Annotated in this window: 100 protein-coding genes and 7 pseudogenes (2 of these 107 only partly in view); 52 read left to right on the top strand and 55 right to left on the bottom strand. The window is 68.8% G+C overall.

Annotated elements, in window-relative coordinates; genetic code table 11:
- The 5 genes from Q8A52_RS28625 to Q8A52_RS28605 all read right to left on the bottom strand — a co-directional run.
- Positions 1-1164, bottom strand: partial view of a SpoIIE family protein phosphatase gene (locus Q8A52_RS28625; protein WP_316756608.1) — the 5' portion only. Its footprint begins 1362 nt before the window's first position; 1164 of the gene's 2526 nt are visible here — the first part of the coding sequence; its start codon is at positions 1162-1164; the stop codon falls past the left edge of the window.
- A gap of 582 nt (positions 1165-1746) precedes the next feature.
- Positions 1747-3216 carry a glycosyltransferase 87 family protein gene (locus tag Q8A52_RS28620; RefSeq protein ID WP_316756606.1) on the bottom strand — a complete coding sequence of 490 codons (1470 nt, stop codon included), beginning with the start codon at positions 3214-3216 and terminating at the stop codon, positions 1747-1749.
- Complete coding sequence (locus Q8A52_RS28615) at positions 3213-4142, bottom strand: class I SAM-dependent DNA methyltransferase (RefSeq protein ID WP_316756604.1); 930 nt, start codon at positions 4140-4142, stop codon at positions 3213-3215. The genes Q8A52_RS28620 and Q8A52_RS28615 overlap by 4 nt, the downstream gene beginning before the upstream one ends.
- A gap of 5 nt (positions 4143-4147) precedes the next feature.
- On the bottom strand, positions 4148-4795 hold the full coding sequence (locus tag Q8A52_RS28610; RefSeq protein ID WP_316756602.1) for a TIGR04282 family arsenosugar biosynthesis glycosyltransferase: 648 nt from the start codon (positions 4793-4795) through the stop codon (positions 4148-4150).
- Complete coding sequence (locus tag Q8A52_RS28605; RefSeq protein WP_316756601.1) at positions 4792-5505, bottom strand: glycosyltransferase family 2 protein; 714 nt, start codon at positions 5503-5505, stop codon at positions 4792-4794. Before Q8A52_RS28605 ends, Q8A52_RS28610 begins: the two co-directional genes overlap by 4 nt.
- 150 nt (positions 5506-5655) lie before the next feature.
- Here Q8A52_RS28605 and Q8A52_RS28600 point away from each other — a divergent pair, with 150 nt between their 5' ends.
- Positions 5656-6390, top strand: coding sequence for a response regulator transcription factor (locus Q8A52_RS28600; RefSeq protein WP_316756599.1), 735 nt, complete (start codon positions 5656-5658; stop codon positions 6388-6390).
- Complete coding sequence (locus Q8A52_RS28595) at positions 6380-7492, top strand: sensor histidine kinase (RefSeq protein ID WP_316756597.1); 1113 nt, start codon at positions 6380-6382, stop codon at positions 7490-7492. The genes Q8A52_RS28600 and Q8A52_RS28595 overlap by 11 nt, the downstream gene beginning before the upstream one ends.
- Before the next feature lie 62 nt (positions 7493-7554).
- On the opposite strand, the pseudogene Q8A52_RS28590 reads toward Q8A52_RS28595, so the two are convergent.
- The 6 genes and pseudogenes from Q8A52_RS28590 to Q8A52_RS28565 form a co-directional block, all read right to left on the bottom strand.
- Positions 7555-7808, bottom strand: a pseudogene (locus tag Q8A52_RS28590) (NAD-dependent epimerase/dehydratase family protein); the annotation flags it as partial.
- A gap of 125 nt (positions 7809-7933) precedes the next feature.
- Positions 7934-8554, bottom strand: a complete 621-nt coding sequence (locus Q8A52_RS28585) for a hypothetical protein (RefSeq protein ID WP_316756596.1) — start codon at positions 8552-8554, stop codon at positions 7934-7936.
- A 93-nt stretch (positions 8555-8647) separates the two neighbouring features.
- The gene (locus tag Q8A52_RS28580; RefSeq protein WP_316756595.1) at positions 8648-9049 is read right to left on the bottom strand and encodes a hypothetical protein; all 402 of its coding nucleotides are present in this window, start codon (positions 9047-9049) and stop codon (positions 8648-8650) included.
- Positions 9046-10191, bottom strand: a complete 1146-nt coding sequence (locus tag Q8A52_RS28575) for a molybdopterin-dependent oxidoreductase (protein ID WP_316756594.1) — start codon at positions 10189-10191, stop codon at positions 9046-9048. Before Q8A52_RS28575 ends, Q8A52_RS28580 begins: the two co-directional genes overlap by 4 nt.
- Before the next feature lie 153 nt (positions 10192-10344).
- Positions 10345-10779: an ester cyclase gene (locus Q8A52_RS28570; protein ID WP_316756593.1), complete on the bottom strand. Its 435-nt coding sequence runs from the start codon at positions 10777-10779 to the stop codon at positions 10345-10347.
- A gap of 475 nt (positions 10780-11254) precedes the next feature.
- Entirely contained in the window at positions 11255-11860 is a 606-nt protein-coding gene (locus Q8A52_RS28565) for a TetR/AcrR family transcriptional regulator (protein WP_316756591.1), read from the bottom strand.
- A gap of 134 nt (positions 11861-11994) precedes the next feature.
- On the opposite strand from Q8A52_RS28565, the gene Q8A52_RS28560 reads away from it, so the two are divergent.
- From Q8A52_RS28560 to Q8A52_RS28550, 3 genes are all read left to right on the top strand, one after another.
- Positions 11995-13305: a cytochrome P450 gene (locus Q8A52_RS28560; RefSeq protein WP_316756590.1), complete on the top strand. Its 1311-nt coding sequence runs from the start codon at positions 11995-11997 to the stop codon at positions 13303-13305.
- The gene (locus tag Q8A52_RS28555) at positions 13295-13543 is read left to right on the top strand and encodes a hypothetical protein (protein ID WP_316756589.1); all 249 of its coding nucleotides are present in this window, start codon (positions 13295-13297) and stop codon (positions 13541-13543) included. The genes Q8A52_RS28560 and Q8A52_RS28555 overlap by 11 nt, the downstream gene beginning before the upstream one ends.
- Positions 13544-13626: 83 nt before the next feature.
- Positions 13627-14667, top strand: a complete 1041-nt coding sequence (locus tag Q8A52_RS28550; RefSeq protein WP_316756588.1) for a helix-turn-helix domain-containing protein — start codon at positions 13627-13629, stop codon at positions 14665-14667.
- 204 nt (positions 14668-14871) lie between these two features.
- Here the strand turns inward: Q8A52_RS28550 and Q8A52_RS28545 are convergent, their stop codons facing one another.
- Positions 14872-15255 carry an AQJ64_40280 family protein gene (locus Q8A52_RS28545; RefSeq protein WP_316756586.1) on the bottom strand — a complete coding sequence of 128 codons (384 nt, stop codon included), beginning with the start codon at positions 15253-15255 and terminating at the stop codon, positions 14872-14874.
- Positions 15256-15291: 36 nt separating this feature from the next.
- Positions 15292-15708: a hypothetical protein gene (locus Q8A52_RS28540; protein WP_316756584.1), complete on the bottom strand. Its 417-nt coding sequence runs from the start codon at positions 15706-15708 to the stop codon at positions 15292-15294.
- 118 nt (positions 15709-15826) lie between these two features.
- On the opposite strand from Q8A52_RS28540, the gene Q8A52_RS28535 reads away from it, so the two are divergent.
- Positions 15827-16942, top strand: a complete 1116-nt coding sequence (locus Q8A52_RS28535; RefSeq protein ID WP_316756582.1) for an MBL fold metallo-hydrolase — start codon at positions 15827-15829, stop codon at positions 16940-16942.
- Between the two features lie 324 nt (positions 16943-17266).
- On the opposite strand, the gene Q8A52_RS28530 is transcribed toward Q8A52_RS28535, so the two are convergent.
- From Q8A52_RS28530 to Q8A52_RS28500, 7 genes are all read right to left on the bottom strand, one after another.
- Positions 17267-18631 (bottom strand): carotenoid oxygenase family protein, encoded by a 1365-nt coding sequence (locus Q8A52_RS28530; RefSeq protein WP_316756580.1) that lies wholly within the window; start codon positions 18629-18631, stop codon positions 17267-17269.
- Positions 18632-18686: 55 nt separating this feature from the next.
- On the bottom strand, positions 18687-19127 hold the full coding sequence (locus Q8A52_RS28525) for an SRPBCC family protein (RefSeq protein ID WP_316756579.1): 441 nt from the start codon (positions 19125-19127) through the stop codon (positions 18687-18689).
- A gap of 84 nt (positions 19128-19211) precedes the next feature.
- On the bottom strand, positions 19212-20696 hold the full coding sequence (locus Q8A52_RS28520) for an MFS transporter (protein ID WP_316756577.1): 1485 nt from the start codon (positions 20694-20696) through the stop codon (positions 19212-19214).
- A gap of 108 nt (positions 20697-20804) precedes the next feature.
- Positions 20805-22802 (bottom strand): ATP-binding protein, encoded by a 1998-nt coding sequence (locus Q8A52_RS28515; RefSeq protein WP_316756575.1) that lies wholly within the window; start codon positions 22800-22802, stop codon positions 20805-20807.
- Positions 22803-23033: 231 nt separating this feature from the next.
- Positions 23034-24275, bottom strand: coding sequence for a cytochrome P450, cyclodipeptide synthase-associated (locus tag Q8A52_RS28510; protein WP_316756573.1), 1242 nt, complete (start codon positions 24273-24275; stop codon positions 23034-23036).
- 101 nt (positions 24276-24376) lie between these two features.
- Positions 24377-26527, bottom strand: coding sequence for an ATP-binding protein (locus Q8A52_RS28505; protein ID WP_316756572.1), 2151 nt, complete (start codon positions 26525-26527; stop codon positions 24377-24379).
- Positions 26528-26966: 439 nt separating this feature from the next.
- Complete coding sequence (locus Q8A52_RS28500; RefSeq protein ID WP_316756570.1) at positions 26967-27851, bottom strand: hypothetical protein; 885 nt, start codon at positions 27849-27851, stop codon at positions 26967-26969.
- Positions 27852-27911: 60 nt separating this feature from the next.
- On the opposite strand from Q8A52_RS28500, the gene Q8A52_RS49145 reads away from it, so the two are divergent.
- Positions 27912-28784, top strand: coding sequence for a GNAT family N-acetyltransferase (locus Q8A52_RS49145; RefSeq protein WP_408649267.1), 873 nt, complete (start codon positions 27912-27914; stop codon positions 28782-28784).
- A 552-nt stretch (positions 28785-29336) separates the two neighbouring features.
- On the opposite strand, the gene Q8A52_RS28495 is transcribed toward Q8A52_RS49145, so the two are convergent.
- Complete coding sequence (locus Q8A52_RS28495) at positions 29337-29798, bottom strand: hypothetical protein (protein ID WP_316756568.1); 462 nt, start codon at positions 29796-29798, stop codon at positions 29337-29339.
- Positions 29799-30587: 789 nt separating this feature from the next.
- Here Q8A52_RS28495 and Q8A52_RS28490 point away from each other — a divergent pair.
- The gene (locus Q8A52_RS28490; RefSeq protein ID WP_316756566.1) at positions 30588-31937 is read left to right on the top strand and encodes a phosphatase PAP2 family protein; all 1350 of its coding nucleotides are present in this window, start codon (positions 30588-30590) and stop codon (positions 31935-31937) included.
- Between the two features lie 198 nt (positions 31938-32135).
- On the opposite strand, the gene Q8A52_RS28485 is transcribed toward Q8A52_RS28490, so the two are convergent.
- From Q8A52_RS28485 to Q8A52_RS28470, 4 genes are read right to left on the bottom strand one after another with little or no spacing between them, the layout of a single operon-like run.
- On the bottom strand, positions 32136-33809 hold the full coding sequence (locus Q8A52_RS28485; protein WP_316756564.1) for a glycoside hydrolase family 13 protein: 1674 nt from the start codon (positions 33807-33809) through the stop codon (positions 32136-32138).
- Between the two features lie 53 nt (positions 33810-33862).
- Entirely contained in the window at positions 33863-34696 is an 834-nt protein-coding gene (locus tag Q8A52_RS28480; protein ID WP_316756561.1) for a carbohydrate ABC transporter permease, read from the bottom strand.
- Positions 34693-35760 carry a carbohydrate ABC transporter permease gene (locus Q8A52_RS28475; RefSeq protein ID WP_316756559.1) on the bottom strand — a complete coding sequence of 356 codons (1068 nt, stop codon included), beginning with the start codon at positions 35758-35760 and terminating at the stop codon, positions 34693-34695. Before Q8A52_RS28475 ends, Q8A52_RS28480 begins: the two co-directional genes overlap by 4 nt.
- An 11-nt stretch (positions 35761-35771) precedes the next feature.
- Entirely contained in the window at positions 35772-37070 is a 1299-nt protein-coding gene (locus Q8A52_RS28470) for an ABC transporter substrate-binding protein (protein ID WP_316756557.1), read from the bottom strand.
- A 316-nt stretch (positions 37071-37386) separates the two neighbouring features.
- Here Q8A52_RS28470 and Q8A52_RS28465 point away from each other — a divergent pair, with 316 nt between their 5' ends.
- The 6 genes and pseudogenes from Q8A52_RS28465 (at position 37387) to Q8A52_RS28440 (ending at position 41780) form a co-directional block, all read left to right on the top strand.
- Positions 37387-38451, top strand: a complete 1065-nt coding sequence (locus Q8A52_RS28465) for a LacI family DNA-binding transcriptional regulator (protein ID WP_316756555.1) — start codon at positions 37387-37389, stop codon at positions 38449-38451.
- 26 nt (positions 38452-38477) lie between these two features.
- Positions 38478-39080: a DUF1349 domain-containing protein gene (locus Q8A52_RS28460; protein ID WP_316756553.1), complete on the top strand. Its 603-nt coding sequence runs from the start codon at positions 38478-38480 to the stop codon at positions 39078-39080.
- 274 nt (positions 39081-39354) lie between these two features.
- On the top strand, positions 39355-40350 hold the full coding sequence (locus Q8A52_RS28455) for a TAXI family TRAP transporter solute-binding subunit (protein ID WP_316756551.1): 996 nt from the start codon (positions 39355-39357) through the stop codon (positions 40348-40350).
- Positions 40351-40474: 124 nt separating this feature from the next.
- Positions 40475-40603 (top strand): annotated as a pseudogene (locus Q8A52_RS28450) (IS630 family transposase); the annotation flags it as partial.
- A 167-nt stretch (positions 40604-40770) separates the two neighbouring features.
- Positions 40771-41211 (top strand): COG4315 family predicted lipoprotein, encoded by a 441-nt coding sequence (locus Q8A52_RS28445; RefSeq protein WP_316756547.1) that lies wholly within the window; start codon positions 40771-40773, stop codon positions 41209-41211.
- Complete coding sequence (locus tag Q8A52_RS28440; RefSeq protein WP_316756545.1) at positions 41208-41780, top strand: DUF6529 family protein; 573 nt, start codon at positions 41208-41210, stop codon at positions 41778-41780. Before Q8A52_RS28445 ends, Q8A52_RS28440 begins: the two co-directional genes overlap by 4 nt.
- Positions 41781-42133: 353 nt before the next feature.
- Here Q8A52_RS28440 and Q8A52_RS28435 read toward each other — a convergent pair whose 3' ends face one another.
- From Q8A52_RS28435 to Q8A52_RS28425, 3 genes are all read right to left on the bottom strand, one after another.
- A complete protein-coding gene (locus Q8A52_RS28435) occupies positions 42134-43510 on the bottom strand; it encodes a HAMP domain-containing sensor histidine kinase (protein WP_316756543.1) in 1377 nt (458 codons plus the stop codon).
- Positions 43507-44223 carry a response regulator transcription factor gene (locus Q8A52_RS28430; protein ID WP_316756541.1) on the bottom strand — a complete coding sequence of 239 codons (717 nt, stop codon included), beginning with the start codon at positions 44221-44223 and terminating at the stop codon, positions 43507-43509. The genes Q8A52_RS28435 and Q8A52_RS28430 overlap by 4 nt, the downstream gene beginning before the upstream one ends.
- Before the next feature lie 78 nt (positions 44224-44301).
- The gene (locus Q8A52_RS28425) at positions 44302-45684 is read right to left on the bottom strand and encodes an MFS transporter (protein WP_316756539.1); all 1383 of its coding nucleotides are present in this window, start codon (positions 45682-45684) and stop codon (positions 44302-44304) included.
- 203 nt (positions 45685-45887) lie between these two features.
- Between Q8A52_RS28425 and Q8A52_RS49140 the strand changes: the two are divergent.
- The 7 genes and pseudogenes from Q8A52_RS49140 to Q8A52_RS28385 all read left to right on the top strand — a co-directional run bounded on the left by Q8A52_RS49140 (position 45888) and on the right by Q8A52_RS28385 (position 52670).
- Positions 45888-46375: pseudogene (locus Q8A52_RS49140) on the top strand (DUF6228 family protein).
- Between the two features lie 606 nt (positions 46376-46981).
- Positions 46982-47320, top strand: coding sequence for a hypothetical protein (locus Q8A52_RS28410; protein WP_316756533.1), 339 nt, complete (start codon positions 46982-46984; stop codon positions 47318-47320).
- Positions 47321-47644: 324 nt separating this feature from the next.
- Positions 47645-48535: an alkaline phosphatase family protein gene (locus Q8A52_RS28405; RefSeq protein WP_316756531.1), complete on the top strand. Its 891-nt coding sequence runs from the start codon at positions 47645-47647 to the stop codon at positions 48533-48535.
- 5 nt (positions 48536-48540) lie between these two features.
- Complete coding sequence (locus Q8A52_RS28400; RefSeq protein ID WP_316756529.1) at positions 48541-49809, top strand: MFS transporter; 1269 nt, start codon at positions 48541-48543, stop codon at positions 49807-49809.
- Positions 49806-50828: a TolB family protein gene (locus Q8A52_RS28395; protein ID WP_316756526.1), complete on the top strand. Its 1023-nt coding sequence runs from the start codon at positions 49806-49808 to the stop codon at positions 50826-50828. The genes Q8A52_RS28400 and Q8A52_RS28395 overlap by 4 nt, the downstream gene beginning before the upstream one ends.
- 137 nt (positions 50829-50965) lie before the next feature.
- Positions 50966-51802 carry an alpha/beta fold hydrolase gene (locus Q8A52_RS28390; protein WP_316756525.1) on the top strand — a complete coding sequence of 279 codons (837 nt, stop codon included), beginning with the start codon at positions 50966-50968 and terminating at the stop codon, positions 51800-51802.
- A 46-nt stretch (positions 51803-51848) separates the two neighbouring features.
- Entirely contained in the window at positions 51849-52670 is an 822-nt protein-coding gene (locus Q8A52_RS28385) for an SCO6745 family protein (protein ID WP_316756523.1), read from the top strand.
- A gap of 127 nt (positions 52671-52797) precedes the next feature.
- Here Q8A52_RS28385 and Q8A52_RS28380 read toward each other — a convergent pair whose 3' ends face one another.
- The gene (locus Q8A52_RS28380) at positions 52798-53799 is read right to left on the bottom strand and encodes an AraC family transcriptional regulator (RefSeq protein ID WP_316756521.1); all 1002 of its coding nucleotides are present in this window, start codon (positions 53797-53799) and stop codon (positions 52798-52800) included.
- 280 nt (positions 53800-54079) lie between these two features.
- Here Q8A52_RS28380 and Q8A52_RS28375 point away from each other — a divergent pair, with 280 nt between their 5' ends.
- The 5 genes from Q8A52_RS28375 to Q8A52_RS28355 are packed head-to-tail and all read left to right on the top strand — an operon-like array spanning position 54080 to position 58196.
- Positions 54080-55465, top strand: coding sequence for an ATP-binding protein (locus Q8A52_RS28375; protein WP_316756519.1), 1386 nt, complete (start codon positions 54080-54082; stop codon positions 55463-55465).
- On the top strand, positions 55462-55875 hold the full coding sequence (locus Q8A52_RS28370) for a roadblock/LC7 domain-containing protein (RefSeq protein ID WP_316756518.1): 414 nt from the start codon (positions 55462-55464) through the stop codon (positions 55873-55875). The genes Q8A52_RS28375 and Q8A52_RS28370 overlap by 4 nt, the downstream gene beginning before the upstream one ends.
- A complete protein-coding gene (locus Q8A52_RS28365; RefSeq protein WP_316756516.1) occupies positions 55872-56231 on the top strand; it encodes a DUF742 domain-containing protein in 360 nt (119 codons plus the stop codon). The genes Q8A52_RS28370 and Q8A52_RS28365 overlap by 4 nt, the downstream gene beginning before the upstream one ends.
- Positions 56209-56823, top strand: coding sequence for a GTP-binding protein (locus tag Q8A52_RS28360; protein WP_316756514.1), 615 nt, complete (start codon positions 56209-56211; stop codon positions 56821-56823). The genes Q8A52_RS28365 and Q8A52_RS28360 overlap by 23 nt, the downstream gene beginning before the upstream one ends.
- Entirely contained in the window at positions 56820-58196 is a 1377-nt protein-coding gene (locus Q8A52_RS28355; protein ID WP_316756512.1) for a cytochrome P450, read from the top strand. The genes Q8A52_RS28360 and Q8A52_RS28355 overlap by 4 nt, the downstream gene beginning before the upstream one ends.
- On the opposite strand, the gene Q8A52_RS28350 is transcribed toward Q8A52_RS28355, so the two are convergent.
- Together Q8A52_RS28350 and Q8A52_RS28345 are read right to left on the bottom strand one after the other, a co-directional pair.
- Positions 58197-59441: a cytochrome P450 family protein gene (locus tag Q8A52_RS28350; RefSeq protein WP_316756510.1), complete on the bottom strand. Its 1245-nt coding sequence runs from the start codon at positions 59439-59441 to the stop codon at positions 58197-58199.
- Between the two features lie 264 nt (positions 59442-59705).
- Positions 59706-60518: a TetR/AcrR family transcriptional regulator gene (locus Q8A52_RS28345; RefSeq protein WP_316756508.1), complete on the bottom strand. Its 813-nt coding sequence runs from the start codon at positions 60516-60518 to the stop codon at positions 59706-59708.
- Positions 60519-60794: 276 nt separating this feature from the next.
- Between Q8A52_RS28345 and Q8A52_RS28340 the strand changes: the two genes are divergently transcribed.
- Positions 60795-62507, top strand: coding sequence for an MFS transporter (locus tag Q8A52_RS28340; protein WP_316756506.1), 1713 nt, complete (start codon positions 60795-60797; stop codon positions 62505-62507).
- Between the two features lie 129 nt (positions 62508-62636).
- Here Q8A52_RS28340 and Q8A52_RS28335 read toward each other — a convergent pair whose 3' ends face one another.
- Positions 62637-63365 carry a hypothetical protein gene (locus tag Q8A52_RS28335; protein ID WP_316756504.1) on the bottom strand — a complete coding sequence of 243 codons (729 nt, stop codon included), beginning with the start codon at positions 63363-63365 and terminating at the stop codon, positions 62637-62639.
- 235 nt (positions 63366-63600) lie between these two features.
- On the opposite strand from Q8A52_RS28335, the pseudogene Q8A52_RS28330 reads away from it, so the two are divergent.
- From Q8A52_RS28330 to Q8A52_RS28310, 5 genes and pseudogenes are all read left to right on the top strand, one after another.
- A pseudogene (locus Q8A52_RS28330) lies at positions 63601-63943 on the top strand (transposase); the annotation flags it as partial.
- A gap of 62 nt (positions 63944-64005) precedes the next feature.
- Entirely contained in the window at positions 64006-64548 is a 543-nt protein-coding gene (locus Q8A52_RS28325; protein WP_316756502.1) for a GNAT family N-acetyltransferase, read from the top strand.
- A gap of 597 nt (positions 64549-65145) precedes the next feature.
- Positions 65146-65658, top strand: coding sequence for a peptide-methionine (S)-S-oxide reductase MsrA (msrA, locus tag Q8A52_RS28320; protein WP_316756500.1), 513 nt, complete (start codon positions 65146-65148; stop codon positions 65656-65658).
- A 1111-nt stretch (positions 65659-66769) separates the two neighbouring features.
- Positions 66770-67432 (top strand): response regulator transcription factor, encoded by a 663-nt coding sequence (locus tag Q8A52_RS28315; protein ID WP_316756498.1) that lies wholly within the window; start codon positions 66770-66772, stop codon positions 67430-67432.
- Entirely contained in the window at positions 67429-68808 is a 1380-nt protein-coding gene (locus tag Q8A52_RS28310) for a sensor histidine kinase (protein WP_316756496.1), read from the top strand. Before Q8A52_RS28315 ends, Q8A52_RS28310 begins: the two co-directional genes overlap by 4 nt.
- On the opposite strand, the gene Q8A52_RS28305 is transcribed toward Q8A52_RS28310, so the two are convergent.
- Both Q8A52_RS28305 and Q8A52_RS28300 read right to left on the bottom strand, forming a co-directional pair.
- Entirely contained in the window at positions 68789-69691 is a 903-nt protein-coding gene (locus Q8A52_RS28305) for a COG4705 family protein (protein WP_316756494.1), read from the bottom strand. The two genes, Q8A52_RS28310 and Q8A52_RS28305, sit on opposite strands and share 20 nt — an antisense overlap.
- 153 nt (positions 69692-69844) lie before the next feature.
- Entirely contained in the window at positions 69845-70573 is a 729-nt protein-coding gene (locus Q8A52_RS28300) for a COG4705 family protein (protein WP_316756492.1), read from the bottom strand.
- Positions 70574-70803: 230 nt separating this feature from the next.
- Between Q8A52_RS28300 and murJ the strand changes: the two genes are divergently transcribed.
- Positions 70804-72483 carry a murein biosynthesis integral membrane protein MurJ gene (gene murJ, locus Q8A52_RS28295; RefSeq protein ID WP_316756490.1) on the top strand — a complete coding sequence of 560 codons (1680 nt, stop codon included), beginning with the start codon at positions 70804-70806 and terminating at the stop codon, positions 72481-72483.
- Between the two features lie 87 nt (positions 72484-72570).
- On the opposite strand, the gene Q8A52_RS28290 is transcribed toward murJ, so the two are convergent.
- Positions 72571-73203: a nucleotidyltransferase family protein gene (locus Q8A52_RS28290; protein ID WP_316756488.1), complete on the bottom strand. Its 633-nt coding sequence runs from the start codon at positions 73201-73203 to the stop codon at positions 72571-72573.
- 556 nt (positions 73204-73759) lie between these two features.
- Here Q8A52_RS28290 and Q8A52_RS28285 point away from each other — a divergent pair.
- Both Q8A52_RS28285 and Q8A52_RS28280 read left to right on the top strand, forming a co-directional pair.
- Entirely contained in the window at positions 73760-74638 is an 879-nt protein-coding gene (locus Q8A52_RS28285; protein WP_316756484.1) for an SDR family NAD(P)-dependent oxidoreductase, read from the top strand.
- 193 nt (positions 74639-74831) lie between these two features.
- Positions 74832-75404, top strand: a complete 573-nt coding sequence (locus Q8A52_RS28280; RefSeq protein WP_316756482.1) for a TetR/AcrR family transcriptional regulator — start codon at positions 74832-74834, stop codon at positions 75402-75404.
- Here the strand turns inward: Q8A52_RS28280 and Q8A52_RS28275 are convergent.
- The 5 genes from Q8A52_RS28275 to Q8A52_RS28255 all read right to left on the bottom strand — a co-directional run bounded on the left by Q8A52_RS28275 (position 75401) and on the right by Q8A52_RS28255 (position 82787).
- Entirely contained in the window at positions 75401-76024 is a 624-nt protein-coding gene (locus tag Q8A52_RS28275) for a LysE family translocator (RefSeq protein ID WP_316756480.1), read from the bottom strand. The two genes, Q8A52_RS28280 and Q8A52_RS28275, sit on opposite strands and share 4 nt — an antisense overlap.
- A 113-nt stretch (positions 76025-76137) precedes the next feature.
- Entirely contained in the window at positions 76138-78393 is a 2256-nt protein-coding gene (locus tag Q8A52_RS28270; protein WP_316756478.1) for a thiamine pyrophosphate-dependent enzyme, read from the bottom strand.
- A complete protein-coding gene (locus Q8A52_RS28265; RefSeq protein ID WP_316756476.1) occupies positions 78390-79943 on the bottom strand; it encodes an aldehyde dehydrogenase family protein in 1554 nt (517 codons plus the stop codon). Before Q8A52_RS28265 ends, Q8A52_RS28270 begins: the two co-directional genes overlap by 4 nt.
- Positions 79944-79972: 29 nt before the next feature.
- Positions 79973-81313 (bottom strand): L-lysine 6-transaminase, encoded by a 1341-nt coding sequence (gene lat / locus Q8A52_RS28260; RefSeq protein WP_316756474.1) that lies wholly within the window; start codon positions 81311-81313, stop codon positions 79973-79975.
- 889 nt (positions 81314-82202) lie between these two features.
- Positions 82203-82787, bottom strand: coding sequence for a TetR/AcrR family transcriptional regulator (locus tag Q8A52_RS28255; protein WP_316756473.1), 585 nt, complete (start codon positions 82785-82787; stop codon positions 82203-82205).
- Positions 82788-82816: 29 nt separating this feature from the next.
- On the opposite strand from Q8A52_RS28255, the gene Q8A52_RS28250 reads away from it, so the two are divergent.
- The 5 genes from Q8A52_RS28250 to Q8A52_RS28230 all read left to right on the top strand — a co-directional run bounded on the left by Q8A52_RS28250 (position 82817) and on the right by Q8A52_RS28230 (position 87423).
- On the top strand, positions 82817-83986 hold the full coding sequence (locus tag Q8A52_RS28250) for a patatin-like phospholipase family protein (RefSeq protein ID WP_316756471.1): 1170 nt from the start codon (positions 82817-82819) through the stop codon (positions 83984-83986).
- Position 83987: 1 nt separating this feature from the next.
- Positions 83988-85505 (top strand): flavin-containing monooxygenase, encoded by a 1518-nt coding sequence (locus Q8A52_RS28245; protein ID WP_316756469.1) that lies wholly within the window; start codon positions 83988-83990, stop codon positions 85503-85505.
- A 177-nt stretch (positions 85506-85682) separates the two neighbouring features.
- Entirely contained in the window at positions 85683-86645 is a 963-nt protein-coding gene (locus Q8A52_RS28240) for an alpha/beta fold hydrolase (protein WP_316756467.1), read from the top strand.
- 122 nt (positions 86646-86767) lie between these two features.
- A complete protein-coding gene (locus tag Q8A52_RS28235; RefSeq protein WP_316756465.1) occupies positions 86768-87208 on the top strand; it encodes a cupin domain-containing protein in 441 nt (146 codons plus the stop codon).
- A 32-nt stretch (positions 87209-87240) separates the two neighbouring features.
- Positions 87241-87423 carry a hypothetical protein gene (locus tag Q8A52_RS28230; RefSeq protein WP_316756463.1) on the top strand — a complete coding sequence of 61 codons (183 nt, stop codon included), beginning with the start codon at positions 87241-87243 and terminating at the stop codon, positions 87421-87423.
- 23 nt (positions 87424-87446) lie between these two features.
- On the opposite strand, the gene Q8A52_RS28225 is transcribed toward Q8A52_RS28230, so the two are convergent.
- Positions 87447-88022: a TetR/AcrR family transcriptional regulator gene (locus Q8A52_RS28225; protein ID WP_316756461.1), complete on the bottom strand. Its 576-nt coding sequence runs from the start codon at positions 88020-88022 to the stop codon at positions 87447-87449.
- A gap of 120 nt (positions 88023-88142) precedes the next feature.
- Between Q8A52_RS28225 and Q8A52_RS28220 the strand changes: the two genes are divergently transcribed.
- Entirely contained in the window at positions 88143-88583 is a 441-nt protein-coding gene (locus tag Q8A52_RS28220; RefSeq protein ID WP_316756459.1) for a nuclear transport factor 2 family protein, read from the top strand.
- 553 nt (positions 88584-89136) lie between these two features.
- On the opposite strand, the gene Q8A52_RS28215 is transcribed toward Q8A52_RS28220, so the two are convergent.
- Positions 89137-89688 carry a DUF6114 domain-containing protein gene (locus Q8A52_RS28215; RefSeq protein WP_408649266.1) on the bottom strand — a complete coding sequence of 184 codons (552 nt, stop codon included), beginning with the start codon at positions 89686-89688 and terminating at the stop codon, positions 89137-89139.
- An 18-nt stretch (positions 89689-89706) separates the two neighbouring features.
- A complete protein-coding gene (locus tag Q8A52_RS28210) occupies positions 89707-90330 on the bottom strand; it encodes a DUF6230 family protein (protein WP_316756457.1) in 624 nt (207 codons plus the stop codon).
- 415 nt (positions 90331-90745) lie between these two features.
- Between Q8A52_RS28210 and Q8A52_RS28205 the strand changes: the two genes are divergently transcribed.
- Positions 90746-91006, top strand: a complete 261-nt coding sequence (locus Q8A52_RS28205) for a DUF7683 domain-containing protein (protein ID WP_316756455.1) — start codon at positions 90746-90748, stop codon at positions 91004-91006.
- Positions 91007-91638: 632 nt separating this feature from the next.
- On the opposite strand, the gene Q8A52_RS28200 is transcribed toward Q8A52_RS28205, so the two are convergent.
- A complete protein-coding gene (locus Q8A52_RS28200; RefSeq protein WP_408649265.1) occupies positions 91639-92760 on the bottom strand; it encodes an IS630 family transposase in 1122 nt (373 codons plus the stop codon).
- A 28-nt stretch (positions 92761-92788) separates the two neighbouring features.
- Here Q8A52_RS28200 and Q8A52_RS28195 point away from each other — a divergent pair.
- Positions 92789-93037, top strand: a pseudogene (locus Q8A52_RS28195) (YciI family protein); the annotation flags it as partial.
- 8 nt (positions 93038-93045) lie between these two features.
- Positions 93046-94191 carry an RNA polymerase sigma factor gene (locus Q8A52_RS28190; RefSeq protein ID WP_316756742.1) on the top strand — a complete coding sequence of 382 codons (1146 nt, stop codon included), beginning with the start codon at positions 93046-93048 and terminating at the stop codon, positions 94189-94191.
- Between the two features lie 447 nt (positions 94192-94638).
- On the opposite strand, the gene Q8A52_RS28185 is transcribed toward Q8A52_RS28190, so the two are convergent.
- The gene (locus Q8A52_RS28185) at positions 94639-95526 is read right to left on the bottom strand and encodes a prohibitin family protein (RefSeq protein WP_316756453.1); all 888 of its coding nucleotides are present in this window, start codon (positions 95524-95526) and stop codon (positions 94639-94641) included.
- Between the two features lie 485 nt (positions 95527-96011).
- On the opposite strand from Q8A52_RS28185, the gene Q8A52_RS28180 reads away from it, so the two are divergent.
- Entirely contained in the window at positions 96012-96335 is a 324-nt protein-coding gene (locus Q8A52_RS28180; protein ID WP_316756451.1) for a hypothetical protein, read from the top strand.
- Between the two features lie 134 nt (positions 96336-96469).
- A complete protein-coding gene (locus Q8A52_RS28175) occupies positions 96470-97603 on the top strand; it encodes an IS630 family transposase (RefSeq protein WP_316756449.1) in 1134 nt (377 codons plus the stop codon).
- A 7-nt stretch (positions 97604-97610) separates the two neighbouring features.
- Here Q8A52_RS28175 and Q8A52_RS28170 read toward each other — a convergent pair.
- The 4 genes and pseudogenes from Q8A52_RS28170 to Q8A52_RS28155 form a co-directional block, all read right to left on the bottom strand.
- Positions 97611-98679, bottom strand: a pseudogene (locus Q8A52_RS28170) (IS630 family transposase).
- A gap of 34 nt (positions 98680-98713) precedes the next feature.
- Positions 98714-99928 (bottom strand): cytochrome P450, encoded by a 1215-nt coding sequence (locus Q8A52_RS28165; RefSeq protein WP_316756447.1) that lies wholly within the window; start codon positions 99926-99928, stop codon positions 98714-98716.
- A gap of 13 nt (positions 99929-99941) precedes the next feature.
- Positions 99942-101333: an NAD(P)/FAD-dependent oxidoreductase gene (locus Q8A52_RS28160; protein ID WP_316756445.1), complete on the bottom strand. Its 1392-nt coding sequence runs from the start codon at positions 101331-101333 to the stop codon at positions 99942-99944.
- Positions 101330-101557 (bottom strand): ferredoxin, encoded by a 228-nt coding sequence (locus Q8A52_RS28155; protein ID WP_316756443.1) that lies wholly within the window; start codon positions 101555-101557, stop codon positions 101330-101332. Before Q8A52_RS28155 ends, Q8A52_RS28160 begins: the two co-directional genes overlap by 4 nt.
- A gap of 418 nt (positions 101558-101975) precedes the next feature.
- Here Q8A52_RS28155 and Q8A52_RS28150 point away from each other — a divergent pair, with 418 nt between their 5' ends.
- Positions 101976-102653 carry a GAP family protein gene (locus tag Q8A52_RS28150; RefSeq protein WP_316756442.1) on the top strand — a complete coding sequence of 226 codons (678 nt, stop codon included), beginning with the start codon at positions 101976-101978 and terminating at the stop codon, positions 102651-102653.
- An 84-nt stretch (positions 102654-102737) separates the two neighbouring features.
- Here the strand turns inward: Q8A52_RS28150 and Q8A52_RS28145 are convergent, their stop codons facing one another.
- The 3 genes from Q8A52_RS28145 to Q8A52_RS28135 are packed head-to-tail and all read right to left on the bottom strand — an operon-like array spanning position 102738 to position 106560.
- A complete protein-coding gene (locus Q8A52_RS28145) occupies positions 102738-103421 on the bottom strand; it encodes an SDR family oxidoreductase (protein WP_316756440.1) in 684 nt (227 codons plus the stop codon).
- Positions 103418-105364 (bottom strand): cytochrome P450 family protein, encoded by a 1947-nt coding sequence (locus tag Q8A52_RS28140; protein ID WP_316756439.1) that lies wholly within the window; start codon positions 105362-105364, stop codon positions 103418-103420. The genes Q8A52_RS28145 and Q8A52_RS28140 overlap by 4 nt, the downstream gene beginning before the upstream one ends.
- A 2-nt stretch (positions 105365-105366) precedes the next feature.
- Complete coding sequence (locus Q8A52_RS28135; protein ID WP_316756437.1) at positions 105367-106560, bottom strand: cytochrome P450; 1194 nt, start codon at positions 106558-106560, stop codon at positions 105367-105369.
- Between the two features lie 650 nt (positions 106561-107210).
- Here Q8A52_RS28135 and Q8A52_RS28130 point away from each other — a divergent pair.
- On the top strand, positions 107211-109028 hold the full coding sequence (locus Q8A52_RS28130; RefSeq protein ID WP_316756434.1) for a sensor domain-containing diguanylate cyclase: 1818 nt from the start codon (positions 107211-107213) through the stop codon (positions 109026-109028).
- 43 nt (positions 109029-109071) lie between these two features.
- On the opposite strand, the gene Q8A52_RS28125 is transcribed toward Q8A52_RS28130, so the two are convergent.
- Together Q8A52_RS28125 and Q8A52_RS28120 are read right to left on the bottom strand one after the other, a co-directional pair.
- Positions 109072-109362 carry a DsbA family protein gene (locus Q8A52_RS28125; RefSeq protein WP_316756433.1) on the bottom strand — a complete coding sequence of 97 codons (291 nt, stop codon included), beginning with the start codon at positions 109360-109362 and terminating at the stop codon, positions 109072-109074.
- 170 nt (positions 109363-109532) lie between these two features.
- Positions 109533-109814 carry a hypothetical protein gene (locus Q8A52_RS28120; protein ID WP_316756431.1) on the bottom strand — a complete coding sequence of 94 codons (282 nt, stop codon included), beginning with the start codon at positions 109812-109814 and terminating at the stop codon, positions 109533-109535.
- A 275-nt stretch (positions 109815-110089) separates the two neighbouring features.
- Between Q8A52_RS28120 and Q8A52_RS49455 the strand changes: the two are divergent.
- Both Q8A52_RS49455 and Q8A52_RS49450 read left to right on the top strand, forming a co-directional pair.
- A pseudogene (locus Q8A52_RS49455) lies at positions 110090-110746 on the top strand (MFS transporter); the annotation flags it as partial.
- 52 nt (positions 110747-110798) lie between these two features.
- Positions 110799-111401 carry a hypothetical protein gene (locus Q8A52_RS49450; RefSeq protein ID WP_456300751.1) on the top strand — a complete coding sequence of 201 codons (603 nt, stop codon included), beginning with the start codon at positions 110799-110801 and terminating at the stop codon, positions 111399-111401.
- A gap of 37 nt (positions 111402-111438) precedes the next feature.
- Here the strand turns inward: Q8A52_RS49450 and Q8A52_RS28110 are convergent, their stop codons facing one another.
- Positions 111439-112059 carry a DedA family protein gene (locus Q8A52_RS28110; RefSeq protein ID WP_316756430.1) on the bottom strand — a complete coding sequence of 207 codons (621 nt, stop codon included), beginning with the start codon at positions 112057-112059 and terminating at the stop codon, positions 111439-111441.
- Between the two features lie 803 nt (positions 112060-112862).
- Here Q8A52_RS28110 and Q8A52_RS28105 point away from each other — a divergent pair.
- Positions 112863-113987: a PLP-dependent cysteine synthase family protein gene (locus tag Q8A52_RS28105; RefSeq protein ID WP_316756429.1), complete on the top strand. Its 1125-nt coding sequence runs from the start codon at positions 112863-112865 to the stop codon at positions 113985-113987.
- Positions 113984-114835: the 5' portion of an MDR family MFS transporter gene (locus tag Q8A52_RS28100; protein WP_316756428.1), read on the top strand. The gene runs 402 nt beyond the window's last position; only the first 852 of its 1254 coding nucleotides appear in the window; its start codon is at positions 113984-113986; its stop codon lies beyond the right edge, outside the window. The genes Q8A52_RS28105 and Q8A52_RS28100 overlap by 4 nt, the downstream gene beginning before the upstream one ends.

Below are 114835 nucleotides of genomic sequence, written 5' to 3'. Positions count from 1 at the left end.
GCCCCGTGCCAGCATGGCGAGGTCTGCGGCCCGCGCCTGACGGGCGAGGCCGGGCGGCATGACATCCCGGTCCCGGCGGCCCAGTACCCGCTCGCGGGACAGGCCAAGGCTCTCCTCGAACGTCGTGTTGACCGCCAGGAAGCGCCCGTCCAGGTCCTTGATGAACATCACCGCGGGTGTGTGGTCCATGAACGCCTGCAGCAGTTCGTTCTGTCGCACCTGCCACTCCGCACGGGCGTGCGCCACCTCGATGCGGCGGCCCACGACCAAGACCGAGAAGATGACCGCGGTGAACACGGTCACGTGCCCGCAGACCAGCAGCGCGGTACCCAGTCGTGTCCCGAACAGGGCCGCGTCCTCACCGGCCAGGACGAGCCAGCCCAGCAGAGGCGGTACGACCAGGACGGTGGCGAACAGCCGGCGCCCCAGCGCCCCCGTCGTACCCGCGTTCATCAGCAGTGCGGCAGGACCCCGGTCCGGCCGGGCGAGGAAGGCGGCGATGCCCAGCAGCACCAGAGCCAGTCCGGTGTACAGGGCCATGCCCTTGTACGCGCCGAACCGTTCCAGTTCCGGTACGCCGTACACCAACCCGTACAGCCGCAGCATTCCCAGCGTGAGAACGGCCAGGCCCGGGACCTGACTCGTCCAGGCGGGCAGGCGGGACGTGCTCGCGCACAGGGCCGCCACTCCCCCGAGCAACAGCGCCGGAGCCGTATTGGGCGCCATCCGTCCAGGCACGTCCGTCGCCACCCGCACGGTGTCGTCCCTGAAGAGCAGTTCATCGATACCCAAGCCCACCCCGGTCACGTACTCCACAGCGGTGAGCCCGCCGATCACGGCGGCCAGGGCTGCCGCCGCGCGGGACACGGTGATCATCCACGGGGTGACGCATCTGTGAGCCACCAAAAACAGAGAAACGCCGAGTGCCAGCACAGCCACGGCGGTGTTCGCACTCATGGTCGCGTCGGCTCCCGGAGCGCGCCTCAGGACATCGATGCCCAGGATCCAGCCGGACAGACCCGCCGCGCCCAGCACAGCGGCCACCACGGCGGCGGCCTGAGCCACGGCGAGAGCAGCGTCCAAGGCGGACTGCTGGTACGGCAGGTCCGCGGCCTGCTCTGCTCCCAGTGCGCCAGGCAACTCGGGCGTCTGCTCTTTCGTCACCGAACACTCGTCTTTGTGAACAAATAGCTAAATAGACACTAATACCCTAAATACTTCGGTCACCCGCCGCTCTGTGCCGTACGCCCCTGTTCAGGTGGCCTCAAGGTCGCGCCGGGATCGCCCCGTCAGCCGTGGGCCGGCCCGGGGCGCGGCACGTTTCTGGGCAACCTGTCCGTTCCCTTCCAGGGCGGTGAGGGCCAGGTCCTCCAGCGGGCTTCCTGCCGTTAGGGGCCACCTGCAGTCGCCTCGGCGTGGCGCCCGCTTTGACTGCCAGATCGGTCAGTCCGGTCTCCAGGGATTTCTTTTGGGCGGTACCCCCGCGGGGCAGTGCGACCGGCTCCGTGAACAGGAGATCGGTTTCCGTGACCGGGTGGCGATCGGGGTCGCCGTCGACGAGCAGGTAGTCGACCCGGTGGCCTCGCGCACCGGCGGACACAGGTCGGCGTGGAAGGCCGGCACGTCTGGGCGGCGAACGGATCCTGCCACACAGCGCCGTCCACCACGGCGTCGTACAGACTGCAGTCACGGGGTTGATTGAGCAGCCTCCTGACCTCATCGAACCGTCAGATCCGCTCCTGGCACTCACGAAGCCTGTGTGACGGCAGGACGGCTCATCAGACGCCCCACCGGGCCGGAGCGCAGGCAGGTCCCTGCCACGATGAACACGGCTGCAGAGCCGTACGCCCACGCCTGGAGGGGGAAGCCCGGCAGGAGCCGGCCGGCGAGGTAGAGGACGGTGCCGGCGAGCGTGACGGTGAGCCACTCCCAGCGGCCGTCCAGGGCAACGAGCGCGATGGTGAGGAGGGAGTACCAGGGGTAGCTGGGCGAGAAGAGGAGCAGCGTGGTGCCGGTCAGCAGCAGGGCGCCGCGCCAGGGGCGGGTGGGGTCGCCGCGCCACCACACGTACAGGGCGGTCAGGGTGAGCAGTACGGCCGCGGTCGCGCCGGCGGCGGAGTCCGGCAGCAGGAGGCGTAGCAGGGCGAAGCGGCGTACGTGGCCCGGTTCGTAGCCCTCCTCGTGGAGGTAGCCGGGCAGGTAGCCCAGGACGCCCGCACCGGAGGCGAGGACGTGGGGCAGATAGGCGAGCGCGACAGCCGCGAGGGCGGACCCGACGACGCGCAGGGTGCGCGCCGGACCGCGCTGCCCGGACAGGGCACCGGGAAAGGTGAGAACGGGCAGGAGTTTGACGGCGATGGCGGCGCCGAGTAGCGCTCCGCGGCGGGTTCCGGCGGTCGCGGTGCCGAGGGCGAGCACGGCGAGCAGGACGCCCAGCGTGTCGATGTGGGCGTTGTTGACCGCTTCGAAGGCCACCGCCGGGCACCAGGCCCAGAGGGCGGCCCGGGCCGGAGCCCGCCGTGGGTCGCGGCGGCGACGCAGGACGACCAACAGGGCCACGGTGGTGGCGAACGCCAGGACCGCGCCGCCGACTTGGAGCGGCTTGTGGCGGCTGCCGGGTGGGGAGACCGCGTGGACGGCCAGGTACCAGCCCTGTGCGACGGGCGGGTAGATGGTGGGGACGGTGGGCCTGTTGATGCGGACGCACAGGCCGCTGTCGGTGTGGGTCAGTCCCCAGCCGTTGCAGGACGCGGACGCGGGAAAGAGCCAGTCGTCGCGCAGGTGGGCCAGTTCGGGGGCGGCGGGCGGGTAGGCGTACGGGGAGATTCCGGCGGCCTGGACGCGGCCGTCCCAGGCGTAGCGGTACATGTCGTTGCTGGTGCGGGGCGGAGCGGCGAGCCCGGCCAGCGCGACGGCGGCCGCGCCCAGCAGGACCAGGACGGTCGCGGCGCGGGCCGGAACCCTGCGCACGGTCCACACCGCGGCGGCGAACAACGCCCAGGCGACGGCGTATCCGGCCAGCAGGCGGCCGGGGTCGCTCAGGTTGTCTCCCGCGTGGAGGGTGTCCACGACGACGGCGGTGAGCGCGGCGAGGAGGACCGCGGTCGCGGTGATCGCGACCCGGTCCCTCCGGCGTGCGGGCGTGGCGCGTTCGCGAGGCGGCCGCGTCGCGGAGGGCCCGGAGCCTTGTCGGTGAGTGGTGACGGTGTCGGTCATGGCCGTGTGGGCCCTCCATGGGCCGTGGGGTGGTCAGCATGGGCCGTCAGGTGGTCGTCGTGGGCCGTGGGGAGTGCTTCGTGAACCGTGGGGAGTGCTTCGTGAACCGTGGCGAGCTTGTCGGGCCCAGGGTTCGGGCGGTGGAGTTCCACGAAGGGGCGGCCGCCGGCCGTCCACCGGCCGGTGAGCGTCCAGCCGGAGGCATTGGCGGCATCCAGCAGGGCGCTCGTGCCGACGCGGGCCCAGGCGAACGGCCGCCCGTGGCGCCCGTGAGCGTCCTCGACGCGCACGGTGAGGCGCTCGTCGACGTCGTCGCCGGCCGCCTCGACCAGCAGACGGCCGCCGGGGCGGACCAGACCCCGCATACGGACGAGCAGGGCGACCGGGTCGCCGCCGATTCCCACGTTGCCGTCCATCAGCAGGACGGTGCCCCAACGGCCCTCTCTCGGCAGGCGGTCGAAGGCGGAGCGCCGCAGGGCGGCTCCGCCCTGGCGCCGGGTCCTGGCGATGGCGGCCGGGCTGATGTCCACGCCCAGCACCGGTACGCCGCGTGCGGCCAGGGCGGCCACCAGGCGTCCCGGCCCGCAGCCGACGTCCAGGACGGGGCCGGCGCAGCGGCGCAGCACGCCGGTGTCGGCGGCGTCGGGAGCGGCGCACCACCGCTCCACGTCCAGCGGGAGCAGTTCCGCCGCCCCGGTCGTGCGTGGCGTCATGCGGCGCAGATACAGCGGACCGTGACCGGTGCGCAGGGCACGGGCGTAGGGGTCGTCCGTCCAGGGCTCGCCGGGCTCCACGGGCGCGAGCCGCTCGACGGGCTGTGCCGGCGCAACGAGGTGGGCGGGCAGTGGAACAACGGTCTGCGGATGCCGTCCCGTCGCGCCCGGCTCGACCCGCTCGGCGACGGGGGATTCCATGCCTGTGGCCATGCCGCTCACCGGACGGCCTGCGCGAGCGAGCCCAGGGCCGCGGCGAAGCGTGAGCCGGGCGGGCAGAGGACGGCCACCGAGGCGGCGTCGGCCGCGGTGTCGACGTCCCGCAGCAGCGGCAGGTGACAGACCGTCAGTCCCGCATCGGCAAGCCTGAGCCGCTGGATGGCGCCCGTGCGGTCGGTGGACATCGGTACGCCTCGGACGAGGGATCCGGCGCGGGCGGGGTCGGCGAGGCCCAAGGCCCAGAAGCCGCCGTCGGCGGCCGGACCGAACCAGGCGTCAGGGCCGTCGTGGCCGACACCGGACAGCAGATCCTCGGTCAACTGCGGGGTGTCCATGCCGACCAGCAGTGCCGGGCCGTCGTCGCAGAGCTCGAAGGCTCCCGCGATCCGCTCGTCCAGCCCTCCGGACACCTGCGGTACCACCTCGAAGCCGGGCGGCAGCCACGGACCGGGGGCTCCGTCGAGGACGAGGACGCGGCGCCGGGCGGGAGTCCGGAGCACCGTGTGGAGGGTGTCGGTGAGGGCTGCCTCGGCCAGGGCGGCGGCCTCGTGCGGCGCGTACGGCGGGGTGAGCCGCGTCTTGACCCGCCCGGGCACCGGTTCCTTGGCGATGACCAGCAGCGTGGCCGGCCCCGTGGCGGCGGTCATCGCGCACCGCCCGGAACCGCCGCAGCCCAGTTGGGGGCAGGCTGCTCGGCAAGGACGGCACGCATGTCCCGTACCGCCTGCCAGGTGCCCCGCCAGGTGCCGGTGACCTTCGACCGGCCCGTACGCGCGCCGTACGGCACATCCGTCTCGTGCACGCGCCAGCCGGCGTCGGCCGCGCGGACCACCATCTGCAGCGGATAGCCGGAGCGCCGGTCGGTCAGGTCCAGGGCCAGCAGCGCCTCGCGGCGAGCCGCGCGCATGGGGCCGAGGTCGCGCAGGCGCAGGCCGGTGCGGCGGCGGATCAGCCGGGCCAGTTCCAGGTTGGCCAGCCGGGCGTGCGTCGGCCAGGCACCGCGAGCTGTGGGCCGGCGGCGGCCCAGGACCAGGTCGGCGGAGCCATCGAGGACGGGCCCGGCGACCTGGGGCAACAGCCCCGGGTCGAGGGAGGCGTCGCAGTCGCAGAAGCAGACGACGTCGGCGGTGGCGGCGGACAGACCCGCATGGCAGGCGGCGCCGAAGCCGCGGCGCGGCTCGTGGACCACATACGCCCCGAGGGAACGGGCGATGTCCGGGGAGCCGTCGGTGGACCCGTTGTCGACGACGATCGCGCGCCAGCCCTCCGGGATCCGGTCCAGCACCCAGGGCAGCGCCTCGGCCTCGTCGAGGCAGGGCAGCACGACGTCCACAGGGAAGGGGGAAGTCTCGATCACCCCACTCACCCTACGAACGCAAAGCGGACATAAGGGGTTTGGTGTTCTTACGGATCGCTGACGTCGCCGTTCCTTACGGAACGATGACGGCGGCCGTCACGACGACCACCCCGTCCGCCGCCGACCCCTTCCAGTGCGAGACTCCCGAGGGTGAAACGCATACTTGTCGTGGACGACGACCCCACCGTCTCCGAGGTAGTCGCCGGGTACCTGGGCCGGGCGGGCTTCGCCGTCGACGTGGCTGCCGACGGCCCCACCGCCGTGGCCCGGGCCGCCACTCGGCCGCCCGACCTCGTGGTGCTGGACCTGATGCTGCCCGGCATGGACGGGCTGGAGGTGTGCCGCCTCATCCGTGAGGACGGGCCGCTACCCGTGATCATGCTGACCGCGCGCGGCGACGAAGAGGACCGCATCCTCGGCCTGGAGGTCGGCGCGGACGACTACGTCACCAAGCCCTTCAGCCCGCGGGAGTTGGTACTGCGGGTGGAGTCCGTGCTGCGTCGCGCCGGGACGCCGGCCACCACCGGGACCGCGCCCGCGGAGCCCCGGCTGCGCAGCGGGCCCCTCGCCCTGGACCCCACCGCCCGGCGCGCCACCCGAGACGGCACCGAACTCGCCCTCACCGTCCGCGAGTTCGACCTGCTGGCATTCTTCCTGCGCCACTCCGGCCGGGCCACGACCCGGGAGGAGCTCATGCACCAGGTGTGGGGCTGGCAATTTGGCGATCTCTCGACCGTCACCGTCCATGTACGGCGGCTGCGCGAGAAGATCGAGGACGACCCGGCCCGACCCCGCCTGATCAGCACCGTATGGGGCGTCGGATACCGCTTCGACCCTCCCCGGCCGGCGGCAACCGACCAGAACGGAGCCGACGATGGTCGGTGACACCCTGCTCATCGCCCTGTACGCGGCCATCGGCGCAGCCGCTGCCGGACTTCTCGGCACCGTCGCCCTGCGACTGCTGCGCAACCGGTCGGTCGCGCTCTCCCTGGCCGTCGTCGCGGCCGTCACGGTCGCCGCGATGCTCGCCGGAACGCTGCTGGTGTCCTGGGCGATGCTCCTGTCCGACCACGACCTGTGGGTCGTGACGATGGTGTGCGCAATGGCCGCGGTCGTCTCCCTCGCCGTCGCCCTCCTGCTGGGCCGCAGCGTCGTCAAGGGCAGCCGAGCCCTGGCCGAGGCCACCCGCGCGCTCGGCGACGACGGCAGCTTCACCCCACCCGCCACCGCACCCACCGCCGAACTCGCCGAATTGAGCAGCCAGTTGGCCGCCACCAGCGCCAAACTCGCCGCGTCCCGTGAACGGGAGAGGGCTCTGGAAGCCTCCCGCCGCGAGCTGGTGGCCTGGATCTCTCACGATCTGCGCACCCCGCTGGCCGGCCTCCAGGCGATGACGGAAGCGCTCGAGGACGGCGTGGTCGACGACCCCCACGTCTACCACAGCCGCATACGTGCCGAGGTCGAGCGCATGAGCGCCATGGTCAGCGACCTGTTCGAACTCTCCCGCATCCAGGCCGGCGTCCTCGCCCTGACCCCGACCCGTATGTCGGTCTACGATCTGGTCGGCGACGCCATCGCGGGCGCCGACGCCCTGGCCAAGGAACGCGGGGTGCGGCTCGTGGGCGACGGGGTGGAGCCGGTGCCGGTCGAGGTCGACGGCCGCGAGATGTCCCGCGTCCTGGCCAACCTCCTCGTCAACGCCATCCGCCGCACTCCGGCGGACGGCACCGTCGCCGTGGCCGCCCGCCGTGAGGCCGACCGCGTCGTACTTTCGGTGACCGACGGCTGCGGCGGCATCCCCCCGGAGGACCTGCCCCGGGTCTTCGACACCGGCTGGCGCGGCACCGACGCGCGTACCCCGCCCGCCGGGGCCGGGCTTGGTCTGGCCATCGTGCGCGGCATCGTGGAGGCCCACCAGGGCCGCGCGGCCGTGTGCAACGTCCCGGGCGGCTGCCGATTCGAGGTCCACCTGCCTGCTGCGGTCTGAGGGCGGCAGCGGGGCGAATCGAGGCCCATGCAAGACGAGGACCGGCCCGGCGGGTGAAGCAGGGCCGCCGGCGCGGCAGCCGTCTCCCCCGAGCTGTGCGGCTCGCCGCTGACGACGTTGATGCCCGCAGGCTGCCCGCCCCAAGGCCGTCCACGCAGTCCAGAGCGGCGAGGTTGACTCCTGCCACGTCCCAAACGTGCACGAAGTCCCGCCGTTGTCCGCCGTCCTCGAACACCCGCGGGGCCTCACCGCGCGCGAGCGCTGACCGGAACAGGGACGCAACGCCCGCGTGCGGGGTGTCGCGCGGCATGCCGGGCGGTTCGAAACACCCGCTTGGCAGGTCCCGCCACCCTGCGCGGCTCCGGCTGCACAAGACCGTGCGGGGAGTACTCGTGACGCCCCTCGCCTTGCACGAGGCCGCAAGCCTTCGTCGCGGGGACGTCAGGGGTTCGTAGGCCTTCCGGTCTGTGCCGTGTCCTGTCCCGTCCGGGGCGTCGCCACCGTCAGCAGGCCGAAGGCCAAGGCGAAGCCGAGCATGGTGAACACCCCTCGGGGCCAGAAGATGTGACTGTCGACGAACGACCAACAGGCACAGAGCAGCACGAGCGCGCCCGGCAGCACCCGTGCCCCGTGCCTCCGCCAGAGCACCGCGCACGTGGCAAGACAGGCCACGGCCAGCCCGTACACCCCGGCCCGGCCCAGCTCGTCGCCGGTTGCGAACAGCCGTCCCGCCGCACCGTGGACGCCGTGATCCACCACCACCCCGGCGGAGATCCCGGCCACGGCGTCGAGCCCGGCGTAGTACGCGGCGTAACCGAGGCACCCGGCCCAGGCGAGCACCGTCAAGGCCCCCTCGGCATCACGGCGCGGCCTTCCCCACAGCGGGACCACCAGGCCGAGCGTCAGGAAGGGAAAGGCGGGCAGCAGGGCGATGTGGAGTACGGCCCAATGGCCCGCGGTCGCCGCCGTCAGATGCCGAGGATGCGCCAGGCCGACGGCCGCCAGCACCAGTGGAGCGGCTGTCACCAGTGCGGTCGTACGAAGTACACCGAGGTTTCGCATCCGGTCACCGTAGGAGCCCCCACCGGCGCCGCAGCTCTCCTGCCGGACAGCGTAAGACACCCGTAAGACGGCACGGTCGGGATGCGGCGGCCCTCACGACGGCGGCCGCCGGCTGCGGGCGAACCCCCGCACGGCAACCAAGAACGCCGTCACCGTGGCCACAACCACCAGCGCGATCACCAGGTTGCGCGGATAATCCAGCGGGAGCACCGAGGCGTTGGCCCGCGGCCCAGGACGCAGCAGAACCGGCAGCGCCACCACCGTCAGCGCTCCCGCGGCCAACAGTGCCCCGCGCACCGGCCCGCGCGCACCACCGCGAACCAGCACCAGCCCGACCAGCAGCACGAACGGCGCGATCAACGCGTCGTGCAGGACGATTGCCCCGCCCAGCCAGACCAGCACGTCCGTCAAGTCACGGACGTCGAGCAGCAGGGACGCACCGACGCCCATGAGCGCCACGCCGAGCGCACCCGCAAGGAAACGCGTCGCCTTCATGCCAGCACCTCCAGCCGGCCCACCCACTTGGTCTGCAGCACGCCCGGACGGTTGGGGGCGATGAGCCGCGCCGGGTAGCCGTGGTCGGGATCGAGTTCCTCTCCGTTCAGGCGCAGAGCGAGCAGGCTCAGGGGGTCGCGGGCGTGCTCGTGACCCATCTCCGACACCCGGTAGCCGCCGCGCAGTTGCAACGACACCACCCTCACCCGCGCATGCGGCGGTGCGCCCGCCCGCTCCAACAGGTCCACGATGCGCACGCCCGTCCAGTGCGCCGACTTGCTCCAGCCCTCCACACAGGCGATGGGGAGCTCCACCTCGTGCTGGGGCAATGCGCGCAGCTCGTCCAGCTCCAGGGTGTACGGCCGCGGCCCGGCCACCACCAGTCGGTACTCCTCGTCCGCGATCCGGCCGACCCCGGCAGCTGCCGCGGTCCGGTTGACGGGCAGGGCTTGCGGGCCGTGGTCCGGATGGCGGGGCGCGAACAGGATGAAGTCCTTCAGAGGAGTGAAGGACTGACCCACCGTGGTCAGCGTGACGGCCCCGACGGCCGCGCCCAACGCGGCCAGCAGCGACCGCCGGTCAGGACCGTCCTGCGCGGGCAAGGCGACGGTCCCGGGCGACCGTCGGCTCCAGTGCGCCCGGATCTCGGGCGCCTTGACCGCGACGTGCAGGATCAGCGCCCCGACCACCAGCCACGCCACCGCGTAGTGCACCGGCACGAACGAGAACGGCCACGGGTACCACTGGGCTGTGTTCAGCAGCCCCGTCGCCAGCTCGAAGACGGCCCCGGCGACCAGCACCGCGACCGACAGCCGCTCGAGCGCGTGCCGGACCGACCGCAGAGGCGGCCACTCGAACAAGCGCGGATACACGGTCCAGAGCTTGGCCAGCAGCAGCGGAATCGCCGCGATACCGGAGGCGACATGCAGGCCCTGGGTGACCCGATAGCCCCATGCCGGACGGCTCGGGATGTCGTTCGCCAGCCAGCCCGGCGGATGTTGCATGAAGTGGCTGATCAAACCGGTGACGAAGCAGACGACGAACGCCGCACCCAGCCACCGACCGATCGAGGTTGCGGTGCGGGCATCGTGCAGTCGGCCCTTGAACACCGGCGGAGAGACACGCAGTTTCATGCCTTCCATCCCACTCGCCACGAGGCCGTTTCGGAACATTTGAACTCTTACGGAACAGGGACGTCTCCGGCCCGTCGGATGACCGGTCCCCGACTCCGGCTGGGCTGCCGACACGCGCCGCGGGTGGAGCCGCCGGACGGCGTCGGCGGCCCGTGGGCCTCGTCAGGCGGGGAGGGCGCCGAGCTGGCGCAGCTGCGCGAGGACGTCGACGACGCCCCGGACCTCGGTGATCCGCCCGTCGGTGAAGCGGAAGATGAAGATCTCGCTGTAGGTGACGGTCTTTCCGGTGGGCGGCAGGCCTCGGTACTCGCCCCGGTGGGTCCCGGTCACCGTATTCCTGGAGATCACCTTGTCGCCCTCCGTGATCGTCTCCTCGACGACGACATGGATGTCTGGGAACGCGCGCAGAAGCACCTCCCACACCCGCTTCAGGGCCTCCGCTCCCGTCGCGCCCATCGGTACCGGCGCGTCGAAGAGCACGTCCGGCGCGACGAACTCGTCGATGGCCTTCGAGACTGTTCCCGGGTCGCCGCTGTTCACGGCGGAATGGAAACGGTTGAGCGTCGCTGTGTTGCGTGCCGGCCCGGCTGCCGGCATGCGGTCTCTCCTCTGCTCTGTGCTGGATGTTGTCTCAGCAGTAAGACAACACAGCCGCCGGGATTGTGACGCGATGCTCGGACGAGGACCTGGAGCCGCTGCCTTGTGCGAGGCCTTCGCCGCGGTTGTGGCGACGGCCGCCTGGATCGCGCTGCGTCCGTTTGGGCATCGCTCGGCGTCAGGGCCTTGTAGAACCAGCTAGGAGCCTGTGGTTGCTCCCCCGGGATCGTGCTGTGACTGGCTTGGCCAAGGTCGGGATGTCCAGGACGATCGCGGCGCTCAGGGTGCCCGCGTGCCCCGTCCACATACGCTCCGAGCTTGCGCGTCCACCCCGACCACGAGGCGTTCGAGGACGCTCCGCCGAACCGCGTGCTCCCCACGAGCCGCTGCCGTCAGCCCGACCGCGGGGGCGGTCGCCGTCGGCCGCTGAGACGGCAGTACGGCGGGGCCGACTTGAGGTCGGCTGAGCCGGGGTTCATTGCTGGTCGGACGCGAGGAACGGCGCAAGGGCCCCCAGAGTCCGCAGTACCTGGTCTGCGGTAGGTGTAGCGGCGGGATCCAGCAGCCATTGGAGCATCAGGCCCTCGCTCAACGCGATGAGGATCGATGCCATGACCTCGGCGGGCACCGGGAGCTCCAAGCCGGCTTCGGCACAGGACCAGGTGATCAGCGCTGCGCCGGACTTGCGGGTCTCGGCCAGGTGGGCGGCGAGCTGGGTGCGAAGTTCGGTCGAGCGCAGGGCGGGTGGGAAGGCTTCGACGCAGCCGACGATGGCGGGGCGCATCTCGTCGAAGACGTCGATCATTGCGGTGAGCGCCACTTTGAGCCGGTCTCGTGGGCTGGCTGCCGGCGCCGCGGAGACCGCCTGTTCCACCCGCGCGGTCCAAGTCCGGAAGCACTCGGCCAGCGCGACATTGAGCAGGGCTTCCTTGCTGCCGAAGTGGTAGCCGATCGATGCAAGGTGCGTTCCCGAGGCAGTGGCCAGGTCGCGGGCCGTCGTGTGGGCGTAGCCCTTGTCCTGCAGACAGCTGACGGCTGCGGCAAGCAGCTTTTCGCGGGGACTCTCAGAGGACTGTTGCATAGAACTGATTCTATGATAGGCAGATGTACGTCCGTCATTGACGTACGTACATATACGGAGTCGTGATGCCCCAACTGCCGCCCGGCTCAGGGACGCCCAGCCCGTTCCAGGTCCTCCGGCTCGTTCGTGATCCGATGCGATTCTTCGAAGACCGTCGGCGCCGCTACGGCCCGGTGTTCCGCGCCCCCGTCTTCCGGATCGGCTGGTTCAGCCGGCCCAAGGAAGTGTTCGTCGCCACCGCCGAACTCGCCGCAGACATCTACGCCACCGATGCCGGTAGCGGCCGGGCCGGTGAAACTCGGCGTGACTTCATGGCACCCGCGGTCGGCGAGCACTCCCTGCTGAGCCTGGACCACGAACCCTGGCAGCGGCACCGCAAACTGCTCACACCGCCCCTGCGTGCCAAGGCGATCGCCGGCTACCGCGACGAGATCGGCAGGATCGCGGCGCAGAACATCAGCCGATGGCCGGTGGGACGACCGTTTGCCCTGCGGGACCGCATGCAGGAAATCACCCTGGAGGTGATCATGCGGCTGGTGTTCGGTATCTCCGACACCGAACGGCTCGACCGGTTGCGGCCGTTACTTCCCACGCTCGCCGACCCGGGGAACCCGTACACGCTCATGCTGATGCCGACGGCTGCCCGGGATCGCGCCCTCGGATCCCGCCTGCTCCGGCGGATTCCCTTTCTGCCCACAACCCGCTTCCTCGCAGCCCGCGACGCGGTGGATGAATTGTTGTACGGCGAGATAGCTCGGCGCCGAGCCGAGCCCCAGCAGCACGCCACTGACGTGCTGTCACGGCTGCTGGCCGCCCGGGACGACAACGGTCGGCCGATGACCGACCAAGAGCTTCGCGACGAGCTCATCACCATGCTCGAAGCCGGGCATGAGACCACGGCGACCGGCCTGGCCTGGACGTTCGAGCGCCTGCTGCGCAACCCACGCGTGCTCGACAAGCTCCGCGCCGAACTCGACACCGGCCAGGAAACCTACCTGGACGCGGTCGTGAAGGAAGGACTGCGCACCCGTCCCGTGGTGTACTCGGCGCTCCGTCTGCTGGATGCTCCACTCGAACTCGGTGGCTACACGGTCCCCGCCGGCTGGGCCGTCGGCCCGGCCATCCCCCTCATCCACCACGACCCCGTCGCCTTCCCCGAACCCGACGAGTTCCGTCCCGAACGATTTCTCGGCAACGACGCCGCCGCAGCCAACAAGTCATGGATGCCCTTCGGCGGTGGCCGCCGCTACTGCGTGGGCGCCCAACTCGCCCTTCTCGAAATGCGCGTGATCATCCGGCAGATCCTCGAACGGATAGACCTGACCGCCGAGGACCCAGAACCCGAACTGCCACTGATCAGACACGTCACTCTTGTGCCCTCGCGCCTGGCCACCGTTACGGCACAACCGCGCGCCACCACCACGGCCGGACATCGTGACCGATGAACGAGCTCAGATCCGGCCGCTCCCGGACACCGCCGAACGCAAGCACCGGCTCCGTTTCCGGGCCGCGGCTCTCGGCTGCGTCGCGGGCGACGGCATCGACTCGCCCCCTTTGGCCTCGATGGAGCAGGCATGTCGCGAACTGGCCCATGTCCTGGAGCGCCTCACCGCCGACGACGCCCCCGCAGGCTGCGCGCCAGGGGAGGTAGAGGACGGGTCACGTCGACGGCTTGCGTGCTGACGTGCTCCCAGGCTCCACGGCCCCGAGACGCCCATGCCTCCACGGCTCGCGGGTCGTGATCAGCCTTGTGATTGACTACCACCGTGTTGCCCGAAATCGTCTTCACCACCCAGGATCTGCCGGCGAGCGACCGCTTCGAGGCTTGGACGGAGCAACTGGGGCGCACCCACGCGCCGATGCAGCTGAGCAGCGAGCGCACCGCGGACTACCGGGGACACCAGCGGGTAATCGGGCTGGGCGACGTGACGGTGTGGCCTGCGACCTTCGACCATCTGGTCTTCCGCCGGACGCCCAGGCTCGTGCGCCGGTCCGACCCCGAGGTGTTCCATCTGTCCCTGCTGCGGCACGGCGACGGCGCGGCAAGCTGGGGCCAGCAACAAGTGGCGTACCGAATCGACGACTTCCACGTGAACTACTCGTCCCGGTGCTACGACATATCGACCGGCCCGGACCCGGTCACCATCGTCGGGGTGGAGATCCCGCGCGCCGCCTTGGATCTCCCGGCCGGCCGGGCGGACCGGGTGGTGGGCCACCGGATATCCGGCCGGGAGGGCATGGGTGCGCTCCTCGCGGGGATGCTCGTGCAACTGACCTCGGACACCTCCTCCTACCGGGCAGCCGACGCGCAGCGGCTGGGCATGGTCGTCACCGATCTCGTCAACGCCGTCTTCGCCCACGCCCTCGACGCGGAAGCGGAGTTGCCGCCCGAAACACACGCCCGCACCCTGACCCTGCGCATCAAGTCCTTCATCCGGCGGAATCTGGGTGATCCGGAGCTGACCCCCGCGAACATCGCCGCGGCCCACCACATCTCGCGCAGCTACCTCTACCGCCTCTTCCAGGACGAAGGCCTGACTGTGGCCTCGTACATACGCGACCAGCGGCTGGCCAACGCCCACCGGGACCTCACCGACCCCGGCCTGCGCACGCTCCCCATCCATGCCGTGGCCGCCCGCTGGGGCTACTCCCGCCCCGGCGACTTCACCCGGGCCTTCCGCGCCGCGCACGGCATGGCACCCAGTGAGCTGAGGGACCAGGCGCTGAAGCGAATAGCCGTGGACGCTGTGCACACGGCCGTGGACGCTGTGCGAACGACAACCCTCGACGCACTCGCACATCATTGATCCCGGTCGCTCAACAGGCCCACGTGCCCGGATAGCGTGCCAGGGCCACGGGGGTGCCCTGACACGCACAGAGCACAACGGCGCCTCGGTCCAGCGGCGTCGGTCCGCCGTGGACCGACGCCGCCGGCAGACACCGCGCGGCCAGCACTATCGGCGTGGTCGCAGACCAGAACCCTGCACGCCGGCGTCCGAGCAGGCCGTGGGTCAGGAGAAGGGACGCGCGCCCCACGCGTTCTGGAGAGCTGACTCCACGTCTTTCCCAAGAACGACGTGCGTCGTCCCGCCCGGCAAGGTGGGTAGCTCAGCCCAATGAGTCACGGTCTCGGCACTACTGAGGCCGTAGGGCAAACGGACAACCCCGTCGGAGTCGACGAAGCAGTCTCTGTGCTCCGCCCCGTCCTCACTCCAGTGCAGAGTCGTGAAGTACATCGGCCTCACCAGCCAAAACTCCTCACCCAATGCCGTATCGGACTCAGCGGCGCTGTCAGCCGGATACCGGCCCGTGATCGCTGCTGCCACCGGTGTACCGCTGCGAGGCAGCCTCTCGCGTGCGTCAACCCACGTCACCACGCTGTTCAGATGCGTCATCGCCATCCTCACTCAGGCACTCGGCAAGCCGTGCCCCTACGCCGGCGCGTCGTCAAGGGCACTGCCCGACCTCTGCATCCGGCAAGACCTCTCGACGCTCGCGAAGGTTGCTTGAGCCGGAACGAGCATGGCAGTTTCGTCTTCCGACCAGCCCCGAGGCAGGAGTCCGCCGGGTGCCAGGTCGAAACCGGGACTCTTCCACGGGTTACGGCCGGCGCGGGGATCACGGGGCACGGCAAGCCCGAAGTACTCGTCAAAGCTGCCCGCGCCGAACAGATCGACGATCTCCTTGTAGTCGCTGGGCAGTCGGGTGCCTAGATCGGCTTCGATGGTGGGCCAGTCGACGCGGGGCCCGGGTATCGGTTCCCAGCCTGGGACGATGCGCAGCTTCTCGGCCCAGGACGCCCTCTCCGGGAAGCTTGCGAACGCCGGGTCCTCGCGGTGGGCGATCACGGCGACCGCACAGGCCCCGTGCGGGGAGGACACCAGGCCGCACACTGATTCCCATGGCGGTCAGTCAAGCCCACGCCAGTGACATCCACCGTGCAAGCCCCGGCACAGGCTGCGTTCGGTGGCGCAGGCATCATGGCGGCACCCGTCTCAGCGGCGCTGCGAGGATGAGCAAGGAGACGTCATGCCAGACAACAGCGGGTTCGCACCGGTTCTGCGAGCACGGTTGGCGGGAGCCGTGCGGCAACACCCCGTCCTCTCGATCGCCCTCGCACTGCAGCTGACGACCGCCGTGGCCCTGGGCGTTGTGTGGCACACCAAGATCCGCCACTCTGGAGACCTCGACGACTACCGCGACCTTCTCGTGGACGATGCCGGCGCACCAGACAGAGCCACGGTCAAGGTGACCTCGCTCGGCACCACCATGATGCTCGTCGATGACGGAACCACCCAGATTCTCATCGACGCTTTCATCACCCCGGCCGCACTTCTCGACGCCGCGCTCGGCCGGCCGGTCTCCACCGACCGCAGCGCAGTGGACGCCGCACTCGACAGGGTGGGGGCGGATCGCGTGCGCGCCATCTTCATCTCCCACTCCCACCATGACCACGCGCTGGACGTCGCCTACATCGCAGCCCGCACGGGAGCCACCGTCCACGGCTCACCGTCCACGTTGAACATCGCCAGGGGCGGGAACGTCCCCGAGGAAAGATTGGCACTGCTGGACCCGGAGAATCCGGTCGAGGTGGGCAACTTCACGGTACGAACCATCGTCTCCAAACACTCCCCCAACCCGATGGGCGGTGAGGGCGCGACCATCGACAGGCCTCTCCCGCAGCCCGCGCGCATCAGCGCATACAAGGAGGGCGGCACCTACGACTTCCTTGTGGCGGCTCCGGAGACGAGCATCCTGTTCAAAGGTTCGGCGAACTGGATCCCAGGCGCGCTCACCGGAGTTCACGCCGACGCACTGTTCCTCGGCATCGGCGGTCTCGGACGCGCCGGACAACGCTTCAGCGAGGGCTTCCTCGACGCAACCATCGGTGCCGTTCAACCCGCCCTTGTCGTCCCCACCCACTGGAACGACTTCTTCTGCCCGGCACACGAGGGCCTTCCGCTGCAACGCAAACTGATCGACAACACACCCGCCGCGTTCGACACCGTGCTCGCCCGCGCCAAAGCGGACGGCGTCGACGTCCGCCTGCTGGATGCGTTCAGCAGCATCACGGTCCCCTAGCACCGCAACCCCAAAACGTTCGATAGCTCGCCCACGGCTTCGGTCCGCGCTCGAGGCCGGGCTGTGTGTCGTGCGAATTGCCGACGGGCGCACCTTTGCGATGCGCGTCGAGTCGGCGGTGCTCAGCCGCACGGCTGGGCGAAATCGGTCCTGCGCGCTTCCGGTTCTGGCTTCTTCTCATGTCGGCTTTCCTTGGTTCTCGTGTGCCCCGGCCTGAGCGGATCCCAGGCGTTGTCCGGGGTGTGCTGCGGGCGGCCGGCCCGCGAGCGTCTCGCGGGCCGGACGCCGGCTTGCGGTACGGCTGTTCGGCCGGGGGTGTCCGGGTCAGCCCTTGATGTCGTCCAGGGCGGTGTCGGGGATCCAGGAGCCGTGGATTCCGGCGGTCACCCGTCGGGGCAGGTGGACGGTGGCGACCCGGTCGAGGCCGGACGCGTCGAGAACCAGTAGCTGCGAGGCGTCCTGCTTGAGGTCGGAGACGACGGTGAGCAGGTAGCCGTCGTCCTCGCGGGTGGCACCGGCGGCGGGGACGAACACGGCTTCGCTGGGCAGCCGGGCGTCGCCGGCCTGGTGGATGCGGCGGGCGCCGGTGGTGCGGTCGTACTTGACGATGCCGTAGCCGCCGAAGCCCTGCTCGTCGGGGAAGGAGATGGCGTACTGGTAGCGGTTCTCGGCGCCCAGGTACTCCTCGTTGAGGGTCGGGAACTCCACCGCGAGGTCGTCGATGATCTGCTCGTCGACGGTACCGGCAGCCATGTCGATGACCCAGCGGCGGGTGTAGGAGCGGGCGTTGGGCTCGGCGCCGCGTCCGGGGGCGCCGACCCACCAGTTCCAGGAGAGGTGGAAGCCCTCGCGGTCCACGGTGGGGCCTTCCAGGACGATGCGGCCCTGGCCGTCCTCGTAGGCGTTGGAGACGTGCAGCATGTTGCCCGGTTCGATGGAGAACCAGCGGATGTTCCGGGTGCCGTCCGCGCCGCGCGGCATGACACCGATGCGGGCGGGCTGCTGGTCGCTCCAGCCGTAAGGAATGCCGGAGTGCTCGGCGGGATCGAAGGTGACGTTGCCCTCGATGAAGACCACGTGGTGGCGGGTGATGGCGAAGTCGTGCTTGAGCGAGGCGCTCGCGCACGGGATCTCGGCGCTGTGGACGATGGAGCCCTTGGCGTCGCAGACGTAGTACATCAGGTACGCCGGGAACGGCGAGGATGCGAAGAAGTGCAGCTCGCCCGTCACCGGGTCCTCCTTGGGGTGCGCGGTCATCGCGGTGCGCAGCTTGCCGTCGAAGTCGTAGGCGCCGACCGTCTCCAGCTCGGGTGTGAGCTCGAAGGGGAAGTTCGCCTCGCACAGGGCGAGCAGCCGGCCGGCGTGCTCGATGATGTGGGTTCCGGCCGTGCTGGCGGTCAGGTCCGGGCCCTTCTCGGTCATATAGGGGGCGCCGTCCAGGGCGGGGGTCTTCACCCAGCGGTTGCGGTACCACTCCGCGCGGCCCTCACGCAGCCGGATACCGTGCACCATCCCGCTGCCCTTGAACCAGTGCGTCGGAGTCACGCCGGGCTTCGGGTTGTGGCCGTTACGGAGCAGACGACCGGTCAGCTCGGACGGCAGGGTGCCTTCCACGGTGAGCTCAGTGGCCGTGATCTCGTCCGCGACCGGGGCGTAGTGGCCGATCAGGTAGGGCTTCTCAGCGGTCATGGCGGGAACCTTCTTTCAGTGGATGCGATCGGTGGGCCGGATGTGATGCGCGCGGTCAGACGGACTGTTCGGCACGGGACTTGAGGTGGCGGAGCCAGTTGTCGAGGGAGGCGTGGAGGGCCTTGCCGCGGTCGTCGGCCGCGGCGTCGACCGGGGCGCCGCTCCAGGACTCCTCGGTGCGGACGATGACGTCGTCGCCCTTCTGCTCGAACGTCCAGACGTGAATGCCGGTGATGCCGCTGGCGGGGCCGCCCCACACGATGCGCTCGCCGGGGACCAGTTCGCGCACGGTGGAGGTGATGTCCAGGCCGTGGGTGCGCCAGCTGAAGGAGTTGCCGGGCGTCAGCGGGCCGTTGCGCTCGGCCCGCTCGACGTCCGCGTTCCAGGTGGGCCAGGCCGCGATGTCGGTGTGCAACTCCCACACCGTCGCGAGCGGGGCGTGGATCACGGTGCTCAGGCGGACGATGACGGGGGCGGTCTCGTCGACGGTGACCATTGCTGTGGTTCCTTTCCTGGTGGGTGCGTGCCGATGGCGCGGCTGATCCATCGGTTCAGCCGGTTTGGGGATTCATTCGGGGGTTCAGGAGATGCCGGCGGTTTGCGGCTCGGCGGCCGGGCCGATGGTGGGGGTGTTCGTGGTCCGCGGCCGGCCGGCCCAACGGGTGAGGAGCAATGCGAGGAGTGCGGCAGCGGCCAGGATCGCGGCCGAGACCGTGAAAGCGGCTCGGTAGCCGGCGGTGAGGGCCGCCAGGTGGGACTGGTGGGTGGAGGCGTGGCCGGTGACGGAGCCGGCCAGGGTGGCCAGGGCGGCGAGGCCGATCGCACCGCCGACCTGGCGGGTGGTGTTCACCAGTCCCCCGGCCAGGCCCGCGTCCTGGGGCGGGACGCCCTCCACGGCAAGTGCGGTGAGTTGGACGAAGGCGATGCTCAGGCCGAGGCCGATCAGGATGCTCGGGCCGAGGACTTGGCCGGGGTAGCTTCCGTCGGCGCTGATGCGTGACAGCCACAACAGGCCGACGGCCGTGGTGAGGAGGGCCGCGGTCACGGCGGCGGTGGCGCCAATGCGTCGGGAGATTCGGGGCGCCGCGGCCGCGCCGAGCATATTGGCCGCCGCGAGCGGGAGTTGGGCCGCTCCGGTGACCAAGGGGTCCATTTTGAGGACTTGTTGCTGGTAGACGGGCAAGAAGAAGAACAGGGCGATCCGCACGGATCCCAGCAGCGCCATCAGCACATTGCCGACCGCGACCTGGCCCGTGGTGAAGAGCCGCGGTGGTATCAACGCGTTCGGTCGGCGACGCTCGATCACGACGAAGGCCCCGAGCAGCGCGGCGGCGCCGAGGAGGGAGCCCCCCACCCGGGTGTCCGTCCAGCCGGTGCCACGTGCGGTGGTCAGACCCCAGACCAGGCAGGTCAGGGCCAGGGTGACGGTGGCGGTCCCCAGCAGGTCGAACTGCCCGGCCACGCGACCGGTCGCCCGTGGCACGAAGGCCGCGACGGCGACGAGCACCAACACCGTCCCGAACGCGACGGAGTAGAAGATCCAGGGCCAGCCCCAGGCCTGGGTGAGCGCACCACCCAGCAGGACGCCCCCCGCCCCTCCCGCGCCGGAGACCGCTCCCCACACTCCCAGCGCTCTGCCGCGGGCGGGACCGGACGGGAACAGGTCCATCGTCACGGCGAGCGCGGCCGGGGCGATGGCGGCGGCGCCGAGGCCCTGTACGGCGCGGGCGGCGATCAGTACGGTCGAGGAGTCGGCCAGCCCCGCTGCCAGCGAGGCCACCGCGAAGAGCCCGAGGCCACCGATCAGCACCTGGCGCCGGCCGAGCAGGTCGGCCGCCCGCCCGCCGGCCAACAGCAGCGCCCCGAACGCCAGGCCATAGGCGTTGACCACCCAGGTGGTTCCGCCGTCGGACAGGCCCACCCCGGCACGGATCTGCGGAAGAGCCACGTTCACGATCGAGGTGGCGAGCATGACCGTGAACTGGGCCGCGGCTAGCGCCGGGAGGGCGGCCGGGTGCCGAGGGGCGGGCGGCGCCAGGTCCATCTGTGTGCGTTGGAGGTTCATGGCGCACAGCCTCGTGCGGGGCCCTGTCCACTATCCAGGCTCAGCAGGGACGGGGACTGTCCAGTCCTGTCCACAGCTGTCCACCCCTCCTGCCGAAGGGCGCGTCCGCTACTGCTGTTGAGGGCCGTGCAGTTCCTGCTGCCACAGGGCCTCGCAGAGCAGGTCCAGGCCCAGACGCAGGTGGCGACGGTAGGTGCCGTACGGAAGGCCGAGGCGGCGGGCGGCGGCCTCCTGGGTGGGCGCGCCGGAGAAGTAGCCCGCCGTCAGGGCCTCGCGGGCCCGCGCTCCGCGCGGGTCGTGGGCGAGGTCGTCGACGGCCTGGCGCAGCAGGGTGCGCAACTCCTCGACAGGCTCACGGAAGTCGGCCGCGAGACGGGCGCGCAACAGGGCGCAGGCGGCGAAGGTGCCCGCGTCGCGCCAGTGCGTCAGCGCCTCGCGCACGGCCTGGTCGAACGCGGTTCGTGACACGGGCGACGGTCCGGACCGGACCGGTACCTCGGTGGCCGATATGAAGCGGTGAAGCCAGGTCTCCACGGGTTCCCGGCGCCAGTCGACACTGAACAGCCCGTAGGTGTGATCACCGACGCGCGGTCGCGCCCCGGTGTCGCCGAGGGTGCCCTTGACGCGCTCGGCCCATGTCTCGGCGTCCCGGAAAACGGCGAACCCGTAGGCGCGACCGCGAGCACGGGCCGACTCCGCCTGGGCGCGGGAACTGCTCAGGTCGATGACGCGCGAGGGGACCTGGTAACGCTCCGGGTAGACGGAGAAGCGGCTTATGCCGATGTGTTCGCCGGGGCGCACCGGCTCGGTGGCGTTGGTGTACTCCCACGCGGCGGCGACGACGGGATCTGTGTCCAGGTCCTGGGGATCGGGAGGGGCCGGCAGAGCCAATCGGGCCGTGAACGCGACGGTCCGGCCCGTACTCACGAGACGGTAGACGCTGAAGGCCTGCGGCTGGCGCTGCGCCCAGTAGCGGACCAGTTCCGCGGAGGCGGCTCCCTCGGTCTCCTCTGTCATGCGCAGTATGACGTCGAGGTCTTCCGGGTGCAGCGGGCGGTCGTGTACCTCGTCCTCGCGGGACCACGTGCGGAGCCGGGCCAGGGTCTTGCCCTCTCGGAAGAGGTAGAAGAGCTCGTCGGTGACGGTCCATACCCGCTCCTCGGGTGCCTCGCGCAGGAGGCGCAGGTACTCGTCCGCCAGGCGCTCGCGCATCGTCACGAAGGCGTTGGGCGCTCGCCAGCGCAGGTCGGCGGCCAGCGTCTCACGTGCGGCGTCGTGCGGGTGGAGCCCCCGATGCGTGGACTCCATGAAGGGCAGGTCCCGCAGCCAGGAGAAGAGCAGATGGGCGTCGTGCTCGGGCAGCACCGCGTCAAGCAGTTCCTCCGAGGTCGAGTGAGCCTGTGCCGCCACCTCCAGGGCGCGCCGGTGAGCCGCCGTGGGCACCTCACCGATCAATCCTGCCAACAGGGTTCGCAGGACGTCCGCCGAAGGGGCCCAGATCTCCTCCCGGCTGCAGCCCGTCGATCCCGCGGCTGCCGCGAGGGACAGCGCCAGCGGGTTGCCGGCGGCGAAGCGGAGTACCCGGTCCCGCAGTTCGGGCCGGATCTGCGCCGCGGCCAGCAGGCTTCGTGCCTGTTCCTCGGAGAACGGCTGTAGTTCGGTCACGTGCAGGAGCCCTGCCCAGGCGGGGTCGGCGGTCCATTGCGGCTGCGGAGCGAGCCGGCCGGCCAGGACAACCAGGGTGTCTTCGGCGGCGCGAGGCAGGAAGTGCTGCCACAGCCAGCTCTCCAGCCACTGGCAGTGCTCGAAGGAGTCCACGACCAGGACTGTGCCGGGGACGTCCAGGAAGGGACCGGCCGCGCGCTCGAAGTCTGCCGGGTCCCGGCTGACGAAACGGCCGTCGAGTTCGATGAGCAGCCGGCCCGCCGCTCGAGCGTCGTCCGCCAGGCGCCGCAGCAGCGTCGACTTGCCGATGCCGCCGGGCCCGAACAGGTAGAACGCGAACGGCGCCTGTGGATCGTCGGCCAACGCCTTGCCGAAGTACCCGAGTTCCTCGTCCCGGCCGATGAAGGCCCGTACGCGCGCACTGCTGAGTCTCGCTCCCACGGAGGCCATTGCGGCTCCCCTCCCCTTGTCCCAGCACCGGGCGACCATGCTCGGAGACACCCGCGGGGCCTCGCGGAGTCAGGCACCATTACGACGCGCGCGGGGCGGTGGTCCAGCCCCTTTCGCGCCACGCTACTCCGTTAGAGATCGTAACCAGGGCGTCGGTTGCTTCAGCGGGTGGAGAGGCCGCGGGAATCTCCGGAATGCAGCGCCCTCCGCAGGTCCCTTCCGTCAGCGAGGGACGGTGGCTCCTTCGTGGACGGGTGTGAAGTCCAGCGACAGGGAGGCGGGGCCGCGGGTGTACAGGCCCGCCTCCTGGTAGTGGAAGCCGGGGCTGTAGCGGACCTGCTCCAGCAGGGGCAGGAGCATCGCGGCGACAGTCTCGATCTCGGCGCGTGCGAAGGCCGCACCGACACACTGGTGGAGTCCTGTACCGAATGCCAGATGCTGGGCGGCAGCGGTGAACGAGCGGGCGATACCCAGGTCCGGGCGGTGGATGTCGAAGGTGTCCGGGGCAGTGAAGGCGTCGGGGTCTCGATTGGCCGCGCCGATCATGCAGAAGACGGTGGCACCTGCCGGGACGGTGGTGCCGGCGAACACGGCGTCCTGCTCCACCTGACGGGGAATGAGCTGGACCGGCGGAGTGTAGCGCAGCGTCTCGGCGATCGCGGCGGGCAGCAGGGTCGGGTCCTGGCGGACCTGGGCCAGCTGATCGGGGTGGTCGATCAGGTGCTTGAAGAGCAGTGCGAGGGTCTTGTCCGCGGGCTCGGTGGCGGCGGCCAGAACGTTGATGATCAGCGCTGTGATGTCGCGGTTGCTCATGGCGATGCCGTCGAACTCGGCGGTGCACAGCTTCGATATCAGGTCTTCGCCGGGGTGGCGGCGGCGCTGTTCGATGACGGGGACGAGGTAGGCCTCCAGTCGCTCGGCGCATTCCAGGCAGTGCCTACGTCGTTCGGGAGTGAGGGTCAGGCTCGTGATGAACTCGGCGAACCCGCTGTGCCAGGCGGCGACCTGCTGCCAGTCCTTCTTGTCCAGGCCGAGGACGTCGAGCGTCACGTAGACGGCGAGAGGTCTGCCGAACTCGTTGACGAGGTCCACGCTGCCCCGCGGGAGGAAGGGCGCGATCAGCGCGGCGGCGTTGGCGTGGATGGCGCGTATCTCATCTTGCAGAGCCTGCCCGGTGAAGCCCCGGACGACGATCTTTCGCTTGGCGGTGTGCTCGGCGCCCGTCATCTGGGCGAGGACCGGCCCGCGCATCACCGGCTCCGCGCGTACCTGCAGGGGCTCGGTGGTGAACGCAGCGTGGTCCGTCAGTACCTGCTTCACGTCCTGGTGGCGGGAGACGAAGTAGCTGTCGATCGCGGGCTCGTAGTGCACCGGTGACTGCTCCCTCAGGAAGGAGAAGCAGCGGTAGGGGTCGGCCGCGAAGTCCTCGGAGAGGACGCTGAAGTGGGGGTTGACCATCTGCATGGCGGAGAACCCTCTCGAAGTCCACGGAAAGAGCGGGATCCGGGGGTCCGGAGGGGGACGTCCAGCGGGCCCGGCGAGCATGGGGCAACCCTGCGTGCCCCTCAGTCCTCTGGATGCCGGATCGTTGATCGGATCCGTTGCGCGTCCGGGTGACCAAGTTCCTCGAGAATCTGCAGAGCACGCAGCCGATGGCTTTCTGCCTCCTGGCGGCGGCCCGCGGCGTCAAACGCGCTGGCGAGGATTTCCAGAGTGGACGCCTCGCCGAGCCTGTTGCCCGCTGCTGCATGGAAGGCGGATGCCTGCAGGCCCGCCGTGATCGCCTCGCCGAAGCGCCCCACAGACAAATGAGTACCGGCCAATTTGTCCAGAACGAGCCCCTGCCCAAAGGGATAGGAGAGGTCCTCGAAAATCGCCAAGGACTCTCTGAGTGACTCCACGGCGTCTTCCGGCCGGTTCAGGCCCAGATAGGCAGAACCGAGGTTTTCCAGCGCATGAGCGATGAGCCATGCGTCGCCCGATCGGCGCGCTATCCGCAGGGCAGAGAGCAGATAGTCGACAGCCCCCTCGAAGCGACGCAGGGAGATCAGTGCATCGCCCACGTTGTTCAGGTTCCAGCCCTCGTCTTCCCCCAAGCGCTGGCTGAGCGCCAGTGCCCGCATACAGCACGCGTAGGCTTCTTCATGTCTGCCGCAATACACATTCGCGGCGCCCAGATCACGCAACGCCACCAACTGCGCGTGTTCATCGCGCAGGGCCTCTGCTGCGGCCAGGGCGATCTCATTGACCGCAATCCAGTCCAATGTGGGCCTTCTGAGCTGGAAGAAGGGCCTGAGCGCGGCAGGCAGCTTCCAGGCGGAAGCAAAGTCGCCGACATCCGCCGCCTGCCGGCATGCCGCCACGATGTTCGCGAACTCGGTCTCGCACCAACCAAGAGCACTTGCGGGCGAGTCCAGAGCGACGGACAGATGTGCGGAGGGTCGTTCTTCGTCGGAGATCGAAAACGGAGCCGCACCACGACGGGTTCCAAGAACTACGCCGACTTTCTCCCCGGTGGCGACAAGCCATGAGAACAGGCGGTGCAGTGCCTGTGACCGGTCGTGCTCGTGGTCCTCCTCGACACTGCATTCACCGGCGTAGTCGCGGATCAAGTCGTGGAAGCGATAGCGATTGTTGCCGGCGATCTCAAGGAGATTGGCGCTGACCAGGTTCGACACTATGCGCAGCGTCTGGGCCGGTGTCAGGTCAGCCAGGGCCGCGGCCGCCTTGAGGCTGATCTCCGGACCGGTCGGCAGGCTCAGCAGACGAAACACGCGAGCAGCAGCCGGCGTGAGGTTGCGATATGACCAGGAGAACACGTTCCTGACGGCGGACGTCTCGTCATCGTCGTATGTGGCCAGGGCTTCGATCCGGGCACTGCCCGTCAACTCGTCGGCCAGCTCCCCCAGCGAGGCATGGGGGCGCGCCGCGGCCATCTCAGCTGCGATGCGCAGGGCCAGCGGCAAACGCGCACATCTGACCGTGAGTAGCCCGGCTGCCGACGGTTCCGCATCGAGACGGTCCTGTCCGATGATCGAGCCCAGCAGCTCCAGCGATTCTTCCGGGGACAGCATGTCGAGAACGAGTCGCTGCGCGCCGTCGCGCACGACCAGACTGGAGAGTTGGCTTCTGCTGGTGATCAGGACAAAGCAGGTTTCGGAAGCGGGCAGCAACGGACGGACCTGCTCAGCGTCGCGGGCGTTGTCCAGCAGAACGAGCATGCGCCGCTGGTGAAGGAGGCTTCTGAAAAGTCCACTACGGCCCTCAAGGTCCTCGGGAAGTCCCTCGGTTGGCGTCCCGAGCGCGAGCAGGAATCCGTGGAGTGCCTGGTTCGGTGTGATCAGGGGGCCGGGACCGTACCCTTGGAGGTTGACGTAGAGCAACCCGTCAGGAAAGCGATCGGCGACACCCCGAGCCCAGTGGATGGCCAGAGCTGTCTTGCCGATACCGGCGGTGCCCGCCACCGCCGACACGATGACGGTCGGCCGGACCTCCTGGGTCCACCCTTCAAATATGGCGTCGAGCTTGGCGAGGTCCTCGCTTCTGCCTGTGAAGTGGGACGACTCCGGGGGAAGCTGGTAGGGACGGGGGGCACCGGCATGTTGCCCGTGGAAGTGCACGCCGCCGGAGACATTTCGCGCCTGGACGGAATTGGTCACCGAACCGGAAAGATCGTTGTTCACCCGGTCCGCCCGGTCGGCGTCCCCGTCGCTCACAATGTCCGCCCTCCGAGGACGCGTTGACCTTGAAATTCGAGGTTACAGCCGAGGGCGGTCGGCGTCCAGGGAACCCAGACCGGAGGGCCGTATTCCCATACCGTTGGCGGTCTACTGCCGTTGACAAGGTCTCGAAGGGCCTGGAATTATGAACTGCCTCGATTCCAGGTCGAGTCCGTTGCGCTACGTCACTGCCTGATCGAACGGCGAAAAAGTATTTGGATCTCCCTCATTCGGGACTCGTCGTGCAGCTTGGTCCATCATTTTTCCCCATTGGCGTGGAGCCCGTGAAAGGGCACCTACGGCAGGATCTGAGCCCGCTCGCCGCAAATGCATGTCCGTTCCGGCCGGCAGCGCGCCCACAGAGCCCCGGAACAGCAAGTTGGCCTTCCTCAAGTTCAACGACTCCGATTCGATGAACCGAGAGGGGGGCACGGTTTCACAGCGAGCAACTGGACCGCCCCAAGGGTGATATGTCACTCCTGCGACGTGGAAAGCGTCCAGCGAGGACCAAGGCACGGGACCGTGCCTCGATTCCCCGCGTCGAGCCGTCGTGCAGCGCGATCCCCGCCGGAAAGACGACCGCGTCGCCGGGTGTCAGCCGCACGGCGATGCAGACCGTCCGTCGAACTTCCTCGGGGTGGGCCCGCAGGAAGCGCCGCAGCTGCGGGGTGTCGGGCACATGGTCCCCGTCGCCCGGCCGGACCGTGTCAGAGAGATGAAGTGCTGTCATGTTCAGACCGAGGATGAGAATTCGGTCTCCCGGCCCCAGATTGCACAGGCACCGGCGTTCCGCCGACTCCAGTCTGACACTGCGCGGAAATCGCTCACCCTCGCGGGAACCCGTCAGTGCATTGTCGTAGTGCATGCCCACCCACCGGGCTGCCGAATGGTCTGAGTACTGCCGTATGTTCGGGTCGAAACTCGTTGTCGTCATACTTCCGGCGTGAGCCTCCAGGACACCGATCAGCCGCCCTTCAAGGCGTCCCAACTGGTAACGGCCTCCGTGGTTCGGCTGAAAATCCTGTCGGCCCGCCTCGTCGAGCATGGCTTTCACTGAGGCGTCCGGCAGGGGGATACGGTCGAATCCCAAACAGAGGCCGGGAGGCGTGTCATCAGTTGCGACAAGCCGTTCAAGCAGAGCCACGTCCCCAGCCAAGAGCGATTTCGGAACATTGGGGATGACGGCATCACAGGCATACCCAAGCACATCGGTCTCGTAGCCTGTCGCCAAATGAATACCGCAGAAGGAAAGGCGCCCGAGGCGAGATGAGAGCCACTCAGGCGTGCAGTCCAGTCTGATCGTCCTGTCATCGAGCACCAAGGAACCGACGAGATCTCGAACATCCCCCATTGAAGCCCCGCAGCCGATGGATTTTCAGGAATGCTATCCGAGATCAGTTTGCCGCACAACGCCCCAGCCGTTCAGGCGAGATGGCCGGCAGCCGAGAGAGGCGGGCTCAATATGAGGTACCGGCAAGTCGACCCTATGGTTCACACGCGCATGACTCTTGGGTATGGCCAGAATGAGTCGAGAGTCGAGTTCGTACAGGGCACAGCCCGGGACGGGTCTCCCTGGGCGGACGATGTCCGCCTCATCGGGGACGGAGCGAGTGATCTCGTCCACGTCCTCCTCGACAAACTGCCCGGTTGGACCGTCTCCCTGCGGGATGGCGGGGGCGCATCACCTGACATCCCTGGAGCCGTGCCGTTGCGCCATGTCCATCACTATCTCCGGCATCTGCCGTCGTGCCCGCCCGACCCGGACTGGGCACGCCCCAGGCTTCCCCCTGGCGTCCACCTCGTTCCTGCTTCGGAGGTGGACATCGAGCAATTGCGTCATGTCCGGGAGCGCGCCTACCCACCGGGGCACCCGGATCGCAGCGCGGATCGATCCAGGCATCTGGTGCCGCTCTTGACCGGTGCCCTCTATGGGCCAAATCTCGCCTGCAGTACTGTGGCCCTTCTCGGCCCACAGCCCATAGGCGCCATTCTGGCCAATGCCGAAATGGGGCCCCCGGCCCTACCGGGGCCGGGGTTCACCGACCTGTTCCGGGACCCCGAGTGTTCCCTCCGGGGAATCGGTTCACTTCTCATGAAGTACGCAGTGGCCACATCGCATCTGGACGGTCTGGCAGAAGACTTGCGCCTGGCAGTGACCGAAGGCAATCCGGCTCGCAGACTGTACGAGCGACTCGGGTTCCGACACGTGTACAGCACTCGCACTCTGCGGCTGCCCGACAGCCAGAGCCAGTAGTTCGTCGCGCATTCTCGGCCGGGTGATCGTTCTCCTGTCCGTCAAAGGGAAGACCGCTTCCAAGAGCGGTTCTTGAGGCTCGCCGTTGGGCACCGATCGACTGTGTTCGTCCGGCCGGTGAGCACCGACGAGAGCCGGACGCTGCTGCGCTCGCCGCCGAACTTGCTGTCCCGAGGGCACCGTATGCTCGTCGCTGCACCGCGCCCGCCAGTCCGCGCACCAACTGTGCATGCTCGGGGGCCAGGCCGTCGTAGCGCTCGGCGCCGACGCGCTGCCCACCCACGAAGGTCCAAGCACGCTCAAGCACCACCGTCGACTGGTGGACGCAGACGCCGTGCTGACGGGCAACAGGGTTCTGGAATCAGCTGTTCTGCGTGCTTGTCGCGGGCGTTCAGAGCAAGGGCCGGGCCAGGAGCTCTGACAGCGCCTGGGGGGTCCGCGGTGACAACCTCACGGTGATGTCTCGGCCCTGGACCACCGCGTGGCAGAAGATACTCCCGGCGACCGTCTCGCCCATCGCTCTGCCCTCACGGGTGTCGTCGCTCATGCCGGTCACGACGCCGAGTCGCCTGCGTTGTCACCAGGAGCGCCGACAGAGGGCGGCCGAGGCGGCGGTGACGTAGCGGTGAAAGTCAGGCTGGAGAAATCCCGGCCCTGTACAACCGGCCCGTACTGGGTGCCGCCGCTGATGGTGTTCGTCACCGCCCCATCCCCGGTGCGCACCAGTTCGGCCTGCTCGGCCCAGGCCGCCAGCCCGGTACGGAAGTCCTCATCCAGCGCGGCCCGGACCGCCAGCGCCGTGCTCAGAGCCTGTGCCCGGCCCTGGTCGCCCGGATCTCCGGCAAGGCGCACCAGTTCCGGCTCCCCGGAACTGACCGCCGTCGCCCGTCCGCTGCCCTCCCGGCGGAACGGACGCCGCACCAACTCGGTCAGCCCCGCCCACGCCTGGCGCCCGACCTCCCCGCCGGCCCCGCCGGCCAGCGCCGCCAACAGCCCCACCGATACCGGATCCATCCCCCACCCCTCGCCTTGCGCAATCACCCGCGTGCAATCAGTGACGAATCGTAGTGGGGGCGCTCCCGTACGACCATCAGCACAGCCAACCATCGGCCTCCCGAGGAGCCCCGACCGTGCCGCACCAGACTGGCCGGGCGCCGTCACGAGGCCTTGACCGGCCGGGAGGTACGGACATGGCAGGCGCCAAGAACCCGGCTGTGGAACCGGTCGAGGACACCGCCGGCTTCATCGCCCCAGGGACACGGCGAGGCCCGTCATCGACGCGTGGCCCACCACGCGGGCCGGTGAATGTCGTTTGGCCGCGGCAGTATCCGGTCGCGCGGCTGAACTGACAGCCAATCCCCAGACAGTGACCGCATACGCCGTCACGAAGATCACAACCCGGTCCCTGATCTCCGCGGGTCCGTACGCATCCCCCACGCCTTACGCACCGCTGCCGCGCTGATCGCGCGCGTGCCCTGCACGACCGCCGGCCGAGCGCGCTTCGAGGCGTCTGCCACCTCCGTCACGCCCGCGGCGTACTCGATGTACGCGTTGAGCTTTCGCCCGCTCCAGCGGATGGCCATCGCACGTCGGCACTCGGCACGAGCGTCACCATCTGAGCGATCATGGTCGTGACCGTAACGCCAGCGCTACCTCCCCTCTCTCCCCCGTTAACATGTTCGAACTCACGATGATCGCCCTTGCCCGACCTTCACCGGAAAAACATGCCATCCGACATGAACAGATCCCTAGTTACCAACTTCTAGCAAACCGGCCAAACAGTTGATATCGACAGCATCACGGATGTTTTCGCAGATAAAGAGCAGAATTCCGTTCGCCGCATGGCGTCAACCACGCGCGATTCTGTGGGCCGGCGCGGGTGCGGCGGCCCTGGGATTCCTCATCGCTCTGGAGATCGCCGCACGTCGCTACGGCCTACCGGGGCCGATCACCAATCAGGTACGAGAGGTGATATTCCCGCCCAAGTCGGGGTTTCTTCTGTATGCCAGTTTGGCATTGATGATGGTGGTGCTCCCCCGGCGGCAGCGGTTCATCGCGGCTGGAGTCGCGATCGGCATCGACGTCGCCTTCGTGTTGGTGCGGTGGGCGGTCGGCGCCAAGGTGACCGAGGGCCATCCCTTCGGCAACGGCGCGTTGTGGGTGATTCTGGGACATGCGGTCATCGCCATGACCCGCCGCACCGGCCGGGAACGTGTCCTGCTGCTGAAGGGCGTCGGGCTGGCCCTGCTGCTGGTGGCCGGCCGCAAGACGGGCGATACCTGGCTGCTCATCACGTCGAAAACCCGCCCGGCGGTGCTCGACCAGTACGTGGCAACCGCCGATCACGCGCTGGGCAATCCGTCGTGGCTGGTCGGCCGGTTGGTCAGGGCCACCGGTCCGATCGGCGCCCACGTTCTCGACTATGTCTACGTCCAGCTTGCCGTGGCATCGGTCATCGTCGCGCTGTACCAGCTGCGCAACGTGGCGGTCGAGCGCCGGTTCCCGCGCCATCATCTGGTGCGCACCTTTCTGGCGATCGGCCTCCTCGGACCGGGCATCTACATGATCTTCCCGGTGGTCGGACCGGTCTTCGCCTACGGCGCCGACGGCGGGCACTGGGCATTGGCCAACCTGTGGCCGGACACGCCGCCGGCGGTCAATAGCCCACACCCGATGCCCTTCGACGAGATCACACCGCGCAACTGCATGCCCAGCCTGCACACAGCGTGGGCCACCACGATCTTCATTCATTCCCGCAGGGCCCCACGGGTTCTGCGATTCGCAGGCACGTTCTGGCTGATTGCCACGCTGGGCGCAACGCTGGGCTTCGGCTACCACTACGGCGCGGATCTCGTGGCCGGCGTGGTGTTTACGCTCACGATCGAGTCAGCGCTGCGCTTGCAGGAACGTGGCTGGGACCGGTCGGGAATCCAGCTGGTCGCCTACGGCGCAACGGTCTTCGCTGCGCTCTTGCTGTCGTATCGCTATCTGCCGATGGAGATGGCCAAGCATCCGTTGGCGTTTGGTCCGCTTCTCATTCTGGCGATGACGTCAGTGGTCTACGGCTACGTACGGGCCACCAAACTGTGGGAACCGCAGGCCGCACCAGCACGGCAACCGGGACTGCAACCCGAACTCGGGGCGGTCCCGTAACTACTGTCCGCCGTCCATGCCGACGAACCCTCCGATGCGTGCCCCGGCAGTTTGAGCGGGGCACGCAGTCGGGGGGTCTCAGCCTTGCGGCTCCTGCGGCTTGACGTTACTCAGTCCAAGACGTGCCGTCAGGAGGACCAGGGCCCATCCGGTCAGCGGGGTGGAACACCGGACGGGCCCTGGTGGACAGGTGGACGGCTACGCGGAGAGCCAGACCGCCTCGTCGGGCGCGAGCAGGCCGCCCTCCACGCTGCCGCTGGCAAGCAGGATCGTGGTGTGGTCGGGGAGCCGGTAGGACGTGGATGAGAGGTTGACCGCGGCGACGAAGCCCGGTTCGCGTCGGAAGGTCAGGACTCCAGTAGGGGCGTCCAGCCACGTCAAGCCGCCGTCGCCGAGAGCGGGGTGTTCGCGGCGTAGGCGCAGCGCCGTGCGGTACAGCTCCAGCATGGACGTGTCGTCCCCGGTCTGTGCTTCCACGCTTCGCTCGCCCCAGCCCACAGGCTGCGGGAGCCAGGGCCCGGCGGAAGCGTCCTCGGGGCTGAAGCCGAAAGGAGCACTCTGCCCGGCCCAGGGGATCGGTACCCGGCAGCCGTCGCGCCCACGGTCGGAGCCTCCCGACCGTTCCCAGATCGGGTCCTGCAGCACTGCCTCGGGCAGGTCCTCGACCTCGGGCAGGCCGAGCTCCTCGCCCTGATAGATGTAGGCGCCGCCGGGCAGTGCGAGCATCAGCAGGGCAGCGGCGCGAGCGCGCCGGGTGCCCAGGTTCAGGTCCAGGGGACCTTCCGGCCGGTAGGGCTCATTGGCCGTCCACCGCTTGACCGTTTTGCGGCCGTAGCGGCTGGGGTGGCGCATGACATCGTGGTTGGACAGCACCCAGGTGGCCGGTGCGCCCACCGCGCCGAGCATGGCAAGGGAGTCGTCGATGACGGCGCGCAACTCCTTGGCGTTCCAACTCGACATCAGGAAATCGAAGTTGAACGCGGTGTGCAGGCCGTCCCGGCGGACGTAGGCGGCGAGCCGCTCGGGGGTGTCCGCCCAGGCCTCAGCGACGAAGGACCGGTCGCCGGGGAACTCGTCGGCCACCTTGCGCCAGGCGCGGTAAATGTCGTGCACCTCCTCGCGGTCCCAGTGGGGGTGATCGACGTGCTGCCGGGGCTGCTCCTGCGCGGGGTCGCGGGGGACGAGCGGACCCAGCCGGGCCGGCTCCTGGCGTGGTGGCAGGTCGGGCAGTTCGGGGTCCTTGACGAGTCCGTGGGCGACGTCGATACGGAACCCGTCGACGCCCCGGCTGAACCAGAACCGCAGCACCGACTCGAACTCGGCCCTCACCTCGTGGTGTTCCCAGTTGAGGTCCGGCTGCTCGGGGGCGAACAGGTGCAGGTACCAGTCCCCGTCCGGCAGCCGGGTCCAGGCCGGGCCGCCGAAGCACGAAACCCAGTCGTTGGGTGGTTCGGCGCCGCCGGGTCCACGCCCGGGCCGGAATATGTAGCGTTCCCGCTCGGGGCTGCCCGGTCCGGCGGCCAGCGCCGCCCGGAACCATGCGTGCCGGTCGGAGGTGTGGTTGGGCACGATGTCGGGGATGACGCGGATTCCGTGCCGGTGTGCCTCCTCGATGAGCTGCTCGGCCTCGGCCAGGGTGCCGAACAGCGGGTCGATCTCGCGGTAGTCGGCCACGTCGTAACCGTGGTCCGCCATCGGTGACTTGTACCACGGGTTGATCCAGATGGCGTCGACCCCGAGGGACTTGAGGTAGGGCAGGCGGGAGCGGATGCCGGCGACGTCACCGACGCCGTCACCGTTTCCGTCGGCGAAACTGCGGATGTAGACCTGGTAGATGACGGCGCTGCGCCACCAGGGTGCGGTACCGGACATACGGCTGCGTTACTCCTTGGAGGATGAGGGCAGGACGGCATGCCGCCCGGTGTCTACTTCGCCGCGCCGGCGGTGAGTCCGGCGACGATGCGGCGCTGGAAGAGCAGCACCATGACCACCAGAGGGACGGTGACCAGGACTCCTGCTGCCATCTGGCTGCCGAAGGGAGTCTCGAACTGGGTGGCGCCCGAGAACTTGGAGATGGAGACCGGTGCGGTCTGCATGACGGGCTTGTTCGTCATCGACAGGGCAATGAGGAACTCGTTCCAGGCGGCGATGAAGGTGATGATCGCCGTGGTGAAGATGCCCGGCGCGGCCAGCGGAATGATGATCTTACGGAAGGCCTGCCCCCGGGTACAGCCGTCGATCATGGCGGCGTGCTCCAGCTCGTCCGGCATCTGCCGGAAGAACGTGGTCAGGTTCCACACCGCCAGCGGGAGCGCGAACGACATGCTCGGCACGATCATGGCCTGATAGGTGTTGATCCAGCCGATGTCCGTGAACAGCTTCAGCAGCGGGACCACGATCGACACCACCGGGAACATCGAAGTGGCGATGATCAGCGTGAGGATCAGCCGCTTGAAACGGAACTCCAGCCGAGCCATCGCATAGGCGGTGAACGTGGCCAGCAGAAGCGCCAGTACGGTGGTGATACCGGCCACGATCAGGCTGTTGAGCAGCGCGTGCGTGAACCCCTGGGACGGGTTGAACACCGCCCGGTAGTTCTCGAACGACACCCGGGAGGGAAGCAGCGAGGTGTCGAAGATGTCCGAGGTGCGCCGCAGGCTGGAGACCAGCATCCAGTAGAACGGGGCCAGACAGTAGGCCACCACCGCGGCAACACCCACGTACAGCAGCCGACTCCGCCATTTTGCCGTGATGGTCATGCCGTCACCTCCGCACGGCGCAGCGCCGCGATACGCCGACGCCTGTTCCTGCCTTCGCTGCCGCGTGCGGCGCCGCCGCCGACGAGGTCGGCGCCGAGCAGCCGGACGAAGGCGAGCGCGATGAGAAAGACGTAGAGGAAGAGCAGCACCGCGTAGGCGGAGGCCGGTCCGAAGCGGACGTTGGAGGCCTCGTTCTGCGCGAGCATGGACAGGGTCTCCACCGAGTTCTTCTGCGCGCCTATGAGGATGTACGGCAGGTCGAACATCCGCAGCGCGTCCAGGCACCGGAACAGCACCGCCACCAGCAACGCGGGCTTCACCAGGGGCACGGTGATGTGCCAGAACTGGCGTAGAGCGCTGGCCCCGTCGATCCGGGCCGCCTCGTAGACCTCCTTGGGAATCACCTGGAGGCCGGCCAGGACCAGCAGTCCGATGAAGGGGGCGGTCTTCCACACCTCGGCGATGATCACCGCGACCTTGGCATGGAAGCCCTCGGTGGTCCACAGGATCTGGTGGCCGATGACGGCGTTGGCGATGCCGTTGCTGTTGAAGATCCACCGCCACAGCAGGGCGGAGATGGCCGTGGGGACCGCCCAGGGCACGAGGATGCCGGCCCGTACCAGGGCCCGGCCCCGGAACGCCTTGTGCATGATCAGGGCCATGGCCACACCGATCACCGTCTCCAGCCCCACGGTGACGACGCTGAAGAAGGTGGTGTTCCAGAAGGCGTTCCAGAATCGGTCCCCGGCTGTGCCGAAGACCTCGGTGTAGTTCTTCAGCCCGACGAACGGCTCGCTGGTGCGGATGAAGCCGGTTTTCGGGTCCAGCCCCTTGGTCCCGTACAGCGACTCCTTCAGCGCCATGACCGTCGGATAGAGCACGACGATCGACAGCACCAGGAGCGTAGGCGACACCAGCAGTGCCGCCATCCGCCCCGAGCCCGCGGTCGCCCTGGTCCGCGTGCGCCTACGGCTCGTCGGCCTGCGGGACTGTCCTGAAGGACCATCCGCCGCGCCGCCCGGCTCGTCCGCGGCAGTGTCGGGCGGGGTCTTGGTGTCGGCCATGGCCCCGCTCCTCACTGCGCCGTGGACTTCTGCAGGTCGTTCTGCAGGTCCTTCAGCGCCTGCGCGCTGCTCTTGCTGCCGGTCAGAGCGGCGTAGGCCTCCTGCTGGATCGCCGATGTCACGTCTCCGTACTGCACGACCCGCGGACGCGGCACGGCCCGCAGGATGGACTCCTTCAGGACGGGCAGGTACGGGTACTGCTTGACCAGGGACGGGTCGTCGTACAGGTCCGCGTACGGCGGGGCGAGGGAGGCGTCCTTGAGGAACGTGCCCGCGCTGTCCTCACTGCTGAAGAACTTCATGAAGTCCAGGGCCGTGGCCTTGTTCTTGGCGAAGGAGGACAGGGCCAGGTTGTGACCGCCCAGACTGGAGGAGCCGGGTCCGTTCAGGCCGGGCAGAGGTGCGACGGCGAACTTGCCCGCCACCTTGGCCTTTTGGGCCAGGGAGTACACGTACGGCCAGTTGCGCAGGAATATCAGCTTCCCTGACTGGAACGCCTGACGGCCGTCCTCCTCCTGATAGGTGATGGCCTCCTTGGGGATCGTGCCGTCCTTGACGGAGCCGGCGAGGAAGTCCAGACCCTTCTTCGCCTCCGGGGTGTCGACGTCGGGCTTGCCGTTCGCGTCGGTGACGACACCGCCGGCGGAATTCACGGCCTCGGCGAAGTTCACCGTCAGGCCCTCGTACTTCTGGAGCTGGCCGGCGTAGCAGGACATGCCCGCGGCCTCGGGCAGCTTCTTCACTTTGGCGCAGTCGGCCGTCATCTCCGACCACGTGGTGGGAGGCTTGCTGACTCCAGCCTTCTTCAGCAGGTCGGTGCGGTAGTACAGGACTCCGCCGTCCGAACTCGCCGGGGCCGCGTACAGGTTGCCACGGTACTTCGCCGTCTCCACCACCGGCTTCAGCATGCTCCGAAGCGGGAACTGCTTCTCGGGCAGGCGGTCGATCCACTGGTGGGCGGCGAACTCCGACGTCCACACGACGTCGAGCGAGAGCACCGTGTAGGCGTCGGACTTCGTCTCCGCGTTCTGGATCATCTGCTGGCGCTGCGAGTCCGCGTCCGTCGGCAGCTGGATGAAGGTGACCTTCTCCTTCGGGTGCAGCTCGTTCCAGCGGGCGATGACCTTCGGGACGACGCCGGAGGTGTCCTTGCCGGCCACGTACGTGATGGGGCCGCGGCCCTGGAACGACGTGCTCCCGGCCTGCTCCCCGGAGCCACTGCCCCCGGACGAGCCGCAGGCGCTGAGGAGGAGTCCGGCGGTGGCGAGCGTTGCCGAACACTGAAGGGCTCTGGTGGTCCTGGTCTTCACTGTCTTTCTCCTGGTCGTGCGAAACCGAAGCAGCGGCTGACAGTGCTGTCACGACGTTTCGGGAATGAGAAGTGCTGGTCAATGAGCCAGCGGGTGACTACCCGGACACGGGGTCGATCCCGTCGAGACAACGCTTGCACGCTAGGAGTGCACCTGTGGGAAGTCAATGCGTAACTTGCCGGTAGCACAGGCGGATTTAGATGAACCGCACACCTTATTTGTGGAGCAAAACGGAATAAAAGGAACGAATCCAGCCTCGTGACAGCGCTGTCACAAGACGGTGAACAGACAAGCGGATCTGTGCTAACTTCCGCTCATGTCATCCGCTCAACGGCTCCCCACGATGGCCGACGTCGCCGAACGGGCAGGGGTTTCCCCATCCACCGTCTCGCGCACCCTGCGCGGCCTGCCCACCGTCTCGCCGGAGGTCCGCGCCAGGGTCGAAGAGGCCGCTCGTGAGCTGAACTTCGCGGTCTCGCGACAGGCCGCGAGCCTGGTCACGGGCAAGACCGGGGTCGTGGCGGCGCTCGTGCCCACCCTCAACTCGTGGTTCATGGGGTCGGCGCTGTCCAGCCTGGGGCCGCTGCTGCGCGCGGCCGGCATGGAGCTGTCCGTATACGTGATACCGGACATGACCGAGCGCACCGCGTTCTTCGAACGCCTCCCGGCCCGGCGGAACGCCGACGCGCTGGCGGTGTTCGGGTTCGACCTCACCGAAGAGGAGACCTTGCGGCTGGACGACCTCGGCATGCCGGTCATCTATGTCAGCCAGCACGCCGAGGGCCGCCCGAGCGTGTACGTCGACGATGTGGCCGGAGCCTGCAAGGCCACGCGGCACCTGCTCAACCTCGGGCACCGCAGGATCGCCTACGCACCGACCCTGGGCGCCAGCGGCTTCTGCTTCAGCTCGCGCGAACGGCTGCTCGGCTACCAGCAGGCACTCGCCGAGGCGGGCATCCCACTGGACGACGACCTGGTGGTCACCATGTCGTTCGAGGACAAGCGGGACATCATGGAGGGGGTCGGGAAGCTGCTGAGCCTGAGGGAGCCGCCCACTGCGATCTTCGCCGAAATGGACGAACTGGCCATCGCCATCATCTACTTCCTGTGCAAGGCCCAGATCCAGGTGCCCGAGCGGATCTCCGTCATAGGTTTCGACGACCACCAGATAGCCCAGTGGACAGACCTGTCCACGGTCGCCCAGTCACCCTCGGACATGGGCCGCCTGGCCGGCGAACTGGCCCTGAAGCTCATCCACGAATCCGACGCGGACCGCAAGCAACACGTCGTCCTCCCCACGCACTTGATTCCCCGGGCCACCACAGCCCCGCCTCCCACCCCTCGGAGCGAGAGCACGGGCCTTTCCGAAGGCCGGCTCTGAGAGTCAGTCGCAGGCACGGAGGACAGATGGATCAGCACCGCGAGGTTCCCTGGCACGAGGGTGCCTGGCTCAATGAGCCCCAGCACATGCAGACCGACGGACCCGATCTTCTGGTCACCGCCCGTGCCCGCAGCGATTTCTGGCGCACCACCAGCTATGGCTTCGTACGCGATGACGGACATGCCCTGCTCCGCGACTTCCCGCAGGACAGCGCAACCGAAGTCACCTTCCTTGCGGACTTCGAGACGCTCTACGACCAGGCCGGCCTGATGGTGCGCGTCGACGCCGAGACATGGATCAAGGCGGGGGTCGAGGCGTCCGACGGAGTGCCCCAACTGGGCGCGGTCGTCACCCGAGGTGTCTCGGACTGGTCGCTGGCCCCGGTTCCCGACTGGCACAAGCGCAGGGTCACTGTGCGGGCCAGCCGCCGTGGGGACGCGGTGATCATCCGCGCCCGCTGCGAGGACGGTCCCTGGCGCATGGTCCGGCTTGCCCCACTGTCTGCGGAAGCCTTGGCGACAGCAGGGCCCTTCTGCTGCTCGCCACAGCGGGACGGCCTGAAGGTTCGCTTCACCCGTTTCACCCGAGGACCGGCCGACACCGCGCTGCATCAGCCGACAGACACATGAGCGGATCTGCCCCGGATCGCAGACATCCAAGCCGTCCTCCGATCCGCCGTTCATCGACACGGTCCGCGACGTGGTCGAAGGCCCGGGCCTGCTGCAGCAGACACTCCCGCATCCCGTCGGCCGACCACAGGCGGCACGAAGGGGAGAAATCTCTCATAAAGGGACGTTTGAGCACCTCGACCGAGAAAGCCTGTGGCCGCTGGGTCCCGCGCACTCCTGCCGTGACAGAGCCCGGCCTCCTGCCAAAAGCCTCAAGGGCCGTCGGCGGTGGTGCATGCCAGGATGCGGTTACTCTTCCGTCGTGACTGGGGCAGAGGCGAGCCGCCGACGGTTGCTGAGGGCAGGATGCTCTGCCGCCGCGGCCGCCGTGCTGGCCGGTTGCTCCCGGGACTCGCCATCGGTGCGGCGGCTCCGGTTCGCAACGGGGCCGGAGGGCGGACCGTACAACGCCTTCGGAAGGGCTTTGGCGACGGCGGTCGCTCAGCGCACGCACTGGCTGCGCATCGATCCGGTGAGTACGGCGGCGAGCGTGGACAACCTGCGCATGCTGGACGACGGCTCGGCTCAGCTCGCTCTCGCGATGGCGGACAGCGCACAGGACGCCGTACGGGGCCGGTCACCCTTCACCCGCCCAGCCGCGGTCACGGCGCTAGCGCGGGTCTACGTGAACTACACGCACCTCGTGGTGCCGGCGAACGGGCCGGTGCACATCGTTCAGGATCTCGCCGGAAGGCCGGTCGCCGTCGGTGCGCCCGGCTCTGGGGCGCAGGTGGTGGCGAGGCGGCTGTTGCAGGTGGCCGGACTGACCGGAGGCGGGGCGGTGCGGGAGCGGGAGCTCGGGCTCTCGGAGTCGGTGGCGTCACTGCGCGCGGGCTCGGTGGACGCGCTGATCTGGTCCGGTGGCGTGCCCACGCCCGCGCTGTCGGCCCTGGCACGCGAACTGCCGCTGCGATTCCTGCCGTTGGACGGGCAGGTGAGCGAACTGCGCGAGCGGTACGGACCGGTCTACACGGCGGTGACGCTGCCGGCGGGGGCCTATGGACTGAAGGAGCCAGTGGGCACCATCGGGGTCGGCAATTACCTCATGGCCCGTGCAGAGGTGCCGCAGCGTGCGGCGCGGGAGGTGCTGCAGGTGGTGTTCGATGAGTGGCGGGTTCTGTTGCGCGAGGTGACTGCAGGAGCGCGGCTGGAGCCCCGGTTCGCCATCTCCACCGGTGAGGTGCCCCTGCACCCGGGCGCGGTCGCCTACTACCGCTCGGTATACGGCTGACCGTCCACTTCCTGCCGTCCCGAGGGGCCGGGATTTCCCTGTGAGGAGGTTCGGCCGATCGCCCGGCCTACGGGTTCCCTGCCTCCCGGACCGGCCAGTGCCGAGGTCTCCGCAGGCTGAGACCGCAGTCGCCCTCGATCGGCTCGAAGCCCTCGTACGCAACCGGCTCGAACGCCTTCAGTACGGCCCCGACGCCCTCGACGGCTTCATGGCGGGCGCCGGCCTGCCCCTCGACGACCGAACGTCACCCTGACGAGCCAAAGTCAGGTAACCGGAGTCCTCACCAATGGAGCAGCGACTGCCCAGGCGGACCAGTTGGAGTGGACAGGACCCAAGCACCTGGGCCAACTGGGAGAAGGTGTCCGCTGGAGCCGTCTCCCGCGGCTGCCTTGATGCGCCGTCCGACACCATGGAGCGCTCATGAAAGGAATGGCCGCGGCGACGGTGCCGGCGGTTTCCGCAGTGCCGCGTTCTGCTGCAAGCGGCTGCCCCAGCCGGACGATCTCGTCCGCCTGTGCCGGGCCCACATCTGGAAAAGGGCAGACGCTCTACCTCCCCGAGGAGCACGCCAAGTCGACTGCGCCGACCGGCGGCGGAGCATGCGCGTTTGCGTGGCCGCCTCCGCTCCCCTCCGGCACGCCCAAGGCGGCGCGGTTTGCCAGGAGCAACCTGATCAGTACCTCGAAGCGCTCCGACGGCATCACTCCAGTGACCTACACCGGGCACCCGCTGCACTGCTTCGCGGGTGACACGACGGCCGGTGACACCGACGGCGAGGAAACCAGCGCGTGCGACGCCGCAGTGGTACGTCGTAACCGCATCCGGCAGCAAGGTCGAACCCGATTGATGGTGGACTCATGACCGGGCACACGGGCGCCCGGAAGCGGCGCCCCGCACGAACGGTGGCGGGCATTGGGGCTGCTTTGCTACCGGTCGCGGTCACCGTGGGGCTATATGTGTTCGGCCACACGCACACACCGGACTACACCAGCGGCCTGTTCGGGCAGCACGGCGTCGGCGTCATCGATCTCAAATCGCGCCTGGGTAACGCTCTGATGGCACTCGCGGTCGTCCAACTGCTGCTCGGGCTGTGGATGTACCGGCGCCTACCGGGAGCGGGGGCCGCGCCGCACCGGGTGCACCCCACACACCGGCTCATCGGCCTCCTGGCCTTTCTGCTATCGCTGCCCATCGCCTACCAGTGCATCACCGCCTACGGAGTTGAGTTCACGAGCAGCCGAGTGGCGGTGCACTCCATCACGGGCTGCGTCCTGTACGGCGTGTTCGTCGCCAAGGTGCTGGTGGTACGCAGCCGCCGACTGCCCGGTTGGGCGCTTCCGGTCGCCGGAGGTGCCCTGGTCACCGCCATCGCACTGATGTGGTACACAGCCGCCTTGTGGTTCTTCGCCGGCTCCGCCCCAGGCTTCTGACCGTGCTGCCGTCGCGGCCCGCCATGGCCTGCTCGGCAGCCCTGTTCCAGATCGGTAACGCCCTACGCCAGCCCGCGGTGAGCGCGCGGTCGATACTGGGCGAGCGCGCGTGGTCCGCTCCGGCAGCCAGGTCGACCGCGGACTGGTCGACACCCTCGGCACGGTCCTGTTGGCGTGTGTCAGCCCGGCCAACGTCGACGACCACGACGGCGCCGAAGTCCTGCCCTGCAAAGCAGCCGAGGTCTTCCCACGTTTGCGGCACGTCTGGGCCGATGCCTGTACCGGCGTCAGCTCAAGCCGATAGCTACGACCGGACAGCATCACCACACCCACCTCCGACCGGCGTCAGCAACTTAGCCGGACGGGAGCGTCAGTTCCAGGACCAGGCCGCGCGGGAGGTTCCGGGCCACCGTGAGCCGGCCGCCGCTGAGCTGGGCGATCTCGTCGGCGATGGCCAGGCCCAGACCGCTGCCGGGGAGGTTCTGGTGCTCCGGGGCCCGGGCGAACCGGCGCAGCAGCAGGGGTAGTTGCTCCTCGTCCGCGCCCGGGCCGTCGTCGCTGACGCGTACGCTCACTTCGCCGTCCCGCGATATGGCTCGCACCTCCACATGGCCGCCGGGGGGTATGAACTTGGTGGCGTTGTCGAGGACGGCGTCCAGGAACCGGCCCACCGCGTCCGGCAGCGCCCGTGCGCTCAGGCCGTCCGGGACGGCGGTGACGGTCAGTTCCAGCTGGGCGTCGCGGAAGACCGGTCCCCAGGCCGAAACCCGCTCCCGTACCGCCCGGGAGACGTCCTGGACGACCGGTTGCGCCGCGCCCGACTCCACCCGTGCCAGGGCGAGCAGGCCGTCGAGCAGTTCCTCGAGGCGTTCCGCCTCCTCCAGGGCTCGGGCGTGCTCGTCCTTGCCGGGGCCGGGGCCCAGGTGCGGCTCGACGTTCTCCAGCCGAAGCACCAGGGTGGCCAGCGGATTGCGCAGTTGATGCGAGGCGTCGGCGACGAAGTCGCGCTGGCGGCCGACGGAGTGGGCCACGGCCTCCGCCATGGCATTGAAGTGCTTGCGCAGCCGACGCAGCTCCGGTGGTCCGCTCTCGGTGACCACCCGCGTCTGGAGACTCCCGGCGGCCAGGCCCTCCACGGCCCGGTCCAGATCACGGACCGGCCGCATCAGCCACCGGGCAATGGCCACCGCGGCCAGTGCCGCGGCAGAGAACGCGGCCAGCGCTCCGGCGGCTATGAGGGACCAGCGCACGGACACGTCCCGACGGGCGGCGTCGGTGGGCGCCGCCACGAGCACCGCGCCGCTGACGCGCTCGTCCTGGCCGACCGGCTCGGCCAGCACCACCGTGTCGGGCCCCCAGGGCCGCACGGTGGGCAGCTGTTCGGTGGAGCGGCCGGTCAGCGCACGGCGCAGGGCCTCCCCAGCTGTGGAAGTGACGGAGACGGTGGGGGCCGTCCCGGCCCGTGCGACCGTACGCCCTGTCGTGTCGACGACGACAACCGAGGCTCCGTACAACTCGGCGTAGCGGCGGATCTCTGCGGACAGCTCGGTCCGGTCGGCCCGTGTGCGCACCCGGTCGGCCAGATCGGCGAACCGCACCGCCTCGGAGCGCCTTTGGAGCAGCAGCCGTTCGGTGCGTCCGCTCGCGTAGGAGTCCGCCAACGGCAGGGACGGCAGCAGCATCGCCGCTCCCATGAGCACCATCAGCACGATCATCAGTCGGCGTCTCATCCGCCGCCGCCGTCGCCTGCGCCGTGCTCCGCCCTGTCGGCCGGCGGAGAGCCGAGCTGGTAGCCGAAGCCGCGGACGGTGCGCACCAGAGCGGTCCGGCCGGTCTTGGCCCTGATGCCGGCCACGTGCACGTCCAGCGAACGGGACGCGGCGAGGAAAGCGTCGCCCCAGATGCGGTCCAGGATCTCCTCCCGGGAGTGGACCTGGTCCGGCCGCTCGGCGAGGAAGGCGAGGACGTCGAACTCACGGCGAGTGAGCCGCACAAGCGAACCGGCCACGCTGACGGTACGGCCCGCGAGGTCGATCTCCACGTCGCCCGCGTGCACGGAAGACGCGGCGCCGCCCGGGCGGCCGGGCGGCGACGCAGTCCTGCGGCGCACGCTGTCGATCCGGGCCATCAACTCGGCCATGCGGAACGGCTTGACCACGTAGTCGTCGGCTCCGGCACGCAGTCCCAGGACGATGTCCCGCTCCTCGCAGCGGGCGGTGACGACGATCAGTGGGGCGTCGCAGACGGTGCGCAGGCGCCGCAGCAGCTCCAGACCGTCCAGGTCGGGAAGGCCCAGGTCGAGGAGGACGAACTGCGCCTCGCGGACATGCCGGAGGGCGTCCAGGGCCCGGCCGACCCGGCGGACGCTGTGTCCGCGCTGGGCGAGGGCCGTGACGAGCGCCTGGGCCATGCGGTCGTCGTCCTCGACGAGAAGGGCGTGCATGGGGAGTCCTTGGGAGCGGTGACCTGGCCGACCTGGACTGCAGTTTACGGAAACGGTGGGCCCAGGTCACCGGGACGATCAGCGGACGCCCTCGCCCTCGGCGCGGTACGCCGACGGTGCCGGGGCGGGGGCCGTGTCGGCGTCGGCCTCGGCGCGGCTGAGGACTGCTGTGCGCGTGTCCGGCATGAACACGTAGGTGATCAAGGAGACCAGCGCGCACCCGGAGACGTACCAGAAGAACATCTTTTCGTGGCCGGCGTCCTTGAACCACAGCGCCACATATTCCGCCGTGCCGCCGAACAGTGCGTTGGCGATCGCGTACGGCAGCGCCACGCCCAGGGCCCGCACCCGGGTGGGGAAGAGCTCCGCCTTCACGGCCGCGTTGATCGAGGTGTATCCGGTGACGATGAACAGGGCCAGCAGGGACAGGCCGAGCGCCTGCCAGAAGGAGGACACGGACCCGAGCGCGGTCATGATCGGGTACGTGCCGACGGTGCAGCCGACCGCGAAGGTGATCAGGAGCGGGCGGCGTCCGATACGGTCCGAGAGCATCCCGGCGAAGGGCTGCAGCACGGCGAAGACGGACAGGGCGGTGAAGCTCACGAGGGTGGCGGTGTTCTTGGCCATGCCCGCACTGCCGATGAGGTACTTGGTGAGATAGGTGGTGTACGTGTAGTAGGCGACGGTGCCGCCCAGGGTGAGCGCCATGACCAGGCCCGCCTGGCGGCGATGCTGCCACAGCAGGGCCAGCGTGCCGCGGCCGCTGTCGTCGTGGCCCGCGTCCGACTCCTCGGCGAAGGCATCGGTTTCCTGGAGCCGGCGCCGCAGCCAGAACACCACCACGGCGAAGAGCGCTCCGAGGACGAACGGGATGCGCCAGCCCCAGCTCTCCAACTGGGCGGTGCTGAGGGTGTGTTGCAGGGTGATCAGGACGCCCAGACCGAGCAGCTGGCCGCAGGTCATCGACACGTACTGGAAGGACGAGCCCAGGCCGCGCCGGTTGCGGGCCGAGGCCTCGGTCAGGTAGGTGGCGCTGGCCGCGTATTCGCCGCCGATGCTCAGCCCCTGCAGCAGCCGCGCCAGCAGCAGCACCACAGCCCCGAGGTAGCCCGCCTGGTCGTAGCCGGGTGCGACGGCGATCAGCAAGGCGGCCAGCGTCATCATGGCCACCGTGAGCGTGAGCGCGCTCTTGCGGCCGTGCCGGTCGGCGGCGCGGCCGAGCACCCAGCCGCCCACCGGTCGCATCAGGAAGCCGACCGCGAAGATCCCTGCGGTGTTCATCAGCTGGGTGGTCGGATTGTCGCCCGGGAAGAAGGCGTCGGCGAAGTAGATCGCGAAGCTGGCGTAGACGAACCAGTCGTACCACTCGACGAGATTGCCCAATGATCCCCCGATGAGGGCGAACCGGCGTTTCGCCCGGTCCTCGGGCGAGGTTTCGGGCAGGACAGCAAACGAGGACATGGCGGCTCCAGTCGGGACGGCTCGGGGGACGGTGAACGATGCCCCTGGCGGGGAGTGCGCATGAGCATGCGGCCGCCCGACGGGCCCATCAAGATTCGGCGCCGAGATCTAACATGCAGCTAACATCCGACGACTGGTGTCGTGTTTGCAGGGCTGTCGTGTGAGCTGCTCCCTGTCCCCTGGAGGAACTCTGGTGACGACGGATGCGCTGCTGGCCTAGCGTTCGGCCCATGACCTCTCCAGACGGTGACAGCGCCATCGACGAGCAGCTGGGTGTGACCATCCGCTGCCGGGACAACCAGTCCATCGGTGTGAAGCTCTGTGATCGGTTCAGCTTCGACGAGGACTGCGTGCACTACGCCGTCGAGGCATGGGCTCCAGGACTGACTGCCCGTGTGAACGAGGTGGTGGCCTGGGAAGGGGACAGCGATCTCGCGCCGTTCCTGGAGGAACTGGCTGCGGACTACCGAGGGTGGGACGGCGAACGGGACTGGCAGACCAACGACCGGACCTGGCCGTCTCTGCGGTGTTCCGGCCCGGTGGGCATGTCGGTCTGACCTGGACTCTGCGCCCGTGGCCGAAGGCCACGGGCGGCTGGAGCGCCTCGGTGACCACATGGCTGGAGGCCGGGGAGCAGATGTCGGCTTTAGCGGCTGAAATCCGGCACTTCCTCACCCGCTCGCAGAGGTGAGTGGCCATGACCGCCGGCCTTCGGATCACCTGGACGTTGGCTGGACACGGCTGGGCTGACGGCGCGCTCGAAGCGCACGCAGTGGGAGCCGAGTTCACCACCTCGCATCTCAGCGGGAAGCGGCGGCCTGCGCCGGGACATGACCAAGTGACGGTCGGCGAGAGCTGGGCGCCCGCGACGCTCCAACCAGATACTAACCGGTCGGTATGTCACGGGCATCCGGGAGCGGCTGAATCGCCCCCGGACCCTCACGCGCTCAATCGGTGAGCGGACCGAACTCCTTGCGAGTGTCCACGGTCTTGCCGAACAGCCGCCACCGTTCGCCCTTGAATCGCATCAACTGCAGCGCCTCGATCGGGAAGTCGACCCGCGAGGATGCCGGGGAAGGTGAGGACTGCCCATGAGCGGCATCGTGGAGCCTGCAGTGACTGAGGTGGCGGCACGTCATCGACCGGACGAGCACGGGACATCCGGCCTGCCGGAGAAACCCGGGGGCCGGACCTCCCCGGCGGCAAGCGCGGGCTGTATCTGGCGCTGTGGGAGGAGTTTCGGGAGGGGCAAGAGCGCCGGACCGCGGCAGCGCTGGCAGCGGCGCGCAGCCGCGGGGTGGACGACCCCGTCGCCGTCCTCACCGCGGGCGCACGGGCCTACCTGGACGGTATCTGGAACAACCGGCCACTCGGCAGGCTCCTCGCCGAGGACGACGGCCCGGCCGGCTTCGACGCGCTGCGCCGCCAATGGGACCGGGCATGGGTACGGCGCAACGCCAGGCTGCTGCAGGTGGACGAGCAGCACCGCGCAGGCCGGGTCAGGGTGATCGTGCTGACCACGGTCATCGGAGGGGCGGCGCGCGAGCTGGGCGACTGCGCGGACGAGACAGAGGCCCGGGAGATCGTGGACGAGGTGTGCGGAATCCTCACTCACCTGTCGACTCCGCCCGGCTGAACCGCGACGCGCACGGCCCGAGGACCGCCTGCTCGCCACTCCGGTGACGTCGACCGCCGCTCGACCACCCGTGCCCTGGGACTGGGCCGTGGTCGGCTCGTCCAGCAGTTGCCCGCGGTGGCCCTCGCGTCCCACCCAGCTTGTTGCGCCCGGCGCGCAGTGAGGTGACGCCTGTTCAGTAAGCCCTTGCTTTGAGTGACTTGTGCGCGACCTTTGCCTGCTGATGTCCACCGTTCGTCTGTCCTTCACGCAGACCCTGCTTGGGGCTCCTAGGGTTGCCGCGCCGCTCCCCATACGACCGTCACCCCTGTCCGGAGGACAGTCATGACCGCCGTCAAGGCTCCCAAGCGCACCAGTCGCCCGCTCACCGCACTCGCCGGGGCTGTCGCCCTCACCGCCACGTCGATCGGTCTGTGGGCCGCAACGACATCCCCCGCTCAGGCCGCCGCTCTCCCGACCCCCGACCACGTGGTGGTCGTGGTGATGGAAAACCACGCCTACTCGCAGGTCATCGGCAGCTCCAGCGCCCCGTACATCAACAACACCCTCAAGGCCGGTGGCGCCAACCTCACCCAGTCGTACGGTCTCACCCACCCCAGTGAGCCGAACTACTACATGCTCTTCTCGGGTTCCAACCAGGGCCGCACCGACGACAGTTGCGTCCCGGTGGGTTCCATCTCCGCGCCCAACCTCGCCTCCGAGCTGATCGCCGCCGGGAAGACCTGGAAGAGCTACAACGAGTCGCTGCCCAGCCAGGGTTCGACCGTCTGCAGCAGCGGCAACTACGCGCAGAAGCACAACCCGTGGTTCGGCTTCTCCAACGTGCCGACCAACACCGCGATGACCTTCGCGCAGTTCCCGACCGACTACACGACGCTGCCGAAGGTCTCCTTCGTGGTACCGAACCTGTGCAGTGACATGCACGACTGTTCGGTCTCCACGGGCGACACCTGGATCAAGAACAACCTGGGCGCCTACGCCACCTGGGCCAAGACCCACAACAGCATCCTCGCCGTCACCTTCGACGAGGACAACAGGCAGTCCGGCAACCGCATCCCCACCGTCCTCTACGGACAGCACGTCGCCCCCGGCAGCTCCACCGCAACCACCTACAACCACTACAACGTACTGCGCACCGTGGAGGACCTGGCCGGTCTGACCACGCACGCGGGCAACGCCGCCTCGGCATCCGACATCACCGGCATCTGGAACTGACGCCCGTGTATCTCGCGGACTCCCGCAGCACCAAGCCCGCCGTCGCCCCGGACACCCGTCCGGGGCGGCGGCCGGCCGCTGTGCCCGGCACCGTGCTTGCCCTGGGCGCGGTCAGCCTCGTCACGGACGTCTCCTCCGAGATGGTCACGGCCGTGCTGCCGCTCTATGTGGTGGCGGGCCTCGGCCTGTCCCCCCTCGGGTTCGGCCTCCTCGACGGCATCAACAACGGTGTCGGGGCCCTGGTCCGGCTGGCCGGCGGCCACCTCGCCGACCGGGGAGGCCGCCGCCACAAGATCGTGGCTGGCGTCGGCTACGGCCTGTCGGCGCTGTGCAAGCCGCTGCTGCTGCTCGCTCACACCCTCCCCGTGATCAGCGCCGTGCTCGCGGCCGACCGCACCGGCAAAGGGCTGCGCACGGCCCCCCGCGACGCGATGATCTCGCTGGCCACCGAACCCGAGCACCGGGGCCGGGCATTCGGCGTGCACCGCGCCATGGACACCACCGGCGCGCTGCTCGGCCCGCTCGTCGCCTTCGCCGTGCTACGAGCCACCGTCGACGGCTACGACGCGGTCTTCGCCGTCAGCGGCTGTGTCGCCGTGCTCGGCGTCCTGGTGCTGGTGCTCTTCGTGCCCCGCCACATCTCCCCCGCCGGTCCCGCACAGCCGCCCGAGCCGGAGCGGCCGACACTGCGCGATGCACTCGGACTGCTGCGCCGCCCGCAACTGCGCCGACTCACCGTGTGCGCGGCGCTGCTCGGCCTGACCACCGTCAGCGACTCCTTCCTCTATCTGCTGCTCCAGCGCGAAGAGGCCCTGCCTGCCCACCTGTTCCCGTTGCTGCCGCTGGGCACCGCCGCTGTCTTCCTGACGCTCGCCGTACCGCTCGGCGCACTCGCCGACCGCATCAGTCGCCGTCGGCTGTTCCTGGCCGGTCACGGCGTCCTGCTGCTCGGCTACGGCCTGGTGCTCAGCCCCTGGCACGGTGTCCCGGCCGTGGTCGCCGTCCTAGTGCTGCACGGCACCTTCTATGCGGCCACCGACGGAATCCTTGCGGCCGCCACCGCCGGCGCCGTACCGGCGCAACACCAGGGTGCCGGCCAAGCACTGGTCGGCACCGGCCAGGCGCTGGCCCGATTCGCCTGTTCGTTCGCCTTCGGCGCGGCCTGGAACCTGTGGGGCGGGCGTGACGCACTTGCCGTCACCGCCGTCGCATTGGCCGTCAGCGCCGTCGTGGCCTCGTTCGTCCTCCGTACCGCCGATGAGGTGCCCGCATGACCAGAACCACCCGACTCGTGATCCTGCTGGTCGCCGTCGTGCTGCTCGGGAGCGTGGGCACCGGGGCGGTGCTGTACGCCGCCCACCGGTCCGGGATGCGCGACCAGCAGCAGGCGAACGGTCCGACGGTGCAGGCCGGTACCGTCTCGCTCCGGCCGGCCGGTGGCCGTCGGCTGCTGGTACGCAACCTGACCTGGGGACCGCACCGCGACGAGATCGCCACAGTGCCCGCCGACCATCCGCAGGGGCCGCGCACCACATCCGGCGTCAAGTGCCTGCGTTTCCACGCGGCAGCCGGTACCGGCATCTGTCTGCAGGCCGTGCACGGCACGCTGCAGGACACCTACCGGGCCGTGGTGCTCGACTCGCATCTGCACGAGCTGCACCACTTCCCGGCAGCCGGCATCCCCACCCGGGCCCGGGTCTCGCCCTCCGGCCACCTGGTGGCCTGGACGGTCTTCGTCAGCGGAGACTCCTATGCCGGCACCAACTTCTCCACCCGCACCGCCATCGTGGACACCCGCACCTGGGCGATCGACGACAACCTGGAGACGTTCCGCATCATCAAGGACCACAGCACCTACCGCGCCGCGGACATCAACGTCTGGGGTGTCACCTTCGCCGACGACACCCGCTTCTACGCCACGCTGGCAACCGGCGGCCGTACCTACCTCGTGCGGGGCGACCTCGCAGCACGCACCCTGACCACCGTGCACCGCAACGTCGAATGCCCTTCGCTCTCACCCGACGGCACCCGGATCGCCTACAAGAAGCGCGTCCGGGGGGTCTCACCCGACGCCCCCTGGCGGCTGTACGTCCTCGACCTGCGCACCATGAAGGAGACCGCGACCGCCGAGCAGCGCAACATCGACGACCAGGCCCTGTGGCGCGACGACTCCACCCTCGTCTACGCCCTTCCCGGCGACTACGGCTCCGACCTGTGGACCGTCCCCGCCGACGGCACCGGCACGGCCCGCCGACTGATGACCTCGGCCCTGGCCCCCGCCTACCTGGGGTGACAGGTCGAGGGGCGACCTCCCCGAAAGGGCGGTTCGCTTCACGACCTCGCGCACTTGCCAGGCGTGAGGGTCGGCCCCTTGACAAACCGTTGGTACGGCTGAAGGCTGACCGACCAGTCGGTATGAAGGGGCGGATCGTGACCGAGTTGAGCATCTCCACTGCGGCGGGCCTGTTTCACGCGGTCGCGGCGGGTCCGCGCGCGGGCCGCCCGGTGTTGTTGCTGCACGGCTTCCCACAGACGGGCCTGGCATGGCGGCAGCAGATCGCGACCCTGGCCGCGCACGGTTACCGGGTCGTGGCACCCGACCAGCGCGGGTACTCCCCCGGGGCTCGCCCCGAACGGCCCGAGGACTACCGCATCAGCACCCTGGTCGACGATGTGGTCGCGATCACGGAGGAGCTGGGCTGGTCATCATTCGACCTGGTCGGCCATGACTGGGGAGGCGCAGTCGCGTGGTGGACCGCCCATGCCCACCCCGGCCGCATACGCACCCTCACGGTCGTCTCGACCCCGCACCCCGGCGCCCTGGCCGCCACTCTGCGCACCGACCCGGACCAGCGCGAACGATCACGCTACATGATCGACTGGCGCGAAACGCCCGCGACTGAGGAGCTCATGCTCGCCGACAACGCCGAGGCACTTCGCTCCATTTACGCCGGAAAGGTTCCGCAGGACAGCGTCGAGGCCTACGTGCGGCACCTCTCCCAGCCGGGCGCTCTTACCGCGGCGCTGAACTGGTACCGGGCCGGCCGCCCTGACGGCACGATCGGCGCCATCGACATGCCCACGCTGTACGTCTGGAGCACGGAGGACAGCGCGTTCGGCCCGGCGGCCGCGCAGGAGACCGGGCAGTGGGTCAACGGGCCGTACCGCTTCGAGGCCCTCCAGGGCGTCAGCCACTGGGTCCCCGAGGAGGCGCCTGAGGCGCTGAGCCGTCTTCTGCTCGAACATCTGCGCGCGCACGGCGAGTAAGGAACCAACGCGAATACCCGTTCGCCGAACCCCGGAAGGTGACGCAATGAAGACAGCGCGAGCAGCCTGGCGCCGACTCGAGCCCGTACACGGCATGATCTATTTCGCCCCCGAGGCAAGGCGGCGGTACGCGGACCTCGGACTGGGTGGACGGGCCGGGTACTTCGCCTCCCGCAGCGCCGCCTTCGGTCGAGCATCAGCTGAGCTCGTCATCTCGACCTTCTACAACTTCAACCCCGATTTGATACGGAAGGCGGTCCACGGCGTCTGGGACGCGACGACACCACAGCAGGTGCTGGACGCGCGGTACGCCGCCGCGGGTGAGGCCCTGCGGCGGGCCGGGATCCACGAACTCCCCGCTCTCGACGAGGTCTTGGCACTGACTCGCAGGGCCGCCGGCGCCGCCGCCGAGCACGCTCAGGGCCGCCCGCTGTTCGCCGCGCATGCCGCGCTGCCCTGGCCGGACGAACCGGTACTGCAACTGTGGCACGCCCAGACGCTGCTCCGGGAGTTCCGTGGAGACGGCCATGTCGCGTGCTTGCTGACCGAGGGTGTGGGAGGCCTGGAGGCCTTGATTCTGCACGCTGCCACCGGTGAGGTTCCCGTCGATTTCCTCAAGGCGAGCCGCGCGTGGCCCGAGGACGAGTGGGCCGCCACCAAAGAGCGCCTGCGCACGCGAGGTCTCCTCGACGGCGACTCCCTCAGCCCGGACGGCGTACGCCTGCGCCAGCACATCGAGGACCGCACCGACCGCCTGGCCCTCCCCGCCTACGCCGCCCTGGGTGACGCCGACTGCGAACGTCTCGCCGAACTGGCAAGCCCCTTCGGCCGCGCCGTCGTCGAAGCCGGCCTCCTGAAGGTCGGCTGAACGGCCACCCCGGATCCGATCGGCACCGGCGAACCGGTGCAAGTGACACCTGGTAGCAGTCTGCTGTGCACGGACTTCACAGCCGACGCCGTGCCATCCCCTTGACGCCTCGCCCTGCCGGGGACGCTCACACAGCACGCAGGTCCCCGGCGGCCGGACTCGGCGCACACGCCCGCCGGGTTCTGTCGCGCATCTCCCGGGGACTGAGCCCGTAGCGCTGGCGGAAGGCCGTGCTCAGCGCGCTGGCCGAGGAGAATCCCGAGGCGTAGGCCAATTCCGTGATCGTCATGTGTTCGCAGTCGGCGCACTGGAGGCGGTCGCGAACCAGGCGCAGGCGCTCCTCACGGATCAGCCCACGGGGAGTGGTGCCCACGCACTGGAGGGCCAGCTGGATCTGGCGCAGGGACCAGCCGAGGGCGCGTGCCATGGACGCACCCGTGAGCCCGGGATCAGCCGCGTGGTCGCGGACGTAGCGGCGGACGAGCGCCTCGACCTCGCTGAGATGGCCCGGGACGTCGGGGCGGTCGTCGCCGCAGGCGAGCATGCACAGAAGCTCGACGATGCGGTCGGAGATCGCCTCGAACGCGGTGCCGGTGAGGTGGTCGCGCTCCTCGTGCAGGGTGCGCACCATGCCGAGCACGATACGGCCCAGCCCTCGCGCCAGATCGATTCCGGTGGCCAGGGGAGCCTTCCGGTTCAGCGGGCTGTCGATCTCCCGGGCCGGGATCGACAGGATGAAACCCTGCAAGGACGCGTCATGGAGGAGCTCGAAGGGCTCGCCCAGCGTGAGCAGGCTGCCCGTCCCCGGCGTCAGCCGCGTCTCCTGTTCGTCCTGCCGCAGAACCACCTCGCCGGAGAGCGGGAGGACGAACCGGTAGTCGGGGTCGGGCTTCTGGCGGATCAGGCCAGGGGTGCGGACGTACTCGATCTGATCGCTGCGCCATTTGACGAGCTGGTAGTTGTCACTGCGTTGCCGGACCAGCTCGCCCCGGAAGGTTTCGGGCTGGGTGAACCGGTAGTCCATGCGCGTCTGGTAGACGTCGATGCGCTCGCTCCAGAGGTCGGTCCCCTCAGGCGGCGAGACCTCGCCGGTCCTGGTCGTCTCCACGAAGTAGCTTCCCGCGGACAACGCATCTCCTCCGCTGCGACGCGTCACGACGGCTCCTGGTGAGCGGCGTCGCTGCGCGCCGCCGCCGTCCGTTACGCGTAGTCAGACTAGGGCAACAGCCGGTCCTCGTAGGGCAATGACAGCCGTTTGGCATATGCCAAAGGTAAGCCGGTCGCCTGAAACGTCTCATCCGGCCTGTTTGCGTCTGGTGACAACTTCCTTGCGCACACGCACAAGTACGGGCGCGGAAGCGTCGCTACCGTCAAGCGCCCGTCAACTCACGTCCGTCTTTGAGGACTTCATGACCGAACAGATACCGGACGCGGTGTTCTGGTGCCTGGCCGTAAGCCTGTTCGCCGTCACCGTGCTGCTGGTGCGCCAGCGTGGGATCACCGCACGGCAGCGCAGTCGGAACGCCGAACTCGCGGACGGCCTGCGGGCGCGGGACGAGGAAGTGCGTCACCTCGTGTCCGCACGGCTGCCGGCCCTGGAGGATACGGCCCGGCAGCCGTCCCCGTCCGTCGGTCTGCTGGACGCCCGGCTCGCCGACACAGAGTTCGCCAAGTGCCTGGACGAGGTCCTGGCACGGTTCGCCGGAGCCGTCGAACACGCGCAGTCCCGCGCCGACCAGTCCGCGAAGGCCGCCCTGAAGGCGTCCATGCGATCCATCCAGGCCCTGGCCAACGAACAGCAGGTATCCATCGCGGAGATGCAGGACCGGCACGACCACCCCGATGTGCTGCGCGACCTGCTCGAGATCGACCACACGAACGCCCAGTTCGGCCGCCGGGCCCAGGCCATCGCCGTGCTCTGCGGCTCGTGGCCCGGCCGTCAGCGCGCCACCTCCGCACTCATCGAGGTCGTACGCGGCGCCACCTCCCGCATCCGCGACTACCGGCGCATCCGCATCCACGGCGAGGTCGCCATCGCCGTGGCCAGCCGGACGGTGGAGCCGGTGGTGCTCGCGGTCGCCGAGCTGCTCGACAACGCGGCACGCCACTCGCAGCCCAACACGACCGTCGAGGTCACCATCCAGGCGGTGCACAACGGCGCCTGCGTGGTCATCGACGACGCAGGCGTCGGCATGGACGGCCAGGCCGCCGGGCATGCCGCCGAGCTGCTGAGCGGCGGGCACGCCCTCGACGTCGCCCGGCTCGGCGACCCGCCCCGCTTCGGCTTCGCCGTCACCGGGGTGCTCGCCAGGCGCTACGGCTTCAGCGTCTCCGTGGACACGGCCTCCCCCTACGGCGGCGTACGCGCCGTACTGTTCCTGCCGTCCGCTCTCCTCACACACCTGGACGCCGCTCCCGAGCGTCGGCCGTCCGGCGAACCGGCCGCACCCACCCCTGACGCGGCGCCCGTTCGCACCCCGGACTCCCCCGTCGTGTCCGCCCCCGCATCCCGTACAGCAACCCCGCCAGGCCCGACGGAGCACCCCGCGCCGGCTGCCGACCCGGAACCCGGCCCCGGCACCCCGGGAGCGACCACGTCCGGAGGCCTGCCCAAACGCCGTCGCCGTGCCCTCCGGGAAACCGCCGTACAGCCCGCTCCCCCGCCCGCCGACGAGGTCGGCGGACGCTCGGCCGAGGAGAACGCCCGGCGCATGAGCGCCTTCGCCCGTGGCACCCGCTCCGGCCGGTCCGCCCAGCACACCCCCCAGGAAGACGAAGGGAACAGCCACGAATGACCGGGCCCACCAACAACGAGTTGGGCTGGATGCTGGACGATGTGCTGAAGGTGCCTGAGGCGCTCCACGCGATCCTGCTCTCCGCCGACGGCATGCTCCGCGCCTACTCCAAGGACATCGACCGGGACGACGCGGAACGGCTGGCCGCGGGCCTGTCCGGAGTCCAGTCGATCAGCCGCAGCACGGCCGAGTTCTGCGGTACCCCGCACACCCCGTGGCGGCAGACCCTGATCGAGTTCGCGCACGGCTACGTGTTCCTCGTCGCCGCCGGCGAGGGCGCCTACCTCGCGGTCTCCACCAGCGAGGACGTGGACATGGAGGCGGTGACGTACCGCATGCACAAGCTCGTCGACCGGCTCGGCAAGGAGCTGACCAGCCCGGCCCGGCAGGACACCGGCAGCCCGCTATGACTCCCCGGCGCCGCCCCGCAGACAGGCTGGTGCGGTCGTACGTCATCACGGACGGCCGCGCCCAGCCCTCCCGCAACACCCTGGACCTGGTCACGCTGCTGATCGCCACCGACGATCTGCCGCTGACCGGGCTCAACCCGGAAAAGCGCAGGCTCATGGAACTGTGCCGGCCGGGGGCACTGTCCGTCGCCGAGGTGGCCGGCCACCTCGCCCTCCCGGTCGGCGTCACCAAGGTCCTGATCGCCGACCTCATGGACAGCGGTCACATCGTCACCCGCGCACCCATCCCCGCAGCCCGGCCGACCGACGCCCGAATCCTCCAGGAGGTGCTCGATGGGCTCCGCGCCCGCCTCTGAACCCGCCGCCGGCAACCTCTATCTGCGCCCCAGCGTGCAGACCGCGGCCAAGCTCCTGGTCGTGGGCCACTTCGCGGTCGGCAAGACCACCCTCGTCGGCGCGCTCTCCGAGATCCGGCCGCTGCGCACCGAGGAGGTCATGACCGAGGCCGGCGCACTCGTCGACGACCTGGACGGCATGAAGGACAAGACGACCACCACCGTCGCCCTGGACTTCGGCCGTCTGACCCTCAACGACCGCCTGGTGCTCTATCTCTTCGGCACCCCCGGCCAGCAGCGCTTCACCCAGTTGTGGCAGGACATGACGCGCGGCGCGCTGGGCGCCCTCGTGCTGGCCGACACACGGCGCCTGAGCCAGTCCTTCGAGGTCATGGGCGTACTGGAAGAGCTCGGACTGCCGTACGCCGTCGCCCTCAACCAGTTCGACGACGCACCCTCGCACGACCTCGACGAGATACGCGAGGCCCTCGACCTGCTCCCCGAAACCCCCCTCGTCCGCTGCGACGCCCGCGACCGGATCTCGTCCACGCACGCCCTCATCTCCCTCGTGGAATACCTCCTGACCCGCACCGGCGAACTGGAGAACGCGTGACCTCGCCAACACCACCACCGAGCTGCCCCATCCATGAGCCCCTGTACGAGCCTTTGTACGGGCCCGAGTTCGCGGCCGACCCCGCGGCCGCCTACCGGCGGCTGCGGGCCGCGGGCCCGATCGCGCCGGTCGAACTCGCGCCCGGTGTACGCGCATCACTCGTCGTCGGCTACGAGGCGGCCCTGCACGTCCTGCGCAGCCCCGAGACCTTCTCCAAGGACCCCCGCCGCTGGAAGGACCTGGCGGACGGCACCGTCCCCATGGACAGCCCGGTCGTCCCGATGATGATGTACCGGCCGAACGCCCTGTGGACCGACGGAGCCGAGCACCGCAGACTGCGCGACGCGATCACGGACAGCCTCGCCCAGGTGGATCCCAACACGCTGCGCGGCTACGTCGAGGCAAGTGCCGACACCCTGATCGACCGGATCGCGCCGGCCGGGAAGGCCGACCTGCTCGGCGAGTACGCCCAGGTCCTGCCGCTGCTGGTGTTCAACCGGCTGTTCGGCTGCCCGCCCGAGTACGGGGTGCGGCTGGTCGAGGGGATGTCCGGGATCTTCGACGGCGTGGACGCCGAGAAGGCGAACGAACTGCTCGCCACGACCCTGCTCGACCTCGTGACCCTGAAGCGGGCCCGGCCCGGGCAGGACGTCACGTCCTGGCTCATGGCTCACCCCGCCGCACTGACCGACGAGGAGATGGTCCACAGCCTGGTCCTGCTGATGGGCGCGGGCACCGAGCCCCAGCAGAACCTCATCGCCAACAGCCTTCGGCTGCTGCTGTCCGACGACCGGTTCGAAGGTACCCTGTCCGGCGGCAGCCTGCCGGTGGAGGACGCCCTCGACGAGGTGCTGTGGACCGACCCGCCCATGGCCAACTACGCCGTGCACTATCCCGTTCACGATGTCGTCCATGAAGGGGTGCCACTGCGGGTGGGCCACCCGATCGTGGTCAGCCTCGCCGCCGCCAACACCGACCCGTCCCTGACCTCGGATCAGCGTGCGGGCAACCGCGCCCATTTGGCGTGGAGCGCGGGCCCGCACACCTGCCCGGCGCAGAGTCCGGCCCGGCTGATCGCGGCGGTGGCGGTCGAGAAGCTGCTCGACCGCCTGCCGGATGTCGAACTGGCCATCCCGGTCCAGGAGTTGACCTGGCGGCCCGGCCCCTTCCACCGGGCGCTGGCCGCGCTGCCCGTGGTCTACCCGGCGGCTTCGCTCCTGGCACCCGCCGAGCCCGCCACGGAGGGCGATCGGTCCGCGCGGCGCATGAGTTCCTCATCGGACGTATCGCCGCCCGAGGCATCGCCGGCAAGCCGCACGGGCCGCGGCCGCGGCTGGTTGGCGCGGCTGCGGTCCTGGTGGCGCGGGGAGTGATCAGGACAGCAGCGCGGGCAGGACGCGGTGGCCGTTGGAGATGAAGGAATCGACGGGCTCCAGCTCCGCCTCCTTCGCGGCGAGACGGAGCCCGGGGAAGCGATCGAAGAGCGCCGGGAGCGCGATCCGGGCCTCCAGCCGTCCCAGCGGGGCGCCCAGGCAGAAGTGCACGCCGTAGCCGAACGCCAGATGTTCCTTGTCGGCGCGGGCGACGTCGAACCTGTCGGCGTCCGCGCCGTACCTCTCGGGGTCACGTCCGGCGGCGGCATACGCGGCGAGGATCGCCTCCCCCTTGCCGATCACCACCCCGGCCGGGCCACCGAACTCCTCCATACCGAGGTCCTCCACGGCGTACCGCAACGGCAGGCTGGCGACCGGTGCATCCACCCGCAGCACCTCCTCGATCGCGTCGTCCCAGGACGCATCGCCCGAGCGGACGCGTGCGAGCTGCGCCGGGTGGGTGAGCAGCAGGTGGATGGCGTTGTCGATGAGGTTGACCGTGGTCTCGTGGCCCGCGCTCACCATGAGTGCCAGAGTATCGAGCAACTCCTGCTCGCTCAGGCGGGTGTCGCCCTCGTCGTCGCGGGCCGCGATGAGGGCCGAGGTCAGGTCGTCGCCGGGTGAGCGCCGTTTGAGGGCCACCAGCTCACCGAGCGCCGCGTAGAGCCGGGCGTAGATGTCGGTGACCTCCTCCGGGCCGGCGGAGGTGTGGAAGACGCCGTCCACGACGGCCCGCAGTTCCGCGCTCTGCTCCTCGGGCAGCCCGAACAGCTCGCTGATCACCTGGATCGGCAGGGGGTAACAGAAGCCCTCCCGCAGATCGACCACCGAATTCCGCCGCCCGGCCTCCTCCAGCCCGTCGAGCAGCGTCTTGGTGATCTCCTCGATCCGGGGCTGGAGCGCCGCAGTGCGGCGGGCAGTGAACGCCTTGGCGACCAAGGCGCGCAGCCGCTTGTGCTCACCGCCGTACGCGGTGAACATGTTCTGCACCGCGACCCAGGTGAACAGCGGCCATTCCGGGGAGACTTCACCGTTGATCCACCGCGGCCAGTGCTGACGCGGGTCCTTCGACACCCGCGGGTCGGTGAGCAGGCGTTTGAGCAGGTCGGGACTGCTGACGGCCCATGCCTCGACACCGCCGGGAAGTTCCACGAGGGTCACTGGTCCCCTCTCGCGGATCCGGGCGGCCTCGCCGTGGATGTCACGGCCGGTCGCGTCGATGACTAAGGGACGGGGGTCTCCCATCGCGGCCTCCCTGGCACTCGGACTTCTGTACGAGCCGTAAAGCTACTTGGCCGTAGCCTGTCCGCACGAGACCGCCTCGGGCGCGCTGCGTACCGACACAACTTCCGTGCGCGTGGCTGCAAGTCGGCTCCTCGGCGCCGCCCCCGCGTTTGCGCGTCGGAATCAGTGGGCCGGTGAGAGTGGGGACGGGCGGCGCGGTCCCGCCAATGGAGGTCGGGTAGCGCCCCACGGTGTCACAGGCTTCGCCCAACCCATGAGTCGCCATCAGGTGGCGTCCGGAGCCCGGTGATCGCCCGAACTCGTGCGCGCCTCCGGCTCCGACAGATAGCTCGCCAGGCCGCGCAAGATGATCTCCAGGCCGATGTCGAACCTCTCGTCGGAGGAGTCCGTCACCATCAGACCGGACAGAGCGCGCAGATGGGGAAAGTCCGCCGCGGGCAGGGACGCGAAGTAGTTCTGCATCTCGTCGGCCATCTCGCGCCAGTCGGGGCGGGCCATGGAGGGATCGTCACCGCCGTACTGGGCGGCGCGGTCCTGCCACATGCCCTCTTCCAGGACGAACCCGTCGATGTAGGTGGAGATGAGGTCACCTGCCTCCGCCGCGATGCGGTCGGGCAGCCCGGCGGTACGGAAGACGGCGAGCAACGCCTCGACGTGCGGCAGCAGTTCGGCGGTGAACGGGACATGGCCCATGGAGATCCTGGCCATGTCCCGGTGGGACAGCAGGCGCTGCCGTAGGGAGCGGGCGAAGTCCCGCAGCTGCTCCTGCCACCGCTCCGGGTCGGGTGCGGGCATCTCGAAGCTGTCGAAGAGCCGCGTGTACATCAGCTCCAGAAGGTCGTCCTTGGAGCTGACGTGGGCGTAGAGGGCGGAGACCGTGACCCCCAGTTCGGCCGCCACCTGGCGCATCGACATCCCGTCGATCCCCTGGCGGTCCAGCACGGTGAAGGCGGCCTCGACGACTCGTTCGCGCGACAGCGGGGTGCGCGCGGGGGCGACGCGGGCGCGGGCGGGGCGCTCACGCTCCCAGGGGGACGGCGGAGGGGGTGCGGGGGTGCCGGCGGCCGCGTCGGTCATGAGGACAGTCTAGGCGCGGGGAGAACAGTGTTCTTCCAGACGAGCAGCGTTCACCAAGCCAAGACGCGATATATCTTGCCCTCGCTTGAAGTTGCGCTATATCTTAATGAACACCGTTCTCCAGGTGTGCACTGTTCTGTTAGGGTGAACAGCGTTCTCCTGAGCGTCCGGACGTCCGCTCCGCGGGCCGAATCAGCAAGCCGGGCAGCCACACCCATCCGTCCCACCGCGCCCACGGGTCGTCACCGCGGCGCGGCCCTTTTGCGAGGAGTTCCGATGTCCACCACCGGTGTCGCGTCCGCCGAGACACCCACCGACTCACCAGCGCCCTACCGATGGCGCTGGGCTGCGCTCTTCGTGATCCTCGCGGCCGAGGTCATGGACCTCCTCGACGCCGTCGTCACGAACATCGCCGGCCCCTCCATGCGGGCCGACCTGGGCGGCGGTGCCTCCACCCTGCAGTGGCTCGCCGCCGCATACACGCTCTCGATGGCCGTCGGGCTCGTCACCGGAGGGCGGCTCGGGGACATTCACGGGCGTCGCCGGATGTTCCTGCTGGGGGCCGCCGGCTTCACCCTGGGGTCGCTGCTGTGCGCGACGTCCGTGTCGTCCGAGATGCTGATCGCCGCACGCGTCGTACAGGGACTGTTCGGCGCGGTCATGCTGCCGCAAGGCCTCGGCATGATCAAGGAGATGTTCCCGCCGAAGGAGTCACAGAAGGCCTTCGGCATGTTCGGCCCGGTCATGGGACTGTCCGCGGTGTGCGGGCCGATCCTGGCGGGCTGGCTCGTGGACGCCGACTACTTCGGCACCGGCTGGCGGATGATCTTCCTGATCAACCTGCCGCTGGGTGCCGCGGCCATCCTCGGTGCCCTGCGCTACCTGCCGAGGGGCCGGTCCGAGAGCAAGCCGCGCCTCGACATCCCCGGCATGCTCCTGGTCTCGCTGGCCGCGCTGCTGATCATCTTCCCGCTGGTCCAGGGCCGTGAGTACGACTGGCCCGCGTGGACGTTCGTGATGATGGCCGCCTCCGTGGTCGTCTTCGTGGCCTTCGCCAAGTACGAGTCGCGCCGCAGCAAGGACGGCCGGGACCCGCTGGTCGTCCCCAGCCTGTTCCGCAAGCGTGGATTCAGCGGTGGCATGACCCTCGGGCTGGTCTTCTTCTCGACCATGCAGGGCTTCATGCTGGTCTTCAACCTGTACACCCAGATCGGCCTCGGCTACTCGCCGCTCAAGGCTGGACTGGTGATGGTGCCCTGGTCCGGCGGCATGATCGTCGGCTTCGGGATCGCTCAGGGCGTCGCCCGGTTCGGACGGGCCGTCCTGCAGGCGGGCACGCTGGTCATGGCCGTGGGTGTGTTCGGCGTGTGGCTGACCCTCGACATGGTGGGAAGTGGCGTCGGCCCCTGGCAGCTGCTGCCGGCCCTCCTTGTCACCGGTATCGGGATGGGCCTGCTCATGGCGCCGTTCTTCGACATCGTGCTCGCCAGTGTCGAGCAGCACGAGACGGGCTCGGCGTCCGGCACGATGACCGCGATACAGCAACTCGGCGGCGCCTTCGGCGTGGCCATCCTCGGCACCGTCTTCTTCGGTCTGCTGGGCGGCGGGATCGCGTCCGCCGTCGATCACCACTCGGACGGCCTACGAGGGCAGCTTGCCGCCGCGCACGTCGCGCCCGCCGCTCAGGAGCGCATCGTGGCGGACCTGCGTACGTGCACCTCCGACCGCGCCGTGGCCAAGGATCCTGCCGCGACCCCGGCGTCCTGCGCGCGCCTGGAGAAGGACACTCGGTCCGCCGTGACCTCGCCTCAGGCCGGCGACCGGATACCCACCGCGCTGAAGGCCACCGCGTCGTCGGCTTTCCGGACCGGTTTCGGCTCCGTCATGAAGACGCTGCTGTGGGTCGTCGACGGCATGCTCGCCCTGACCTTCCTGCTCGCGTTCCTCCTGCCGCGCCACGCCCGCCCCGAGGGGACCGCGGGGCACTGAGTCGCGGCCGCACCGGCATCGGCGAACGGGACTGCCGGGCGCCCCGAAGAGGGGGCGCCCGGCAGTCCCGTTTCCCCCTTATCCCATTCGAAGACATTCAGGTCACACGTACTGGGAGTCCGCCTCTTACTAGAGCGGTACGGCTTGCAACATATCCCCCGCCGAAATACCCGTGCCGTAAAGCATCCTGTCGTCGGACTCTTTCCCGTTACGGCGGGCCCAGTGCGCTCCCATCTCATGATAGGAACGACCCTTCCCTGGATCGACCAACAGCCATTTATCACCGTAGGTGTAGGGAGGGATCCACTCTGGAGCGAACGACCACACCTCGTTCAGGAATTCCTGCACTGTGGTGTCTTCATGTACAGGAATTTGCACGGACACCACGTCGTTGTCCATCTGCCCGTAAGAAATCTCAACAAAACGATGACGGAAGTCTTCGCGTGCGCTTTCAACCGCCTCCGCCACTATGAGGTCCTTACTCAGGGCGCTCATCCTGGCGTCGAACATCCTGGGGATTACCTCTTCCATCGCCGAGCGAATGGAGGCTTCCATGTTCTCCACGCTACGATTCCGTGACGTATTGAGAGCACTGACAAAGTCTCGCACACTCGGATTCTTGGAATAGTCCTTGGGCGCGTAAAGAACATACGGCCGCTGCACAAGGATCGCAAAGAATGCAGACGCAACTCCGACCGGGAAGGCCACGGAGAAGAGCACAAGAACCGCCTGCAGCCAACCTTGCGTTTGAGTGGCCGCTGTGCCCGCGGCGGCCTCCGAGACCGTTAAGAAAAGCGAGATGATCCACAGAGGATTGAGCGCTTTTGGCGCCCCAGAGTTATTTGCCGACTGACTCACATGCACCTCTCTCGCGTCACTAACCATGAGCATTCCAGCGCGTCGAGTACCTCGGCAGGTGTTTTGCATTATCGGCGCATTTGTCATGGTATAGAAATCTTCGGTCGTTTGATTGATCCCAGCAGGCCGGCAGCCCTGCGACCCTGGACGAGGTGTTGGGGGTGGTGGAGATCTTCCAGGCCGTGGCGCCGAAGCCGCCGATACGGACGCAGGGCGGCAGCGGCCGCCGATCTGCGGCAGGCCCGGTTCGAAGATCCACGTCGTCCGTGACCCGCAACGGGCTGCCCGGCCGGTGTCTCAGGCGCCGGCCTGCACGACAGTCAGGCCCTGGTGCCGTTGATCGGGGCATCCCGCCGATCCGCTCGCCTTACGGTCCCCGGCGTCGCCGCCCGGCCAAGGTGCACGCGGACAAGGGCCAAGGCGTCGACAGCCTGCGCCACTGGCTGCGTCGGCGGCAGATTGTGCCGCCCATCGCCCGTCACGGGGATGAAACCTCCGGCTGCCGGGGCCGCCACCGCTGGGTGGTGGAACGGACGATGTCCTGGCTCAACGGATGCCGCCGTCTGCGCCGCCGCTACACCAACTGAGGCGACCGCATATTGGTTTGCCGCCGGCCAGTCCGGCCGGATAGGAAGATCGCATGCTTACAGGCAGCAAGGTCGGGCTCAGGGCCCGGCACGAGGACGACATCCCGATCCTGCGGGCCGAGCTCTACGACGACGTGGTCAACTCCTCGCGGGCCGAAGGCGGGCCGTGGCGGCCCATCACGCCCGGCTCGAAGGATCCGCGGCTCGTGGTGGACGACAAGGAGCAAGGGAGCGTCCAGTTCTCCGTGGTGGAGCTGGAGGGCGGCACGCTGGTCGGCACCGCGGTGCTGTGGGGCATCGACAACCACAACCGGTCCGCGCACATCGGGCTGGGGCTGCTGCCGTCCTCCCGCGGCAAGGGCTACGGCACTGACGTGGTCGCGGTGCTGTGCCACTACGGTTTCGTCGTGCGCGGCCTGCAGCGGCTGCAGATCGAGACGCTGTCGGACAACGCCGCGATGCTGCGCTCCGCCGAGCGCAACGGCTTCGTCCGGGAGGGCGTGCTGCGCTCCTCGGCCTGGGTGATGGGCGAGTTCCTGGACGAGGTGCTGCTCGGGCTCCTCGTCCGGGACTGGAAGCCGGACTCGAAGGTCTAGGTTGCCGTCCGACCGTAACGGGCGGGCCGGGGCCACGGCGCAGACATAAGACGGCCGAGGGTTGGCTGCCGCTGCCTCCACAGGCACTACAGGCGCTACAGGCGCTACAGGCGCTACAGGCGCTACAGGCGCTACAGGCGCTACAGGCGCAAAGGCGAGCACTTCCTGGCCTTCGTCGGTATCGCCGTCGCCCTCATCTGCTACCGCAGCTACACCAACCGAGACGACCCTTCAGTCAAGGGCTGGAGGGCGGTGCGTGTCTGACTGCGTGACCACCCCGACGCACAGCGACGGACAAGGCCGTCACACCCTCTGGGTCCCGACAAGATGCGCACCGTCCTGCACCAGCCACCTGGGGTGAGCTGGACTCCACCCCGAACCGCTGGCCGACAGCGTTGCGGGGGGCACCGTGCCGCGAGCCCCAGCCACGTCTGCGACCATGCGACGTTCTGCTGTCTACTCACCTCAGGCATGCGCCGGGCAGGCACGGAATTGTTTGCCCCCCTCAGGTGCTGATGGAGCCAGAGGGTGAGGGATGCCGGCATCAGGCGAGCCGAGCAGCCCGGACGACCTACGAGAGACAGCGAAGGGGCCGTAATGGCAGCGCAGACGCAGAGGGCCGTACTGGCGGGCGGATGTTTCTGGGGGATGCAGGACCTCATCCGCCGGCTCCCGGGCGTGACGGGGACCCGGGTCGGATACACCGGGGGTGATGTGCCGAACGCGACGTACCGTAACCACGGCACCCACGCGGAGGCCATCGAGATCCTTTTCGACCCCGAGAAGACCGACTACCGCACGATCTTGGAGTTCTTCTTCCAGATCCACGACCCGAGCACCAAGAACCGCCAGGGCAACGACATCGGTCTCAGCTACCGCTCGGCGATCTACTACGTGGACGACGAGCAGAAGAGGATCGCGGAGGACACCATCGCGGACGTGGACGCCTCCGGGCTGTGGCCGGGCAAGGTCGTCACCGAGGTCGAGCCGGTCGGCCCCTTCTGGGAGGCCGAACCCGAGCACCAGGACTACCTGGAGCGCTACCCCGACGGCTACACCTGCCACTTCCCGCGCCCGGGATGGCGACTGCCCACCCGCAAGGAGAGCTGAGCGCGCGAGAGCCGCACAGGGCCGGCATCGACCAGGTCGGATCAGGACTGTGGTCGGTGCCGCCAAGCAGCGAATTGCTGCGGCACGAGGGACAGGGCAGGCGGCGCAACCATCGTGCCGTCCCGCGGGTCCCACGCCGCATACCCCTCACCGGAAGCCACCACCGGCCCTTTTCGCTCGCCGCCGGTCGCTGCGCCCACGAGCAATGGCGGGCATGCGCGAGCAGAAGTTACGACTCTGCGGACGCCCGGTCTGAGGAGGCCAGTTCACGCAGGAAGACCGCGGACACAAGGCCCTCCTGCGGTCCGTAGCCGACCCGGCGAGTGCCCTTGCACCGAACGTGGCGTCACCGCCAACCCCGTCCCCGAACTCGTCGAGGCCCACGCCCGACACCTCGGCGTCCTCGACTGACACCCCCGACACGGCCGAACCAGGGCGCCCACGGCTCTTCCTGGCCTACCCCGACGCACTCCGCGCCACGACCGGGCACCCTGCCACCGCATCTGCGCGCTCGTGAAAGCGCCGCCGGGGCCAAGGCAAACGCCCCAGCTCGGCACCGTGCAGCGATCGGTGAGGGTGTGTTTCTGAGGACCGGGCTGCGCCGGCTGTGTGACCACGGATGGGCTTTGCGCGGCGCCCGTCGCTCGGGAACGCCCTTCCACCGTCAGTCGTCTACAGTGACATAGACGGTCTACATTCCTGTAGTCATCCGTTCGGCTTGCCGCTCTCACCTGCACGGAAAGGGTCCCGTCCCGCATGACCACTTCGTCGCACCTGGCCGCCAGATGATCCTTGCCGTTGACGGGCCCCGAACGACGGCTCCGCAATCCCTGACACGGTGCGCGATGCGCGATGCGCAGTAATGAGACGGTCTGGTCCGGTCGACGTATGCACTCACGGTGGTGGCGTGCCACCCGCGTGGGGACAGTCCGAGGACTGGCGGCAATGGCGGTAATACGCGCTGCAACGAAGCGGCCGTCCGTCCATGACGTGGCCCACGCTCGTTGACCGCCATCGGCCCAGGAGGCCGACAGCCTGCTGGGCGCGGACCCGGTGGCTGCCCACCTGTTCACCGCGGCTACGACCATGACCGGAGGACCGACGGAGGATCATGCAACCCAAGATCCTGGTTGTTGAGGACGATCACGCCCTGCGAGACGTGCTGCGGCGGGGCCTTCAGGACGAGGACTTCGAGCCCGTCCTCGCGCCCGACGGCGCCAGCGCCCTGCGACTGGCGACCGCCGGCATCGCGGCGGCCGTACTCGATGTCGGCCTGCCCGACGCGGACGGACGGGACGTATGCCAGGCATTGCGGGCCAATGGCTTCTTCGCCCCCGTGATCTTCCTGACCGCCCGCCACCAGCTCACCGACCGCCTCTCCGGCTTCTCCGCCGGGGGCGATGACTACCTGCCCAAACCCTTCCATCTCGCCGAACTCGCCGCGCGGCTGCGCGCCGCGCTCAGACGGGCCGTCCCCCGATCCTGCGCCACAACCGGTGATCTGGTCCTGGACGCGGTGGATCACAGTGCGACCGTGCACGGTACGCGCATCGATCTCTCCCCGACGGAGTTCCGGCTGCTGGCCACGCTTGTCGCCGCGGACGGGGCCCTCGTGCGCCGCCGTGACCTGGTGCGGGCCGGCTGGCCCGAGGGAGCGCAAGTGAGTGACAACACTCTGGACCAGTACCTGAGCCGGCTGCGCCGCAAACTGCGCGAGGCGAGCAGCCGTCTGACGATCGATACGGCGCGCGGGGTCGGACACCGCCTGTCATGAACCGTGCCTCCCGCGTCTGCGGTCGCCTGGCCCCGCGCTCCCTACAAGGCCGGCTCTCCCTCGTGGCGCTGGCCGCCGCCGCGCTGCTGATAACGGTCCTGACCGTGGCATTCAACGCCGTGATGGACGAGCATCTGCAACGCCAGGCGGACGACGAGTTGCGCACCAGAGCGGCAGCGGTGACCACGACCGTCGACACCAGCGGTCCCCGGGTACGTGTACTGGAAACCGTCAACGACCGCCTCCTCGACGCGAACGTGTGGATCTACGCCGACACCCGCCTGCTGGAAAAGCCGCCGTCCGCGACCGTCGGGCGGCCAGTGACCCAGGTCGCCGACCGGCTGGCCGCAGAGCGCAAGCACGCCTGCACGACCGTGGACGGTCACCGCCCCGTCCGGCTGTGCTCGCAGCCGATCCCCGACCACGGTGCCAGAGCCACTGTCGTCACCGCGCTGGATCTGGCTCCGTACCGCAGTTCGGCCGACACCCTGCTGCTGGGATCGCTGGTCCTGGACGTTGTCATGCTCGGCTGCACGTACGTGCTCACGCGCCTGTCCGTCGGCCGGGCACTGCGACCGGTGCGGACGATGACCGACCAGGCAACGCAGTGGAGCGCTATGGGCTCCGACGACCGCTTCGGAACGGAGGATCACCCGGTCGAACTTGCCCGCCTGGGTGGCTCACTGGACGCGCTTCTGGACCGCATACGCACCGTGCTGCGCCACGAACGGCAGCTGACGGGAGAGCTGTCCCACGAACTGCGTACGCCACTCACCCGGATCATCATGGAACTCGACTGGTGGCAGTCCCGCCCGCGCACGGACGCTCAGACCCGCGCCACCCAAGAGGTGATCGCACAGGCCGCGCGGTCCATGCGCACGATCTGCGACACGCTCCTCAACGACGCCCGCGAGAACGCGCTCAACCCGGCGACGGCCGCCACGACCACCGACGTCGTACCCCTCCTGGGCCGCCTGCTCCAGCAGGCCGCCCCGCCGGATCGGGTGAAGGCCACGGTGGAGACGGGCGCGCAGGTGCTGCAGGCAGGGGTCCCACCCGCGCTCATCGAACGTATCCTCAGCCCTCTGCTCGCCAACGCCGTCCGCTATGCCCGCTCCAGCGTGACCTTGTCCGCGCGGCGCCTGCCCAGTGCCGTGTGGATCGATGTCGTCGACGACGGCCCCGGTGTACCAGCAGAGTTCGTGGCGGATCTGTTCCAGCCCGGCCGACGCGCCGATGCCGACGACGGGCACGACGGCGCGGGCCTCGGGCTGCCGCTCGCGCGGCGCCTGGCCCGCACCGTCGGCGGCGAGGTCTCCTACGACCCCGGACACGCGCCCGGGGCCAGATTCACGGTCAGTCTCCCTGCCGGGTGACCGACTCCCGCTCCTCCCGCGCCTTTCCTTCGGCGGACTGACGCTCCTTCATGTGGGCGTAGGCCATCAGGCCGAACAGAACAACGAGCAGCACGGCGGACGAGCCCACGGTACCCAGGTCCAGGCCGCCCTTGGCGACCGGCTTGGTGAGGAAGTCACCCGCGGTGGCGCCCAGCGGGCGGGTCAGGACGAAGGCGATCCAGAACAGCAGCACATTCGGCACCGTGGGCACCTTCATGAGCGCTACGAGCACGGCGAGCAACCCGGTCACAAGCAGTGCGCCACCGGCGTACCCGAGGCCGGAGCTGTCGGACAGGAAGTCGCCCATCGAGGTGCCGAGGGTGTTCGATACGAGGATCGCCGACCAGAACAGGGCCTCGCCCTTGAAGGTGACGATGTCACGGATCTGGAAGGTCATCCCGCTCAGCTTCCAGGCGAGGAAGATCGCCAGGAGGATCGAGATCAGGATCGCCGCTCCGGCGGGGTAGCCCAGGCCTAGGCCCTGCGGGCCCCAGCCCAGCTTGGTCGCACCGTTCGAGAGGTACTTGGCGCTGGCGTCGCGGTTCATGAAGTCGGACATCGTGGTGCCGGCCATGCTGGTCGACAGGATCACGGTCCAGTAGCAGAACGGGTTGTAGCGGCTGGATCGCAGCTGGGCCACCAAGGTCACCACGAAGATCAGGAACAGCGCGATCGTGGTGAGGAAGTAGCCCAGCTTCAGGGTCTGCGCGAAGAGGTCGCCCGCCGTCTCACCCAAGGTCGTCGCGGCGATCTTCATGATCCAGAAGGCCAGCGTAACCTCGGGCAGTTTCTTCATCACCGACTTGGTCGTACTCGACGTACTTGCCACGTCGAGGTCGGTGAGGACCTCGGATTTCTCCAACTCGGATTCTCCTGTCCGCTCGAACGACAGGGCGCTCGCCCCTGGGAACCGGGACGAGCGCCCTGTGAGATGAGTCGGCCGCCGGCGGCGGTCGAGATCTCCGACCGTGGCACAGAGATCCTGAACGCATCCTGAACACAAGCGGGTTGCAGGTCACGCCACGTGTAGGGCCGCCTCCTCCGGCTCGGTGACGTCCTTTCGGGTCACGCCCAGGTACACGACCAGACCGAGGATGACCGCAAGGAACAGGGCGCTGGTGATCACGGTGCCCAGGCCCACACCGCCGTCGCCGCTCGGCTGGGAGAGGTAGTCGCCGATCGAGGCGCCGAGCGGCCGGGTGAGGATGTACGCGATCCAGAAGCTCCAGACCGCGTTGAGACCGAGGGCGAAGTGCGCGACGGCGACTGCGGCGATGGCCAGGGCGAACAGCACGGCGGACAGCCAGTAGCCGAGATCCAAGCGCTCGGAGACCAGGTCACCGGCCGCGGTGCCCAGGGCGTAGGTGAACAGGACGGCCAGCCAGTAGAACGACTCGCGGCTCACGGTGTCGATGCTGTGGATGGACAGCGTCCGTTCCCGGCGGTACCAGACGACGAACACGACCGCGAGAACGAGTCCGAACACCGTGGTGCTCAGCTCCAGCGGCACGCCCATGTTGTCGGTGAGGTTGTCGCTGATCAGGGTACCGACGACGCTGATCAGGGCTACGGCGGGCCAATACACGCCCGCCCGGTACGCGCTCGTGCGGAACTGCACGACCAGCACTGCGGCCAGCAACGCGCTCATCAGCACCGAGACACCGGTCAGGCCGAGACCCGCCTTCTCGTTCAGCAGGTCGGCTGCGGTCTCACCGACCGTCGTGCACAGCACCTTGCCGGACACCTGAACGCATCCTGACTGGCATGAGCACCGGGCGTACGCTCCTCCCCCGGACGCGGCATGGGCACCACTGGGTCAAGGTCGACCCCGCCCCCCTACGCCGCGTTCGTCAGCGCGGCCCTGCGCCTCGACGCCGGCACTCACAAGTGCCGGTGGGAGCACGGGCGCTGCCGCCGAGCGACGAGCCCGAGGCTCCCGCAAACCGGTGAGATCGGGAAACGTAGATTGGTCCCATGATCGAGGACACGTCGCCCGAGCAGTTCGAGCCGTCAAGCACGAGACGCAGGAAGCATGCTGCCCCCAAGGAGGCCCAGGCAGGCACGGTACGGCGGTCGTCCGCGCTGATGGCCGCGGGAACCGTGGTCTCGCGCGCCACCGGACTGATCCGGCAAGTGCTGCAAGCCGCCGCCCTGGGCACCGGACTGCTGGCCACCACCTACAACCAGGCCAACACGGTGCCCACCAGCTTGTACTTCCTGCTGATCGGCGGCGCGCTGAACTCCGTCCTGGTCCCCCAACTGGTCCGGGCCCGGGCACAAGACCCCGATGGCGGGGCCGCATTCGAGCAACGCCTGGTCACCCTGGTGCTCTGTGTCCTCGGTGTCGGCGCCGCGCTGGCCACCTGGGCCGCTCCCGAGATCATCAGCATCTACCAGCACGACACACCCGCCACGCACGACGCGTTCGAGCTGACCGTGGTCTTCGCCCGCTTCCTGCTCCCCCAGATCTTCTTCTACGGCGTGTTCAGCATCTTCGGACAGGTCCTCAACGCCCGGAACCGCTTCGGGGCAATGATGTGGACCCCGGTCCTGAACAATCTCATCCTGATCACGATGTTCGGCCTGTACCTCGGCATGCTGACCGTCCCCAGGCACGTCTCGGACATCACCGACGCCCAGGTCAGACTCCTCGGCATCGGCACCACCCTCGCCCTGGCCCTCCAGGCACTCGCCCTGATCCCGTACGCCCACGAGGCCGGCTTCCGCCTGCGACCGCGCTTCGACTGGCGGGGCACCGGCCTGCGCAAGAGCGTGAACGCGGCCCGCTGGACCTTGCTGTTCGTCCTGGCGAACCTCGCGGCAAGCACCGTCGTCACCCGCCTGGCCTCCGCCGCGGACGCCGTCCTGCCCCGCGACGGCGTCGGCTATACCGCCTACAGCTACGCCCAGCAGATATGGATGCTCCCCCAGTCGATCGTCACGGTCTCCCTCGTAACCGCGCTCCTGCCGCGCATGAGCCGGGCCGTGACCGAGCATCGCCTCGACGACCTGCGCGCCGACCTGTCCCGCGCGCTCCGGGTCAGCGGCGTCGTCATCGTCCCGGCAGCGTTCTTCTTCGTCGCCTTCGGCCCGCAGATCGCGCAGCTCCTGTTCGCCCACGGGGCCGCCGACGCCGCAGCAACCGTCCCCCTGGGGCACATGTTGCAAGCCTTCGGCCTGGGACTGATCCCATTCTCCGCCCAGTACCTCCTGCTGCGCGGCTTCTACTCCTTCGAGGACACCCGCACGCCGTTTCGTATGGCGCTGTGGATCAGCGGTATCAACATCACTCTCGCCGTGGCCTGCCATCTTCTGCTGTCCCCCCGCTGGGCCGTCACTGGGATGGCCGCGGCCTATGCCCTGTCGTACGGCATCGGCCTGCTGCTGACGGCTCTGCGCCTGAGGCGGCGCACCGAGGGACTGCTCGACGGCCGCCGGATCTGCCGCACGTACGCCAAACTGACCGCGGCCGCCACCGGCGCCGGGGCAGTCGGCTGGCTGATCAGCCGCTCGCTGAACGACAGCCCCACATCGGCCTCCTGGACACCGGCCATCGCGCTTGCAGCAGGCGCCATCACGATGACCCTGCTGTTCCTCGTCCTGGCACGACTCCTGCGTATTGGAGAACTACGCAGCCTGCCCCGTCTGAGCTGAGCCCGGCACCGGCAGAAGCAAGACCAATGACGAGGGCTCAGGGCGATGCACCACCGCGCGCCCTGAGCCCTCAACGTGCCATCCCCCTCACGACCCACGCACCCCGGGATCCGACGCCCGCTCCCCGACGGGCCAGTCCAGTACGGTCAGCTCAGGCCACTGCTCCCGCCACCGCGCCGCCTTCGTCTCATAGACCGACTGCGGAGCAAGCACCGGGTTGGGCCGGACAACAAGGTTGAACACATCGGACAGGCCGTGCGGCGCATACACGCGCCACCGCCCATCAGCCTCCAGACGCACTCCCAGGCAGCACGTGGTCGCGGCGAAGCTGTCGATCGCCGCCTCGGTGGACTCATACGGCTCACACGCCACGCCGAACTTGTCCTCGTACCAGAGGTGAACCCGGGCCTCATTCCGGATCTCCACCTTCGCAGGCACATCAGCAAAGATCTCCCGCCCGGCCTTGATCACCGCGTCCTCCGCCTCCCAGGACAGATCGTCGGCGTCGAAATAGAAGACGTCGTAGTCCTTGATGCCGACGGTCGGCGGCCTGCCCGTCACCACGTTCCACACGGTCTGGAACAGGCAACCTGCCGTCAGATACCACCCGGGCAGCTCCAGCGTCGCAGTCCGCGCCAGCACCTGCCCCAACACGTCGTTGCGGGTCAGCACCGCACGCAGGGACTCAAGTTGCTCATCGAGAGGGAGTCGGCTGATCACCGGCTTTGCCTACCACAAGTGCCCCAGGGCAAGCCCCACTCCCCAAGAACCGTCGACGCAAGGGGCATCCAGACAGTTCCCAAACCCGGCCATCGAAATCGAGGCGACGCCGGCACTGAACTCTTCCTCCTCGACGTTGGAAACGCCTGCGGCGCCCTCGCCCGCCTCTTCGGCGTCCGCAACTCCTATGGTTGGCGGCCGCCGACTGGGACGAGACCGATCGGTCCGGTGCTCTCAGCCGCAGTGCGATCGCCGGGGCGGCGACCCACTGGGCGCCGGTCTGGGATGTGATGCGCACGCTTGCCGAGTTGCACGGACCAGAACACGTTCGACTCGTGGTCTGGTTCGACTGATCACCTAACCGCACAACATCCAGTAGTGCGCCGAGATCGACGAGGCCCCCGGCCGTGACGGACTCCTGCGACAAGCACCGGGCGCGAGCACGGGCCGCCCCTGCCGGAGCCGCAACACTCCCAACAAACCGGATAGGTCATCCGGATCTGCTACGGTGGCATCAACCGGATAGCTCATCCAGATACACAGAACGGGTTGCGCAATGAAGCAGACAGCGGTCGTCACAGCAGGGACAGCGGGAATCGGCTTGGAGACCGCCTTGGGGCTGGCCGAGGCAGGCATTGAGGTCACCGTGGTCGGGCGCAACGCCGAGCGCGGTGCCCGTGCAATCGAACGGATCAACGCGACGGCACCGTTGCACTCCGCCCGGTTCCTGGCCGCCGACCTCTCCTCTCTCGACGCGGTCCGCGCCCTCGCCGGTCGGATCGCCGCAGAAGGCCCGCTGAACGTGCTGGTCAACAACGTCGGGGCGATGTTCCCGGACCGACAGGACTCGGTCGACGGGATAGAGGCGACGTTCGCCGTCAACCACCTCTCGCCCTACCTGCTGACCGAACTGCTGCTGTCGACATTGCGAGCCGGTGCGCCGAGCCGGATCGTGAACGTCACCTCGGGAGCGATCGGTACCGCAAAGCGCGTCTTCGACTCCGTCGAGCCGCCGGGGGGCTACTACGGCTTTCACTGGTACGGCCGCGCCAAGCTGGCAAACCTCGCCTACACACTGGATCTGGCCGGCCGGCTGGACGGCACCGGCGTCTCGGTCTTCGCCGCAGATCCCGGCGGCGCCGCGACCGACATGACCAACGGCACCATGCGCGATCCGAAGATCGTCTCGCCGGGGCTGCGGCTGCTCTGGCCGCTGGTCCGGCGCAAGTTCGAGCGCTCGACTTCGGGACCGGCGTCCTTGGCGGCCAAGCCTTCGATCTTCGCCGCGACCGACGACTCCCTGGCCGGCCGGACCGGCGTCGTCATCGGACCCCAGGCGCATCCGGTCACCCCCTTCCGTTCGGCAACGGATCCCCGCATCGCCGAAGCCGTCCGCCGCCTCAGTGAGCACCTCGCGCCACTCACGCATGCGTGACGAGATCTGATGCCGATCAGCCGTGACCGTAAGGCGGATCGGTTCCCCATCAGGGGCAGCGAGGTTGCCGTACGCAGTGACTTCGCGCACCTCTCACAGGCTCAGCACTCGGCCGCTCGGGAGAGGAAACGGGTGGCTCATCCGGATCGCGCCCTACAGCCATTCGGATGAGCCATCCAGTTAGACTTCTCGCATGACGACCGCCCGCCTACGCAAGGACGCTGCCCGCAACTGGGAACGGATCGTCGCCGTGGCTCGCGATCTCGTCGACGAAGGCACACCATTGCAACTCAACGACATCGCCCGCCGTGCCCACATGGGCGTCGGCACCGTGTATCGCCACTTCCCGACCGCCGAGGCGCTCCTGGAGACCGTCGCCACCCCCAGCCTGGAGGCACTCGCCGCCCACGGCGAGCAGGCGCTGGCCGATGACAACCCCGGGCGCGCCCTCGCCGGCTTTCTGACCCGCACCATCGAGGCACAGGTCACCGACGCTTCTCTGTCCCCGGTCACCGCCGCACCCACGGACGCCCTGCCACGCACCACCGAACTGAAGCGGACCCTGACGTCGGTCGGCAGAGAGTTGCTCGAGCGGGCCCGCGATGCCGAGGTGGTACGCGCCGACCTGACCTCTGACGACCTGGTCCCGCTGATGTGCGGAATCGCCTACGCCGCGAACGTCCACGGCGCCCCTGAAGCCCGTACAGAGACCGCCCGCCGCTATCTGACCTCGCTGCTGGAAGGCTTGTACGTCCGTCAGAGCTAGCTCTCGACAGCCATCCGAACACCCAGGATCAGCAGCACCCCTCCGGACACCTGCTCCAGCCGCCGCCGCACATCAGCCTTCGAGATGAGCGCTTTCATTCGGCCGACAAACCACACGTACAAGCCGTAGTAGCCGACCTCGTAAACCGCCCACATCGCAGAAAGCGCGATCATCGTGGGCAGCTTGGGTGCACCCGTCGGCACGAACTGCGGCAGGAACGACATCGCGAACAGAGCGGCCTTCGGATTGGCCAGGTTCAACAGCAGGCCCGAGCGGTACGTCTTCCAACCGGATTGGACAGGGTCTGCCGCCGCCTGCTCGACCGGCTGCGCATGCCCGCGCCGGGCAGCCAGAAGAGTCTGTATTCCGAACAGGAGCAGGACAATTGCCCCAGCTGTCCTCATGATGTCGTAAGCCAGCTGTGAGGCAGCGATCAACGCCGTGAGCCCGAGCGCTGCGATGACACCCCACACGAACACACCGGTCTCGTTGCCCAGCACGGTGAAGAACCCAGCGCGTTTGCTGTGCAAGGACTGCCGGATGATCAGCATGGTGCTGGGGCCGGGTGAGGCCGCGACCAGGGTGCAAGCGCCAAGGAAGGCAAGGAGGGTACCGAGCATGCGCTCATCGTCCGACCTGCCCGCCGATCGTGTCCAGGCCACTTCCTCTGGGTCACCGCCCCGCAGGCACTGGCCGCCCTGCCCACCGACCTCCTCGACCAGCTGACCAACCGTCACCGATGAGCAGACGGTCCTGCCGAGAGCAGCTCGCCGGCGGCGTGCTCGACGTCGGACTCGGACACGAGCACCAGCTGCGCTGCGTTCCCCAGCGGGATGAAGCTGTCCGCGCCGGCGACCCGTCGGACGGCGCCGGTGAATCCGGCGTCGACCAGGGCGGTGACGACTCCCTCGGACACTCCTCCCGTGCGGCGGGTCTCGTCGACCACGAGGACGCGTCCCGTCGCACGTGCTTCGCGCAGCAGGTCGTCGAGCGGCAGGGGTGCCAGCCAGCGCAGGTCGACGACCCGGCAGGCGATGCCCTGCTGCTCCAGTCGGCGTGCGGCTCGAAGCGAGATGGGCAGGCCGTTGGCGAAGGTCACGAGGGTCAGGTCCGTGCCTGTGCCGTAGGTGCGTGCCCGGCCGATCGGTACGTGCAGTGCGGGGGGCGGGTATGCCGCGAGCCAGCCGTTGTCCTTCTCCGTGTGGAGATCTCGCGTGTGGTAGAGCGCGATCGGCTCGAGGAAGGCGCTGACCGTTCCGTCCACCTTGCCGGCCGCCACGCAGGTGCGCAGCATCGCGGCGGCGTCGTCGGGACGGGACGGGGAGGCGATGACCAGACCGGGAATGTCACGCAGGACGCCCAGCGCGTTGTCGTTGTGGAAGTGACCGCCGAATCCTCGCTGGTAGCCGTAGCCGGCGATGCGGACCACAAGGGGGTTGCGGTACTGGCCCTGAGAGAAGAACTGAAGCGTGGCCGCCTCGCCGCGCAGTTGGTCCTCGGCGTTGTGCAGGTACGCAAGGTATTGGATCTCTGCCACCGGCAACAGCCCGGACAGCCCCGCCCCCAGCGCGAGGCCGAGGATGGCCTGCTCGTCGAGCAGGGTGTCGAAAACCCGAGCGCTGCCGAAACGCCGCTGCAGTCCCCGTGTCAGTCCGTAGACCCCGCCCTTGCGGCCGACATCCTCGCCGAAGACGACCATCTCCTGGTAGCTGCCGAGCAGGTCGGCGAGTGTGTGGGTGATGGCCTGGGCGACGGTGACGGGCTCGCCGACGGGCACTGCGGGTGGTTCGCTCGTGCGGCGTGCCGCAGCCGCAACAAGGTCGGGACGGCGGGGTGCGATGGGGGCGGCGATCTCCGCTGCGGTGGTCAGGGGCTCGCTGTCGAGGGCCTCCTTGGCGACGGCGAACACCCGTCCGCCCACCTCGTCGTACCGGTCGAGGACCTGCTGCTGGGTGAGGACGCCGGTCGTTGTGAGCAGCCGGGCCGTGGCCAGCAGCGGATCGCGTTGCAGATCCGCGGCGACTTCGGAAGGCACTCGGTAGGCGGCTTCGGCGTCCGAGCCCGCATGGCCGAGGAACCGCACCATCGACAGGTGCAGGAACGTGGGTTGCCTGGTCTTGCGCACATGGGCCACTGCCTGGCACGCGGTGTCGAAGGCGGCTGACGGATCGCACCCGTCCGCGGCGAAATAGGCGAGACCCGGCCGGTTGCCGTAGGCGCGCCGCACCCAGTCATGCGGTGTCGGCACGCTGATCCCCAGGCCGTTGTCCTCGCAGACGAACAGCACTGGCATCGGAAGGCCCTGGTAGGCCGCGTGGCAGGCGCTGTTGATGGCGCCTGCCGCCGTGGAGTGGTTGACCGAGGCGTCTCCGAAGGAGCAGCAGACGACGGCATCGTCGGGCCAGGCGCACTCGGTCCCGAGCCGCTTGGCGCGGGCGATGCTCCACGCCACCCCGACGGCCCGCGGCAGGTGGGAGGAGATGGTCGACGTCTGTGGGATGACGGCCAGTTCGCGACGCCCGTACACCTTGTGCCGTCCACCGGCGATCGGCTCTTCCGCCCCGGCGGCCACCCCCAGGAGCATGTCCCTGACCGCATCACCGCCGCCGGCCTGCCGGGCACGGGCGCAGTAGAAGGCGCCGGACCGGTAGTGCAGCAACGCCGGGTCGCTGGGGCGCAACGCGAGGGCGACCGCGGCGTTGCCTTCGTGCCCGCTCGATCCGATGGTGTAGTAGCCACGGCCCTGCTGCTGCATCCAGCGTGCAGCGGCGTCGGCGTGCCGGCTCTCCAGTTGGGCGTCGAACAGATCCAGTGCGGTACGGGCGTCCAGTGCGCGGGGGCGCAGCTGGACCGCCGCGTCCGTGCCGGCGGCGAGCGGCCCGGAACCGGCAGCGCCGCCCGCCGACCCCGGACCGGCAGCGTGGGCGGCAGACCGGAGACCGGCCACCGCCTCGCGGAAGTGCCGGTCCAGGTCCTCGACGCCGTTCACAGGCGGAAGGCCATGTCGGGCTCGAGCGTGGCCACGTCCATCTGCGCCTTCTGCAGACGGCCGGAGTAGTCCCAGTTCATCGACTGCCAGCGGGTGAACTGATCGAGCACCCACTGCCCCGACTGGCGACTGCCATTGCCCGACTTGCCGTTGCCGCCGAACGGCAGGTGCGCCTCGGCCCCGGAGGTGGTGTTGTTGACGCTGACCATGCCCGCGGAGATCCCGCGCCGGAACGACCACACCTCGTGCGGATCGGTGGTGTAGACCGCCGCGGACAGGCCGTAGCCGTGGGCGTTGGCCAGCTCGAGGGCCTCGTCGAAGTCCCGGTAGGTGGTCACTGCGACGATGGGGCCGAAGGTCTCGCTGAGGAACAGGTCGTCGTCGCGGCGCACCCCGTCGACGATCACCGGGTGGTAGAACATGCCCGCCTCAGGGTCACCGACGAAGCCCTTGCGCGGGTTGTCGGCCGTGATCCGCCCGATGCCGTCGGAGCCGTACGTTCGGTGGTGGTCCTTGATCCACCCGAGGAAGGTCTCGTAGCGCTGCGCGAACCGCTCGTCGAGCATCGGGCCGTAGAGGACGTCCTCGAACGCGTCGCCGATCCGGGCCGCGCGGCTCGCGGCGTCGAAGCGGGCGAGGAAGTCCTCCTTCACCGACTCGTGCACGATGAGCGTCCCAAGGGAGGTGCAGCGCTGCCCCGCGGTGCCGAATCCGGAGAACAACGCCCCCTCGACCGCCAGGTCGAGGTTTGCGCTCGGGGTGACCACCTGGGGGTTCTTGCCGCCCAGCTCGAGGCACGGGGTCTGCAGATGGCTTCCGCACAGGGCGCCGATCTTCTGGCCGACGAGCGTGGACCCCGTGAAGCCGACCTTGTCGACCAGCCCGCCCTCGAGGGATGCCTCCAGACCGGCGTACGTCTGCTCTCCGTCGGCGAGCACGAGGTTGAGTACGCCGTCGGGCAGGCCGCCTCCGTGCACGAACAGCTCGAACAGGGCCTTCGCGCTCGCGGCGGCGTATTCGGCGGGCTTCCAGACGACCGTGTTGCCGGTCACGAGCGCCGGCACGAGGTACCAGGCCGGCACGGCCACCGGGAAGTTGCCCGCGGTGATCACCGCAACCGCGCCGACAGGGTTGCGGAAGGTGAACAGTTGCTTGTCGGGCATCTCCGAGGGCACCGTCTGCCCGTACAGCCGACGGCCCTCGCCCAGGAAGAAGTCGCAGGTGTCGATGATCTCCTGGACCTCGCCGAGTGCCTCTGCGTACGGCTTGCCGATCTCCTCGGTCACGATGCGGGCGAGCCGGTCCTTGTTGGCTTCGACGAGCCTGCCGATCTTTCCGATCGCGGATCCGCGCACCGGTGCCGGGATGTCCGCCCAGGACCGCTGAGCCGCCTTGGCCGCCCTGGCGGCCTCGACGAACGTCGCGGCGTCGCCGAGTGAGACCTCGGAGACCAGCTCGGCGGTACGACCGGGATTGGGGCGCTGGAGAGTCCCGCCGGGAGCGCCGGCGACCCTGCGGCCGGCAACGATCGAGGCGACGGAACGAGCCATGACTTTGCTCCTTGTCGGCTGGTACGGGGTCAGTGCAGACCGGCGAGGATCCGGTCGAGGGCCCGCAGGGCGATCCCGAGTTCGTCCTGGGTGATGGACAGGGCAGGGCGGAAGCGCACCGAACGCTCACCGCACGGCAATGCGATCACCTGCTCTTCGGTTCGCAACCGGCGTACCACCTCGTCGCGGACGCCGCTGTCCGACAGATCGAGGGCGCTCATCAGTCCGCGCCCCCGCGAGTTGGAGGCCACCGGTGCGTGTCGGACTTCCAGATCACGTAGCTCGGCCAGGAACCATGATCCCACGGCAGCGGCACGGGCCACCAGGTCGTCCCTTTCGATGATCTCCAGGATGCGGCGTGCCCGGACCATGTCGACCAGCCCGCCGCCCCAGGTGGAGTTGATCCGCCCGGAGACCTGGAACACGTTGTCGGGTACCTGGTCGACGCGGCGGCCGGCCATGATGCCGCCGAGTTGGACCTTCTTGGCGAAGGCGACGATATCCGGCTCGAGGCCGAGTTGCTGGTAGGCCCAGGTGGTGCCGGTGATTCCCACCCCGGTCTGCACCTCGTCGAGCACGAACAGCGCGTCGTACTCGTGACAGAGCGCCTGCATCGCCTGCAGGAACTCCGGACGCATGTGGTTGTCGCCCCCCTCGCCCTGGATCGGCTCGGCGATGAAGCAGGCGATGTCGTGCGGGTTGTCCTCGAAAGCTCGCCGCGCCTGCTCGAGGGCCCGTCGCTCGGCCTCCTCGACCTCGGCCAGGTGGCGCTCGAGGGGGAACCGCACGGCGGGGACGTCGATACGCGGCCAGTCGAACTTCGGGAAGCGAGCCGTCTTGTTGGGCTCGGTGTTGGTCAGCGAGAGGGTGTAGCCGCTGCGGCCGTGGAACGCCCGCCGAAGGTGGAGCACCTGGGTGCCGAGCTCGGGTGAGTGGCCCGCGGCCTCGTTGTGGCGGCTCTTCCAGTCGAACGCGGTCTTCAGCGCGTTCTCGACGGCGAGCGCCCCGCCCTCGACGAAGAACAGTCTGGGCAGGTCGGGATCACCCAGCACCCGGGCGAACGTCTCGACGAACTCGGCGTAGTGCGTGGTGTAGATGTCGGGGTTGGCGGGCTTGTTCGCAGCCACCTGCGCGAGCAGGGTCATGAACGCCTGATCGTCCACGATGCCCGGCGCGTTGAGACCCAGCGGAGCGGACGCGAAGAACGAGTAGAGGTCGAGGAACTTCTCACCGGTGCGCGCATCGACGATCCACGAGCCGTGACTGGCGAGCGGGTCGAGCACAAGTTTGAAACCGTCGGTCAGCACATAGCGGCCGAGTCTCTCGTGCACCTCGTCAGGGTGGACCGTCGACGCAGCAGCAACCGTCATGGAGGCACCTACTCTCGATAGCCGTTCACCGAATATCTTTCGCTGAATGCGAGAAGCAGCGAAAGTATTTTATGTACGACGCAACTCCAGCCACAAGGTTTCGTGCGCTGGCAGATGCTCGGAAAAAAATGGGATGATCCGGGCACGGCTGCGGCCTCGACCCCGACCAGCGCTCGTGATCATCTCGCGACTCCTCTTGGTTCCGGTGTACGAACGCAGCTCGACGTCCCTGCGGACCACGCGCTTGCGTATCCCGGCGCGGGACGGCACGGACTGGCCACGGCCATCACGGCACTCTCACTCCGAGGCTCGGTGGCTGCGTCGCGCCGCGCGGGAGCGCGTCTGGATTCACTCTCCGGCGCTCCCCGCCTCGGACTGACGGACCACGCCGCACCGGCGGCGACGAACCGGGACGGCGGAGGAAGAGGGACGTACGGTGGTCCGTGGCCGCGACAGTGGAGGCGGGCCGTCGCGGCTGAGGATGTCATCCAACCGGCCGCCCCCCATCGGTGTGCGACCACAGGACGGACCGGTCACCCGGTCGCGGCGACGATGGCCACGCAACCGGTCCTGAGTCGGTCGCTGCCGCCGCCCGCCAGGTCGGCGTGCTTCCGGCCACCGACGAGGACTGGTCGCCCTGCAGAATCGGCCCGCCGGACAACCCTGCCGGCGCGGCAGCACCGACCGTCCCCGTCAACAGCGGCGGAAAGTCTCCCGCCTCGAGAAACTGACCGCCGGCCGCTCCGACGCCCTGTGACTCAAGGGGACACAGAATTCCCGGCGTGCCAGAGACGCACGATGGCCGCTTTGGTGCAGCCACCCCTCCCCCGTGGCCTCCCGGTCGGGACATACGTGCCCAAGAAGCAGTGGGCGAGCACGCACGGCACGATCAACGCAGGATGAGACGCAGCGTGTCGGTCAGGACTCTGGTGGGAACGGCTGGGTCGGTGATCCGTTGAATGCCGAGTCCGATGCCGAGGCTGAGCAGCGTCATCGCGGCCTGCTCGGCGGGCATGGCCAGGGAGGCGCCCAACTCCTGGACCAAGGCCTCGAGTAGTTGAGCGAGTGCCTCGCGGATTGCGACGACGCGCGCCGTGATCTCATGCCGGAGCTCGTCGTCGTGGCGGGCCTGGGTAAGGAACTCGACTTCGAGCGTGGTCCAGGCTTCGTCCCCGATGTGTGCCTCGCTCCAGGCGGTGAACGCCGCCAGGCGGTCCTCGATCCGGGCGTCGTGCATGACGGAGTCGGTGAGCAGGGTCAGCTGCTCGGCACGGATGTCGTCGAGGACGGCCAGGCACAGGTAGCCCTTGCTGCGGAAGTTGGAGTAGACGGCGCCCTTCGAATACCCGGCCGCCTCCGCTACTTCGCTGAGGGACGTCGCGCCGTAGCCTTTGCGCAAGAACAGGTCCCGCGCGGTGGCGACGAGTCGCTCGCGCGTGCGCTCCTGACTCTCAACGCGGCTGAGGCGGGCCATGTTTCCGTTCCCTCTCCCGCCTGCGCGGCTTGACCAGCAGGCTCGTGACGTTCTTGAAGTCCTCGGATCCTATCCCCGACATGGGCTGTCCACCCCGCTCGGATACCGCTAGTATCCCGAATTCAGATACCGTCGGTATCTCGATCTCGCCGGTATCCCGATGTCCCGATTGGGCGGAGTACTCAGTGACCTTGACTGGCAGGCGAACGACCCCTTCCCGCGGACTGGTACTGGGCTGCGGCGGAACGCTCGGCGCGGCCTGGACGATCGGCGCGCTGCATTCACTCGAGCAGCTCGTGCAGTGGGACCCACGCGAGGCCGATGTCCTGGTGGGCACCTCGGCCGGGGCGGAACTGGCGGCCATGCTCGGCAGCGGCATCGGCGTGGCACAACTCCTCGCCGCGCAACTCGGCCACCCAGAGGCCCAAGCCGAACTCCGCCGCCACTTCGCGGCCCCTCCCCGAGGCCTGCCGCCACGGCCCGCGCTCTTCCCCGGATCGCCCCGGCTGACGCGCCACGCGCTGGGTGGCAGGACTCCCGCGCTCGCGGGCCTGTCCGGCTTGCTGCCCCAAGGACGTGGTTCAGCCGACTGGCTGGCAGCTCTGGCGGACTTCCTCGCCCCTGCCGGAGGCTGGGTCAGCCATCCCGCGACCTGGCTGGTCGCGACCGATTTCGACATGGGGCGACGTACCGTTTTCGGTCATCCGGACACCCCGCCGGTCGCCTTGCGTGACGCTCTGCGCGCGTCATGGGCGGTCCCCGGCTGGTTTCCACCCGTACGCATCGCCGGCCGGCGCTACGCGGACGGCGGCCTCATGTCCACCGCCTCGGCCGACCTTCTGGTGTCCCGTGGCCTCGATGAGGTGTACGTCGTGGCGCCGATGAGTTCGTCGTCCCCCGCACCACGCACTGGACTCGGCCGCGCGGAGGCGCTGCTCCGCCGCGTCATGACCCGCACATTGAACGCCGAATGCGCCGCGTTGCAGGCAGCGGGCACACGGGTCATCCGGATCGAGCCCGCTGCCGCCGAACTGAAGGTGATGGGAGGCAACTTCATGAACGGGCGACGTCGTCTGACGGTCCTGGAGGCAGCTCTGCGCACGACGCGAGCCACCGTCCGCGATCGCCTCCGGTCAGCCGACTTGCCTGCTCCACAGGCCACCGCCGGCCACGGCCTCGACGCTCGGACGGGAGCCTGACATGGCCCGGCCCAACGCTGCCGCGGCAGCCGTCACCGGCGAGACCCGCGACGTGGAGGTCCTCATCATCGGCACCGGCCTGTCCGGCATCGGAGCGGCCGTCAGACTGCGCCAAGCCGGCGTGCACGACCTCGTCCTCATAGAGAAGGCGGACGAACTCGGCGGCACCTGGCGGGACAACACCTACCCAGGCTGCGCCTGCGACGTCCCCTCCGCCCTCTACTCGTACTCCTTCGCACCCAATCCGGAATGGACGCGTGCCTTCGCGGGCCAGCCGGAGATACGCGCGTATCTCCGTGACACCGCGGCCAGGTACGGCATCACCCCGCTCATCCACTTCGGCACCGAGGCCATACGTGCCCAGTGGCACCCCCACCAGGCCCGCTGGCATGTCGAGACCAGCCGGGACCGCTACACGGCCCGCCTCCTGGTCGCGGCGGCAGGGCCGTGGCACGAACCCCTGCTCCCCGACATCCCCGGCCTGGCCGACTTCCCCGGCGAGGTCTTCCACTCCTCGCGCTGGCGCCACGACCACGACTTCACGGGCACACGTGTCGCCGTTGTCGGCAGCGGCGCGTCGGCGGTCCAATTCGTCCCCGCCATCCAGCCACAGGTGGAGCGACTGCATCTGTTCCAGCGCACCGCCCAATGGGTGCTGCCCAAGCCCGACCACTACGTGCCCCGTGCCGAGCGATGGCTCATGCGACGCCTCCCGGCAGCCCAACGGGCCCTGCGGAACGTGGAATATGCAGCGCTGGAGACCCTGGGAATCGGTTTCCGGCACCCGTCCCTGCTGCGCGCGGTGCAGAGGGTCGGCACGCTCCACCTCAAAGCGACGGTCAAGGACCCGCAGTTGCGCCAGGCCCTGACACCCGACTACACCCTGGGCTGCAAACGGCTGCTGCTGTCGAACACGTACTATCCCGCGCTGGCCCGGCCCAATGTCACCGTCCACGCCACGGCTGTCGCGGCCGTCCGCGGCAGCCGCGTCATCGGTGCGGACGGCAGCGGCGCGGACGTCGACACCATCATCATGGGAACCGGCTTCCACATCCTCGACATGCCGATCGCCCACCGGGTGTTCGACGCCGAAGGTGCCAGCCTCGACGACCACTGGAAGGGCAGCCCGGACGCATATCTGGGCACCACGGTCAATGGATTCCCCAACGCGTTCGTTCTGCTCGGGCCACATCTCGGTACCGGGCACTCCTCCGCCTACACGATCCTCGAGGCACAACTGGACTACGTGACAGCCGCGGTGCGTCGCTTCCGCGCCGCAGGCTGGACCAGCATGGACGTACGCCCCGAGGTCCAGGCCGCCTTCAGCGCCGAGGTCCAGCAGGCTCTGCCGCGTACCGTCTACAACGCGGGCGGTTGTTCCAGCTACTACCTCGACGACAACGGCCGCAACAGCTTCAGCTGGCCCTGGTCGACAGGTCGTATGCGGCGTCGCCTGGCCGAATTCGACCCCGAGGCCTACGACATCACTTCGAGCACACCACTGCATGTCACCGTGTAGAAGCGGTGGAACCGCTCCGTCACGACGAGCGGGCACCGCTACCGGCCGGCCAGGGACACTGCCGGGCGGGACCCACCCGAGCCCGCGGTGGCCCTCTGTGAGACAAATGGGGGAGGCTCGCGACAGTCCACGGACCGGCGTCGCCGTTCGAAGATCACGACGCATACGCTCACGCACATGGTCGAGCATCGAATGGTTGACGTGAACGGCATTCGGCTTCACATCGCCGAGCAGGGCAACGGCCCCCTGGTGGTGCTCCTGCACGGCTTCCCCGAGTCATGGCACTCCTGGCACCATCAGTTCGGTCCTCTGGCCGACGCGGGCTTCCGAGTGGTCGCACCGGACCAGCGTGGATACGGACGCAGCGACCATCCCGAAGACGTCGACGCGTACACCATCCTCCACCTGGTCGGCGATGTCGTCGGACTGATCCATGCGCTGGGTGAGGACAAGGCGTACGTCGTCGGGCACGACTGGGGCGCGCCGGTCGCGTGGCACACCGCGCTGCTGCGACCGGACATGGTGCTCGGGGTGGCCGGGCTGAGCGTGCCGCCCCCCTTCCGGGGCACAGAGCCTCCCTTGGCCACCATGGACAAGCGGTTCGGCGGCCGCTTCTACTGGAACTACTTCAACCGCCCTGGAGTCGCCGACGCCGAGTTTGCCAAGGACACGCGCACCGCCCTGCGGAAGTTCTTCTACTGGGCCTCTGGTGACTCTCCCGACGCAGGCCAGGGCAAGCAGCCACTGGTCGACCCCGAGCGCGGCTGGCTCGCGACCATGCCGGACCCCGAGGTCCTTCCGGAGTGGTTCACCGAGGACGATCTCGACGCGCTCACCGAGAGCTTCTCCAAGGGCTTCACCGGGGCTCTCAACTGGTACCGCAACCTCGACCGCAACTGGGAACTGACCGCTCCCTGGCACGGCGCCGTCGTCACCCGGCCCAGCCTGTACATCTACGGCGACCGCGACGTCGTCCCGGCCTTCCCGGGCACGCCCGAACTCATCGACAAACTCACCGACCTGATGCCCGACCTGTCGCGCAAGCCCCTCAAACTCGCGGGCTGCGGTCACTGGACTCAGCAGGAACGCCCGAACGAGGTGAACGCGGCACTCATCGAGTTCCTCAGGGCCGGCTCCTGAGCCCGGCCCTGAGGATCGTCGAACCGGCCAAGGCCCTGACCAGCCTTCGCATCACCCTCAGTCTCCAGCAGAACCACCGTCATCTCGGCCTGGCGACGCGTACGTCGGCGCCGCGTATCCTCGTGGCCCGCCCCTGGGCAGCGCACCTGTGCCTGCCCCTCTCTTACGCGCTGGTCACGGAGGTGTTGGCATACGCGGCTCTCGGCGACCGTGCGGCGGTGGAGGTCGGTTCCAAGAGCATCAGCGGCGCCGGCGCCTGGGGCGTGCGCCGCTCCGAGCTCGGCCGGCCCGGCTTCAGCGTGCTCCTCGAAGGACGGTGCCTGCTCGCCGTCGAGGACCATCCGCCGGTCACCTTGGAGCAGGGCGCCTTCATCCCCCTGCCGTCGACACCCGCCTTCACCCCGTCGGGCTTCGAGCCGGTGGGCCCTCCCGTCCGCGACCCGAGGACCATCCCGCATGCCGCAAGCGAGGCGCACCACAGCGAGGACGGGCTTCCGGACGTGCGCATCCTGGGCAGGAACTTCGTCTTCGACTCCTCCGACACGGCCTGCTGCGAGGCCTGACCGACCCCCGGCTCGCACCGGCCATCCAGCAGATGCACGAACACATCGAGCAGCCCTGGACCGTCGACACGCTCGCCCGCACAGCCGCGCTCGCCCGATCGGCATTCTTCGACCGCTTCACACGCAACGTGGGACAAGCCCCCATGGACCGCCGGGCAGGGCGCATGGCTGTCGCGAAGGATCTCCTGAGCCGCCAGGAACTGGGCATGGCCTAGATCGCCGAAGAAGCAACGCCCGGTCATCGGCTTGGCCGCAGCCCCGCGAAGACCACCTCGAAGACTCGCTCCCGGGCAGCCGGGTCCGCCGCGAGCTGCTCCATGGCCTTGCTGGTTCCGGCCAGCAGGGCGAGCAGCTCCGGTAGGCCCAGCTCCTGGCGGACCGCCCCGGCCTGTTGCGCCCCGGCCAGCAGTTCTCCCAGCTGAGCCTGGATTGCCGTACTCGACTCGCGGAGGGTCGAGTGCACGTCCACTCCGGCCTCGGCCAGCGCCTGCACGAAATCGCTCTTGCCTGCGGACTGGTCGATCAGCAGGCGGAAGCAGCCGAAGAAGGCCTCGGCGGGCTCGGACTCGGCGGTCAGCTGTGCTGTCTGGGCCGCCATCACCTCCAGCCTGCGCACCATCACGGCCTCCAGCAGTGCCTCCTTGGTGGGGAAGTGCCGGAAGAGCGTGCCGACCCCGACCCCGGCGGCCCGGGCGATCTCCTCGGTCGGCACGCCGACGCCGCGGGTGGTGAACACCTCCGTGGCAACGTCCAGCAGCCTGGCTCGGTTGCGGGCCGCGTCCGCACGCAGCGGACGCTCCTGAGCGCCGCCCATCCCTCTCACCTCTCCCCGCCGACGGCAGAGCCGTCTGGACAACCGGAGTCGGCAGTCCGTATCGTCGAAACCGGAGTCACTAGTCCGATTCTAACGACTGTGTTCTGCCGGAGGTTGGTCATGCCCGAAACCCTGTCACCGCGCGAAGTGTTCCAGAAACTGCTCCAAGGCATCACCGCCGGGCGGTTCTCGGAGCTGGCCGAGCTCTATGCCGAGGACGCCGTGGTGGAGACCGTCTTCGAGCCGCTGGGGCCACGCCGGTTCGAAGGTCGAGCCGTGCTCGCGGAGCGGTTCGCGCAGGTTGGCGCGCTCTCGCCCATAGAGCTGACCTCGACGAATGTGGTGATCCGGGAGACCGACGACCCAGAGGTGATCGTCGCCGAGTGGGACTACCGGGTGCACCACCGGGTGACCGGACGAACCTTCGAGGCGGCCAACATCCAGGTACTACGGGTCCGTGGCGGCCTGATCGTCAGCAGCCGGGACTACCACGACCACCTGGCCCTCATCGTAGGCGGCGACAGCCTGCCGCAGTTGGTGGCGGCGCTGGAAGGCAAGTAGCGCGCATGCAGGGCCGCGGGTCGGGACTCCCAGACCGGAATTCCGGCCCGCGTTGCGCTTCGGTAGTAACTCAATGGGCGCTTTCACGGAACCCGAAGACACGAGTCACCCAGTGATCCGTCAGGGTCCCGAAGTCCGATGCTGAGACAATGCACCAGGGAACAGCACAACCGGCAGCTCGGCTTGCACCGGGCCGGATATGACCACGCCAACCGCGTCGGGATCGAGCACACGTGACCTGTCGGTCTCAAGTAGCAGAGGCCAGGAAGCCGCTGCGTCCCTCCAGTCACCTGGCCCACTTCAAGGCCGACCGGCCACCAGCCCGCAGAGCGCTCACGCCGAACGACAGCAACTCCGAAATCCTCCCTCCGCGTGCCGATGTGCCCGCAAGACATGGAATCGATGTTCACCGCCCAATCGCGCCCGTGCTGCGCGCGCTCCGCCCCTACCGCCTTGGCCAGTCCCGTCGAGGTCGCTGCAGGCGTGGGCAGTTCGGTGCGGCCGGCCGGCAAAGCTCGGGGCGGAAAGGTCCGCGGTCCGACGGGTGGGGTTGTCAGATGCCACGGTGGCTGTCTCCCGCCGAACCGACCGAGGCCGCGCAGTCCGTCGAGCCTGTAGACGGCTCGGCGTCGATGGGTGGCAGCCAGGCACAAGCCAGGGAGCCGCCGATCAAGCCGAAGATCAGTCCGAGGAACAGGCCACCAAAGTTCGCCACGGGAAAGGAGATGAGAGCGAGCAGCAGGGTCGCGACCCCGGCGAACACGCGAACCGCGGGGCGATACCAGAGAGTGAACCCCAGGACCATGAGGAGAACGCCAATGACCAGTGCTCCGGCACCGGACGTGGTCGACAGAGCCAGCGGAATTCCGCCCAAGTCCAGGTTCGCATAGGGCCAGTAAAGGATCGGCAGGCCGGCCAGGAGCGTGAACAGCCCGGCCCAGAAGGGGCGTAGTCCACACCAGGTTCTGAACCGGCACCAGGCGTCTGCCACTACAACGCGCAGATCGCGTCGTCTGCCGAAGAAGTTGGTGATCACGTGTCCTGTCCTGATCAGCAGCACGGCGTGTGCATCAAGCACCTGAGAGCCGACGTGGGGCTTGGGCACGACCTCCCCATACGGGGATCAGAAGCATTCGTGGTGGCCTGGCTTGAGGCGAGTAAGCAGACCGGGAATGCTGAACGTGCCGGCAGAGACCGCGACCGTGGTCCAGCGCACGTTGGTCAGGGTGGACGACTCGGCCTGCTGGCCAACGCCATCGGGGTCGAAGAATCGCGAGTGCCTGTCCCCGGGATTGATCGGCCCCTTGGTAATCGCCCCCTGCGCGATTCCGATGTCGAGGTCCCTGAATTTCACCTCATCGGCCGCCTGACTTGTCGCGTCGAGAAACAGATTCGATGCCTCGGCCGGCCGTTCATTGCCGCCGGTGACTCTCAGTGTGTACGGGCCGAGCACTGGAATTTCAACCACAACGGACTGGCACAGACCGGTGATCGACGCGCGCCGGGTTCCTGTGACCAAGACGGGCACGAGTTCGCCCTTCCTGGTCACGTCGACCATGCCGTAGATGCTGACTCCGCGGGCGGTCATAGTGTCCGCTGAGACCTGGAATTTCTGCCCGGAGATGAGGAATGACGCGGCGAGTACTCCCTGTGCCATGGCGATGGCAATGGTTGCGCTGGCTGCGACGCTGGGGACCAGAATTGCCGCGAAGCGTCTCCAGCGAGTTCTGCCTGCGCGATGCGGCATCCTGTCTCCTTCAGTCGTCAAATCGGCCCGCCGTTCCAGGCACGGCGGACGCTGACCCGTCGTCGGTGACGGATCCTAGGCTTCCCGGCACGGCAACTGTCCGCATGGCAGGTCCGGCGTTCGAGTGACGCAACTTTTATTGGGCTCTTCGGACGACACGTCTTGTTGAGCTTTTCGAGTGGCAATTGAGTTGCGCAACGCGGACCGTTATGGGCTCGGGAGCACCGCTGGAGTGCTGTCCTATCGGCGGACGGCAGGCGGTGGGCACAGTCCACGCACGGCGAAGCCACTCATTCGCCACCGTCCGCTTGGCGCAATGACGGTGCGTTCGTCCAAGCAGCGGGGCTCGCAACCGCTGAAATGGAACACTGCGGCAGCCGCTCATATCAATGTCGGACCGTCCTATGATCAGTGAATGTCCACGGAAGAACCTGACCTCGCTTGGGTCCTGGAGGGATACAGCAAGGCGGACGACACCTTGCGCACCCAGCACCCCATCAGCCGCGAGCAGATCCTCCGTTTGCGGGAAGTGATCAGGCCCGATATGGACGACCCCTGGATGGTCCACTCCTATCCGGTGTCCGACGAGCTGTGGCCCGCGGTGAACGCGATCCTCCGATGTGGCCGGCCCCATCCTGAACTTGAATACCTGACCGGCGCGTACGAGGACAGGTGAGCGGTTCAGCTGGACAAGCCGAAGCTGATCTGACACGAACCGCCGTACCCCCAAGGCAAGCCCACCGACCTTGCGGTACAGCAGTCACCGCACCAGCGAGCAATAGGTCGCGGCCTGCGGATCAAGCTGCCGGCCTCTACGTCCCGTCCCGGCGATCACGTGCGGAGCCGCTTCTTGTACCGCTCTTCGTCGGAACCTGGGGGCCGTCCGCGCCGTGAGCCGTAGGCGGGTGGCCTGGCTGTCTGCCTTCTCCCGAGCGCGGGTCAGGCGCTGCTGATCTTGGAGGGTCTCGCGCTGCCCCGGCCTCGCGCCACGCCCTGGACCCGGACCCCGCAAGACGGCTCGCTCAGACTCATCCACAAGATCCCAAAAAAATTTGGGACGACGATGTCGAGAACCCGTGGTCGGCTCCGTCCCAGTGGTGAACGCGACCAGAATGGGTCGCACCAGTACCGAGGAGAAACACCATGGCCAAGTACTTGCTGCTCAAGCACTACCGCGGCGCCCCGGCTCCGGTCAACGACGTGCGCATGGACCAGTGGACGCCGGAGGAGATCTCGGCGCACGTGCAGTACATGCAGGACTTCGCGGCCCGGCTCGAGAAGACCGGGGAGTTCGTGGACGGTCAGGCGCTAGTGTCCTGCGCCAGAGATCCGTCGGCAGAAGCGGGCGAGGGAGTCGAGGATCTCTTCGGCGGTCTTGGTCCAGATAAAGGGCTTGGGGTCTTCGTTCCAGTCTTTGACCCATGCGCGGATGTCGGCTTCCAGGGCCTGGATGTTCTTGTGTGCGCCTCGGCGGATCATCTGGTGGGCCAGGTAGCCGAACCACCGCTCGACCTGGTTGATCCAGGAGGAGCCGGTCGGGGTGAAGTGCAGCTCGAACCGGGGATGTTTGGCGAGCCAGGCCTTGATCGCCGGTGTTTTGTGGGTCCCGTAGTTGTCCACGATCAGATGGATCTGCAGGTGAGCGGGCACCTCCTTGTCGATCCGGATCAGGAATTTCTTGAACTCCATGGCCCGGTGCCGGCGGTGCAGGGCCGTGATGACCTGTCCAGTGGCGACATCGAAGGCGGCGAACAGGGTGGTCAGGCCGTTGCGCACGTAGTCGTGGGTGCGCCGCTCGGGCATGCCCGGCATTATCGGCAGCACCGGCTGGGACCGGTCCAGGGCCTGGATCTGCGACTTCTCGTCCACCGACAGCACCACCGCGCCCTCGGGCGGGTTGAAGTACAAACCCACGACGTCGTAGACCTTCTCCACGAAGAACGGGTCGGTCGACAGCTTGAACGTGTCCGCCAGGTGCGGCTTGAGCTGGAACTGGCGCCAGATCCGGCCCACGGTCGACTTCGACAGACCACTGTGCTCGGCCATCGATGTCCGCGACCAGTGGGTGGCGTTCTTCGGCAGCTGTTCCAGCGTGGTGACCACGACCGCTTCCACCTGATCGACGCTGATCGTGGGAGGCCGTCCTGGCCGGGGCTCATCGGCCAGCCCGTCCAGCCGCTCGGCAAGGAAACGCCGCCGCCACTTGCGGACCGTGTCCGCGGTCACCCGAAGATCCCTGGCGACCGCAACGATCGCCGGCACCTCCGGCCCCGCGCACGCCAGCACAATCCGCGCCCGCAGAGCCAGCGCCTGGGCCGAAGTCGCCCGACGTGTCCATCGCTCCAACACCGCCCGCTCATCATCAGACAGCAGCAACGGTTCCAGCTTCGGGCCCCGACGGGGAACTGACGCACCAGCAGCAGAAGTCACACAACTACTAACGATCAACTACTGGCGCAGGACACTAGCCCCCGAAGGGACCTGGGTCCGGTACGACGGCGAGGGACGCCCGCCGGTCACCGACGGCCCGTTCGCCGAGACCAAGGACCTCATCGCCGGCTGGATGGTGATCGACGTCGACAGCTACGAGCGCGCCGTCGAGCTGGCCGGGGAGCTGTCGGCCGCTCCCGGCGCGGGCGGGAAGCCGATCCACGAGTGGCTCGAGCTGCGCCCGTTCCTCGCCGAGCCGCCCACCATCACGGAGTGACCTCTCCTATGAACGAGGCCCTGCTCCGGAGCCTCACGCCGAGCGTGCTCGCCATCCTCGTCCGCCGCGGAGCCGACTTCTCGGCGGCCGAGGACGCCGTGCAGGACGCGCTGGTCGAGGCCGTCCGCGGCTGGCCGGCCGACCAGCCGCGGGATCCGAAGGGCTGGCTGGTCACCGTGGCCTGGCGCAAGTTCCTCGACGCGACCCGGGCGGACGCCGCCCGCCGCCGGCGTGAGGACCTCGTCGACGAGGAGCCTGCACCCGGACCCGCGCCTGCAGTGGACGACACGCTCCAGCTGTACTTCCTGTGTGCCCACCCGTCGCTGACGCCGGCGTCCGCGGTCGCGCTCACGCTGCGCGCAGTCGGGGGACTCACCACCCGCCAGATCGCCCAGGCCTACCTGGTGCCCGAGGCGACCATGGCGCAGCGAATCAGCCGGGCCAAGCGCACCGTCTCCGGCGTGCGGCTCGACCAGCCCGGCGACGTCGCCACCGTGCTGCGTGTCCTCTACCTGGTCTTCAACGAGGGCTACTCCGGCGACGTCGACCTCGCCGCCGAGGCCATCCGGCTCACCCGGCAGCTCTCGGCCGCGATCGACCACCCCGAGGTGGCGGGGCTGCTCGCCCTCATGCTGCTCCACCACGCCCGGCGCGCCGCCCGGACCGCTCCCGACGGCAGCCTGGTGCCGCTCGCCGAGCAGGACCGCGGCCGGTGGGACACCGAGTTGATCACCGAGGGCGTCGAAATCCTGCAGACGGCCCTCGCCCGCGACCGGCTGGGCGAGTTCCAGGCCCAAGCCGCCATCGCCGCACTCCACGCCGACGCGCCGACCGCCGAGGAGACCGACTGGGTGCAGATCGTCGAGTGGTACGACGAGCTCACGCGCCTGACCGACAGCCCGGTCGTCCGGCTCAACCGCGCGGTCGCCGTCGGCGAGGCCGACGGACCGCGCGCCGGGCTGGCCGTGCTCGCCGCGCTGGACGACTCACTGCCCCGCCACACCGCGGTGGCGGCGTACCTCCATGAGCGCGACGGCGACCTGGCAACGGCGGCACGGCTGTACGCCGAGGCGGCCCAAAAGGCGCCCAACCTCGCAGAGCGCGACCACCTGACGCGCCAGGCCGCGCGGCTCAACTCCCGCCGGTGTCGCTGACCGGTCGCGCACTGCTCGAAGTCTCGACCCACCGGCACAGGACCCTCGTTGGCGTCCTGTCCCGCCTACCCGCACCGGTCGAGACGGGCAATCGTCCACTGCCTCCGCCAGCTTGCTCGGCATGTACTTGACGGCTCCTGCTGGCTCGGCGCCGATGGAGCCGAGCCGCTGCGCCTCAAGACCGGTGACTGCTTTGCGGCAGCGTCGGCTTCCTCGACGCCACGGTCGCCCTGCTGCTCGACGGACAAGCTTGGTGGCCGCGCTGGACACCGGCTAGCCCGCACACACCGCCAATGCGCCGTCGGACAGGGCCGCTGCTCGTCGCGGATCCGGGGTAGGTCCGTAGTTCCGATGCAGCGCAGAGGCTCCGCCCCTGTATCCAGGGCGGAGCCTCTGTGGCCATGTCGTAGGCCAACGCTTCTATGTTCAGGCGTAGCCGGGTTCCGGCTAGTTCTTGCTGTTGTTCACGATGACCGGTGTGCCGTTCGAGTCCGTGCCGCACGGCACCGCGTACACCGGGTTGGCCTTGGCGGCCTCTCTGTAGGCTTCCAGGCACTGGTTGTACAGCACCTTGTCGCTCAGCGACTTCTCGATGATCTTGTTGGCGCGGGCGGTGCCCTCCGCCTCGATCCGCTTGCGCTCCGCCTCCGCCTTGGCCGTGCGCGACGCCTCGACGGCCCGCTCGGTGGCCTGCTCCTGCTGGATCTTCTTGTCGATCTGTTCCTGCAGCTTGTCCGACGGCCTCACATTGCGCAGGTTGACAGCCGTGACGTCGATCCCGCGCGGTGCCAGGCGCTCCTTGATGAGGCGTTCGATCTGCGAGCCGATCTGCTCGCGGGCAGAGGCGTAGCCCTCCTCACTGGTGTGCTTCGCGAAGACGTTGCGGATGATCTCGCGGCTGTCGGGCAGCACCAGGCGCGCCTGGATGGACTCCTCACTGCCCGCCAGCCGGTAGAGCGCGACCGCCTTCCCCGGCACCACCGCCCACTTGATGGTGACGTCCGCGTACAGCACACCTCCCTGCGAGGAGCGCACCTCGACCACGTCCTTGTCGTAGAGGTTGAGGTCCACCGGGCGGGTGGAGTAGGCCGTGACGTCGGTGAAGGGCGACTTGAAGTGGATGCCGGAGGCCAGTGGCGTACCGACCTTGCCGAAGGTCACCGGCACGCCGACCTCATAGGCGCTCACGACATAGACGCAGGCGAAGACGCCGGCCAGCACACCCGCCACGGCGCTGAGCACCGCACCGAGCTTCCAACTCCCGGTGTCGCGTGTGCGGCCGACGAGAAACAGCACAACCGCCGCTATGAGCAGCAGGATGGACAGCACGAACACAGGTAATCCCCCTCCGGAAACGGATCCGCGCCGCCTTGGGCGCGACCGGCAGCGCATCGTAACGAGCCCCGGTTCCGACGCCGTACGCAACCCCCGCGGTTCGTCCGGCACAGCGCGGACCATGCGGTACACCGCAGCCGGCAGCAGGATGCGTTTTCTCCACATGGCATCTATACACACGATGTATACATGCCGTGTTGAGTCCACTTCACGAACGCGCCTTCGATGAGCCTGCGAGCAGCGCGCGCCACCCCCGTGACCTGTTGCACCGCTCCTGGGGCATCCCCTCAACTGGCTTGCAACAGCGGGTTGTCAGGAGAGCGGATGAGTGAGTCACCATCGAATCAGAACCCGAACGAGCTTGCGGTGTCGGAAAGGGCCTGAATCGAGGATCCGAAGCACGCGCCGGATGAGTCGGCCGAGGTTCAGGACAACGACCTGCCACGGTACTGGGTCGAGCTGGAGAGCATCGTAGGTTTCGCGTGGTGGAGGTATCCGAGGAGAGTGCCTCCAGCGACGCTCGGCACCAGAGGAACGCGCGCCGACGATACATCAACACCGTCGTGGAGGCCGGCCTGACGGCGCTGGGCAAGACCGCTCCCGATCGCTCGGATGAAGAGTCTTTCGACGTCTTGTGCGACTTCTTCAGCCGGGCCATCGTCTGGCCCGAGCACTACGGCTTTCCCACGGGGGGAACGGAGGCCGACCGTCTGCTCAAGCCCAACGACGTGGCCGGCGTCATGGCTCAGCTCCTTACAACTCATCTCGCCCATCACGGCTTGAAGGTGACGCAAAGCCTTCCGGAGTAGGCGGCGCACATCGGCGTACGACGCTCATCGCGACGCTCGGGGGCAGCTAGTGCCGCATCAGGCAACGTTTGCCCTGTCGTGACGTATCGCTCGGCTTGCTGCGCCGGTCGGCATCGGACGGCCAGAATGATCAGGTGGCTGAGCGTGTGCGGGTCCGGGAGATTGATGACGACGAGGGCAGGCGGTTGCTGCGGATCATCCGCAGAGGCACCGGTTCGGTGGTGACCTGGCGGCGGGCCCAGATGGTGCTGTTATCTGCGCAGGGCATGCCCGTGGCGAAGATCGCCGAGGTGACGTTCACCAGTGCGGACCGGACCCGGGACGTGATCCACAACTTCAACACCGATGGCTTCGACTCGCTCTACCCCAAGTACAAGGGCGGCCGGCCCAGAATCTTCACCCTGCCGGAACGCCGGGAGATCAAGAAGATTGCCAAGTCCAGGCCGGCCGAGCACGGCCTGCCGTTCTCGACCTGGAGCCTGGCCAAGCTGGCCGACTTCCTGGTCGCCGAGGGGGTGGTCGACGACATCAGCCACGAGGGCCTTCGGGTCCTGCTCCGCGAGGAGGGCGTCTCGTTTCAACGCATAAAGACCTGGAAGGCTTCACGCGATCCGGACTACGCGGCCAAGAAGGCCCGCGTCGAGCATCTCTACGCGATCGCCGACGGCGAGGTCATACCCGAGAAAGGCGAGCCCGAAGTCGTTTTCTGCCTGGACGAGTTCGGACCGCTCAATCTCCAGCCTCACGCCGGCCGACAATGGGCCGAACGTGGCGGCCGGCACAAGGATCCCGACCGTGAGCCCCGGCCCCGCCGCCGGGCGACCTACACCCGCCCGCACGGGGTACGGCACCTGTTCGCCGCCTACGACCTCGCCAAAGACCAGCTCTACGGGCACGTCAAGAAGACCAAGAACAGGTCGAGGTTCCTGGAGTTCTGCCGCTACCTGCGCTCACTGCACCCGATGGACGTGCGCATCGCGATCGTCTGCGACAACTACTCCCCGCACCTGACGACGAAGCGGTGCCAGCGGGTTGCGACGTGGGCGGCGGCGAACAACGTGGAGATCGCCTACACCCCGACCAACAGCTCATGGCTCAACCGCATCGAGGCCCAGTTCACCGCCCTGCGCTACTTCGCCCTCGACGGCACCGACCACACCAGCCACAAGGAGCAAGGAAGCATGATCCGCCGCTACATCATCTGGCGGAACAAACACGCCGCCGACGAACGCCTACGCGAGGTCGTGAACAAGGCGAACATTGCCTGATGCGGCACTAGTGTCCTGCGCCAGAGATCCGTCGGCAGAAGCGGGCGAGGGAGTCGAGGATCTCTTCGGCGGTCTTGGTCCAGATAAAGGGCTTGGATGTTCTTGTGTGCGCCTCGGCGGATCATCTGGTGGGCCAGGTAGCCGAACCACCGCTCGACCTGGTTGATCCAGGAGGAGCCGGTCGGGGTGAAGTGCAGCTCGAACCGGGGATGTTTGGCGAGCCAGGCCTTGATCGCCGGTGTTTTGTGGGTCCCGTAGTTGTCCACGATCAGATGGATCTGCAGGTGAGCGGGCACCTCCTTGTCGATCCGGATCAGGAATTTCTTGAACTCCATGGCCCGGTGCCGGCGGTGCAGGGCCGTGATGACCTGTCCAGTGGCGACATCGAAGGCGGCGAACAGGGTGGTCAGGCCGTTGCGCACGTAGTCGTGGGTGCGCCGCTCGGGCATGCCCGGCATTATCGGCAGCACCGGCTGGGACCGGTCCAGGGCCTGGATCTGCGACTTCTCGTCCACCGACAGCACCACCGCGCCCTCGGGCGGGTTGAAGTACAAACCCACGACGTCGTAGACCTTCTCCACGAAGAACGGGTCGGTCGACAGCTTGAACGTGTCCGCCAGGTGCGGCTTGAGCTGGAACTGGCGCCAGATCCGGCCCACGGTCGACTTCGACAGACCACTGTGCTCGGCCATCGATGTCCGCGACCAGTGGGTGGCGTTCTTCGGCAGCTGTTCCAGCGTGGTGACCACGACCGCTTCCACCTGATCGACGCTGATCGTGGGAGGCCGTCCTGGCCGGGGCTCATCGGCCAGCCCGTCCAGCCGCTCGGCAAGGAAACGCCGCCGCCACTTGCGGACCGTGTCCGCGGTCACCCGAAGATCCCTGGCGACCGCAACGATCGCCGGCACCTCCGGCCCCGCGCACGCCAGCACAATCCGCGCCCGCAGAGCCAGCGCCTGGGCCGAAGTCGCCCGACGTGTCCATCGCTCCAACACCGCCCGCTCATCATCAGACAGCAGCAACGGTTCCAGCTTCGGGCCCCGACGGGGAACTGACGCACCAGCAGCAGAAGTCACACAACTACTAACGATCAACTACTGGCGCAGGACACTAGCTCTGCTCGATGTGCAGATGGATCGGACCGCGAAGAACTGGGCTGCGCCGGTACGGCGGTGGGTCGGCGACCAGACTGGGTCGGTCGAGGCGGCGTGCCAGCTCGCTCAGCGCGATCTGGGTTTCCAGCCGGGCCATCGGGCCGCCGAAGCACAGGTGGATGCCGCTGCCGAATCCGAGGTGCTGGTTGTCCCGCCGATCGGGGTCGAAGTGGTCGGCGTCGTGGAAGCGGTTCGGATCGCGGCTGCCCGAGGCCAGCATGAGCATGATCTGCGAGCCCTTGGGGATGACCGTGTCGGCGACGGTGATGTCGCTGTAGGCCGCGCGCCACGGAATGATGTGCACGGGCGGCTCGTAGCGCAGCAGTTCCTCGACCAGGGGGACGACCAGACCCGGTTCGTCGCGCAGTCGCAGGAGCACCTCCGGGTGGCGCAGCAGCGTCAGCATGCCGTTGGTGATCAGGTTGACGGTGGTCTCGTGGCCGGCGATCAGCAGCAGGTTCGCGGTGCTGATGATTTCTTCGTCGGTCATCCGCCCGTCGGGCCCGTCATCGTTGGCCAGCCGTGTCAACAGGTCGTCACCCGGTCGGCCGTGGCGTTGCTCCAGCAGCCCGCCGAGGTACTGGCGCAAGGCCTTGCGGGCCTCGACGCCGTTGTCCAGTTTTTCCTTCGGGTCGGTCTTGGGGTCGTAGTCGATCGAGTTGATGATGTCGTTCACCCACAGGCGGAACGTCGGTTCGTCCTCGCGTGGCACGCCGAGCAGGTGGCAGATCACCGTGACGGGGAACGGGTAGGCGAAGTCGTCGACGATGTCGACCTGCTCCTTGCCCGCGAAGTCGTCGATCAGACTGCCGACGATGGAGGTCAGGTCGGGTTCCAGGTCGGTCACCAGCCCTGGGGTGTGCGGGGGGCCGAAGTGGCGCATCGCCATGCGTCGCAGGCGGTCGTGCTCGGGCGGGTCGAGGTTGATGAACGCCGGCGTGGCGCCGCCCTCGGCGCCGGGCATCGGACGTGACAGATTGCGGACGTCGGAGCTCAGGTGCGGGTCGTGCAGTAGGTCCGTGATCTCGCGATATGTGCTGACGACATAGCTGCCGTCCTCCTGCACGGCCACCGGCGTCTCGCGCAGCTCGGCGTACAGCGGGTACGGGTCGGCCCGGGAGGAGTAGTCGAGGATCCGGCGCAGCGTGTCGGGCGTCTGGGTCGTGGTCATCTCGCCTTCCCTCCTACCGGTGCTGCTGCGCGGCCGTGACGCGCCGCTCACCCGGGTCGTGACCGGTGACGACCACGGTGGCGCCCTGGGCGAGCAGGGTGGGGCCGGGGAAGTCGACGGGCACCGGTTTCATGTCGACGGGCTGGTCCGGCGTGGGGCAGGGCGGCGGGAACGGTGCGGCGGTCTCGATCAACTGCCGGTAGTGGTCGAGCCACTTCGCGTTGTTGAAGCTCACCGCCGCGGTGACGCGGCCCCGATAGCCGTATGCGGCGACGAATCGGCGGTCGGACACGGAGCCCTGGGTGACGACCACCTCGTCGGCGAAGGTCGGCACACCGACGGACTTGATGTTGACGCCGAACTGGATCGACCAGAACAGCGGGATGGACAGGTGGGGCCAGCGGTCCGCCTGGCCACTGACCATGTTGTGCGCGGCGACTTCGGCCTGCTCCACGGCGTTGGCCCAGTGCTCGAGCGAGATGAGCCGGTACTCGTAAATCGGATTGGGGCAGCGTGCCACGTCTCCGGCGACAAAAATGTCGTCGGTGATCAGGCCGTTGAGGTCGAGGGCGCGGCACCCCGTGTCGCAGGCGATTCCCCAGACGCCGGCCGCCAGTCCCGAGCCCCGCAGCCACTCGGTGTTGCGGATGCCTCCGAGTGCCACCACCGCCACGTCGGCGCCGATCGTGCTGCCGTCGTCGAAGTGAGCGCGGCGAAAGTGCCCCTGTGCGTCGCCCTCCAGTTGTGTGACCTTGACACCACAGCGCAGGTCGACACCGTGAGCGCGCTGCATGTCGGCCGCGACATCCCCGATCATGGCACCGAGCGCCCCGACCAGTGGGGCCGGCGCGAGTTCGGCGACGGTCACCGGGATGTCCCGCTCTCGGCAGATGGAGGCGATCTCGGAGCCGGTGAATCCCGCACCGATGACCAGTACGCGGGAGGGCCCGGCGGCGAGGGCTCGCTGTAGGCCCTCGGCGTGCTCGCGCGTACGCACGACGAACACGCCCTCCAGGGCTGCCTCGCTCTCGACGAACCAAGGCCGGGCCCGTACCCCGGTGGAGATCAGCACCCGGTCGAAGGGCACCTCGCGTCCGTCGGCGAGACGCACGTGGTTGGTCGCCAGGTCGAGGCCGCTGGCGGGCACGCCCAGCAGCCACTCCGCATTGACGTCACGACGGCGCGGCAACGCGGTGCCGTCTGCCGGCACCCACCCGGTCAGTACCTGCTTGGACAAGGGAGGCCTGTCGTAGGGCTCGCCCAGCTCGTCGCCGATCATGGTCAGCGATCCGGTGAAGCCCTCGTCTCGCAGAGCTTCCGCGGCCCGCAGTCCGGCCAGTGAGGCCCCGACGACCACGATGCGGCCATCGCGCTTGAACGCTCGCAGGGTGTCGGCGCTTGTCATGGCTTCGACGCCTCCGCCGGTACGTGCCGTCCCTCCAACTGGTCGACCAGAATCGCCTGGACCGGGCAGGCCGCCGCGGCACGCAGTACCTGGTCCCGCCGGGTGTCATCGGGGTTCGGGTCGTACATCAGCGCTTCCTCACCGTGCATCCGGAACGCCTCCGGAGCCAGGAATGCGCACTGTGCATACCCTTCACATCGGGAAAGATCAACGACAACTCTCATCCCGACCTCCACAGGGACTCCAAGCTGCGGACCCTGAAGCCGGTGCCACCCCGGCGCGCAAGGCGCGAGCCAGGCAGCGAGAGATGGGATTCGGCCGTTGCCCACGCCTGGGGAGTTCGAGGGGGCGCACCGCGCTCGTCGGGTCTCCACGGAAGGAATTGATCGTCGCGAACAAGGCGACCGTCGTCTGTGAAACCGCCCTGAGAACCTGACCTTGTCGTCAAAAGCCTATCCCGCACCCACATCACCCGCACCCCGGGAAGGAAGGGGAAGTCCTGCCGATTCGGTGCCGCATTCACCTGGCAGGCCGTGACCGCCATTCACCCGCGCGCCGCGTGCCCATGCGGCGAGAAACGTGCGCTGTCGTTGATTCTTTAGAGACAGCTGAGTGCAGTTCTCTGATGTGCCGGAGGCACGCATGGGTGAGGTACTGGGTGATGTGCTGGGCCTGGCGGCCGGTGTCGCCGTCAGCCCTCTGCCGATCATCACCATCATCATCGTGCTGGCCACGCCTCAGGGACGCGTGAACGGATTGGTTTTCGCGCTCGGCTGGGTGGTGGGTCTGTCGGCGTTGGGCGCGGTGATGCTGGCCATCGGCGGCCATGGGAATTCCGCCTCTCACGGGCATCCGGCCGACTGGGTGGGGGTTCTCAAGCTCGCGCTGGGGGTCGCACTGGTTCTCTTTGCTGCGAGGATGTGGCGTCATCGCCCTGCCGATGTCACGCAGGCGCAGTTGCCCAAATGGATGGCTGCGCTCGACCGCTTCACCCCGGTGAAGGTCTTCCTTCTCGCTCTCCTGCTGTCGGCCGGGAACCTCAAGAACGCCCCGCTGACCATTGCCGCCGCAGCGTCCATCAGCTCGTCGGGACTGCCGGTCGCAGAGCAGATCGCCACGCTGGCGATCTTCGTGGTCATCGCCTCCCTCGGGTTGCTGATTCCGCTCGGGGTCTTCCTGGTCATGGGTGAGCGGGCAAAGAGCATGCTGGGCAACTGGAAGGAGTGGGCGGCGCGGCACAACACAGCCGTCATGGCGGTTCTGTTCTTCGTGTTCGGGCTGAAGCTGCTCGGGGACGGAATCGGGGTTCTGCGTTCCTGACCGTGCCGGGGTTTCGCCTCAGCCGCCGATCCGATCGAAGGGCAGCCCGCGGTCATCCTCGACGTTTCGATGCTCGGCAAGCCCTCAGTCGATGACGGTACGGGAAACCGTCGCGTCCGCCGGTGCCCGTACCGCGTTGAGGACTACGGCGGCCACCGACTCAGGGCGCAGAAACCGCTCCGGGCGGTACTCGCGCCCGGCGCGCTCGGCCGCCCTGCGTTGCAGGTCGGTGTCTGTCGGGCCCGGGTGGACCGACGTCACTCGGACACCGTTGGGGCTCTCCTCGGTTTGAAGGGCCTCTGCGAACGCTCGTAGCGCGTACTTGCTGGCGGCGTAGGCGCCGCGGTGCGACTTGACCCGGAGCCCGGACCCCGCGTTGATCAGGATCACATGGCCTCGGCCTCTGCGGAGGGGCGGCAGGAGCAGCCGGGTGAGTTCGGCGGCGGAGAAGAGGTTGACGGCGAAGACGCGCTGCCAGGCGTCGAGTGAGGTGTCGGCGATGGTGCCGGGTTCCGCGACGGCTGCGTTGTGGACGAGCACGTCCAGTCGGTCGATGTCCCTGGTGGCCCGGGCGAGTTCCCCGGGATCCGCCAGGTCGGCCACCCAGGGACCGGCATCTCCCGGCAGTTCGTGGGCGAGCACCTCGAGCGACTGGGCATCACGGCCGCCGAGGAGCACGTCGTGCGTGGGGGCGAGGGCTCGGGCGATGGCGGCGCCAATCCCCCGGGACGCGCCGGTCACGAGTGCGCGCGGTCGTGGGACGGTCATGGTGCGACACCTCGTTCGACGGGCCGGAAGGTGACCGGCAGGCTGGTCAGTCCACGCATGAACCGGCTGTATCCCCAGGACAGTTCCCCAGGGTCGGTGGCGAGAGCCAGTTCGTCGCAGCGTTCGAGGAGGGTACGTAGCCCGATCGTGGCTTCCGCCTTGCCGAGCGGGGCGCCCAGGCAGTGGTGGATCCCGTGTCCGAAGGCCAGGTGTCCCCGGCAGTCGCGGCGGATGTCGAACCGGTCGGGTTCAGCGAAACGGGCGGGATCGCGGTTGCCGGCGCCGTAGGACAGCAGAACGCCCTCTCCGCCGCCGGGAACGGTGACGTCTCCGATCCGTACGTCGCAGGTCGTGTACCGCAGGACGGGCGCCATCTTGATGGGGCCGTTCCAGCGGAGGATCTCCTCGATCGCCTGCCCCATGAGGTGCGGCTGTGCGCGGAGCAACGCCAGTTGCTCAGGGTGCTCCAGCAGGGCCAGTACACCGTTGCCGATGAGGTTCGCGGTCGTCTCGAAACCCGCCACCAGGAGGAGGAAGGACATGGCGATCAGCTCATCCTCCTGGTGATCGGCAGCGAGCAGGCGCCCGAGCAGGCCGTCGGAGCCGGCGGGGGCCTCCCTCTTCTCCTTCAGCAGTCCGATGAGGTAGTCCCGCATCTCGCAGGCGGCGCGGGGCATGCGGCCTTGGTCGCCCTCGCTCATCTCGACGTAGACGCCGGCCAGACGCGCGAAGGTGTCCCGCCCTTGGGCAGGCACGCCGAGCACTTCGGAGATGACGGTGAGCGGCAGACGCTTGGCGAAGTCGGTGATGACGTCCAGGTGCCCCACCGGAAGGACCGGGGCGAGGAGGTCGTCGGTGATCTCCTGGATGCGGGGTCGCAGGGCCTCGATGCGGCCCGGGGCGAACTCACCTGCCACCAGGGCCCGCAGTCTGGTGTGGTCCGGGGGGTCGGAGCGGAGCATGTTGTGTGTGACGGTGTAGGTCTCGTTGGCGAAGGCCCACGGGGCGGAGCGGACGGTCTTGTTTCCGTGCCCGGGATCGTTGCTCAGCCGTGGGTCCTTGCTCGCCATCCGGATGTCCTCGTGGCGCGTGACGAGCCACACCGGAGCGCCGGCGAACAGCACGCGCCGTACAGGGTGTTCGGCTCGCAACCCGGCGAGCAGCTCATGGGGAGCCTCGACATAGCCCGACCGGTCCATGAGATCGGTGGCATGGTCGGCATTCCCCTGTCCCGGGGCCGGCGCGGGGCCGATGGCGAGGTCGTTGACCTGTTCTGCGTCCATGGGACCTTCCTGCCACGCGGTCGCCGGTTGTCCGTTGCCCCGCGCATGCGCGGGCAGGGCGAGGCGCACCGACAGCGCTTCGCAGCGGGGGTCGGAGGGGTCGGCGGTGTTGGGGGTCCAGGCACCCCACGAGTGGTACATGCTGCAGTTCCGGCGCTCCAGGTAGCAGATGAGGTTGACCGGCCACCCGGTGTTGGTGAAGACGTACGTGTCCATACGCGTTGGGTGTTCGCTCAGCGGCGACCCTCCGCCCGGTGAGTCGATGTTGTGCCAGTCGGGGTGGAGGTGGACCGACCCGAGGATGTCCAGGCCCTCCAGCTCGGCGCCCCGCAGAATGCGCAACAGGTCGGTGGAATCGCACCAGTACCCTCGATGGGGGTTCTCGTAGGCCGTCCCGAAGCACGGAACGATGGATTCCGCGAACTCTCCGAGGGCAGCGCTGTCGGTGGCCCGCACGTTGCGGCCGAACTCGACGCGTTCGACGCGGGCGCTGCCGCCGTGCACACGGCCGACCAGCACGCCGAAGCACGGATAGGGACGGCCCGGCCTGATCGCTTCGTAGACACCGAGTGCGGCGTCGAGGAACGTGGCGCAGGCGGTGCGCTCCAGGAAAACCTGTGTGCTCGCCGGGCAGCTACCGGGACTCCTGCGGTTCGTCACGATCAGCACTCCGTTCGCATGACGGGGAGGCAGGTGAACCCGCGCAGTCGCCCGTACCTCTGGGCAGGAGGCTGCGCCTGCGCGAGATCGGGGAGCCGCTGTCGCAGCCGCTGCAGCAGCATCGCGATCTCGAGGTGCACAAGTTCGGCGCCGAGGCAGTAATGGGCGCCTCCGCCGAAGCTGAGATGACGGGGCCCGCCGCGGCCCGGCAGGAACTCGTCCGGCCGGGAAAACACAGCCGGATCCCTGTTGGCGGCGCCGAGCACCGGCCAAACCCGCGCGCCCGCGGGTATGGTCACGCCGCCGATGACCACCGTGCCGGCGGGTATGCGGGGAGCGGGTGTGAACTGCACCGGTGCGTCGTAGCGGAGCACCTCGTCGACGAACATCCGGGCACGGGCCGGGTCGTCCAGGAAGACGGCCTGTTCGTGGTGACGGGTCATCAGGACAATTCCGGTCTCGATGCCCGCAGCGATCTGCGGGAATCCGGCCACCGTGAGTCCCGTGAGTATGCTGACCAGTTCCTCGTACGGCAAGGCATCTGGACGGGCCGTGTGTGCACGGACGAGTTCGGACGTCAGATCGTCACCGGGCCCACGGCGCCTGCGGGCCACTTCCCCTTCGAGGTAGTCGGTGAGCCGTCGCATCGCAGCAGCACCGTCGCCTTCCTCTGCGGGCAGCGGCCCCGAGGTGGGAAAGATGTCGGCGACGAGCGCCGAGACCAGCTCTCGGTCGGTCCGGGGCAGTCCCAGCACGTGCATGATCGTGTCGCGGGGGAAGGCCTCGGCGACAGGGGTCAAGTCGGCGACACCGTGACGTAGGGTTTCGACCACGGGTTCGAGCAGTTGGTCGCAGAGTCTGCTGAGCCACAGCTGCCGACGTCGTACATGCTCGGCGAACCGCCGTGCCACTGCCGCACGCATTCTCGTGTGCCGGGGTGGATTCTGCGAGCTCATGACGCGCGACAGCACCGGCGCGGAGTGCCCAGCCGTTCCCCGGGACGGCCGGTGAGCACCCGGCGCGAGGAAGAGCTCGCGTTCGCTCAGTACGCGCAGACAGTCGGGGTAACGCGTCAGGAGGTAGGTGCCGCTCCGGCACCGGTACACCGGTACAGCCTCACGCAATCGTTCATAGACGGGGTACGGGTCGCCGGCGTGCACATCCGCAAGAGCATCGGTGAAGCCGATGGTTCCCATGGCATCAACCCCTTGGGGCGATGAACAGAGGCCTCGTGCAAGTCCCTCCCCATTGACCACTCCGAACGGGTGACATGCGACTGGGCACGCGATCGGAATACTCCGAATGGGTGATGCACCGCCGTCCGCCACCGCGCTGACCAGGGGATCCGTGATTTCGGCAGGACAAACGTCACCTGTCGGAAAGTGCCGAGGCGAGGGCCGGCACGGCAGTAGGTGAGCAGCAGCCCTGATTGATTTCTGCTTCAAGAATCGCCTTCACCGAACCCCACCAGGCAGCCGTCGTCCGAGTCGGAAACGATTCGTCGCGTCTCAGCCAGATCTCAAGGACGAGCGGAATGCCTTCGATTACCCGTGTCCCGGCATTCCCATGCCCAACCGGCCGCGTTGTCGCTACTTCAGGTGAAACCCAATAGCCGACCGTGCAGCACACGAAGTGATCGTCCTACTCTCGTAACTGCTCGAGCAGTCCCGGACGTCGTGTGCCTCTGCTCTTACAGGCTCGATCATCGTCGGGGGGTCGCATGATGCAGGCGTGGGCCGGTCGAGGCGGCCTCGGCCGGATTGCTCGCGTCGGCCGAACGCATGTCACGAAAGCGCGCAAAGCCCTGTCCGAGGGCGCTGCGGTCGCGGTCGCCGTCGGAGCAGGCGTGCTGGTGGCCCTCGTGGTGCCGACGGACATCGCCGTACCGACGGCGCACGTGACAGCCGCCGTCTCCCTCCTCGCGCGCGCCCAGACCGTCACAGGAAGAGTCCGTCTTCGCCTCAGGCTGTCGGTCGTCTCGGTGGCCACAGGCGGACTTCACTACGCCCTCGAAGATCAGGTGAGTGCCTCTCAGCCCCTTGCTGCGGGCGACCTCCAACCCCTCGTCCGGGTACTGGCATGCGTCGGGATCGCCGCTTGCCTGGGGGCCGCTGTCGCTGCGCTGGTCATGGCCGCCGCAGAGAACGGGACGGCCCTGATCCGGTTACGGCGGCTCCTGGACGGCTGGTTGATCGCGGGGTCCCTGTTCACGGTGGGCTGGGTCCTGCTGCTCCATCGTGCCGACCACGGCGGTGACGTATCGGCATCGTTTCTCGGTCTCACCCGCGTGGTGGCGGACATCCTCGTGTTCGGCCTGCTGGTCACCTTGCGGTTCGGCCTGCAGCACGCGGAGCGCACGGCGACCACGGTGGCCGCCCTGGCGCTGGCGGCTCTGACCACGGGCGACGTACTGCGCGTCCTGCGGCCCGAGCCGGACACTTGGCACGCGGTCCCCCTCGCTGCGGCATGCTCAGTGACCGGGCTGATCCTCGTCGCCGCAGCGCCATGGTTGCCGGGCGGCGTGAGTGTCGTGGGGTTCGACCAGCGGATGATGCCCGTCATCGGCGTGGTGGCGGCCTTCGTGCCCGTGGTCGTCTGCGTGCTGGCCATCACGGCGCACACGGTCGCCGGCGGTCCCATCGATACGGTGATGTCGGCCTTGGCGGGTTCGGTGCTTCTCGCGCTCGGCGTCCGGCAGGGCGTCATCCACGCCGACCACCTGCGGATCACACAGGAGTCCGCGGCGCGCGAGGCTCACTACCGAACGCTGGTCGACCGCACCTCCGACGTGATCACCATCGTCTCCCTCGACGGGCTTCTGCTCTACGTCAGCCCGGCCGCCCTCTCCGTCTTCGGCTACCGACCCGAGGACCTCGTGGGCGCCCGCCTGCCCCTGTACTGCCACCCGGACGACCTCGAGACACTGATACAGCCGGTCCAAACGCTGCGGCAGGAAGCCGAGTCGGACACCCGCGGGCCGGCCCTCAGGGTGTCATGCCGGGTAATGGCCGCCGACGGAACATGGCGCCACGTCGAGTCGACGATCAGCCACCACCCCGATGGAATGATCTTCATCAGTCGCGATGTGAGCGAGCGCGTCGCCCAGCAGGTGCATCTGGAGCACCTCGCCTTCCACGACGCATTGACCGGCCTGCCCAACCGGGCCCTGTTCGCCGACCGGGTCAGTCATGCCCTGCGGAAGCGGACGCCCGGCGCGGACCCGCCCGTGGTGCTCTTCCTGGATCTGGACGGCTTCAAGGCGGTCAACGACTCGGCCGGGCACGCCGCCGGGGACACCCTCCTGCGGCACGCCGCTCGCCGGCTCCAGGCATCCGTACGGACAGGCGACACCGTGGCCCGGCTCGGCGGAGACGAGTTCGCAGCCCTCCTCGAGCGGGGGGCGGGAGCGCATCCCTCGAGTGCGCGGGACATCGCCCAGCGGATCCTGGCCGCGCTGACGCAGCCGTACCGGATCGGCACCAAGGATGTAGAGGTGTCGGCCTCCATCGGTATGGCGGTGGCGGTACCGGACATCACACCGGACCAACTGCTACACCAAGCCGACCTGGCCATGTATGCGGCCAAAGCCGCGGGCAAAGGCCGTATCCGCATGCACCACGCGACGCCCCCGCACGCTCACAGCGGCGCCTCGCACCGCGATTGAGACTGTTGTCATTCACGGCTCAGCTACGTCTCACCTCCGTGCTTCAGTTCCGCGGTGCTGCCTCGGTGAAGAGCGCTCGGAGCTGGTCCACCGAGGGGAGAGCGCCGACTCGGCAGGACAGGCTCGGCGCTTGCCCTGGAGGTGCCAGCGGGTCGACTCCGTTGATCAGGAGCGTGGGCGAGCCGTGCATACCAAGGCGCTCGGCTTCCTGGACGTCGGTGATCTCGCGCCACGTCACCTCGGTGTCGGGACGCTCCTTCAAGGCAAGGGCCAGACGCTCGCGCAGCAGGGCGGTATGGGGGCATGCAGGTACGACCAGCACGGTCAGGTCCATTTCCGCCTCCTTGGCTCGGCTCTCGGCCGGTGTGCCGGGACTGTCCGGCGGCATCACGGCTCATGCTGCGACGCTGGATCGCTCTCCCGCGCACGGTAGTGCACGCTTGCCATCTGGGCGCTCTTGCAGTGTCAGGGCGCCGACCGGGCGATGGCGTCTTCGGCCCGCGGTCATGACGTCTTCCGGGGCTTGCCTGCTGCCCGGTCCGGCATGTCGCGCAGGGTGTCGGCCACGGCCCAGGTCAAGGCGGCGGCAATGGCGACAGCACCCCACAGGCCCCAGGCAGCGGCGGGCGCTTCGTCGGCCAGGAGCCCGAAGAGGGCGAGCACGACAGCCACCGGCAGAGCGATCGCAACCTCACGCGACGGACCACCCTCGCGATGCACCCGGACGCCGCACGCGGCGACGGCCATGAGGCCGACAGCGACGAGCAGCCACGTCAGCACCATCATCGTTGCTCGCCTCCGAGGGGTCGGTTGGTACGCAGTGCCGGCTCTCCGCGGCCGGTCCGCTGCCTCCCACGCACCGATCGTGCAGTTTCCGAAATGCCGGGATTGGGTCAGCGTAGCGCCCCACTCGTTGCCGAATCCGGCGGCGACTTCGCGTTCTTTGCCGCTTTGCGGCGGGGCGACCGCAGACAGGCGGTCAGCCGAACGCCGCACATCTTGGTGAAAACGCGAGGGTCTTGAGGACCACCCGCGGTCACGGGTCGTAAGCGGCGTCAGCCATGGCGACCTCCCAGCGCGGGAAGCGAGGTGGTGGTGCCTCTGGCCCCGCACTTGAGCGCCTCGCCGTTCCAGTGACTTCCTTACCCCTCCGGGGTATATTGGAGGCGATCAGCCGTTCTTACCTCGAGCACGGTGACGGCGCAGGCGGGCCGGCACGGCAGATGTGGCCGCTGTACGCGGCCGGGTTCACTACCGCCTTCGGTGCGCACGGCATGGCCGCGACCTTCGGCAGTGACTCCGAGGACGCGCTCACCTCGCTGCTTGTCCTCGGCGGGCTGCTCGCCCTGTATGACGGCGCCGAGGTTCTCCTCAAACAGCTCTTCGGCACCCTCGCCGACCGCATCGGGGCCCGCCCCGTCCTGCTCGGCGGGCTCGCGGCGTTCGCCGCCGCGTCCGCGCTGTATGTCGTGGCGGACAGCCCGGGCCGGCTCTGGGCTTCCCGCCTCGGGCAGGGCGCCGCGGCCTCCGCGTTCTCCCCGTCCGCCTCGGCGCTGGTCGCCCGCCTCAACCCTGCCGCCAAGCACGGCCGCGCGTTCGGCAGCTACGGCTTCCACAAGTCCATCGGCTGCACCCTGGGTCCGCTGCTCGGCGGCGTCCTGGTGTGGGCCGGGGGCCCGCAGCTGCTGTTCGCCGTTCTCGCTGTGCTCGGCGCGACCGTAGCTGTCTGGCGTAGTCGTCGTACCCCCGCTGCCCAGGGCCCGGCAGACGGTGCTGGATCTGGGCCGCCGCCCGGCGGACCCGGCCTTCCTCGCCCCTACGGCCGCGCTCGCGGCGGCGACCGCGGCCTTGTCGGTCGGGGTCGGCTTCCTTCCGGTCTCCGGCCGCGCCGCCGGGTTGGGTACGGTCGCGACCGACGCAGCGGTGTCGGTGCTCGCCGGCTGCGCCGCTGTGGTCCAGCCGCGAGCCGGGCGCGCTCGGGACGACGGGCGCCTCACGACGCGTACCGGCCTGGCGGCGGGTCTGCTGGCCACGGCCTCCGGTCTGGCCTGCGCGATGCTGCCGGGCCCGACCGGTGTCCTCCTGGGTGCGGCCCTGATCGGCGTCGGCACGGGTCTGATCACCCCGCTCGGCTTCGCCACGCTGGCCGCGAGCACCTCTACCGAGCGCCTCGGCCAGACCATGGGCGCCGCCGAACTCGGCCGCGAACTCGGCGACGCCGGCGGGCCCCTCCTCGTCGACGCCGTCGCTTCGTTCGCCACGCTCACCCACGGCTTCGGGGCACTCGCGGCCGTGATCGGGGTGGGCGCGGTGGGCGCGTTCGTCCGCCGCCGCTCGGCGACGGCCGTACTCGAGCCCGAGACGGAACAGTGAACGGACGTACGTCCCGAGTCAGTTCTGGTGTCTGCGGTCAGTTCTGGTGTCTGCGCCGCAGCACATGCCGGACGAGGAGCGCGGCAACCAGGAGGCCGAGGGCGATGAGTGCGTAGAGCTGGTAGCGGGTGATCTCGTCGTAGACGGCGGTGATGTGAGTGCCGGCTGCGTAGGCCAAGGTCGCCCACAGACCGACCCACAGCGCGGCACCGAGTGCGTTGAAGGCGAGGAAGCGGGGCCAGGGCATGCCGCTGGTGCCCGCGATGATGCCGTTGGTCTGGCGCAGCCCTTCGACGAAGCGGGCGACGGTGACGATCTTCCCGCCGTGGCGGGTGAAGAACTCCTCGGCCTTGTGGAAGCGTTCCGGGGTCAGAAACACATAGCGGCCCCACCGGTGGACGAAGGCGCGGCCGCCGGACCGGCCGATCAGGTAGCCGATGTTGTCCCCTGCGACGGCCGCGGCGAACGCGAGCGCGGCGACAGCGACGATGTTCAGCCGCCCGGCCCCGGCGTAGACACCTGCAGCGATCAGGATCGTCTCGCCCGGGGCGGGAACGCCGAAGTCCTCCACCAAAACCACGGCGGCGACCGCCCAGTAGCCGTAGTTGCTGAGCAGCGGGGCCAAGTGGGCCAGGGGACCCGGGAGGGGCAGGGCCATGTGCCCACCGTACGTCGCCGGTGCATGGGCCGGAGCGGCGCGCCGGTCGGCGGGGCAGGTCGAGGGTGACGGCGGTCCCGTACCCGGGGTTCTGGGCCTGCTGCCGCCATGTGCCGTGGTCATCGTCCCGCGGCGGCCTTCGGCCGCTGATGCGGTTCACCTGCGGACCCGGCCCTCGGCGCCCCGACTGGCCGCCACTCCACCCTGCAGCGCAATCCGTAGCCGGTCAAATACTCTGTGTATGTGATCGGAGTGTGGATGGTGCGACGGGCCCCGATGCGTCCAGGCCGCGTGGGGCTGTTCCTGGGCCTTGTCCTCCTGATCACCGCTCACCTCGCCGGTGCCGTCCATGCTTCCTCTTTCACGGGGCCGCCCGCGACGGTCGAGGCCGCCGCGGTGGCACAGCCGCCGGCTGACACCGGGCACGATCACGAGCCGGCCCCCGCGCACCGGCACAGCGCCGGGGGACACATCGATCACGCGGCCGACCGCCCCAGGACCACGGCGGACGAAGCCGTCGCCGAGTGCGGCCAAGCCGATCCTGCAGCCGGCTCATCCGGATCGGCGGGCTTCGCACTGATGCCCGCCATCTGGCGCCGGCCGTCCGACACCGCCGACTCCCGCACCGACAGCACTCGTACCCTCGCGCTCCATTGCGTCTGGCGTCTTTAGGCGCCGCCCGCACACCCCGACCCCGCCCGAATCGCGTGGCAGGGGTGTGCCCGCGCGCTCATGACACATGACCCATGACGACCGCGCCGCAACCTGACCTGCGCGATGCGGTGCGAAGGAGCCGTACATCCATGAACTGCCCCCTGCCCGAAACACTCGGAGCCCGCGCCTCGCTCCCCGCTGTTGCCCGCCGCCCCTCACAGCTGGTCGGCCGCACCCCGGTCCTGTGGATCGACGAACCCTTCGCCCCACCCGGCCGTGGCTTCTACGCCAAGCTCGAAGGCGCGAACCCCGGCGGCATCAAGGACCGCCCCGGTCTGCACATGATCCGAGAGGCCCGCCGACGCGGGGATCTCGCGCCCCGGACCCCGATCGTCGAGTCCTCCAGCGGCACCTTCGCCCTCGGACTCGCGCTGGCCGGGCTGACCTACGATCATCCGGTCACCGTCGTGACCGACCCCGGCATGGAGCCGTCGGTGCTGCGGCTGCTGACCACGCTCGGCGCGCACGTCGACCAAGTCAACGTTCCGGATGCCGACGGCGGATGGCAGCAGGCACGCCGTCGGCGCGTCGCCGAGCTGCTGGTTCGCACGGCGGGCGCATACTGCCCCGACCAGTACCACAACCCCGACAACGTGGCCGCCTACCGGCCGCTGGCCACAGAGCTGATCGCGCAACTCGGCCGTATCGACGTCCTCGTGGCATCGGTGGGCACCGGAGGTCACTCCGCCGGCATCTCCTCCGTGCTGCGCGAGTCCTTCCCCGCCCTGACCCTGATCGGCGTGGACGCGGTCGGCTCCACGATCTTCGGGCAGCCCGCCCGGGCGAGGCTGATGCGCGGCCTCGGCTCCAGCATCCATCCGGGCAACGTCGACTACGCGGCCTTCGCCGAGGTCCACTGGGTGGCGCCGGCCGAGGCCGTGTGGGCCTGCCGCCAACTGGGCCGCCGCCACTTCGCGACAGGTGGCTGGAGTGTCGGGGCCGTCGCGCTCGTCGCGGGATGGGTCGCACGGACGTATCCCCGCGGCACATGCATCGCAGCGGTCTTCCCCGACGGCCCGCACCGCTACCTGGACACCATCTACAACGACGCATGGTGCCGCCACCAGCAGCTCCTGGGCCAGGAACCGCCGCCGGAACCCGATGAGATCGCCGAGCCCGACGAGTGCGAAGTGACGGGCTGGACCAGGTGCAGCAAGGTCCGCGACCCGCTCGGCCGTACGACCGCGGTGCCTGCCGAGGCGGGCGTTCGATGAGGGGGCTGCGGGCCCAGCTGGCCGCCCTCGACCGGCCGGCGCGGCTGCTCATGGTCAACCAGTTCGCCATCAACCTCGGCTTCTACATGCTCATGCCCTACCTGGCCGATCATCTGGCTCACGGCCTCGGCCTCGCGGCCTGGACGGTCGGCCTGGTCCTCGGCGTGCGCAACCTCTCCCAGCAGGGCATGTTCCTCGTCGGCGGCACCCTCGCCGACCGCTACGGCTGCAAGCCGATGATTCTCATCGGCTGTACCTTGCGCACGGTCGCCTTCGCCACTCTCGCCGTGGCGGACACACTCCCCGCGCTCGTGCTGGCCTCCGCTCTGACAGGGCTGGCGGGTGCGCTGTTCAACCCGGCCGTGCGGGCGTATCTGGCCGCCGACGCGGGCGAGGAGCGCCGCATCGAGGCCTTCGCCGCCTTCAACGTCTTCTACCAGGCAGGCATCCTGATCGGCCCACTGGCGGGGCTGGCCCTGCTGACCTGGGAATTCAGCACGGTGTGCACGGTCGCGGCGCTCATCTTCGCCGTCCTGGCGGTACTCCAGGCCCGGGCCCTGCCGGGACGCCCTCCGGTCGGCAGGAGCGCCGAGCCCGCTTGGCGCGCCGTGGCCGCCGACTGGCGTGCCGTCGCCACCAATCGGCCCTTCCTCCTGTTCACCGCCGCCATGACGGGCTCTTACGTCCTGGGCTTCCAGGTCTATTTGGCCCTCCCCCTGCGTGCCCGGGAACTCTTCGGTGAACAAACGGGACTGGTGACCGCGGCAATCTTCGCCGTCTCCGCGCTCGCCGCCCTGTCGGGGCAGTTGAGGCTGACCGCGTGGGCGAAACGAACTCTGCCCGGACCG

The organism is Streptomyces herbicida (assembly GCF_032656585.1).
Lineage (GTDB): Bacteria > Actinomycetota > Actinomycetes > Streptomycetales > Streptomycetaceae > Streptomyces > Streptomyces herbicida.
Note: the sequence above shows the minus strand (reverse complement) of the source record. Positions and strands in the feature narration are given on the sequence as shown.

Bases quoted from the DNA above. Each gene is read 5' to 3' on its own strand.
- Q8A52_RS28620 (WP_316756606.1), bottom strand. From the start codon at position 3,216: ATGACCGACACCGTCACCACTCACCGACAAGGCTCCGGGCCCTCCGCG.
- Q8A52_RS28615 (WP_316756604.1), bottom strand. From the start codon at position 4,142: ATGGCCACAGGCATGGAATCCCCCGTCGCCGAGCGGGTCGAGCCGGGC.
- Q8A52_RS28610 (WP_316756602.1), bottom strand. From the start codon at position 4,795: ATGACCGCCGCCACGGGGCCGGCCACGCTGCTGGTCATCGCCAAGGAA.
- Q8A52_RS28595 (WP_316756597.1), top strand. From the start codon at position 6,380: ATGGTCGGTGACACCCTGCTCATCGCCCTGTACGCGGCCATCGGCGCA.
- Q8A52_RS28585 (WP_316756596.1), bottom strand. From the start codon at position 8,554: ATGCGAAACCTCGGTGTACTTCGTACGACCGCACTGGTGACAGCCGCT.
- Q8A52_RS28580 (WP_316756595.1), bottom strand. From the start codon at position 9,049: ATGAAGGCGACGCGTTTCCTTGCGGGTGCGCTCGGCGTGGCGCTCATG.
- Q8A52_RS28575 (WP_316756594.1), bottom strand. From the start codon at position 10,191: ATGGAAGGCATGAAACTGCGTGTCTCTCCGCCGGTGTTCAAGGGCCGA.
- Q8A52_RS28570 (WP_316756593.1), bottom strand. From the start codon at position 10,779: ATGCCGGCAGCCGGGCCGGCACGCAACACAGCGACGCTCAACCGTTTC.
- Q8A52_RS28565 (WP_316756591.1), bottom strand. From the start codon at position 11,860: ATGCAACAGTCCTCTGAGAGTCCCCGCGAAAAGCTGCTTGCCGCAGCC.
- Q8A52_RS28560 (WP_316756590.1), top strand. From the start codon at position 11,995: ATGCGATTCTTCGAAGACCGTCGGCGCCGCTACGGCCCGGTGTTCCGC.
- Q8A52_RS28545 (WP_316756586.1), bottom strand. From the start codon at position 15,255: ATGACGCATCTGAACAGCGTGGTGACGTGGGTTGACGCACGCGAGAGG.
- Q8A52_RS28530 (WP_316756580.1), bottom strand. From the start codon at position 18,631: ATGACCGCTGAGAAGCCCTACCTGATCGGCCACTACGCCCCGGTCGCG.
- Q8A52_RS28525 (WP_316756579.1), bottom strand. From the start codon at position 19,127: ATGGTCACCGTCGACGAGACCGCCCCCGTCATCGTCCGCCTGAGCACC.
- Q8A52_RS28520 (WP_316756577.1), bottom strand. From the start codon at position 20,696: ATGAACCTCCAACGCACACAGATGGACCTGGCGCCGCCCGCCCCTCGG.
- Q8A52_RS28510 (WP_316756573.1), bottom strand. From the start codon at position 24,275: ATGCAGATGGTCAACCCCCACTTCAGCGTCCTCTCCGAGGACTTCGCG.
- Q8A52_RS49145 (WP_408649267.1), top strand. From the start codon at position 27,912: ATGCTATCCGAGATCAGTTTGCCGCACAACGCCCCAGCCGTTCAGGCG.
- Q8A52_RS28495 (WP_316756568.1), bottom strand. From the start codon at position 29,798: ATGGATCCGGTATCGGTGGGGCTGTTGGCGGCGCTGGCCGGCGGGGCC.
- Q8A52_RS28490 (WP_316756566.1), top strand. From the start codon at position 30,588: ATGTTTTCGCAGATAAAGAGCAGAATTCCGTTCGCCGCATGGCGTCAA.
- Q8A52_RS28485 (WP_316756564.1), bottom strand. From the start codon at position 33,809: ATGTCCGGTACCGCACCCTGGTGGCGCAGCGCCGTCATCTACCAGGTC.
- Q8A52_RS28480 (WP_316756561.1), bottom strand. From the start codon at position 34,696: ATGACCATCACGGCAAAATGGCGGAGTCGGCTGCTGTACGTGGGTGTT.
- Q8A52_RS28475 (WP_316756559.1), bottom strand. From the start codon at position 35,760: ATGGCCGACACCAAGACCCCGCCCGACACTGCCGCGGACGAGCCGGGC.
- Q8A52_RS28465 (WP_316756555.1), top strand. From the start codon at position 37,387: ATGTCATCCGCTCAACGGCTCCCCACGATGGCCGACGTCGCCGAACGG.
- Q8A52_RS28460 (WP_316756553.1), top strand. From the start codon at position 38,478: ATGGATCAGCACCGCGAGGTTCCCTGGCACGAGGGTGCCTGGCTCAAT.
- Q8A52_RS28455 (WP_316756551.1), top strand. From the start codon at position 39,355: ATGCCAGGATGCGGTTACTCTTCCGTCGTGACTGGGGCAGAGGCGAGC.
- Q8A52_RS28445 (WP_316756547.1), top strand. From the start codon at position 40,771: ATGAAAGGAATGGCCGCGGCGACGGTGCCGGCGGTTTCCGCAGTGCCG.
- Q8A52_RS28440 (WP_316756545.1), top strand. From the start codon at position 41,208: ATGACCGGGCACACGGGCGCCCGGAAGCGGCGCCCCGCACGAACGGTG.
- Q8A52_RS28435 (WP_316756543.1), bottom strand. From the start codon at position 43,510: ATGAGACGCCGACTGATGATCGTGCTGATGGTGCTCATGGGAGCGGCG.
- Q8A52_RS28430 (WP_316756541.1), bottom strand. From the start codon at position 44,223: ATGCACGCCCTTCTCGTCGAGGACGACGACCGCATGGCCCAGGCGCTC.
- Q8A52_RS28425 (WP_316756539.1), bottom strand. From the start codon at position 45,684: ATGTCCTCGTTTGCTGTCCTGCCCGAAACCTCGCCCGAGGACCGGGCG.
- Q8A52_RS28405 (WP_316756531.1), top strand. From the start codon at position 47,645: ATGACCGCCGTCAAGGCTCCCAAGCGCACCAGTCGCCCGCTCACCGCA.
- Q8A52_RS28395 (WP_316756526.1), top strand. From the start codon at position 49,806: ATGACCAGAACCACCCGACTCGTGATCCTGCTGGTCGCCGTCGTGCTG.
- Q8A52_RS28385 (WP_316756523.1), top strand. From the start codon at position 51,849: ATGAAGACAGCGCGAGCAGCCTGGCGCCGACTCGAGCCCGTACACGGC.
- Q8A52_RS28375 (WP_316756519.1), top strand. From the start codon at position 54,080: ATGACCGAACAGATACCGGACGCGGTGTTCTGGTGCCTGGCCGTAAGC.
- Q8A52_RS28370 (WP_316756518.1), top strand. From the start codon at position 55,462: ATGACCGGGCCCACCAACAACGAGTTGGGCTGGATGCTGGACGATGTG.
- Q8A52_RS28365 (WP_316756516.1), top strand. From the start codon at position 55,872: ATGACTCCCCGGCGCCGCCCCGCAGACAGGCTGGTGCGGTCGTACGTC.
- Q8A52_RS28360 (WP_316756514.1), top strand. From the start codon at position 56,209: ATGGGCTCCGCGCCCGCCTCTGAACCCGCCGCCGGCAACCTCTATCTG.
- Q8A52_RS28350 (WP_316756510.1), bottom strand. From the start codon at position 59,441: ATGGGAGACCCCCGTCCCTTAGTCATCGACGCGACCGGCCGTGACATC.
- Q8A52_RS28345 (WP_316756508.1), bottom strand. From the start codon at position 60,518: ATGACCGACGCGGCCGCCGGCACCCCCGCACCCCCTCCGCCGTCCCCC.
- Q8A52_RS28340 (WP_316756506.1), top strand. From the start codon at position 60,795: ATGTCCACCACCGGTGTCGCGTCCGCCGAGACACCCACCGACTCACCA.
- Q8A52_RS28325 (WP_316756502.1), top strand. From the start codon at position 64,006: ATGCTTACAGGCAGCAAGGTCGGGCTCAGGGCCCGGCACGAGGACGAC.
- msrA (WP_316756500.1), top strand. From the start codon at position 65,146: ATGGCAGCGCAGACGCAGAGGGCCGTACTGGCGGGCGGATGTTTCTGG.
- Q8A52_RS28315 (WP_316756498.1), top strand. From the start codon at position 66,770: ATGCAACCCAAGATCCTGGTTGTTGAGGACGATCACGCCCTGCGAGAC.
- Q8A52_RS28310 (WP_316756496.1), top strand. From the start codon at position 67,429: ATGAACCGTGCCTCCCGCGTCTGCGGTCGCCTGGCCCCGCGCTCCCTA.
- murJ (WP_316756490.1), top strand. From the start codon at position 70,804: ATGATCGAGGACACGTCGCCCGAGCAGTTCGAGCCGTCAAGCACGAGA.
- Q8A52_RS28285 (WP_316756484.1), top strand. From the start codon at position 73,760: ATGAAGCAGACAGCGGTCGTCACAGCAGGGACAGCGGGAATCGGCTTG.
- Q8A52_RS28280 (WP_316756482.1), top strand. From the start codon at position 74,832: ATGACGACCGCCCGCCTACGCAAGGACGCTGCCCGCAACTGGGAACGG.
- Q8A52_RS28275 (WP_316756480.1), bottom strand. From the start codon at position 76,024: ATGCTCGGTACCCTCCTTGCCTTCCTTGGCGCTTGCACCCTGGTCGCG.
- Q8A52_RS28265 (WP_316756476.1), bottom strand. From the start codon at position 79,943: ATGGCTCGTTCCGTCGCCTCGATCGTTGCCGGCCGCAGGGTCGCCGGC.
- lat (WP_316756474.1), bottom strand. From the start codon at position 81,313: ATGACGGTTGCTGCTGCGTCGACGGTCCACCCTGACGAGGTGCACGAG.
- Q8A52_RS28255 (WP_316756473.1), bottom strand. From the start codon at position 82,787: ATGGCCCGCCTCAGCCGCGTTGAGAGTCAGGAGCGCACGCGCGAGCGA.
- Q8A52_RS28245 (WP_316756469.1), top strand. From the start codon at position 83,988: ATGGCCCGGCCCAACGCTGCCGCGGCAGCCGTCACCGGCGAGACCCGC.
- Q8A52_RS28240 (WP_316756467.1), top strand. From the start codon at position 85,683: ATGGTCGAGCATCGAATGGTTGACGTGAACGGCATTCGGCTTCACATC.
- Q8A52_RS28230 (WP_316756463.1), top strand. From the start codon at position 87,241: ATGCACGAACACATCGAGCAGCCCTGGACCGTCGACACGCTCGCCCGC.
- Q8A52_RS28225 (WP_316756461.1), bottom strand. From the start codon at position 88,022: ATGGGCGGCGCTCAGGAGCGTCCGCTGCGTGCGGACGCGGCCCGCAAC.
- Q8A52_RS28220 (WP_316756459.1), top strand. From the start codon at position 88,143: ATGCCCGAAACCCTGTCACCGCGCGAAGTGTTCCAGAAACTGCTCCAA.
- Q8A52_RS28210 (WP_316756457.1), bottom strand. From the start codon at position 90,330: ATGCCGCATCGCGCAGGCAGAACTCGCTGGAGACGCTTCGCGGCAATT.
- Q8A52_RS28205 (WP_316756455.1), top strand. From the start codon at position 90,746: ATGTCCACGGAAGAACCTGACCTCGCTTGGGTCCTGGAGGGATACAGC.
- Q8A52_RS28190 (WP_316756742.1), top strand. From the start codon at position 93,046: ATGAACGAGGCCCTGCTCCGGAGCCTCACGCCGAGCGTGCTCGCCATC.
- Q8A52_RS28165 (WP_316756447.1), bottom strand. From the start codon at position 99,928: ATGACCACGACCCAGACGCCCGACACGCTGCGCCGGATCCTCGACTAC.
- Q8A52_RS28160 (WP_316756445.1), bottom strand. From the start codon at position 101,333: ATGACAAGCGCCGACACCCTGCGAGCGTTCAAGCGCGATGGCCGCATC.
- Q8A52_RS28155 (WP_316756443.1), bottom strand. From the start codon at position 101,557: ATGAGAGTTGTCGTTGATCTTTCCCGATGTGAAGGGTATGCACAGTGC.
- Q8A52_RS28150 (WP_316756442.1), top strand. From the start codon at position 101,976: ATGGGTGAGGTACTGGGTGATGTGCTGGGCCTGGCGGCCGGTGTCGCC.
- Q8A52_RS28145 (WP_316756440.1), bottom strand. From the start codon at position 103,421: ATGACCGTCCCACGACCGCGCGCACTCGTGACCGGCGCGTCCCGGGGG.
- Q8A52_RS28135 (WP_316756437.1), bottom strand. From the start codon at position 106,560: ATGGGAACCATCGGCTTCACCGATGCTCTTGCGGATGTGCACGCCGGC.
- Q8A52_RS28125 (WP_316756433.1), bottom strand. From the start codon at position 109,362: ATGGACCTGACCGTGCTGGTCGTACCTGCATGCCCCCATACCGCCCTG.
- Q8A52_RS28120 (WP_316756431.1), bottom strand. From the start codon at position 109,814: ATGATGGTGCTGACGTGGCTGCTCGTCGCTGTCGGCCTCATGGCCGTC.
- Q8A52_RS28110 (WP_316756430.1), bottom strand. From the start codon at position 112,059: ATGGCCCTGCCCCTCCCGGGTCCCCTGGCCCACTTGGCCCCGCTGCTC.
- Q8A52_RS28105 (WP_316756429.1), top strand. From the start codon at position 112,863: ATGAACTGCCCCCTGCCCGAAACACTCGGAGCCCGCGCCTCGCTCCCC.